Origin of the sequence: Azotobacter salinestris (assembly GCF_009363155.1) — a bacterium.
Lineage (GTDB): Bacteria > Pseudomonadota > Gammaproteobacteria > Pseudomonadales > Pseudomonadaceae > Azotobacter > Azotobacter salinestris.
Genome location: NZ_CP045302.1, coordinates 3,539,890 through 3,652,163 on the forward strand (window position 1 = coordinate 3,539,890; position 112,274 = coordinate 3,652,163).

A 112,274-nucleotide genomic window follows, 5' to 3' on the forward strand; every position below is an offset into this window, starting at 1 on the left:
CGAGTAGCAGCGGGGTGCTGCCGACCAGCACCAGGCGCAGGGTTCTGCTGCGTTTCATGCAGGCTCAGCCCTTCATGGCCGCGGCGTTGAGCACGCCGACGGCGATGGACACCAGAGCCACCAGGATGGCGCTGGCCATTTCGTTGTCGCTGATGCGCCGGCCCAGCTCGGGGACCAGGATGCGCAGCAGGCAAAAGGTGACCAGTTGGACGAGCAGTGCCACCAGGGCCCAGAGCAGGAAGTCGAGCAGGCTGACCGATTCGCGCATGGCGCTGGCCAGCGGCAGGACGAAGCCCAGCAGGCTGCCGCCGAAGGCCAGCGCGGCGGCCGGCACGTTGGCGCGGATCAGCCGCCATTCGCGGTGCGGGGTGAGGGTGGTGTAGATCAGGCCGAACAGGGCCAGCAGGAGCGAGCCCAGGCCGAAATAGAGCACGAAGGCCGGCAGCCCGGCGAGGTAGAAGGCAATGGCATCGGGCATCGGAGTGCTTCCTCGGGTGCGGTTTCGGAGGGCCGGACCCTAGCCAGCCGCCGCCGTTCCGGCAATCGGCAGGCACGGGTGCTTGCAGGAAGTGTGATGCGAATCGAATTCCGCCGGCCGGGAGCGGACTGCGCTCCGGTGCCGGCGGAACGGCTCAATAGCTCTGCAGCTCTTCGCGCAGGCGGGCCAGTTGGCCAGCCAGCTCGGCAGGGTAGGGCTCGAGCAGGCGCTCGATGGTGGCGCCGCCCTCCGGGTTGGCGAGCGGGCGCAGGCGCACGCACAGACGGACCGCGGAATCCTCGCCGATCTGTTGCTCCAGCAGCAGGACGTTGTGGCTGTACTGCGCCAGGGTCAGCGCGGACTGGCCTCCCGGGCTGAGCAGCAGGGACGCCTGGCCGAGGCCGGCGAGGTTCTCGCCGCGCGCAAGGCCGAGCTGCAGCTGAAGGCTGGCGCCGTCGGCGGCCTCGAGCTCCAGCTCGGATTTCAGCGAGCGCAGCAGTTCGGCGCAGCAGATGGCATTGGCCAGGTAATCGTCGCCGCACTCGCGGCGGTGGAACAGCAGCAGGCCGCCGTCCTCGTCGAGCAGGTGCAGTTCCCCGCCGTAGAGCGCACTGGCCTGTTCCAGACTGTCGCGATAGCGCCGGCGCAATTCGGCCAGTTGCCCGCGGGACAGGCTGCGCAACTGATCCAGAGGACCGAGCTGGATGGCCAGCACGGCGCTTTCGCGGGCCTGGCGGTGCGGTGCGGGCGCAGGCGCGGGAGCGAAATCCTCGGCGAGCGCCGCGTTGAAGTCGGGTTCGTCGTCGGCGTCCGGGACCAGCCGGCGCAGCGGCGGATCCTCGTCCTCGTCGTCCAGGTCGACATCGGCGCGCAGGCCGGACAGGGGGCGCGATGAGAGGCCGGCCGCCGGTCTGGCGGCGTTCGCTGCGCCGGGTCGCGAGACACCGGGCGCCGGCGCAGCGCCGGGCGTCGCCACGCCGTACTTCATCGGCTCGGGCCTGGCGGCAGGGGGCTGTGGAGCCTCGTAGGGCATGCTGCGGGAAGCCGGCTTCCCGGCGGGCGCCGGGTGTGGCGCCGCCCTGGCCGGGGAGGGCACGTCGGACAGGTCGAGCGACAGCGCGTCGTCCTCGAGCTCGTCGAGCGTCGCACGGGGCGGCTGCTCGGGTGCGAGGCGGGCCTGCAGCTGGCGGGCCAGGTCGCCGATTTCGTCCTGACGCTCGGCACCGGGGGCATGGTCGTCCGGATCGCGCAGCCAGACGCGCAGCTGCAGCAGCGGCGTGGAGATGCCATAGCCCAGGCGCAGGCCGAGAATCAGCGTCAGGAACAGCAGTCCCAGGCCGATCAGGCCCATGTTGCGCAGGCCGACGATGAAGGGCTCGCGGAACTGCGGCATGTTCAGGACGATGCGCAGGTGGCCGGTCACGCTGTCCTGGAAGGTGATGGGCCGGGCATGGAGGCTGGGGTCGCCCTCCGGCGGCAGCCGCGGCGGGCGGCTGCCGGCTTCGGCGAGGAGGTGGTTGTCCGCGTTGTAGACGGCCGCATGGGCGACCAGCGGGTTCTTCGTCAGGTTGCCCAGCAGCACGTTGAGGCTGAGGATGTCGTTGGCCACCAGCAGCTGGCTGGCCGCGGCCGTGGTCTGGGTGATCAGCGTCTGGCCGAGGGCGTCGGCCTGCTCGTGCATGGTCTGGCGGACCTGCAGGCCGACCAGCCAGGAGTAGGTGGCCAGGGCCAGGGTCACCAGTACCAGGCTGTGGCTGACGATGCGCAGGGAGACTGGGACGCGCCGCTGGCACAAGGCGCGAAACAGCAGGACGAAGAAGTTGTCGGGCTTGACGGAGGCTGGCCGGGTCACTGATCGCGGTTCGTGAAAAAGTCGGGTGGGCAGTATACGGAATGCCGGGGGGGCGCCGTAAGGCTTTGACGGGGGAAACCGCCCGGCGGGGTACGTCCGGCGGAGCCGGCGGCCGGGCGACAAGCGCCTGGCGTGGCGGGGCCTGTTAGAATGCCGCCTTCTTTGCCATGGGAGACGGCGCCTTGCGCGAAATTGTCCTGATCAACATCACCGGGGCGGATCGTCCCGGTCTGACCGCAGCCATCACCGGTGCGCTGGCCCGTTGCGGGGCGGGCATCCTCGACATCGGCCAGGCGGTCGTCCACAACACCCTGTCGTTCGGCATCCTGGCCGAGGTCCCGGCCGGAAGCGAGCTGTCGATCCTGCAGAAGGAGGTGCTGTTCGTCGCCCACGGGCTCGGGCAGCAGGTGCGCTTCACCGCCGTTTCCGAGGCCGAGTACGAGGCCTGGGTCGCCGACCAGGGCAAGCCGCGCTACATCGTCACCCTGATGACGCGCCGGGTGACTGCCGCGCAACTGGAGCGGGTCAGTGCGATCACCGCCCGTCACGGCCTGGAGATCGACCAGATCGACCGCCTGTCCGGACGCCTGTCCCTGGACACGCCGGAGGAGCGCAGCAAGGGCTGCATCGAGTTCTCGGTGCGCGGCGAGCCGGCCGATCCGGCGGCGCTGCGTGCGGAGTTCCTGCTGGCCGCCCAGGAGCTGAACGTCGACATCGGCTTCCAGCTCAACACCCTGTTCCGTCGCATCCGCCGCCTGGCGGTGTTTGACATGGACTCGACGCTGATCGAGGCGGAGGTGATCGACGAGCTGGCCAAGGCCGCCGGCATCGGCGAGCAGGTCGCGGCCATCACCGAGCGGGCGATGCGCGGCGAGCTGGATTTTCGCGCCAGCTTCAAGGAGCGCCTGGCACTGCTCAAGGGCCTGCCGGAAGACGTGCTGGCCGAGATCGGCGCCTCGCTGCGCCTGACCGAGGGCGCCGAGGTGCTGTTCGCCGAGCTCAAGCGCCTGGGCTACAAGACGGCGATCCTCTCCGGCGGCTTCTCCTACTTCGCCCGCCAGGTGCAGCAGAAGCTGGGCATCGACTACGTGTTCGCCAACGAGCTGGAAATCGTCGACGGCAAGGTCACCGGGGTGGCCGTCGAGCCGATCGTCGACGGCCAGCGCAAGGCCGACCTGCTGCGCCAGCTGGCCGAGCAGGAGGGGCTGTCCCTGGAGCAGACCATCGCCGTCGGCGACGGCGCCAACGACCTGCCGATGCTCGGTCTGGCCGGTCTCGGCGTGGCCTTCCGCGCCAAGCCGCTGGTTCGGCAGTCGGCCAGGCAGGCGATCTCCAACCTCGGCCTGGACGGCATCCTCTACCTGCTCGGCTACCGGGATCGCGACGGCATCCGCTAGCACCCGCCGTATCCCCTACGGCTTGATCGCCACCTTGAGCACGCCGTCGCGCTGGTGGGCGAACAGGTCGTAGGCGGCCTCGATGTCGTTCAGCCCGTACTGGTGGGTGACCAGCGGCTTGAGGTCGATGCGCCCCGAGGCGACCACGTTGAGCAGGCGGCGCATGCGCTCCTTGCCGCCGGGACACAGCGAGGTGACGATGCGGTTGTCGCCGAGGCCGGCATGAAAGGCGCCGAGAGGAATGGTCAGGTCGCTGGAGTAGACGCCCAGACTGGACAGGGTGCCGCCCGGCTTGAGCACGCGCAGGGCGTTCTCGAAGGTCGACTGCAGGCCCAGTGCCTCGATCGAGGCGTCCACCCCGCGTCCGCCGGTCAGCTTGAGGATCTCGTCCACCACATCCACTTTGCGGAAGTTCAGCGTGACGTCGGCGCCCAGCCGCCGGGCGATCTCCAGGCGCTCATCGACCCCGTCGATGGCGATGATGGTGCTGGCGCCGCGCAGCTTGGCCCCGGCAGTGGCACACAGCCCGATCGGCCCCTGGGCGAACACCGCGACGATGTCGCCGATCCGGATGTTCGCCGCCTCGGCGCCGGCGAAGCCGGTGGACATGATGTCCGGGCACATCAGCACCTCCTCGTCGCTCAGGCCGTCCGGGACCGGCGCCAGGTTGGCCTGGGCGTCGGGCACCAGCACGTATTCGGCCTGGGTGCCGTCGATGCTGTTGCCGAAGCGCCAGCCGCCCATCGGCTTGTAGCCATGGCAGGCGCAGCCGCCGTCTTGGGACGGGTAGCCGTCCTGGCAGGCATAGGAGGTGAAGCTCGGGCAGATCGCGCCGGCGATGACCCGCAGGCCTTCCCGGTAGCCCTGCACGTTGCTGCCGAGCTTTTCGATGATGCCCACCGGTTCGTGGCCGATGGTCAGGCCCGGGGCCACCGGGTACTCGCCCTTGAGGATGTGCACGTCGGTGCCGCAGATGGTGGTGGTGGTGATGCGCACCAGGGCGTCGTTCGGTCCGACGTCGGGGATGGGCTTGTCCTGCAGTTCGATTCGGCCGGGCTCGACGAACACGGCGGCTTTCATCATGGGCATGGCGGTCTCCTTTTCCGGACGGGCAATTCGGCAGTCTAGGCGCCTGTCGCGCTCCGAGGCCCGGACCCAGGTCAAGCGTCGGAAAGGTGACAGGACAGGCGCAGGCTGCCTGTCCTTTCGTGCGGCTACGCCTCGTGGGGGAATTCGTAGTTCATCGCCGGGCCCGGTGCCTGCAGATAATGCCCCTGAATATAGCTGACCCCGGCCTGCCAGAGCGTCGCCAGCACACTGGCGTTCTCGATGCCCGGCACTATGCTCGGCCTGCCCTGCGCATGCAGGCTGGCCAGCAGGGCCTTGAGGCTTTCCTGGCCCTCCTCCTCGGCCAGGGCTGCGGTGAAGGTGCTGTCGACCTTGACGTAGTCCACCGGCAGGTGGCGGAGCGTGTTGAAGGGGTTGAGGGCGCGGCCGAAGTGGATCAGCGCGCTCTTGCCGTGCAGTTCGGCGAAGCCCTCGACCAGGGCCCTGGCCTGCTTGAGGTAGACGGTCGCGTCGGCCTCGTCGAGCTGCAGGATCAGCGCCGCGGCGGGCAGCCGCGCCGCGCGCAGCACCGTGCCGAGCCAGGGCAGCAGCGTCGGGTCCTGCAGGCTGGGGGCGGACAGGTGGACGAACAGGTGGGTGTCGTGGCCCCTGGCGCGATGCGCGGCGAGCTGGCGGATGGCATTGAGGATCACCCAGCGGTCCAGGATCTCGGCGAGGCCGGCCTCGCAGGCGGCGGCGAGGAAGTCGGCGGGCAGAAGCTCCTTTCCCTGGGGATCGACCAGCCGCAGCAGGACCTCGTAGTGCTCGGCGCTGTCCCCGCGCAGGCTGATGATCGGCTGGAACAGCAGGCGGAAGCCGTCCTTCTCCAGGGCATGGCGGACCATGGCGACGACGCTGCCGCGGCTGGCCTCGGCGGCCAGCGCCTCGACCGGATCGTACAGTTTCAGGGCATTGCCGTCGGCCAGCGTATCGGCGCAGCGGTGGGCGCGCTCGATCGCCAGTTGGGCCCTGGGCGTCGTCTCGTCGAGAGCGGCAACGCCGATCGACAGGGTCAGCTGCACGGTCCGTTCGGCAACCTCGAACAGGTGGGTTTCGACCTTCTTCAGCAGGGCGGCGAGCCGCTCCCGCACCTGTTCCGGCTTCACGCCGGGCTGCAGCACGGCAAAGGCATCGTCGGCGAAGCGCGCCAGCTGGGCCTCGGCGGGGAACGCGCCGCGCAGCAGCGTGGCCAGGTCGGCGAGCAGCTGGTCGATGCCGGCGAGGCCGAGGTCGGCGTGCAGCTGGGCGTAGCGGTCGAGGCGCAGGTAGGCCAGGCAGGACGGCTGTCCGCTGTCGGCCGCGCGGTTGCAGGCGGTCTCCAGCAGTTCGAGGAAGTGGTTGCGGTTGAACAGGCCGGTGATTCGGTCCTGGCTGCTGACCTCGCGCAGCTTCTCTTCCAGCTCGCTCTGGATGCTTTCGGCGCGCAGTACCGCCTGGATGCAGGGCTCGCCATCGTAGGTGGCCGGCGACAGATCGATGCGCATGCGGAACTGGCGGCCTTCGGCGCCGACCCCGTTGCACTGCAGCATGCCCTCGCTGCGGCCGCTGGCGTAGTTCTTCAGGAAGTCGCGGAACAGGGCCTGATCGCGACCGGCGACCAGGTCGATCATCGGCATGCCTTCCAGTTCGTCGGCCTCCTCGTAGCCGAACAGTTCCAGATAGGCGCGGTTGGCGTAGATGTGCATGCCGTCGTGCACGTAGGCGATGGCGTCCACCGAGCTGTCGAGCAGCAGCTGGCAGCGCTTCTCCGCCTCGCGCAGGGCGATCTCTGCGCTGCGCCGGGCCCGGCGCTCGTCCAGGTTGGCCAGCTCGCGGTCGGCGACCAGGATCAGGCGCTCGTCCTCGCCCTGGGGCAGGGCGTCCTGGGCGCCGAGGGCGAGGGCCTCGGTGATCGCATCGGAGTCGTTGTCCGGCAACAGCTGGATGATGGGGATGTCCCTGGCCAGGCGGCGAAGGGTGGCGATGGCCTCGGCGGGGCTGAGGTTCTCGCTGTGCGGGGCGGCGATCAGCAGATCCCAGGTCTGCTGCAGGCACTCGGCGAGGTCCTCGCTGGAGGTCAGGCGGTGTACCCGGGTGGCGCGGCCGGCGTTGCGGAACAGGCTGACCAGACGCTCGGCCTCGTTCTGCGAGTCTTCCAGAATCAACAGGCGGACGGTTTTCTTCTCGATGGCCATGGCAGGAACAGAATCGGCGCAGGGCGGTTGCAGGCCGCCGGAAGCCGCTCGAGGCTGTTTCCGACCCGCTCACCGCGGAACAGGGGGTTGGCGGAATCTACAGGGACCGCCGGGGCGAGTCAAAGTGCGGGAGGGCCGGCTGTGACCGGCATCCCGCACCTTGCGACAGGCGCTCAGGCGGCGCCGTGCGGCCGTGTCTGGCCGATCGGCTGGCCCATGCGCAGTTCGCCGAGGGGGGCGAGTTCGTCGCGCCAGCACGCCTGGCCCGCTCCGAACAGGAGGATGACCGTCGAGCCGAGCCTGAAGCGTCCGAGCTCCGCACCCTTGTCCAGGTGGATCGGCGGGCGCACTGCCTCGTCGTAATGCCAGCGCTTGATCTGGCGGGGCGGCGGGGTGACCACCCCGGCCCAGACGGTCTCGATGCTGGCGACGATCATGGCGCCGACCAGCACCACGGCCATGGGGCCGCACTCGGTGTCGAACAGGCAGACCAGGCGCTCGTTGCGGGCGAACAGCTCGGGCACGTTCTCCGCGGTGAGGCGGTTCACCGAGTACAGTTTGCCCGGCACGTGAATCATCTCGCGCAGGGTGCCGGCCAGCGGCATGTGCACGCGGTGATAGTCCCTGGGCGACAGGTAGACGGTGGCGAAGTTGCCGCCCTGGAAGGGGGCGGCGGTGGCCGTGTCGCCGCCGAGCAGCTCCTGCACGCTGAAGCTGTGGCCCTTGGCCTGGAAGATACGCCCCTGCTCGATGATCCCGAGCTGGCTGACGGCGCCGTCGGCCGGGCTGAGAATGACGCCGGGCGTTGGATCGAGGGGGCGGGCGTCCGCCTTCAGGGCGCGGGTGAAAAAGGCGTTGAAGTGCTCGTAGGCGGTCGGCTCCTCGATCAGCGCCTGGCTCATGTCGACCTGAAAGCGGCGGGCGAAGGCCTTGATCAGGGTGTTCTTGACCCAGGGCGTGCGGCATTCGGCGAGGCAGCCGGCCGCGCGCGACAGCAGGTGGTGGGGCAGCAGGCGCTGGCCGAGGAGGAACAGGCGGTCTTTCATCGAATCTCCTTAGATCTCCACCGGCGTGTCCGGGTGGTTGCCCCATTCGCCCCAGGAGCCGGCATAGCCCTTGACCCGCGGGTAGCCGAGGGCCCTGGCGATCAGGTAGGTCAGGCCGGAGCGGTGATGGGTCTGGCAGTGGGTGACGACTTCCTTGTCCGGGGTGATGCCCAGCTCCTTCAGGCGCTCGGCGATGTCGGCGCGGATGCGCAGGGCGCGGGCCGGGTCCATGGCGGCGGTCCATTCGAAGTTGACCGCGCCGGGGATGTGCCCGCCCTTCGCCGCGAGCACCTTCTCGCCGCGGTACTCCTGCGGCGAGCGGGCGTCCCAGATGGCCAGGTCGGTGGCGCCGAGACGGCCCTGCAGGTAGTCGCGGGTGGCGCTCGGCTCGTCGTGCAGGGTGAGCGGCACGGGACCGCCGGCCGGCGTCGGGACATCCCGGGACAGCGTGCGGCCCTCGGCCAGCCAGGCGGTGAGGCCGCCGTTCAGGTAGTGGTAGCGGTGGTGGCCGATGACGTCGAGCAGCCAGACGAAGCGTCCGGCCCAGCCGCCGCCCTCGTCGTCGTAGACCACGTAGACCGCTTCCGGGCGGTGGCCGAGCTCGCCGAACAGGGCCTCCAGCTGCTCCCGGGTGGGCAGCAGGCCGGGCGCCGGCGGCTGGCCGAGCTGGGTGCGCTTGGGATCGACGAAGCGTGCGCCGGGGATGTGGCCCTCGGCGTAGCGGGCGGCGCTGGTCAGGTCGACCAGGATCAGCTCGGGCACCGTCAGGCGGGCGTCCAGATCAGCCGGTTCGATGACCAGCGGCAGCGAGGCGAAGTCGGCCATGGGAGACTCCAGGCAGTCGGTGGGAGGGTGGATTGTAGCCGCAGCCCGGCGGGCTCCGGCAGCGCAGGGATCAGTATTCCGGTTCGGGCAGGCTGGCGAGGATATGCCGGTAGCTGGCCATGCGCTGCGGCTGGATGCGGCCCTCCTCGAGGGCCTTGAGCAACGCGCAGCCGGGTTCGCGGTCGTGCTTGCAGTCGCGGAAGCGGCAATGGCCGAGCAGGTCACGGAACTCGATGAAGCCGGCCTCGACATCCGCGCGGCTGACGTGGCCCAGGCCGAACTCGCGGATGCCGGGCGAGTCGATCAACTCGCCGCCCCCTGGGAAGTGGAACAGCCGGGCGGTGGTGGTGGTGTGCATGCCCTTGCCGGTCTGCTCCGAGAGAGCGCCGACGCGGGTGTCGATTCCTGGCAGCAGGCTGTTGACCAGCGACGACTTGCCCACCCCGGACTGGCCGACGAAGACACTGACGTGGTCGTCCAGCGCCGCCTGCAGCGCCTGCATGCCGGCGCCCTGGCGGGCAGAGACTTCCAGCAGCGGATAGCCTAGGCGCTGGTAGGTGGCGAGCAGGGAATCGAGACCGGCGGCGTTCTCCTCGTTCACCAGGTCGGCCTTGTTCAGCAGCAGCAGCGGGCGGATACCGGCGTGCTCGGCGGCGATCAGGTAGCGGTCGATGAGGTTGGCGTGGGGTTCGGGCAGCGGGGCGAAGACGATGACGATCTGGTCGACGTTGGCCGCCACCGGCTTGAGCTGGCCGCGCATGTCCGGCCGGCACAGTTCGCTGCGCCGCGGCAGTTGCGCGACGATCACTCCGACCCCCTGGTTGCCGGCGCGCCAGACCACCCGGTCGCCGGTGACCAGCGTCGGCAGGTTGGCGCGCAGGTGGCAGCGGCAGACCTGACCGGCCAGCTCGCCATCGTCGGCCTCGACTTCCACCTGGACGCCGAAGTGGGCGATCACCAGGCCGGTCTGTTCCGGCCCTAGGTCGCCGCCTTCCAGCTCGTCGAGCAGGCGGGATTCGCGCTTGGCGGCGCGGGCGGCGCGCTCTTCCTGGATCTTTTCGATGCGCCAGCTCTGGCGGCGGGTCAGTTGGCGTTTGGCCATGGCTCGGGGATCGGGTCGCGGGTGGCTGGGGGCGGCGAGTTTAGCATGGGCCGGCCCTGCTAAACTGCGGCAAAGCCAAGGAGTATAGCCATGCAGAACCCGCAGAATCTGATCTGGATCGACCTGGAAATGACCGGTCTGAATCCGGAGAGGGATGTCATCATCGAGATGGCGACCATCGTCACCGACAGCGAGCTGAACATCCTGGCCGAGGGGCCGGTGATCGCTGTGCATCAGAGCGACGAGATCCTCGCCGGCATGGACGAGTGGAACACCCGCCAGCACGGCCGTTCCGGCCTGACCCAGCGGGTCCGCGACAGCCGTATCGATACTGCGATGGCCGAGGCGCAGACCCTGGCCTTCCTCGAGCAGTGGGTGCCCAGGGGCAAGTCGCCGATGTGCGGCAACAGCATCTGCCAGGACCGGCGCTTCCTCGCCCGCTACATGCCGGATCTGGAGGCCTGGTTCCATTACCGCCACGTGGACGTCTCGACCCTCAAGGAGCTGGCCGGGCGCTGGGCGCCGCAGGTGCGCGACAGCTTCAAGAAGACCGGCACCCACCTGGCGCTGGACGACATCCGCGAGTCCATCGCCGAGCTGTGTCATTACCGCGAGCACTTCATCAAGTACTGAGCCCGAGGCGTCGGCTTAGCCCCGGCCATGGCGGCGCAGGGCCCAGTGCACGTGCTCGCGCACCAGCGCCGAGGGATGCTCGCGGCGCGCCTCGAGCGCCTCGAGCACCGGGATGGTCGAAGGCGCGTTGCCGAGGCCGACCGCCAGGTTGCGCAGCCAGCGCTCGTAGCCGGCCCGGCGCAGCGGCGAGCCTTCGGTGCGGGCGAGGAATTCGGCCTCGCTCCAGCGGAAGAGGGCGGCCAGTTCGGCGTTGTCCAGACCGTGGCGCGGCTGGAAGTCGCCTTCCGTCGTGGGTCGGGCGAAGCGGTTCCAGGGGCAGACCAGTTGGCAGTCGTCACAGCCGAACACCCGGTTGCCGACCAGCGGACGCAGCTCCTCGGGGATCGACCCCTTCAGTTCGATGGTCAGATAGGAGATGCAGCGCCGCGCGTCCAGCAGCCTGGGGCCGACGAAGGCGCCGGTCGGGCAGTTGTCCAGGCAGGCCGTGCAGCGTCCGCAATGCTCGTCGGCGTGGGGGGTATCGGTGGGCAGGGGCAGGTCGACGTAGAGCTCGCCGAGGAAGAACCAGCTGCCGGCCTTCCTGTTGAGCAGCAGGGTATTCTTGCCGATCCAGCCGAGTCCGGCCTGCTCGGCGAGGGCCTTCTCCAGCACCGGGGCGCTGTCGACGAAGGCGCGGTAGCCGAACGGGCCGATTTCTCCCTGGATGCGCTCGGCCAGCTGCTGCAGGCGCTTGCGGATCAGCTTGTGGTAGTCGCGGCCGAGGGCGTAGCGGGACAGGTAGGCCGTTTCCGGCGCGGCGAGGCGCTCGGCCATCCGGGTGTCGCCCGGCAGGTAGTCCATGCGCAGCGAGATCACCCGCAGGGTGCCCGGCACCAGCTCGGCGGGGCGCGAACGCTTGTTGCCGTGGGCGGCCATGTAGTCCATCTCGCCCTGGTAGCCGGCGGCCAGCCAGCGCTGCAGGTGGGCCTCGTGCTCGCCCGGATCGATGCCGGCGATGCCGACCTGCTGGAAGCCCAGTTCGCGGCCCCAGTCCTTGATCGACTGGGCGAGACGGGCAGGATCGGGGGCTTTGGCGGACATGCTGAAGGAAACCTGTGTTAGATGCGATAATTCTGCCAGACCTTGGAGCCGATCGACGCATGCCAGACATCCGGGAAGATTTGCCGCTTTTCCTTTATACCGCTGCCCAAGTGCGCGAACTCGACGCACGCCTGATCGCCGCCGGCACGCCCGGCTTCGAACTGATGCAGCGTGCCGCCCACGCTGCCTGGCGGGCCCTGCGCCGGCGCTGGCCGCAGGCCGGCGCCGTGACGGTGTTCGCCGGCCGCGGCAACAATGCCGGCGACGGCTACCTAGTCGCTGCGCTGGCACAGCGCGCCGGCTGGCGCGTGCGGGTGCTGGCCGTGGGCGATCCGCAGCAGCTGCAGGGCGATGCAGCCCTGGCCCGGGACGAGGCGCGGCAGGCCGGGGTGGCGATCGAGCCCTGGAGCGAGTGCGCGCCGCTGGACGGCGTGCTGGTCGATGCGCTGCTCGGTACCGGCCTCGGCGGCCCGGTGCGCGAGCCCTATGCCCAGGCGATCCGCCAGATCAATGCCAGCGGCCTGCCGGTGCTGGCGGTGGACATTCCCTCGGGGCTCAGCGCCGACACCGGTTGCGCGCTGGGCGTGGCGGTGCGCGCCGAGCTGACGGTGACCTTCATCGGCCTCAAGCTGGGGCTGTTCACCGGCGAGGCGCCGGACCATGTCGGCGCGCTGGTGTTCGACGATCTGGCGGCCGATCCGCAGATCGTCTCCGCGCAGCCGGCCACGGCCCGGCGGCTGGCCGCCGGCAGCGTGGCGCGCCTGGCGTCGCGGCCGCACACCGCGCACAAGGGCCATTTCGGCCATGTGCTGGTGGTCGGCGGCGATCTCGGCCTCGGCGGCGCGGCGCTGCTCAGTGCGGAGAGCGCCCTGCGCGCCGGTGCGGGGCTGGTCAGCCTGGCGACCCGCGACGCGCACGTGCCGGCGGCGCTGGCGCGGCGGCCGGAGCTGATGAGCCGCGGTGTCGAGTCGGCCAATCAGGCGCTGGCGCTGATGAACCGGGCCGATGTGTTGGTGGTCGGCCCGGGACTTGGCCAGGAGGCCTGGGGGCGCAGCCTGCTGTCGGCGGCGGCCGGCCTCGCGCAGCCCCAGGTGTGGGATGCCGACGCGCTGAACCTGCTCGCCGCCGGCGCAGTGGGCGCCCCGGCGAAGGCCGTGCTGACACCCCACCCCGGCGAGGCCGCACGCCTGCTGGGCAGCGATATCGGCGCGGTGCAGGCCGACCGGCCGGCGGCGGCCCTCGCCCTGGCGCAGCGTCATCGCGCGGTGGTCATCCTCAAGGGCGCCGGCAGCCTGGTGGCCGACCCGCAGGGACGTCTGGCGCTGTGCGACCACGGTCATCCGGCGATGGCCGGTGCGGGGCTCGGTGACGTCCTGGCCGGTTTGGTCGGCGCCTTGCTGGCCCAGGGGCTGGACTCCTTCGAGGCTGCGTGCCTGGCGGTCTGGCTGCATGCCTGGGCGGGCGAGCGGCTGGGCGCGCAGGGGCGCGGGCTGGTGGCCAGCGATCTGTTCCCGGCGATCCGCCAGTTGCTGGAGGAGCATTCGCCGTGCCTGAGCTGAGCCTCTTCGCCGCCGACGAGGCGGCTCAACTGGTCCTGGGCGAGCGCCTCGGCGCGCTCACCGAGGGCTGCGGGATCATCTTCCTGCACGGCGATCTCGGCGCCGGCAAGACCACCCTGTCGCGCGGCATCCTGCGCGGCCTGGGGCATGCCGGTGCGGTGAAGAGCCCGACCTTCACCCTGGTCGAGCCTTACCGGATCGGCGAGCGACAGGCCTACCACTTCGACCTGTATCGCCTGAGTGATCCGGAAGAGCTTGAATTTCTTGGCATTCGTGACTATTTCGAGGGTGAGGCCCTGTGCCTGGTCGAGTGGCCGCAGCGCGGCTCGGGCTTCCTGCCGAGGCCGGACCTCGAAATCACCATTACCCAGCAAGCGGGAGGCCGCGTCTTGCGCCTGTCGCCCCATGGCGCACGGGGCGAAGCCTGGTGCGCCTCTCTGGCTCAGGAGAATTAGAACATTATGTGGGCTATTCCCATGCGTGCCTGGGCTACCACCAGCGTCGGCCTGCTGCTCGCCGCCCTGGCCGTCGATGCCTGGGCTGCCGTGGAAGTGCGTGGCGTGCGCCTGTGGCGGGCGCCGGACAATACCCGCCTGGTATTCGATCTGAGCGGCCAGGTGCAGCACAGCGTCTTCACCCTGACCGCGCCGCACCGGATCGTCATTGACGTCAATGGCGCCCAGTTGCGTACCCAGCTGGACAAGCTCGCCCTGGGCAACACCCCGATCGCCGGCCTGCGTGCGGCGCAGCGGAGCCCGACCGATCTGCGCCTGGTCCTCGATCTGTCCAAGTCGGTGGTGCCCAAGAGCTTCACCCTCGCCCCCAATCAGCAGTACGGCCATCGCCTGGTGCTCGACCTCTACGATCAGGAGCCGGCCGTGGCGCCCGACTTGCCGCCGACGCGCGTCGCCAGCACCCAGCCGGTGCCGGCTCCGGTGGTGACGCCGACCAAGCCGGCGGCCAAGGCGACCACGCCGTTGCCTCGGGGCAGGCGCGATATCGTGATCGCCATCGATGCCGGCCACGGCGGCGAAGATCCGGGTGCGATCGGCCCGCAGGGGGCGCAGGAAAAGCATGTCGTGCTGGCCATCGCCCGCGAACTGCAGCGCCAGATCAACGCCGAGAAGGGCTTTCGCGCCGAGCTGGTGCGTACCGGCGACTACTTCATCCCACTGCGCAGGCGTACCGAGATCGCCCGCAAGAAGGGCGCCGACCTGTTCGTCTCCATCCATGCCGACGCCGCGCCGCGCTCGTCGGCCTTCGGCGCCTCGGTCTACGCCCTGTCCGATCGCGGCGCGACCTCGGAAACGGCTCGCTGGCTGGCCGACAGCGAGAACCGCTCGGATCTGATCGGCGGCGCCGGCAGCGTCAGCCTGGAGGACAAGGACCGCATGCTCGCCGGCGTGCTGCTCGACCTGTCGATGACCGCCTCGCTGTCTTCCAGCCTGAACGTCGGCCAGAAGGTGCTGAGCAACATGGGACGCATCACCCCGCTGCACAAGGAGCGAGTCGAGCAGGCCGGCTTCATGGTGCTGAAGTCGCCGGACATGCCGTCGATCCTGGTGGAAACCGGATTCATCTCCAACCCCGGCGAGTCCGAAAAGCTGCAGACCCGCAGTCACCAGCAGGCGCTGGCGCGCTCCATCCACGGCGGGGTGCGCCACTTCTTCCAGCAGAACCCGCCGCCGGGCACCTACATCGCCTGGCTGCGCGATTCCGGGAAGATCGCCCGCGATCGGCAGGAGCACGTGGTCGCTTCCGGTGAAACCCTGGCGCTGATCGCCGAGCGCTATCAGGTTGGCCTGCCGGCGCTGCGTCAGGCCAACAGACTGAAGAGCGACGAGCTGAAGATCGGCCAGATCCTCGACATCCCGGCCGCCACCCTGGCGGGCCAGCCATGAACGGCCCGGCACGCATCCAACTGCTGAATCCGCGGCTGGCCAACCAGATCGCCGCCGGCGAGGTGGTCGAGCGGCCGGCCTCGGTGGCCAAGGAGCTCCTGGAGAACAGCCTGGATGCCGGTGCCCGTCGCATCGACATCGAAGTGGAGCAGGGTGGCGTCAAGCTGCTGCGGATACGCGACGACGGCTGCGGCATCGACGCCGACGACCTGCCGCTGGCCCTTGCCCGCCATGCCACCAGCAAGATCCGCGAGCTGGAGGACCTCGAGCGGGTGATGAGCCTGGGCTTTCGCGGCGAGGCGCTGGCCTCGATCGGCTCGGTGGCGCGCCTGACCCTGACTTCGCGCACCGCCGGTGCCGGGCAGGCCTGGCAGGTGGAAACCGAGGGGCGCGACATGGAGGCGCGGGTGCAGCCGGCAGCGCATCCGGTCGGCACCTCGGTGGAGGTGCGCGACCTGTTCTTCAATACGCCGGCGCGGCGCAAGTTCCTGCGCGCGGAGAAGACCGAATTCGATCATCTGCAGGAGGTCGTCAGGCGCCTGGCCCTGGCGCGCTTCGACGTGGCCTTCCATCTGCGCCACAACGGCCGCAGTGCGCTGGCCCTGCACGAGGCCGGCGACGAGACCGCGCGGGCGCGGCGGGTGGCGGCGGTCTGCGGTCCGGCCTTCCTGGCGCAGGCGCTGCCCATCGAGGTCGAGCGGAGCGGCTTGCGCCTGTGGGGCTGGGTCGGCCTGCCGACCTTCTCGCGCAGCCAAGCCGATCTGCAGTACTTCTACGTCAACGGTCGCATGGTGCGCGACAAGCTGGTCGCCCATGCGGTGCGGCAGGCCTATCGCGACGTACTGTTCAACGGCCGGCATCCGACCTTCGTGCTGTTCCTCGAGGTCGATCCGGCGGTGGTGGATGTCAACGTGCATCCGACCAAGCACGAGGTGCGTTTTCGCGACAGCCGCATGGTCCACGACTTCCTCTACGGGACCCTGCATCGCGCCCTGGGCGAGGTGCGCCCCGAGGATAGCCTGGCGGCACCGGCCGTCGCCCCGGGCGCGCCACCGGCTTCCGGACCCGCGGCCGGCGAATTCCGCGGGCAGGGGGAGATGTCGCTGTCCGCCGATGTGTCCGAGCGGGAGCCCGCCAGGCAGGCAGCTTGGAGGGGGGCGGGTGCCGGCTATCAGGCGCCTGCGCCGCGGCCGGCGGTGCACTCCGCCGAGACTGGAGGGGTGTATCGCGAGTTTTTCGCACCGCTGGACGCGCCCCGGGCCGAGCCCGCGGCCCGGCCGGAAGGGGGGGGCGGCACTCCGTTGGGCGATACCCCGCTGGGCGGTATCCCGCCGCTCGGCTATGCCCTGGCCCAGCTCAAGGGCATCTACATTCTTGCCGAGAATGCCCAGGGGCTGGTGCTGGTGGATATGCATGCGGCCCACGAGCGGATCACCTACGAGCGCCTGAAGGTCGCCATGGCCAGCGAGGGCTTGCGCGGCCAGCCGTTGCTGGTGCCGGAAAGCCTGGCCCTGAGTCAGCGCGAGGCGGACTGCGCCGAGGAGCACGCCGAGTGGTTCCAGCGGCTGGGATTCGAGTTGCAGCGCCTCGGTCCCGAAACCCTAGCGATCCGCCAGACGCCGGCTCTGCTCCGCCAGGCCGAGGCGAGCCAACTGGTGCGCGATGTGCTGGCCGATCTCCTGGAGTACGGTACCAGCGACCGCATCGAGGCGCATCTCAACGAGCTGCTGGCGACCATGGCCTGTCATGGTGCCGTGCGCGCCAACCGGCGCCTGAGCCTGCCGGAGATGAACGCCCTGCTGCGCGACATGGAGCGCACCGAGCGCAGCGGCCAGTGCAATCACGGGCGGCCGACCTGGACGCAGCTCGGCATGGACGAGCTGGACAAGCTGTTTCTGCGCGGCCGCTAGCCGGACGGCCCCTCCGTTGGGCGGGGCCGCTTGCAGCCTGCCGGCCGGCATCTGAAACTATGCCCCCTTCCGCGCCCGTGCCGAGTTCATCGATGTCCCGCCTTCCTCCCGCCATCTTCCTCATGGGGCCGACTGCCTCCGGCAAGACCGATCTGGCGCTGGAGCTGGCGCGGGCCTTGCCGTGCGAGCTGATCAGCGTCGACTCGGCGCTGATCTACCGGGGCATGGACATCGGCACGGCCAAGCCCTCGAAGGCGCTGCTGGCCGAGTTTCCCCATCGCCTCATCGACATCCGCGATCCGGCGCAGAGCTACTCCGCCGCCGAATTCCGCGACGACGCCCTGGTGGCCATGGCGCAGATCAGCGCCCGGGGACGCATACCCCTGCTGGTGGGCGGTACCATGCTGTACTACAAGGCCCTGCTCGAGGGGTTGGCGGACATGCCGGGCGCCGATCCGGCGCTGCGCGCGGAGCTGGAGGCGCGGGGAGCTGCGGAAGGCTGGCCGGCCCTGCATCGGGAGCTGGCGGCAGTCGATCCGGAGTCGGCGGCGCGCATCCATCCCAACGATCCCCAGCGTCTGGTGCGGGCTCTGGAGGTCTACCGGGTCAGCGGCTTGTCGATGACGGCCCACCGGTTGCGTCAGGCTGCGCAAAATCCTGTATCCGGCGACTCGGCTGGGGGGCATTTGCCTTATACTGTGGCGCATCTGGCAATAGCGCCGACGCAGCGACAGATTCTGCACGAGCGGATCGCCCAACGATTCCGCCTGATGCTGGAGCAGGGCTTCGTCGACGAGGTCGAATCCCTGCGGCAGCGCGGCGACCTGCACGAGAGCCTGCCCTCGATGCGTGCGGTCGGCTATCGGCAGGTATGGGAATATCTCGATGGCCGACTGACGCGGGAACAGATGGTCGAGCGTGGCATCATCGCGACGCGCCAACTGGCCAAGCGGCAGTTCACCTGGTTGCGCAGCTGGACCGGCCTTCACTGGTTGGACAGTCTGGGGGACGACAATCTTCAACGCACCTTGAAATACCTCGAGGCGGCCGCCATATTGGCCTGAACTTCAGTCCTTGCTGCCGTTTTGGGTTTTCCATGGGGGCGGCCTGCCATTTTTCTTCGATTTCCAAACCATCCCTGAAAGGAGAGCTCCACATGTCAAAAGGGCATTCGCTACAAGACCCTTACCTTAATACCCTGCGCAAAGAGCGCGTTCCGGTTTCCATCTATCTGGTCAACGGCATCAAGCTGCAGGGCCAGATCGAATCCTTCGACCAGTTCGTGATTCTGCTGAAGAACACTGTCAGCCAGATGGTCTACAAGCACGCGATTTCCACTGTAGTGCCGAGCCGTCCCGTGCGCCTGCCCACCGCGAGCGAGGGCGAGCAGCCCGAACCCGGCAACGCCTGATGGGAGCCCGCCTTGTTCTTTGAGCGCCCTGGTGGTGGAGAGCGGGCCATTCTGGTTCATCTCGAGGGTCAGGATCCCGAGGCGCGCGAGGATCCGCAGGAGTTCCAGGAGCTTGCCCGCTCGGCTGGTGCCGACGTGGTGGCGTTCGTCGGTGTGACGCGCCACCAGCCGAGCGCCAAGTACCTGATCGGGACCGGCAAGGTCGGGGAACTGCACGATCTGGTCAAGGCCGAGCAGGCCGAGCTGGTCATCTTCAATCACGTCCTGACACCCAGCCAGGAGCGCAACCTGGAGCGCGCCTTCGAGTGCCGGGTGCTCGACCGCACCGGTCTGATTCTGGATATCTTCGCCCAGCGCGCACGTACCCACGAGGGCAAGCTGCAGGTCGAGCTGGCCCAGCTGGAGCACATGAGTACGCGCCTGGTTCGCGGCTGGACCCACCTGGAGCGGCAGAAGGGCGGTATCGGTCTGCGCGGTCCCGGGGAGACCCAGTTGGAAACCGACCGGCGCCTGCTGCGGGTACGCATCCGGCAGATCCGCCAGCGTCTGGAGAAGGTGCGCAGCCAGCGCGAGCAGGCGCGGCGCGGCCGCCGGCGCGCGGACATTCCCCTGGTTTCCCTGGTCGGCTATACCAATGCCGGCAAGTCCACCTTGTTCAACGCCTTGACGGCTTCCGAGGTCTACGCGGCCAACCAGCTGTTCGCCACCCTCGATCCGACCCTGCGCCGTCTCGAGCTGGACGACCTGGGAGCGCTGGTGCTGGCCGATACGGTGGGGTTCATCCGCCATCTGCCGCACAAGCTGGTCGAGGCATTTCGCGCTACGCTGGAAGAGTCGAGCAATTCCGACCTGCTGCTGCACGTGATCGATGCCCATGAGCCCGAGCGCATGGCGCAGATCGAGCAGGTCATGGCCGTACTGGGGGAGATCGGCGCCGACAACCTGCCGATTCTTGAGATATACAACAAGCTGGATCTGGTCGAGGGCATGGAGCCGCAGATCCAGCGCGATGTCGACGGCAAGCCGCTGCGGGTCTGGGTGTCGGCCCGCGACGGGCGCGGCCTGGATCTGTTGCGCCAAGCCGTCGCCGAGCTGCTGGGGGATGATCTGTTCGTCGGAACCCTGCACCTGCCACAGGGGCTGGGGCGCCTTCGCGCGCAGTTCTTCGCGCTCGGTGCAGTGCGCGGCGAGACGCACGACGAGGAGGGGGGGAGCCTGCTGGCAGTACGTTTGCCACGAATCGAACTCAATCGCCTGGTCAGCCGGGAGGGGCTGCGGCCGGACGAATTCATCGCGCAACATACTTTGCAATGAAAGTGCAGCCGGCATTTTTGCCGCCGGAAGCGGGCAATTGGGTAGCATGGGGCGGCGTGCCGTGGGCGCGTCTGTGTTTTTCGGATGGAGAGCGCTATGGCTTGGAATGAGCCGGGTGGCAATTCTAACAATCAGGATCCCTGGGGGGGACGTCGCGGCGGTGACCGCAAGGGGCCGCCGGACCTCGACGAGGCGTTCCGCAAGTTGCAGGAAAGCCTGAATGGCATGCTGGGAGGCAAGCGGCGCAGCGGTGACGGGGGCGCCGGCAAGGGCGGCGGTTTCGGCCTGTTCGGCATTGCCCTGGCAGTGCTGGCGGCTTTCTGGCTGTACAGCGCGATCTACGTGTTGGACGAGCAGGAGCAGGCGGTGGTGCTGCGCTTCGGCAAGTATCACGAAACCGTCGGGCCGGGCCTGAATTTCCATTTCCCGCCGATCGATCGCAAGTTCGTGGAAAACGTCACCCGCGAGCGGGCCTACAGCAAGCAGGGGCAGATGCTCACCGAAGACGAGAACATCGTCGAGGTGCCGCTCACCGTGCAGTACAAGATCAGCAACCTGAAGGACTTCGTGCTGAACGTGGACCAGCCCGAGGTCAGCCTGCAGCACGCCACCGACAGCGCCCTGCGCCATGTGGTGGGCTCCACCGAAATGGACCAGGTCCTCACCGAAGGGCGCGAACTGCTGGCGAGCGAGGTGCGGGAGCGTTTGCAGCGCTTCCTCGATACCTACCGGACCGGCATCGCCGTGACCCAGGTGAACGTGCAGAACGCCCAGGCGCCGCGTGAGGTTCAGGAGGCGTTCGACGACGTGATTCGGGCTCGCGAGGACGAGCAGCGCGAACGCAACCAGGCTGAAGCCTATGCCAATGGCGTGATTCCCGAGGCGCGCGGCCAGGCCCAGCGGATTCTCGAGGATGCCAACGGTTATCGCGAAGAGGTCGTGGCCCGCGCCCAGGGCGAGGCGCAGCGTTTCGGCAAGCTGGTGGCGGAGTACCGCAAGGCGCCGGAGGTGACTCGTCAGCGCCTGTACCTGGAAACCCTGCAGGAAGTCCTGAGCAACAGCAGCAAGGTCCTGATTGGCGCCGAGGGCGGGCAGAACAACCTGCTTTATCTGCCGCTCGACAAGATGCTCGAGGGGCGTGCGGGCAATGCCTCGACTGGCTTGCCGGCGCCTGCGGCAGCGGGCGGCGCCGAAGTGGGCTCGCAGATCATCAATGATCTGCAGCAGCGAGACCTGCGTTCAAGGGAGAGGCGTTGATGAGCAACAAGTCCGTGGTCGCCCTGGTCGTCGGAGTGGTTCTGGCGGTGGTTATCTGGAACAGCTTCTACATTGTGGCGCAAACCGAAAAGGCTGTCCTGCTGCAGTTCGGTCGCATCGTCGAAGCCGATGTCCAGCCCGGGTTGCACATGAAGATTCCCTACGTCAACAAGGTGCGCAAGTTCGATGCCCGCCTGCTGACGCTGGATTCTCCGACCCAGCGCTTCCTCACCCTGGAGAAGAAGGCGGTGATGGTCGATGCCTACGCCAAGTGGCGGGTGGCGGACGCCGAGCGCTTCTACACCGCTACCTCCGGTCTCAAGCAGGTTGCCGACGAGCGCCTGCTGCGGCGTCTTGAGTCGGGGCTGCGCGACCAGTTCGGCAAGCGCACCCTGCATGAGGTGGTCTCCGGCGAGCGCGATGCGCTGATGGCGGACATCACCCAGATGCTCGATCGCCTGGCGCGCAAGGAACTGGGGATCGAGGTGCTCGACGTGCGGGTCAAGGCCATCGATCTGCCGAAGGAGGTCAATCGCAGCGTGTTCGAGCGCATGAGCACCGAGCGCGAGCGCGAGGCTCGCGAGCATCGCGCCAAGGGCAAGGAACTGGCCGAGGGGATCCGTGCCGATGCCGACCGCCAGCGCCGGGTATTGCTGGCCGAGGCCTATCGCGAGGCGGAAGAGCTTCGGGGCGAGGGCGATGCACTGGCTGCTGCCATCTATGCCCAGGCCTACCAGCAGGATCAGGAGTTCTATGCCTTCCACCGCAGCCTGCAGGCCTATCGCGGCAGCTTTGCAGACAGGAGGGATGTGTTGGTCCTGGATCCGAAGAGCGAGTTCTTTCGCTATCTGGAGCAGGCCAAGCCATGATGGGGTATCCGGCGGGGCACGCCCCGCCGGGATGCCGCGGAAGGAAAACATGGTATTATGATGGGCCAGCCGGGAAAAACCCGGCTTTTTTGCGTCTGTGGAAATCATGTGGCAGGAATTCGCGATTGCCTTGTGTCTGATGCTGGTGCTCGAAGGCATCCTGCCATTCCTCAATCCGCGACGCTGGCGTAGGGCGGTCGTGCAGCTGGTGCAGTTGTCGGACCGTCGGCTGCGTCTCATGGGGTTGGCCAGCATGTTGCTGGGAACCGCCCTCCTTTATTTGCTTCACTAAGGCTTGCCGCCCGGATCGAGAGAGGAAAGGCGTAATGGCAACGGTAGATCGCTGGCTGCTGCCGGATGGTATCGAGGAAGTTCTGCCGCCCGAGGCGGCCCGCATCGAGGTGGTGCGCCGCCAGATGCTGGATCTGTTCCAGCGCTGGGGCTACGAGTTCGTCGTCACCCCGCATATCGAATTCCTGGAGTCTCTGCTGACCGGCGCCGGTCAGGACCTGGATCTGCGTACCTTCAAGGTGACGGATCCGCTGTCCGGTCGCCTGATCGGCTTTCGTGCCGACATCACTCCACAGGTCGCACGCATCGATGCGCACACGCTGCGTCGCGAGGAACCCAGCCGGCTCTGCTATGCCGGCAGCGTGCTGCATGCGAAGCCGCGGGCTCTGTCCACCTCGCGCAGCCCCATTCAGCTGGGGGCGGAGCTTTACGGCGATGCCAGCCCGGCCAGCGACGTGGAGGTCATCAGCCTGATGCTGGAGGTGCTCGAGCAGGTCGCAGTGCCGGACGTGCACATGGATCTCGGGCATGTCGGCATCTATCGCGGGCTCGCCCGGGCGGCAGGACTTTCCGGGGGAGTCGAGCAGCAGCTGTTCGATGCCCTGCAGCGCAAGGCCATCGACGAGGTGGAGGCCCTGACCGCGGCGCTGCCCGCGACCCAGGCCTCGATGCTGCGCGCTCTGGCTGAACTCTGCGGTGGTCGCGAGGTCCTCGACCTGGCTCAGGCCTGTCTGGTCGATGCGCCTGCCGAGGTGCATGCGGCCCTGGACGAACTGATCGCCATCGCCGACACACTGAGCGTGCGCTATCCGGAGCTGCCGCTGTATTTCGATCTGAGCGAGCTGCGCGGCTATCACTACCACACCGGCGTGGTGTTCGCCGCCTTTGTGCCGGGGGTCGGTCAGTCGATCGCCCAGGGTGGTCGCTACGACGACATCGGTGCCGATTTCGGCCGTGCCCGCCCGGCAACCGGCTTCTCCACCGATCTGAAGACCCTGGTGGCGCTCGGGCAGGTGGCGCCGGCCGAGCCGGTAGTCGGCATCTGGGTTCCGGACAATCACGATGTCTATCTTTGGCAGATGGTGCAGCGCCTGCGGCGCCAGGGCGAGCGGGTGGTCCAGGCCTTGCCGGGCCAGCAGATCGCCGCCGCCCGGGCCTGCGGCTGTGACCGGCAGTTGCTGCTGAGCGATGGTCAGTGGCGGGTAGTGCCGCTGGCATCCTGAGTTTCTCCAGCCGGTCCACGGGCCGGCATCAGTTTTTCCCGAAGAGGACAAGCGTTATGGGTAAGAATGTCGTGGTCCTGGGCACCCAGTGGGGCGATGAGGGCAAGGGCAAGATCGTCGACCTGCTGACCGATCAGGCGGCAGCCGTCGTGCGTTATCAGGGTGGCCACAATGCCGGTCACACCCTGGTCATCGATGGCGAGAAGACCGTGCTGCACCTGATCCCGTCCGGGATTCTGCGCGACAACGTGGAGTGCCTGATCGGCAACGGGGTGGTCGTGGCGCCGGACGCGCTGCTGCGCGAGATCGCCAAGCTGGAGGAGAAGGGCGTGCCGGTGCGCGAGCGCCTGCGCATCAGTCCGTCCTGCACCCTGATCCTGCCCTACCACGTGGCTCTGGACCAGGCGCGCGAAGCCGCCCGTTCCGAAGGCAAGATCGGCACCACCGGTCGCGGTATCGGTCCGGCCTACGAGGACAAGGTGGCACGTCGCGGTCTGCGCATCGGCGATCTGTTCAATCCGGAGCGTTTCGCCAAGAAGTTGCGCGAACTGCTGGAATACCACAACTTCGTCCTGCAGAACTTCTACAAGGTCGAGCCGGTGGACTTCCAGAAGACCCTCGACGAAGCGCTGGGCTACACCGAGCTGCTCAAGCCGATGATCACCGATGTCGCTGCCCGTCTGCACGAGTTGCGCAAGCAGGGTGCCTGCATCATGTTCGAGGGGGCGCAGGGGGCGCTGCTGGACATCGACCATGGCACCTATCCCTATGTGACCAGCTCCAGCACCACCGCAGGCGGTACCGCCACCGGTTCCGGCTTCGGCCCGCTATACCTCGACTATATACTCGGCATCACCAAGGCCTACACCACTCGCGTGGGTTCCGGGCCTTTCCCCACCGAGCTGTTCGACGACATCGGTGCGCACCTGGCCAGCAAGGGTCATGAGTTCGGCTCCACCACCGGTCGGGCTCGTCGCTGTGGCTGGTTTGATGCGGTGATCCTGCGGCGCGCCATCGAGATCAACAGCATCTCCGGCCTGTGCCTGACCAAGCTGGACGTGCTGGACGGCCTGGAAACCGTCAAGTTGTGCGTGGCCTACCGGAACGCCGAAGGTGCCATTATCGAGGCTCCGACCGATGCCGACAGCTATGTGGGGCTGGAGCCGGTATACGAAGAGATGCCCGGCTGGAAGGAGTCGACCGTGGGAGTCAAGAGCCTGGACGAGCTGCCGGCCAACGCCCTTGCCTACATCAATCGCATCGAGGCGCTGGTCGGTGCGCCCATCGACATCATCTCTACCGGTCCGGATCGCAACGAAACCATCGTGCTGCGCCATCCGTTCGCCTGAGGCTGGGCGTTCCAAGGCCGCCTGCGGGCGGCCTTCCGCATGCGGGTGCGTCGCTGGTGCTGGAGGAGGGGGTAGTGGTATGGAAACGAAAAAACCGAGCCATTGGCTCGGTTTTTCTTGAATAGTGGTGCCCAGGAGAAGACTCGAACTTCCACGGTGTTGCCACCGCTAGGACCTGAACCTAGTGCGTCTACCAATTCCGCCACCTGGGCACATGCGATGATCGAGCATCGCTTGTTGCAGTGTTTGTTGCTTTTGGCAATGCGGAGCCTGCTGTCCGCTCAAGAGATCGCTTCAGTGAAGCGTGCTCTCAATCAATATGGTGCCCAGGAGAAGACTCGAACTTCCACGGTGTTGCCACCGCTAGGACCTGAACCTAGTGCGTCTACCAATTCCGCCACCTGGGCACTGCATTTCGATGCTGTTACATCGATTTCATGCTACAACGTCTCAGCGCTGTGGGCGCGAACTATACGGAGCAGCCCATGGCTTGTAAACCCTTGCGGTGAAAAAAATTATTGTCGCCGTAAAGCTGACCGACAGATGGGTTTCGCGCTTCAATAAGCAGATGGCAAACACATCGAATGGAAACCATGAACAAGGTGACAACGCACTGATGGCCGATTGGCAAAGCCTCGATCCCGAGGCCGCCCGCGAGGCGGAAAAGTACGACAACCCCATTCCCAGTCGCGAGCTGATCCTGCAGCGCCTCGACGAGCGCGGCGCTCCTGCCAGTCGCGAGGAACTGGCCGAAGAGTTCGGCCTGCGCGAAGAGGAGCAGATCGAAGCCCTGCGCCGGCGTCTGCGCGCCATGGAGCGCGACGGCCAGTTGATCCACACCCGTCGCGGCACCTATGCACCGGTGGACAAGCTCGATCTGGTGCTCGGTCGGGTCAGCGGCCACCGCGACGGCTTCGGCTTCCTGATTCCGGATGACGGCAGCGACGACCTCTTTCTCAGCCCGATGCAGATGCGCCTGCTGTTCGACGGCGATCGTGCACTGGCGCGGGTAGCCGGCTTCGACCGGCGGGGGCGCCGCGAGGGCGCCATCGTCGAAGTGGTCTCGCGGGCCCACGAAACCATCGTCGGCCGCTACTACGAGGAGGGCGGCATCGGGTTCGTGCTTCCCGACAACCCGAAGATCCAGCAAGAAGTGCTGGTCACCCCTGGACGCACGGCCAACGCCTCGGCCGGTCAGTTCGTCGAGATCCGCATCACCCACTGGCCGACCCTGCGTTTCCAGCCACAGGGCGACATCATCGAGGTGATCGGCAACTATATGGCGCCGGGCATCGAGATCGACATCGCCCTGCGCAGCTACGACATTCCCCATGTCTGGCCGGAGGCCGTGCTCAAGGAGGCGCGCAAGCTCAAGCCCGAGGTGGAGGAGAAGGACAAGCTCAAGCGCATCGATCTGCGCCATCTGCCCTTCGTCACCATCGACGGCGAGGATGCCCGCGACTTCGACGACGCTGTCTACTGCGAGAAGAGCCTGCTGGCCCCGTTCGCCGGTGGCTACCGCCTGTACGTGGCGATCGCCGACGTGTCCCACTACGTCAGGGTCGGCTCGGCGCTGGACGAGGAAGGCAGCCGGCGCGGCAACTCGGTGTATTTCCCCGAGCGGGTGGTGCCAATGTTGCCGGAGGAGCTCTCCAACGGGCTCTGCTCGCTCAACCCGCAGGTCGACCGGTTGGCCATGGTCTGCGAGATGACCATATCGCGCTCCGGCAAGATGACCGATTACCAGTTCTACGAAGCGGTCATCCATTCCCATGCCCGACTGACCTACAACCGGGTCAGCACCATGCTGGAGCAGCCGAAGAGCCCCGAGGGCAAGCGGCTGCGCAGCATCTATGCGGGGGTGCTGCCACACCTCAAGCAGCTGCACTCACTCTATAAGGTGCTGGTGAAGGCGCGTCAGGTGCGCGGCGCCATCGATTTCGAAACCCAGGAAACGCGCATCGTCTTCGGCTCCGGACGCAAGATCGCGGAGATCCTGCCGACCGAGCGCAACGATGCGCACAAGCTGATCGAGGAATGCATGCTATGCGCCAACGTGGCGACCGCCGCGTTCCTGCAGAAGCACGAGCTGCCGGGCCTCTACCGGGTGCACGACGGTCCGCCGGCGGAGCGTCTGGAGAAGCTCAAGGCCTTCCTGGGCGAGCTCGGCCTGAGCCTGCATCGCAGCAAGGACGGCCCGACGCCGAAGGACTATCAGATGCTGCTGGAGTCGATCCAGGGGCGAGCGGATTTCCACCTGATCCAGACGGTGATGCTGCGTTCGCTGAGCCAGGCGGTGTACAGCGCCGACAACCGCGGCCACTTCGGCCTGAACTACGAGGCCTATACTCATTTCACCTCGCCTATCCGCCGCTATCCCGACCTGTTGGTGCACCGCGCGATCCGCAGCGTGATCCGCTCCAAGCGCGAGACGCCCCATGTTCGCCGTGCAGGGGCGTCGAGCATGCCCAGGGCGCGCATCTATCCCTATGACGAGGCGGCCCTGGAGCAGCTCGGCGAGTCCTGTTCGATGACCGAGCGGCGGGCCGACGAGGCGACCCGCGACGTGGTCAACTGGCTGAAGTGCGAGTTCATGCAGGATCGCGTCGGCGAGCGTTTCGACGGGGTGATCACGGCGGTGACCGGCTTCGGCATCTTCGTCGAGCTGAAGGACATCTATGTCGAGGGGCTGGTGCATGTCACCGCACTGCCGGCCGACTACTACCACTTCGATCCGGTTCATCATCGCCTGTCCGGGGAGCGCAGCGGGCGTGGCTTCCGGCTCGGCGACAGCGTTGCCGTGCGGGTGATGCGGGTCGACCTGGACGAGCGGCGGATCGATTTCGAGCTGGTCGAGGGCGAGCGCGGGCAGCCGACCGGGCGTCGTCGGCGTGCCGAGCCGGAGGAGGGGGGCGAGGAGCGTGCCACCAAGGGGCGAGGCAAGGGCGCCAAGGGGGGCAAGACCAAGGAGTTGGCGCCGCTGGCTTCGGAGCTGCTGGCCCAGGCCGAGGCCATGCTCGGTAATACCGATGTGAAGAAGAGTCGGGCGACCAAGGAGGCATTGCTGGCCGAAGCCAAGACCGCCAAGCCGGAGCGCCGGAAGACGGCCAAGGGCTCCGCCGAGAAGGATGGGGGCGGCAGACAGCCCAAGTCGACTGACAAGGGCTCCTCCCGCAAGGGCCGGAGCAAGGCCCGAACATGAGCGACCTGGAGAGAATCTACGGCGTGCATGCCGTCGAGGCCCTGCTGCGTCATCATCCCCGCCGGGTCAAGCAGCTCTGGCTGGCCGAGGGACGTCAGGATCCGCGGATCCAGGGGCTGCTCGAGCTGGCCCGGCAGGCACGGGTGCCGGTCGGCCAGCGCGAGCGTCGCGAGCTGGACGAGTGGGCTGAAGGCGTGCATCAGGGAGTGGTCGCCGAGGTCAGTCCCAGTCAGGTCTGGGGCGAGGCGATGCTCGACGAGTTGCTCGACCGCTGCGAGGGGCCGCCGCTGCTGCTGGTGCTCGACGGCGTCACTGATCCGCACAATCTCGGCGCCTGCCTGCGTACCGCCGACGCGGCCGGCGTGCAGGCGGTGATCGTGCCCAAGGACAAGTCGGCCACCCTCAATGCCACGGTGCGCAAGGTCGCCTGCGGTGCCGCCGAGGTGGTGCCGCTGGTGGCGGTGACCAACCTGGCGCGGACCCTGGAGAAGCTTCGCCAGCGCGGCCTGTGGACGGTCGGTACCGCCGGCGAGGTCGAGCAGGAGCTCTACGGGCTGGATCTGCGCGGCCCGACCGTGCTGATCATGGGCGCCGAGGGTAAGGGCATGCGCCGCTTGACCCGCGAGCACTGTGACTACCTGGTACGCCTGCCGATGGCCGGCAGCGTCAGCAGTCTGAACGTGTCCGTCGCCACTGGCGTCTGCCTGTTCGAGGTCGTGCGCCAGCGCCGCCTGCAGTAACGGCAGGGTGCCGTGCGCCTTGCTTCCCTCCCGGCCCTTCTCTAGAATTGCGCCCCTTGTCCCGAACCGGGGCGCACCGCCCCGGACTCCCGGCAAGTCCAACGAGTCATTCACTCCTTGCCTGACCGCATCGCGTCGGCAGGCTGCAACCCGTAAGGAGCATCCATGCGTCATTACGAAATCATTTTCCTGGTCCACCCGGATCAGAGCGAGCAGGTCGGTGGCATGGTGGAGCGTTACACCAAGCTGATCGAAGAAGATGGCGGCAAGATCCATCGCCTCGAAGACTGGGGCCGTCGCCAGCTGGCTTATGCCATCAACAACGTGCACAAGGCTCACTACGTGATGCTGAACGTCGAGTGCAGTGGCAAGGCCCTGGCCGAGCTGGAAGACAACTTCCGCTACAACGATGCCGTCATCCGCAACCTGGTCATCCGTCGCGACGAAGCCATCACCGGCCAGTCCGAGATGCTCAAGGCCGAGGAAAACCGCAGCGAGCGTCGCGAGCGTCGTGAGCGCCCCGAACACGGCGGCCATGAAGGTCACGACAGCGATAGCGACAGCGATAAAGCTGACGAGTAATCCACGGATCTATTGAGGAGCAACTCCCATGGCACGTTTCTTCCGTCGTCGCAAGTTCTGCCGTTTCACCGCCGAAGGCGTCAAAGAGATCGACTTCAAGGATCTCAACACCCTGAAAGCCTACATCTCCGAGACCGGCAAGATCGTTCCCAGCCGTATCACCGGAACCAAGGCCCGTTATCAGCGTCAGCTGGCCACCGCCATCAAGCGTGCCCGCTACCTGGCCCTGCTGCCCTACACCGACAGCCACGGCCGTTGATGGCGGGCGGTCGACAAAGGTAAGGGATAGAACGCATGCGCGTCCTGGCCGAATTCATCATGCGCGGTCGCATGCAGGCCGGTCTCGTGGTCGTAGGCTCCGCCGCCCTGCCGCTGCTGTTCTGGCTGAGCGCGGCGGCAGGTAGCCTGGTGTTGCTGCGCCGTGGCCTGGGCGATGCCTTCGGTATCGTCGCCCTGGCCCTGTTGCCGGCCGCTGCCTGGTGGTATTTCGGCGAGCCGCGCACCCTGCTGCTGCTGCTCGGCACTCTGGGGCTGGCTCAGCTGCTGCGCAGCAGCGTGTCCTGGCGGCTGGTGCTGATGGGCAGCGTGCTGGTCGGCCTGGGCTATGCGCTGGTGCTGGGGGAGGTGTTCCGCGCCCCCATCGAGGCCATGGCCGACGAACTGCAGAAGCTCATGCCGCAGGTGCTCCAGTCGGCCCGGCCGCTCTCGGCGGACGAGCAGGCGCGTCTGGGGGCCCTGCTGGTGCCGGTGCTGACCGGCCTGCTGGCGGCGCTGCTGCAGATCGTCAGCCTGCTTGCCCTGGTGCTCGGCCGCTACTGGCAGAGCCTGCTGTACAACCCGGGCGGCTTCGCCGATGAGTTTCGCGCGCTGCGCCTGCCAGGTCTGTGGACGCTCGCGCTGCTGGCCGGCCTGCTGCTCGCCCCCAACCTGGGGGCGCAGATGGCCATGTTGGCGCCGCTGTGCAGCGTACCGCTGTTCTTCGCCGGCATAGCCCTGATACACGGGCTGGTGGCGCAGGGACGACTGGGGCGGTTCTGGCTGGTGGGGCTGTATGTGACGCTGCTGCTGTTCATGCAGCTGACCTATCCGTTGCTGATGGTCTTGGCCATTGTCGACAGTCTCATTGATTTTCGCGGTCGGCAGACGCCCAAGGGTGGCTCCGGAGCTGCGAACGGTGAAGGTTAAAAGTTAAGAGGTAAGACTCAAATGGAAGTCATCCTGCTGGAAAAGATCGCCAACCTGGGCAACCTGGGCGACAAGGTGAGTGTAAAGGGCGGCTACGCGCGCAACTTCCTGCTGCCGCAGGGCAAGGCCACCGCGGCCACTGCCGAGAACGTCGCGGCGTTCGAAGCCCGTCGCGCCGAACTGGAGCGTCTGGCTGCCGAAAAGCGGGCTTCCGCCGAAGAGCGCGCGGCCCAGCTGAACGAGCTGGAAATCACCATCACCGCCACTGCCGGCGATGAGGGCAAGCTGTTCGGCTCCATCGGCACCGCCGACATCGCCGATGCCCTGACCGGTGCCGGTCTGGAGGTGGCGAAGAGCGAAGTGCGTCTGCCCAACGGCACCATTCGGCAGACTGGCGAATACGACGTGGCCCTGCACCTGCACACCGACGTCGAGGCCAGCATCCGCCTGGTCGTGGTCGCCGGCTAAGCGGTCGCCATATCGTCTGGCAGCCTGGCTGCCAGGCGCCTAACATCGGGCACGTTCCGCCACCGCGGAACGTGCCCGTTGTCTTTCTGCACCTCCGGAATCTTCGCCTGCCATGAACGACATCAGTCCTCCCGAACAGTACGACCTGGAAACCGCCGCCCTCAAGGTGCCGCCGCATTCCATCGAGGCCGAGCAGGCCGTGCTGGGCGGCTTGATGCTGGACAACAACACCTGGGAGCGGGTGCTCGACCAGGTGTCCGACGGCGATTTCTACCGCCACGACCACCGCATGATCTTCCGCGCTATCACCGTACTGGCCGAGCGCAACATGCCGTTCGACGTGGTCACCCTGTCCGAGCAACTGGACAAGGAGGGCCATCTGGAGCAGGTCGGCGGCCTGGCCTACCTCGGCGAGCTGGCCAAGAACATCCCCTCGGTGGCGAACATCAAGGCCTATGCGCAGATCGTCCGCGAGCGCGCCACCCTGCGCCAGCTGATCGGCATCAGCAACCGGATCGCCGACAGCGCCTACGCACCCCAGGGCCGTAGCGGCGACGAGATCCTCGACGAGGCCGAGCGGATGATCTTCCAGATCGCCGAGGCACGGCCAAAAGCCGGCGGCCCGCTGGCGATCAACGACATCCTGGTCAAGGCCATCGATCGTATCGACTCGCTGTTCAACTCCGGCGACGCCATCACCGGTCTTTCCACCGGCTTCACCGATCTGGACGAGCAGACCAGCGGCCTGCAGCCGGCGGACCTGATCATCGTTGCCGGGCGTCCATCCATGGGAAAGACCACCTTTGCCATGAACCTGGTGGAGAACGCCGTGCTGCGCAGCGACAAGGCGGTGGTGGTGTATTCCCTGGAAATGCCTGCCGAATCCATCGTGATCCGTATGCTCGCCTCGCTTGGTCGCATCGACCAGACCAAGGTGCGCGCCGGCCGCCTGGACGACGACGACTGGCCACGGCTGACCTCGGCGGTCAACCTGCTCAACGAGCGCAAGCTGTTCATCGACGACACCGCCGGCATCAGCCCGGCGGAAATGCGCGCCCGCACCCGGCGCCTGGCCCGCGAGCACGGCGAGATCGCCATGATCATGGTCGACTACCTGCAGCTGATGCAGATCCCCGGTTCCAGCGGCGACAACCGGGTCAACGAGATTTCCGAGATCTCCCGCTCGCTGAAGGCGCTGGCCAAGGAGTTCAACTGCCCGGTGATCGCCCTCTCGCAGCTCAACCGCTCGCTGGAGCAGCGCCCGAACAAGCGCCCGGTGAACTCCGACCTGCGCGAATCCGGCGCCATCGAGCAGGATGCCGACGTCATCATGTTCGTCTACCGCGACGAGGTCTATCACCCGGAGACGGAGTTCAAGGGCGTCGCCGAGATCATCATCGGCAAGCAGCGTAACGGCCCGATCGGCACCACCCGGCTGGCCTTCCTCGGCAAGTATTCGCGCTTCGAGAACCTGGCGCCGGGCAGCTACCAGTTCGACGAGTGACGCAGTGGACAGCCCGGTCGGCACCGATTAGCGTCAGACAGGGAGCCATATTCCGTACAGGGAGGCCGACATGGCTGATCCGGCGCGTCCTTTGGCCCTGGCTGCCGGGCTGCGCGCCCTGCCGGCGGGCATCTGGGCGCTGGGCTTCGGCTCGATGCTTATGGACATTTCCTCCGAGCTGATCCACAGCCTGCTGCCGCTGTTCATGGTCGGCGTGCTCGGCACCTCGCTGGTGACGGTGGGCATCGTCGAGGGGGTGGCCGAGGCCACCGCGGCCTTCGCCAAGGTGTTCTCCGGCACGCTGAGCGACTACCTGGGGCGGCGCAAGCGGCTGGTGGTGTTCGGTTACGCCCTGGCGGCTTTCAGCAAACCCTTGTTTCCCCTGGCCACGAGCATCGACTGGGTGTTCGCCGCGCGCTTCGCCGACCGCGTCGGCAAGGGCATCCGTGGCGCGCCGCGGGATGCGCTGGTCGCCGACCTGGTGGCGCCGGCGCTGCGCGGCGCGGCCTACGGCCTGCGCCAGGCGCTGGATTCGCTGGGCGCGGTGATCGGGCCGATGCTGGCGCTGCTGTTCATGTTCTGGTTCGCCAACGACATCGCGGCGGTGATGTGGGTGGCGGTGATCCCGGCCTTCCTCGCCGTGGTCCTGCTGCTGCGCTACGTGCAGGAGCCGGTGCGCGCCGGAAGCGGGGAAGGCGTCCGGCCGCCGTTGCGGCTGGGCGACGTGCGCCGGTTGAACGGGGCCTACTGGTGGGTGGTGGGCATAGGCGCGGCCTTCACCCTGGCCCGCTTCAGCGAGGCCTTCCTGATCCTGCGCGCCGAAGAGGTGGGTGTACCCCTCGGCCTGGTGCCGCTGGCCCTGGTGGTGATGAACCTGTTCTATGCCCTGTGCGCCTATCCGGCCGGCCAGGCCGCCGATCGTCTCGATGCGCGCCGGCTGCTGCTGCTCAGCCTGTTGCCGCTGATCCTCGCCGACCTGTTGCTGGCCGGCGCCGACAGTCCCTGGCTGGCCTTCGCCGGGGCCGCCCTGTGGGGGCTGCACATGGCCTGCAGCCAGGGTCTCTTGGCCAAGCTGGTGGCCGACAGCGCGCCGCTGGCGCTGAGCGGCACCGCCTTCGGCTTCTTCAATCTGCTCAGCGGTCTGGCGCTGCTGGCGGCCAGCGTGATCGCCGGTGCGTTGTGGCAGCAGTTCGGCGCCGCCGTCACCTTTCTCGGCGGCGCCGCCTTCGCCGCGCTGGCGGCTTTGGGGCTGCTGGCCTGGCACGGCCTGCACGGGGAAGAGGGCTGAAGGGCCTGCCGGCTCAGGGCGTCAGGCGCATGCTCATGACGCCCAGCTCAAGCTTGCCCGGCGCCTGAAACTGCTCGGCCTGTGCGGGCGGCCAGGTGAAGGCCGCACCCAGCAGCTCGCGCTTGCCTCCCTGGCCGGCTACTTCGACCATCAGGTGGTATTCGCCGGCCGGCAGGTCCTTGAGGGGCGCGCGCTCGCTGCTGAAGGTCAGGCGGTGCTCGCCGACCGGGCGGGTTGCGCCGCTGACGCCGTCCACCGGCATGTCGAGGTGGCGGCCGCTGATCTGCCACCACTGGCGCAGGGAGTTGAGCCACTTCTCGCCCCTGTTGTTCCTCGCCTTCACGGCGTACCAGACCGCCAGGTCGGCGACGTGCGTCTTGTCCGGCCGCTGCAGCCAGACGGCGACGTAGGGGCGGTGGTACTCGGCGACCTCGAGGCGGGGGATTTCCAGGCCGATTTCCAGCTCGGCGGCGAAGGCCGGTGCGGCGAACAGGGCGCAGAGGGACAACAGCAGGCGGTGACGCATGAATGGGATCCTTCAATGGGTGAACAGCGGAGCGATCAGCAGCGGCAGCAGCAGGCCGAGGCCGGCCAGCGGCCGGACCGCTGCCCGCTGATGGCGAGCGGCAGCCTGCCCGCCAGGCTGAGGCCGGAGCTGATCCAGTGCCATTGGCGGAGGGTGCCGAGCCGGAAGGCGCGGGGGCATTGCGAGGTCCTGCACGAAGGGCGCTACGGGGCAGGCACTTTATGAATTTTTCGGCCGGGGCGCGAAAAATTTACAAACAGGAAATATGTGCGTTACTGGCCTGAGCCGCCGACAGGCAGGACAGGGGGCCGGCGATCATGACGCACTCTGGCGATGCGCCATGAGTTCCGGGTCAGTGCGGATCAGCGCGGTGCCACCGGCCGCCTGGGTTTGCCGCCCGGCTTATGGGCATCCTTGCCGGCCTTGCGCCGCGACTCGGCGGCAGCCTTGGCCTGCTCGCGCTTGTCCCAGGGGTTGCCGTCCTGGCTGCGCGGCGGCAGACCGGTGTGCTGGGTCAGCAGCGGCTTGCCCCCCGTTTTCTTGCTGCCGCCGGACGGGGTGGAGTTCTTGCGCCGTGCGCTGTGGTAGCCGTCGTTCTGCGGCTGGTGGGCCGGGATCAGCTGGTGCTTGCCGTTGCCGATCAGATCGCTGCGGCCCATCTCCTTCAGCGCCTCGCGCAGCAGCGGCCAGTTCTGCGGATCGTGCCAGCGCAGGAAGGCCTTGTGCAGGCGGCGCTGGCGCTCGCTCTTGACGATGGTCACCGCGTCGCTCTTGTAGGTCACCTTGCGCAGCGGGTCGCGCCCCGAGTGGTACATGGCGGTCGCGGTGGCCATCGGCGAGGGGTAGAAGGCCTGCACCTGGTCGGCGCGAAAATCGTTGCGCTTGAGCCACAGGGCGAGGTTCATCATGTCCTCGTCGGTGGTGCCCGGATGCGCGGCGATGAAGTAGGGGATCAGGTACTGCTCCTTGCCCGCCTCCTTCGAATACTTGTCGAACAGCTTCTTGAAGCGGTCGTAGGTGCCGATGCCCGGCTTCATCATCTTCGACAGCGGGCCCTGTTCGGTGTGCTCCGGGGCGATCTTCAGGTAGCCACCGACGTGGTGGGTGACCAGCTCCCTGACGTACTCCGGCGACTCCACGGCGAGGTCGTAGCGCAGCCCCGAGGCGATCAGGATCTTCTTCACCCCCGGCAGGTCGCGGGCCGAACGGTAGAGGTGGATCAGCGCCGAATGGTCGGTGTTCAGGTTGTCGCAAATACCCGGGTAGACGCAGGACGGCTTGCGGCAGGCGTCCTCGATCTTCCGGCTCTTGCAGGCGATGCGGTACATGTTGGCGGTCGGCCCGCCGAGATCGGAAATCACCCCGGTGAAGCCCGGCACCCGGTCGCGGATTTCCTCGATCTCGCGCAGGATCGACTCCTCCGAGCGGTTCTGGATGATCCGGCCCTCGTGCTCGGTGATCGAGCAGAAGGTGCAGCCGCCGAAACAGCCGCGCATGATGTTCACCGAGAAGCGGATCATCTCGTAGGCCGGGATGCGCTCGCCGCCATAGGCCGGATGCGGCACGCGGGCGTAAGGCAGGCCGAAGACGTAGTCCATCTCCTCGGTGGAGAGCGGGATCGGCGGCGGGTTGAGCCAGACGTCCAGGGTGTCGTGGCGCTGCACCAGGGCGCGGGCGTTGCCGGGGTTGGTCTCCTGGTGCAGCACGCGGTTGGCGTGGGCGTAGAGCACCGGGTCGTTGCGCAGCTTCTCGAAGGAGGGCAGGCGGATCACCGTGCGCTCGCGGGTCAGCTTCGGGTGCGGCAGCAGCTCGACCGGTTGTGCCGCCTGAGGATCTTCCGGCTCGTCCCTGGTCTGTTCGAGGGCGCAGGCCTCGAGATCCTGGGTGTTGACGTAGGGGTTGATGATCTTGTCGACCTTGCCCGGACGGTCGATGCGCGTGGAGTCGATCTCGAACCAGCCCTCCGGCGCGTCGCGACGGACGAAGGCGCTGCCGCGGATGTCGGTGATCGATTCGATGCGCTCCCCGGCGGCCAGCCGGTGGGCCACTTCCACCACGGCGCGCTCGGCGTTGCCGAACAGCAGCAGGTCGGCAGTGGCGTCCATCAGGATCGAGCGGCGCACCTTGTCCTGCCAGTAGTCGTAGTGGGCGATGCGGCGCAGCGAGGCCTCGATGCCGCCAAGCACCACCGGCACCTCGCTCCAGGCCTCCTTGCAGCGCTGGCTGTAGACCAGGCTGGCGCGGTCCGGGCGCTTGCCGGCGAGGCCGCCGGGCGTGTAGGCGTCGTCGGAGCGGATCTTCCGGTCGGCAGTGTAGCGGTTGATCATCGAGTCCATGTTGCCGGCGGCGACCCCGAAGAACAGGTTCGGCTTGCCGAGCTTCATGAAGTCGTCCTTCGCGCGCCAGTCCGGCTGACTGATGATGCCGACCCGGAAGCCCTGGGCCTCCAGCAGGCGGCCGATGATCGCCATGCCGAAGGACGGGTGATCCACGTAGGCGTCGCCGGTGACGATGATCACGTCGCAGGAATCCCAGCCGAGCTGTTCCATCTCTTCCCGGCTCATCGGCAGGAAGGGCGCCGGCCCGAAGCATTCGGCCCAGTACTTGGGATAGTCGAAAAGCGGCTTGGCTGGGTGCATGGCGGTGACCGGAGGGAGCTGCGAAGGGCGCGCAATATAGCACAAAAAATGAGCAGAAGGCCGAGTGGAGCAGTCGGTTATAGGCGGGCTCTCACCCGGGCCGATCCCGCTAGAAACGGTAGCGCCGCGGCACCCGCGCGCTCACCCGGGTCAGCAGTTCGTAGCCGATGGTGCCGCAGGCGCGGGCGACCTCGTCGACCGGCAGGTCCGCGCCCCACAGCTCCACTGCATCGCCGACCCGCGCCTCGGGCAGTTCGCTCAGATCCACCGTCAGCATGTCCATCGACACCCGCCCGGCCAGCGGCACGCGCCGGCCACGGATCGCCAGCGGCGTGCCGGCGGGCGCGCTGCGCGGATAGCCGTCGGCGTAGCCGCAGCTCACCGTGCCGATCTGCGTCGGCCGTCCGGCCCGCCAGGTCGCGCCGTAGCCGACCGTCTCGCCGGGCGCCACCTCGCGGATGGCGATCAGCCGTGCAGTCAGGCTCATCGCCGGCTGCAGGCCGAGTTCCGCGGCATCGCGGCCGGCGAAAGGGCTGGCGCCGTAGAGCATGATGCCCGGGCGCAGCCAGTCCAGATGGGCCTGAGGCAGGCTCAGGATGGCTGCCGAGTTGGCCAGGCTGCGTGCGGCGAACGGCACATCGGCGAGGCCCAGGAAGCTCTCCAGCTGCCGGGCGGTGAGCGGATGGCCCGGCTCGTCGGCACAGGCGAAGTGGCTCATCAGGTTCAGTTCGGCGACCTGGCGGGCGCCCAGCAGACGGGTGTGCCAATCGCGCAGGGCCGGTGCGGAAAAGCCCAGGCGGTGCATGCCGCTGTCCAGCTTCAGCCAGAGGTTCAACGGGCGCTCCAGCTCGGCGGCGAGCAGCGCCTCGGCCTGTTCGCCGTCCTGTATCGCCACGTCCAGCCCGAGCTGGGCGGCGATCCGGTATTCCGCCGGCTCGAAGCAGCCCTCCAGCAGCAGGATCCGCGCGCTGTCGTGCAGGGCGCGCACCTCGGCGGCTTCCTCCAGGCAGGCCACGGCAAAGCCGTCGGCGTCGTCGCGCAGCGCCGTCACCACTTCGCGCACGCCATGGCCGTAGGCGTTCGCCTTGACCACCGCGAAGGCCCGCGCACCCGGCGCGCAGCGCCTGGCCAGGGCATGGTTGTGACGGAGGGCGGCCAGATCGACCGTGGCGACGAGAGGGCGCATGGAGAGGTCCTTGAAAAACGGGACGCCCATGGTACTCCGGCGGCGTGCCGGCGGGCGTGTTCCAGACTTGGGACGTGACGCGAACGACGGGAAAGAGCGCCCGGTTGGCAGGGGAATGTCCCCGAATTCTGTGGAAAGGTCTGTGGATAAACCTGGGAACAAATCCTCCGTCCGGGACGGGGCGCGGCTTGCGGCGTGTCTGGGCGAAAAGTGTGCGGGGAGTCGGCAAAATGGCCTGGAACGGGCGATCTTCCTGGCGTCAAGGGGAAACGCTGGACGCTTTCAGCGCTGCCATGGGCGCCGGCGGCTTGTCCAGCGAAACTGTGGAGCAGCCTGTGGATAAGCTGCGCAAGAATGGCGCGGGCCCGCCAGGGGCGGGCTCTGGCGGGCATCGCTCGTTTCTTGTTCAGCGTATCGCCTTGAGGATGACGAACTTGGGCGACGCCCCCACCTGCTCGACCCGGGAGAACAGTTTCCTGAGCTTGACGTGGTAGCCCAGGTGGCGGTTGCCGACGATCCACAGCGCGCCGCCCGGCACCAGTGCCGCCCGTGCCTGCTGGAACATGCGCCAGGCAAGGAAGTCGCCGACCACCTGCTGCTGGTGAAACGGCGGGTTGCACAGCACCACCTCCAGGGAGCTTTCCGTCTGCCCGGCCAGGCCGTCGGCGGCGCGAATCTCCACCGGGCGATCGCCGAGCGCCGCGCGCCAGTTCTCGTCGGCCGACTGCATGGCCATATAGGACTCGTCGACCAGGGTCAGCCGCGCCTCGGGATTAACCAGCGCGCAGGCGATGGCGAGCACTCCGTTGCCGCAGCCGAGGTCGGCGACCCTGGCGCTGCCGAGGTTCCGCGGCAGATGGGGGAGGAAGGCGCGGGTGCCGATGTCCAGCCCTTCGCGGCAGAACAGGTTGGCGTGGTTGACCAGTTCGACGGGCGGCTGGTCGAGGCGGTAGCGGGTCGGGTAGGGCGAGCGCGGCGCGGGTTTCGGCTCCGGGGTAGCAAACAGCAGGCGTGCCTTCTTCACCGCCAGCGAGGCCTGCACCGGACCGACGTAGCGTTCCAGCAGGTCGCCCGCGGCGCGCGGCAGGTGCTTGACCATGGCCGCGGCGATCACCTGGGCGCCCGGCGCGAGCCGGCCATGCAGGCGGATCAGCTGCTCTTCGAGCAGCGCGAGGGTCTTGGGCACGCGGATCAGCACCCGGTCGAAGGGGCCTTCGGCGATCTCGCTGGCCGGCACGAAGGCCACCGCGTCCGCGGCCAGGCCGTTGCGCTGCAGGTTGTCCTGCAGGGCCAGCCAGCCCAGATGGGAGTCGCCGCTGCTGGTCACCCGGGCATGGCCCGCCAGGGCGCAGGCCAGCGCGCCGAAGGCGTCGTTGAGCAACAGGACCCGCGCTTCTGCGGGCAGGCCCTGCGCGTGCAGGTGCTGCAGCAGGTACTCGTCGGCGGCATCGAAGGCCTGCAGGGGATCGTCGCGCCGCGGCGGCTGGCGCTGCAGCTCGAGACGGGCGAACGGGGTATCGAGAATGGGCATGGCGGGGAGGGCGCTTGTCTATACCGAAAGAGAGGCCGGCGTCTTCGTCGGGCGGTCGAGCCGCCCGGCCGCGCGCCGGCCGGACACAGTCATGGCTATCGCCCGGAGATCCGCGGCGAACGAGGAGCGAAGTATGACCGTCAGCGAAGACAAGTTCACCCGGGAGCGGCTGCTCGAGGTCTGGTCCTGGACGGATACCCTGTTCAGCCTGCGCTGCACGCGCCCGCCGGAGTTCCGCTTCCGCGCCGGCCAGTTCGCCCGCCTCGGCCTCTGCAAGGCCGACGGCGGCACCGTCTGGCGCGCCTATTCGATGGTCTCGGCGCCGGCCGAGGAGCAGCTGGAGTTCTTCTCGGTGGTGGTGCCGGGCGGCGAGTTCACCAGCGAGCTGTGCCGCCTGAAGCCCGGCGACACGCTGTTCGTCGAGCGCCAGCCCTACGGCTTTCTCACCCTCGACCGTTTCCCCGACGGCCGCGACCTCTGGCTGCTGGCCACCGGCACCGGGATCGGGCCCTTCCTGTCGATCCTGCGCGATCCGGAGGTCTGGCACCGCTTCGAGCACATCCTGCTGGTGCACAGCGTGCGCACCGCGGGCGAGCTGGCCTACCGCGAGCAGATCGGCGAGCTGCCGGCGCGGATGCGGGCGCCGGGTGGCCGGGAGCAGCTGCAGTATCTGCCGCTGGTGACCCGCGAGGCCGCGCCCGGGACCCTGCACGGGCGTATCACCACGCTGCTCGACTGCGGCGAGCTGGAGCGCGTCGCCGGTCTGGCGCTCGATCCGGCGTACTCGCGGCTCATGCTCTGCGGCAACCCGCAGATGATCAAGGACTGCCGGGAACTGCTCAAGGCGCGCGATCTGCAGCTCAGCCTGAGCCGCAAGCCGGGCCAGGTGGCGGTGGAGAACTACTGGTAGCGGAGGCGGCGTGCCTCTTGGCCCGGGCGGCCGGCGCTGGCAGAGTCGTATCCACAGAGCGGCCGCCCGGCCGCCGCCGACAAGCCTTGCGTGAGGGATACACCCGATGACGGAGATTCTGGACAACCTGGTCGCCCTGCTGAGCCTCGAGCCCATCGAGGAAAACCTGTTCCGCGGTCGCAGCGAGGACCTCGGCCTGCGCCAGCTGTTCGGCGGCCAGGTGCTCGGCCAGGCGGTGTCGGCCGCCAGCCAGACGGTCGAGCCCGGCCGTCAGGTGCATTCGCTGCACGGCTACTTCCTGCGCCCCGGCGATGCCAGCCTGCCGGTGCTCTACGAGGTCGATCCGCTGCGCGACGGCAAGAGCTTCAGCGCCCGGCGGGTCACCGCGATCCAGAAGGGCCGGCCGATCTTCACCTGCTCCACCTCCTTCCAGGCCGGCGAGGCGGGGCTCGAACACCAGCAGCCGACGATGCCCGAGGTGCCGGGGCCGGAGGGGCTGGTCTCGGAAACCGAACTGGCGCGGCAGGTCGCCGACCAGCTGCCGGAGCGCATCCACGACTGGGCGATCAGCGCCAAGCCGATCGAGATCCGTCCGGTGACCCGGGTCAATCCCTTCTCGCCCGAGCCCTGCGCGCCGATCCGCTACGCCTGGTTCCGCGCCGACGGTCGCCTGCCGGACAATCCGCAGCTGCACCGCTACCTGCTCGCCTACGCCTCGGACTTCTCCCTGCTGAACACGGCGCTGCAGCCGCACGGGGTGTCGGTGTTCCAGCGCTTCATGCAGGTGGCCAGCCTCGACCATGCCCTGTGGTTCCACGGCGATCTGCGCCTGGACGACTGGCTGCTGTTCGCGGTGGAGAGCCCCTGGGCCGCCAACGCCCGCGGCTTCGCCCGCGGCCATGTGTTCGACCGCCGCGGCCGGCTGGTCGCCTCCATGGCCCAGGAGGGCCTGATCCGCCGTCGCGAGGACTGGCAATGAGGTTCGCCGCCGCCCGCCACTGGGTGTTCGACATGGACGGCACCCTGACCGTCGCCGTCCACGATTTCGCCGCCATCCGCCGTGCCCTGGACATCCCGCCAGAGGACGACATCCTCCATCACCTGGCCGCCCTGCCGGCGGCGCAGGCGGCGGCCAAGCATGCCTGGCTGCTCGAGCACGAGCGCGCCCTGGCCCTGGACGCGCGTCCGGCCGCCGGCGCGGTCGAGCTGGTGCGCACCTTGTGCCGGCGCAGCTGCCGCCTCGGCCTTTTGACCCGCAACGCCCACGAGCTGGCGCTGCTCACCCTGCAGGCGATCGGACTGGCCGACTGCTTCGCCCGCGCGGACATCGTCGGCCGCGACGAGGCACCGCCCAAGCCCCATCCCGGCGGCCTGCTGCAGCTGGCCGCGGCCTGGGGGGTGGCGCCCGGAGAGCTGGTGATGGTCGGCGACTACCGCAACGATCTGGAGTGCGCGCGCGGCGCCGGGGCGCACGCCGTGCTGATCTGCCCGACGGAGAATCCCTGGCCCGAGCTGACCGACTGGCAGGTGCGCGACTGTTTCGAGCTGCTGGCGCAGCTGCGGAGCGAGTGACGGAGCGCCGTCCGGGTCACAACCTGCTGGCCTGGAAGGTGTCGCAGCGCCCGGCCTCGCCGCTCTCGAAGCCCATCCGGAACCAGCGCACCCGCTGCTCCGAGGTGCCGTGGGTGAAGGAGTCGGGCACCACCTGGCCTCGGCCGTGGCGTTGCAGGCGGTCGTCGCCGATAGCGTTGGCGGCGCTCAGGGCTTCCTCCAGATCGCCGGGCTCCAGCCAGTCCAGGCGCCGCTGGGCATGGTGGGCCCAGACCCCGGCCAGGCAGTCGGCCTGCAACTCCTGGCGCACCAGCAGGCCGCTGGCGCCTTCCAGGCGCTCGCCGCGCTGGCGGGCGGCGCTCACCCGGGAGGAGACGCCGAGCAGGGCCTGCACGTGATGGCCGATCTCGTGGGCGATCACGTAGGCCTGGGCGAAATCGCCGGAGGCGGCGAAGCGCCTGGCCAGCTCGTCGAAGAACGCCAGATCCAGGTAGACCCGCTGGTCGGCGGGGCAGTAGAAGGGGCCGACCGCCTGGCTGGCGAAGCCGCAGGCGGAGTTCACCCCCTGGCTGAACAGCACCAGGGCTGGGGCCCGGTACTCGCGCCCGGCCTGCTCGAACAGCGCTCGCCAGGTGTCCTCGGTGTCGCCGAGCACGGCGCGGACGAACTCGGCCTGTTCGTCGCCGGCGGGCGGTGCGCCGGCCTGCTGCGAGTCGACCGAGCTCTGGGTGGTCAGCTCGGTGAGGATCTGCCCCGGGTCCTGGCCCATCAACAGGCCGACGATCACCACCAGCGCAATGCCGCCGAGGCCGAGGCCCTTGCCGCCGATGTGCAGACCGCCGCCGCGTGCGTCCACCACGTTGTCGCTGCGTCGTGCCCGTTTCCAGCGCATGGCGGTGCTCCCCTGGCTTGAGCGATACCCCTCAGTCTAGGCGGCCACCTCCGGGACTGCGCGATGAATCTGCCGGCTGCGGCGCGCGGGTTCAGCGCGCCGGGTAGTCGGCGAGCACGCGTCGCTCGCCGCCGCGGGTGACGCCGATCACCTGGTAGGCCTCCTGGCGGTCGCCGATTTCCATGCCCGGCGAGCCGACCGGCATGCCCGGCACGGCGGCGCCGATCAGCTCCGGCTGGCGCCGCAGCCTGAGGATGTCGGCGGCCGGCACATGGCCTTCGACGAACTTGCCGTCGATCACCGCGGTATGGCAGGAGCCCAGGCTGTAGGGCACGCCCAGGCGGGACTTGACCGCGCCCATGTTCGCCTCGACATGGTCGTTGACGGCGAAGCCGTTGGCCTGCAGGTGCCGGACCCAGTCCTCGCAGCAGCCGCAGCCGGGATCGCGGTACACGTCGATGGCGACGGGCTCGGCGGCCTGGATGGCGCTGGTGAAGGCAAGGGCGAGCAGGACGAAACGGCGCATGGGAACCTCCGGCGGGTGCGGGCGTGCAGGATAGTCCTTCCCTCCCGTCAGCCCAAGCCCGCCGCGATGTCCGGCATGGCGAACGAATGGCGCCGGCGCGGGTCTGTTGTGGGTTGACGCATGGATGGCCAAATGCCGCCCGTCCCGGGCGAAGGGCCATCCCCCTGATGGAGAGAATCGACATGCTTTTCGCCCGAATCGTCCTGCTGATCCAGGTCGTGGTCATGGGCGGCGTGGGCCTGGCCTACTGGCTGCGCCCCTACGAAATGGCCAACCTGAACGGCATGCTGCTGATGGAGGCGGTCTCGGCGAGCAATACCCGGGTCTATTACGGCGGGCTGCAGCTGGGCCTGGCACTGTTCCTGCTCTGGTCGATCCGCCGTCCGGAGCGGCTGCGCAGTGCCCTGGTGCTGCTGATCATGATGCAGGCGGCGCTGGTGCTGGCGCGTCTGGGCTCGCTCTGGCTGGACGGCGGCAGCCTGCACAGCCTGGGCCTTGGCGCGCTGGCCTACAAGGTCGGCAGCGCGCTGCTGGCACTGCTCGCCCTGTACCGGTTGAAGCCCGAGGCGGCGGCAGCGCCGCCGCTGCCGGTCACGCCGCTGCCGGGGGCCTTCGACGACGACTTCGACGGCTTGCAGCGCCGCCGGGAGCCGTTGCTCGGCCGGCCCGGCAAGGTACGGCACTGAGCGCCGCTCAGCGCCGCTCCAGCAGCACCCCCGACTCCATGTGATGGGTGTAGGGGAACTGGTCGAACAGTGCGCAGCGCACGATGCGGTGGCTGTCGTGGAGCTGGGCGATGTTCGCCGCCAGGGTCTCCGGGTTGCAGGAGATGTAGAGGATGCGCTCGAAGCGCCGGGTCAGCTCGCAGGTATCCGGGTCCATGCCGGCGCGCGGCGGGTCGACGAACACGCTGCCGAAGGCGTAGCCCTTCAGGTCGATGCCGGCCAGCCGGCGGAACGGCCGCACCTCGTTGAGCGCCTGGGTCAGCTCCTCGGCGGACAGGCGCACCAGGGTCACGTTGTCCACGCCGTTGCCTTCCAGGTTGGCCAGTGCGGCGCTCACCGAGGTCTTGCTGATCTCGGTGGCCAGCACCCGGCGCACGCGGGTCGCCAGCGGCAGGGTGAAGTTGCCGTTGCCGCAGTACAGCTCCAGCAGGTCGTCGTCGCGCGCGCCGAGCGCCTCGAAGGCCCAGTTCAGCATCTTCTGGCAGACCACGCCGTTGGGCTGGGTGAAGGCGCCCTCCGGCTGGCGGTAGCGGAAGCGCCGCCCGGCCACCGTCAATTCCTCTTCCACGTAGTCGCGGCCGACGACGATGCGCTGGCCCCGCGAGCGGCCGACGATGCTCACCCCCAGCTCCGCGGCGAGCTGCTCGGCGGCGGTCTGCCAGAAGGCGTCCAGCGAGCGGTGGTAGCACAGGGTGATCAGCGCATCGCCGGCCAGGGTGGTGAGGAACTCCACCTGGAACAGCTTGAAGGCGAGCGCCGCGCTGTTCTGCCAGGCGGCCTTCAGGCGCGGCATCAGCCGGTTGATGCGCTCGCCGGCAATGGGGAAGTCGTCGAGAAGGATGGGCTGGCGCTTGTCGACGGGGTCGAACATCGCGTAGTAGCGCTCCTCGCCCTCGCGCCACAGGCGGAACTCGGCGCGCAGGCGGTAGTGCTCGCGGGGCGAGTCGAACACCGCAGGCTCCGGCGCGGCGAAGGGCGCCAGCAGTTCGGCCAGGCGCGCCTTCTTTTCGGCCAATTGGGCGTCGTAGTGCGAGGGATCGAAGTGCGGAAGGCTCATGGGAGTACTCGTGGGTTGCAGAGACGGATGGGTGCCGGATGGCACCGGCCGGTTCTCAGGGGGCTGCGGTAGGGGGGATGGCCAACCCGCGGGTAGCCGGCATCGACTCGGCAGGCGCGTCCAATCCGTTCGGAGTATGACTCATGCGTTGAACCAGCCCAGCTTGACCGCGAACAGCCCGGCGAGGATCAACAGTGCCGGGTTCAGCTCGTGGCGACGGCCGGCAAGCAGCTTGATCGCACTCCAGGCGATGAAGCCGAAGGCGATGCCGTTGGCGATCGAGTAGGTCAGCGGCATGGCCAGGGCGGTGATCAGCACCGGCGCGGCGGTGGTCAGGTCGCTCCAGTCGAGCTCGGCGAGGGCGGAGACCATCAGCACGGCGACGAACAGCAGCGCCGGTGCGGTGGCGAAGGCCGGGATGCTGGCGGCCAGCGGGGCGAAGAACAGGCTGAGCAGGAACAGCAGGGCGACCGTGCAGGCGGTCAGCCCGGTGCGCCCGCCGGCGCTCACCCCGGCGGCGGACTCGATGTAGCTGGTGGTGGTCGAGGTGCCGAGCAGCGAACCGCCCAGCGCGGCGGCGCTGTCGGCGATCAGCGCACGGCCCATCTTCGGCAGGCGGCCGTCCGGAGCCATCAGCCCGGCGCGGCGGGCCACGGCGATCAGGGTGCCGGAATTGTCGAACACGTCGACGAAGAGAAAGGCGAAGACCACGCTGGCCAGGCCGATCTCCAGGGCGCCGGCGATATCCAGCTGGAGCAGGGTCGGCGCCAGCGACGGCGGCAGCGCCAGCACCCCGGCGAAGGGCGTGACGCCGAGGCCGACGGCGACCAGGGTCACGGCGAGGATGCCGAGCAGCACCGCGCCGGGCACCCGCCGCGCCTCCAGGGTGACGATCAGCAGAAAGCCCAGCGTGGCGAGGAGCGGCGGGGCCTGGGTCAGGTCGCCGAGGGTCAGCAGGGTCACCGGATGGGCGACGACGACGCCCGCGTTCTGCAGGGCGATCAGCGCGAGGAACAGGCCGATGCCGGCACCGATGGCGAGGCGCAGCGGCAGCGGGATGCTGTCGATGATCCACTCGCGGATGCGCAGCACCGAGATCAGCAGGAACAGGCAGGCGGAGAGGAACACTGCACCGAGCCCCACCTGCCAGCTGTGGCCCATCTGCAGCACCACGGTGTAGGTGAAGAAGGCGTTGAGGCCCATGCCGGGGGCCAGTGCGATGGGGTAGTTGGCGATCAGCCCCATCAGCGCCGAGCCGATCGCCGCGGCCAGTGCCGTGGCGACGAACACCGCGCCCTTGTCCATGCCCGTCTCGCCGAGGATGCTCGGATTGACGAAGAGGATGTAGGCCATGGTCAGGAAGGTGGTCAGGCCGGCCAGCAGCTCGATGCGTACCGTGGTGCCGTGCGCTTCGAGTCGAAACAGCTTCTCCAGCATGCGGATCTCCGTCGGTGCCCCCGGTGCGGGGAAAGGCAGGGCAGAGCGCGCCACGCCGCGCAAAAAGGCTGCGGATGATAGCAGCTCGACGGAGCGGCGAAAATTTGCCGCAGCAATGCGGCTCGCGGAGAGTAGCGTTGACAAGCCCTATGGCGACCAGGTCAGCGAGAGCAGGGCGCTGCGGCCTTCCTGTTGGTACTCGTGCAGGCCGACGCTGGTGTAGAAGGGCGTGTTGGGGCGGCTGTAGAGCACCTGCGAATATTCCTTGTCCAGCAGGTTGTCGATCTTGACCTGCCACTGCAACGCGCCGGTCATCTGCCAGCTGCCGCGCAGGCCGAGCAGGGCGTATCCCGGTATCTCGTGCTCGTTGCCTTCGTCTTCGTAGCGGCTGGACACCGCCTGCCAGCCGAGGCCGGCGGAAAAGGCGCCGAATCGGCGGTCGAGATCCAGGCTCAGGTTGCGCCTGGCCCGGCGCGGCAGGGTGTGGCCGCTGTCGCGGTCGCGCGGGTCGACCAGGCTGGCGGCCAGTGCGGTCTGCCAGCCGAGGACGGTACGCGACAGGGCCAGCTCCAGCCCCTGCAGGCGCGCCCGGTCGATGTTCTCCGGATGGCTGGAGAAGCTGCCCGCCCGGCTGGTCTCGACGATCAGGTCGGCCACTTCGGTGCGGTAGGCGGACAGACTCCAGTGGGTTTTGCGGCGCTCGCCGCGCAGCTGGATCTCGTAGCTCTTCGAGCGTTCCGGCTCGAGCTCGGGATTACCGCCGTGGAGCGGGGTGGGCGGAAAGTAGAGTTCACTGAAGCTCGGCGCATGGAAGCCCTCGGCGTAGCTCAGGACCAGCTCGGTGGCGTGCGCCACGTCCAGGGTCAGCGCCGCGCTCCAGCTTTCCTCACTGCCGAAGCGCTGGTTGTCGTCGTGGCGCAGGCCGACTTCGGCGCCGAAGCCATCGCCCCGGTAGCTGTGGCGGACGAAGGCCGCACGGTTCCAGCGCCGGCTTTCGTCGTAGTCGAGCTCGCTGTGCAGGCGCTCCTCGTACCACTCGGCGCCGAGCAGCAGCTGCCGGCGCGCGTCGAGCCGCAGGGTGTTGAACCAGGCCAGCGAATCCCGGTAGGTGTCGAAGCTGTAGTTGTTGATGGCGTTGTAATCGTCGCGGTTCTCGATCCGGTTCTCGAAGTGACCGACTTCGATGCGGCTGGTCCAGGCATCGCTGGGGCGGGCCTCGAGATGGGCGGCGAGGCTGCTGACGCTGAAGCGCTCATGGAGGTCACCGGGCCTGAAGCTATAGACGTCGTCCAGTTCGCTCTCACCGCGCTGGTCGAGCAGGTTCAGACCGGCCTGCAAGCTGTCGGTGAAGCGATGCTCGAGGGTCAGGCCGAGGGCGCGGCGGCGGAAGCCATCATGGTCGGCATCGCGTCCGCGGTCGTCGGAGCTGCGGTCGAAGCCCTGGCTCTCCACCTGGCTGACGCCGAGGTCGAAGCGGGTCTGTCCGTCGCCGCCGGACAGGCCCAACTCGCGCTCGAAGGTGCCCCGGTTGCCGACCGCCAGACGCAGGCGCGGCTGCAGGCCGGCCTCACCGCGGCGGGTGGTGATCCGGATCAGCCCGCCGATGGCATCGGCGCCGTACTGGCTGGCCAGGGGACCGCGGATCACCTCGATGCGCTCGATGCGTCCGGGGTCGAGGAGTTCCAGGCGGGCCAGGCCGGTGGCGGCAGCACTGACACGCACCCCGTCGACCAGCACCAGGGTCTGGCCGGGATTGGCGCCGCGGATGAAGGCGCCGCTCAGCGCGCCGCGCCCGCCGGCCTGGGCCATGACCACGCCGGGCACCCGGTTCAGCAGCTCCGACACGCTCTGCACCTGCAGGCGTTCGATGTCGCCGCGGGTGAATACCGTGGCGGCGGCGCTCGTCGGCTCGCTGGGCGACTGCCGGGAGCTGATTACCTGGGCCGGCAGCCGGTAGGCCTGTGGGGCGTCGCTCGAGTCGGCGGCGAGGAGAGGGCCGGGCAGCAGCAGGAGCATGGCCGGGACAAGACGGGCCAGGCTCATGAGGGGGGCTTTTCCGCACGGCGCTGGCTTGCGGACTGGCGCTAGGCCGGGCTGCCGGAAGGCCGGCAGTCCGGGGATGGGCAAGGACATGGGGGCGATCCGTCGCGTCTGATCGGTTCAGCGCAGCAGGGCCAGGCGCCGGCGTATCGAGGCTTCGATGCCGACGGCGTCGAGGCCACATTCGGCGAGCATCTCGGCGGGTCTGGCGTGCTCCACGTAGTAGTCCGGCAGGCCCAGGTGGAGGATCGGCTTGGCGATGCCGATGCTGGCGAGGAATTCCGCCACCGCGCTGCCGGCGCCGCCCATGATGCTGTTCTCCTCAACGGTCACCAGCAGCTCGTGGCCGGCCGCCAGCTCGCGCACCAAGTCCTCGTCCAGCGGCTTGACGAAGCGCATGTCGGCCACCGTGGCGTTCAGCGTCTCGGCCACCTGCAGCGCCTCGGCCAACTGCACGCCGAACACCAGCAGGGCGACCCGCGGGCCGTCGGCCTTCCCGCCCTGGCGGCGCAGCACGCCCTTGCCGATCGACAAGGGCTCCAGGCCCGGCTCGATGGTCGCGTTCGGCCCGCTGCCGCGCGGGTAGCGTACCGCCGCCGGGCCTTCGAACAGGTAGCCGGTGGTGAGCATCCGGCGCAGCTCGTTCTCGTCGCTGGGGGTCATCACCAGCATGCCGGGGATGCAGCGCAGGTAGGAGAGATCGAAGCTGCCGGCGTGGGTCGGACCGTCCTCGCCGACCAGGCCGGCGCGGTCGATGGCGAACAGCACGTCGAGGTTCTGCACCGCGACGTCATGGATCAACTGGTCGTAGGCGCGCTGCAGGAAGGTCGAGTAGATCGCCACCACCGGTTTGATGCCGTCGCAGGCCATGCCGGCGGCGAGGGTCACGGCGTGCTGCTCGGCGATGGCCACGTCGAAGTAGCGGTCCGGGAAGCGCTGGCTGAAGGCCACTAGGTCGGAGCCTTCCTTCATCGCCGGGGTGATGCCGGTCAGGCGCGGGTCGGCGGCGGCCATGTCGCACAGCCAGCGGCCGAAGACGCTGGAGTATTTCGGGCCCTTGGGCTTCTTCGGTTCGCTGCCTTCCGGCTCCAGCTTGGTGATCGCGTGGTAGCCGATGGGGTCGGCCTCGGCCGGGGCGAAGCCCTTGCCCTTCTTGGTCACCACGTGGAGGAACTGCGGTCCCTTGAGGTCGCGCATGTTGCGCAGGGTGGCAACGAGGGTCGGCAGGTCGTGGCCGTCGATCGGGCCGATGTAGTTCCAGCCGAGCTCCTCGAAGAGGGTGCCGGGCACCAGCATGCCCTTGGCGTATTCCTCGGTGCGCCGGGCGATCTCCCAGGCGCCGGGCAGGCGCGAGAGGATGTTCTTGCTGCCTTCGCGCATGCTTGCATAGGTGCGGCTGGAGAGGATCTTGGCCAGGTAGTTGGACAGCCCGCCGACGTTCTTGGAGATCGACATGTCGTTGTCGTTGAGCACCACCAGCATGTCGGCCTGCACGTCCGAGGCGTGGTTGAGCGCCTCGAAGGCCATCCCGGCGGTCAGCGCGCCGTCGCCGATCACGGCGATGCACTTGCGCTGCTCGCCCTTCATCCGCGCCGCGATGGCCATGCCCAGCGCGGCGCCGATGGAGGTGCTGGAGTGGCCGACGCCGAAGGTGTCGTAGGGGCTTTCCGAGCGGCGCGGGAAGGCGGCGATGCCGTCCTTCTGGCGCAGCGTGAGCATGCGTTCGCGGCGTCCGGTGAGGATCTTGTGCGGATAGGCCTGGTGGCCGACATCCCACACCAGACGGTCTTCGGGGGTGTTGAAGACGTAGTGCAGGGCGATGGTCAGCTCGATCACGCCGAGCCCGGCACCGAAGTGCCCGCCGGTCTGCCCGACGGTGTAGAGCAGCTCCTGGCGCAGTTCGTTGGCCAGCACTTCGAGCTCCGCCTCGCCGAGCTGGCGCAGCCGGTCCGGCGTCGCGGCGCGGTCCAGCAGGGGGGTGGCGGGGCGCTCGCGGGGAATCTCGTGGAACGTCTTGGGCATCGGGGGATCGTTACTGGAGATAAAAAGAGGCGGTATTTTACCCGATCGTGACGGCGTCTAGAAATTCGTCGGCGCGGCCCGGGCTGCGCCGATGGTCGCAGGCCACGGCGCCGCTCAGTGGCGCCGCTCGACGATGTAGCGGGCGAGCGCGCGCAAGGGATCGGCCCCGGCATCGAAGCCTTCGAGAGCGGCCTGGGCCTGGTCGCGCAGGGCCAGGGCATAGGCCTTGGCGGCGTCGAGGCCGAGCAGCGCGGGGTAGGTGGGCTTGTCGTTGGCCTGGTCCTTGCCTTGGGTCTTGCCGAGGGTAACGGTGTCGCTTTCCACGTCGAGGATGTCGTCCTGGACCTGGAAGGCCAGGCCGATGGCCCGGGCGTAGTCGGCGAGCGCGGCCAGGCTGGCTGCGTCGGCCCGGCCGCTGGCCAGGGCGCCGAGGCGCACGCTGGCCTCGATCAGCGCGCCGGTCTTGTGCCGGTGCATGGTTTCCAAGGCGTTCCGGTCGAGCGCCCGGCCGACCGCCTCGAGGTCGATGGCCTGGCCGCCGACCATGCCGGCCGGGCCGGCGGCCCAGGCCAGGGTGCGCGACATTTCCAGGCGCAGTGCGGCGTCCTGGGGATTGCGCCGGGCATCGGCGAGCACCTCGAAGGCCAGCGCCTGCAGGCCGTCGCCGGCGAGGATGGCGCAGGCTTCGTCGAAGGCCCTGTGGGTGGTCGGCTGGCCGCGGCGCAGGTCGTCGTCGTCCATCGCCGGCAGGTCGTCGTGGACCAGCGAATAGGCATGGATCAGCTCCACCGCGCAGGCGGCGCCCTCGGCCCGCTCCGGCGTGCCGCCGAGGGACTCGCAGGCGGCGTAGACGAGGAGCGGGCGGACCCGCTTGCCGCCGTTGACGACGCTGTAGCGCATCGCCCGGTAGAGCCGCTGCAGTTCGGCGCGCGGTGGCTGCAGGAGGGTTTCCAGGGCGGCGTCGACGCGAGCCTGGCACTGCTTCTGGTAGGTCGCGATCATGCTTGGCTGTCCGCGTCGAAGGGGACCTGTTCGAGGGTATCGCCGCGCTCCAGGAGGATCTGCACCTTCTGCTCGGCCTGGCTCAGCGCCGCCTGGCAGTCGCGGGTCAGACGGACGCCCTGCTCGAAGCAGGCCAGGGAGTCCTCCAGCGACAGTTCGCCGCCCTCCAGGCGCTCGACCAGTTGCTGCAGTTCGGCGAGGGATTTTTCGAAATCGACGGCGGCTTTCTTGCGGGCCATGGACGGGAACCTGTGTCGGCGGCACTTCTGAAAATCGCCGCGACACTAGCAGAGCCGGGGCAGGGCGGCAAACGCTAAAGCCGGTGCCCGGGCGAATGCTCTGCCGGTTCAGTGGCCCTGGGGCTGCAGGCCGGACGGCGACTCCTGGCTCCAGGTGCGCTCGATGTCGGCGGCCGACTGCGGGCGGCAGTAATGGTAGCCCTGCAGGCTGGGACAGCCGTTGAAGCGCAGGAAGGCGGCCTGCCGTTCGTTGCTCACCCCTTCGGCCACCACGTGCAGGCCCAGATGCCGGGCCATGGTCAGGATGCCGCGCACCAGGGCCACCGAGTGCTCGCTATCCGGGAGGCCGGCGACGAACTGGCGGTCGATCTTGATGCCGTCGAAGGGGAACTGCTGCAGGTAGGTCAGCGAGGCATAGCCGGTGCCGAAGTCGTCCAGCAGCAGCGGCATGCCGACGGCCTTGAGGCGGGCCAGAGTCTTCTGGACCTCGTCGCCGGCATCGAGCAGGGCGCTCTCGGTGATTTCCAGTTCGAGCGATCCGGCTGGGGGCTGCTCCTCCTCGAGGATGGCCAGCAGGCTGCCGGCCAGGTCGGCCTGGCGGAAGTCCAGCGGCGACAGGTTGACCGCGATGCGCAGCGCGTGGCCCTGCTCGGCCCAGCGGCGCGCCTGGCGGCAGGCCTCGCGGAACACCCAGCGGGTGGCCTCGATGATCATGCCGCTTTCCTCCAGCACCGGAATGAATTCGCCGGGCAGCACCAGTCCACGGGTCGGCGAGTGCCAGCGCAGCAGGGCTTCCATGACCTGAGGACGGCCCTGGTCGTCGACCTGGGCCTGGTAGTGCAGGACGAACTCCTGCTGGTCCAGGGCGCGGCGCAGTTCGTGCTCCAGCTGCAGGCGGCGCTCGGCGGCCTCGCCGAGCGGGCGGCTGTAGATGGCCAGGCGGTTGCGGCCGGCATCCTTGGCGGCATAGAGGGCCAGGTCGGCCTGCTTGAGCAGGTCGGTGGCGTCGCCCTGGCCGTCGCAGCCGGCGATGCCGATGCTGGGCGTGACGAAGCATTCGTACTGGCCGACCTGCAGCGGGGCCTTGAAGCCCCGCAGCAGAGCCTCGGCCAGCTCGCGGGCCTGCTCCGCCGTGCGCTTTTCCAGCAGCAGGAGGAATTCGTCGCCACCGGAGCGGGCCACCAGGGCCTGCTCGGGAACCAGGCGAGCCAGGCGCCGGGCGATTTCCACCAGCAGGCGGTCGCCGACCTCGTGGCCGAGGGTGTCGTTGATCCGCTTGAAGTGGTCGATGTCGAGGAACAGCAGGCTCAGCGGCGTCCGGGCGGCCAGCAGCTGCTCCAGGCGCTGGACCAGGCAGTGACGGTTGGCCAGGTGGGTCAGCGGGTCGAAATGGGCGAGGAAGCGCAGGCGCTGCTCGGCCTGCAGGCGCGCGCTGATGTCGCGCAGCAGGAGCAGATAGTGCCGGGTGCCGTCGCGCATGAAGGGCGTCCAGGTGACCTCCAGCGGCAGCTCCCGCCCCTGGCGCAGGCCGGTCAGCTCGACCGGCGTGTTGGCCGGCGTGCGCAGCAGGCGCCTGAGGGAGTCGCCTTTCAGCAGATGATCGCGCGGGCGCTTGCCCGGCAGGTCTGCCGGAGCACAGCCGAACAGCGCCGCCGCTGCCGGGTTGGCCTGCTCGATGCACAACCCGCTGCCGACCACCAGCATGCCCACCGGCGAGCTGTCGAACAGCTCGCGCATCAGTTGCTCGCTGTCCTGCAGGGCCTGCTGGCGCTCGTGCAGCTGGCTCATCATCTGGCTGAAGGTGCCGGCCAACTGGCCGATCTCGTCATGGCCCTCGACCGCCGCCGGCTGCGGTTCCTGATCGGCGGCGAAGCGCCGGGCCGCCCGGTCGATGCGCGCCAGGCGCCGGGTGATCAGGCTGTGGTAGAGGCGGTTGAGAAGCACGCCGAGCAGCAACAGCAGCACGAGGATCTGGCCGAGGTAGAGCCAGGCCTCGAAACGGGTCCGGTCGAGCAGCGGGTTGAAATCCAGATCGACCAGCAGCGCCTTGCCGCTTTCCTCGCTGCGTTGGAGGGTCTGGCCGAGGGGGAGAACGGCCAGGTAGCGCCTGCCGGCCTGCTCCAGCCAGGCGGGATGCCCGCTGGCCATCTGGGCCTGCACCTGCTCGGCGGAGATGCCGAGGTGCCGGGGGGCGAGACCCAGACGGGTGGTCGCCAGCACGCGCAGCTGCGGATCGGCCACCATGGCCCAGCGGATTCCCTGCAGGCTGGCGAAGTCGGCCAGCGCGGTTTCCAGTTCGGCTTGGCGGCCGTGGCGCAGGTGGTCGCTCAGGGTGCTCTGCAGCAGCACGAGCAACTGGTTGGTGTGGCTGCGCCAGGCGTGCAGCTCCTTGTCGATGGTGCGCGGCAGGTACAGGGTGGTCAGCAGCAGGGTGAAGATCAGGGCGAAGAAGCCGAGCACCAGCGGCAGGGATTTGCGCAGGGACAGCCGGGCGAGGCGGGTCAGCATCCGTAGCCCCTGCAGCTGGCGAGCAGCTCTCTTGGCCTGCTCGGGAGGGGCAGCAGACGATTTTCGACCATGTAGTGGTTCAGGCGCTCAAGGCTGTCCAGCAGGCGGCCGTCCTTGAGCATCTGCCGGTTGAGGCCGGCATCGGCCAGCACCAGTCCGGCGAGGCTGTCCTGCAGGCCCTGTGCGTTCAGCCCCAGGCGCTGCGGCAGCTGCGTGCCCGCGCATTCGGGGGATTGCTGCCAGATGTGCAGGGCCTCGTACCACAGCGACTTCAGGCGCTTGCGCTGTCCGGCATCGATGCGCCGGCGATCGACTACCAGCACGTCGACGATCTCGCCGGGCAGCTCGCGGCTGTCGAAGATGCGCCGGGCGCCGAGCGCCGCCAGCGCCGGCTCCAGGGAGGCGAAACTGACCAGCGCATCGACGCGGTTCTCGCCCAGGGCGGCGACCTGTTCGTGAACCGGCAGTTCGACGACGGTCAACGCGTCGGCCTGCAGGCCGGCCCGGTCGAGGATGCGCGACAGGAAGAAGGCCCCGAGGGCGCCGCTTTCCACCCCGACGCGCCGTCCCCGGAGGTCGGCGGGCCGCAGGATCGGCGGGCGGGCATAGAGCGCGTCGGCACCGGCCGAGAGGTCGGCGACCAGCAGGACTTCCAGGTCCAGGCCGCTGCTCTGCAGCGTCAGGGTTTCGTCCAGGGTGAGCAGGGCGCCATCCAGCAGGCCGTTGCGGAAGGCGCGCAGCACGCCGCTGGTGTTGGGGTATTCGACCAGCCGCAGGCCGGCCGGCTCCAGCCACTGCAGTTCGGCGGCCAGATACAGCGGGGCATAGCCGGGCCAGCGGTTGCTGCCGATGCGGAGCGTGTCCGGCTCCATCTTGCAGGCCAGCAGGGTCAGGGGTATCAGTGCCAACAGGAGGATGCGCATCCTGCCACTCCAACCAGGGAAGCGACACGTTAGCGAATGTGGATGGCAGCGTGAATCGCGGCATTCAAAAAAGTTGTCTGGATTCAAGAAATGATTGTCAGGCGGAAACCAGCATGCTTGGCGGATTCTGCTCGGCGTGCGGTTGTGAAAATAAAAAAGCCGGCTTGTGGCCGGCTTTTCCAAGGAAGCTTGGCTTACTTCTGGTAAGCGGCGACTGCCTTGAGGATTTCAGCGCGGGCCGCTTCGGCGTTGCCCCAGCTCTCGACTTTCACCCACTTGCCCTTTTCGAGGTCCTTGTAGTTCTCGAAGAAGTGCTTGATCTGCTCCAGCAGCAGCGCCGGCAGGTCGGTGTATTCCTTCACGTCCTGGTAGAGGACGGTCAGCTTGTCGTGCGGCACGGCGATCAGCTTGGCGTCGCCGCCGCCTTCGTCGGTCATGTGCAGCACGCCGACCGGACGGGCGCGGATCACCGAGCCGGGGGCGACCGGGTAGGGGGTCACCACCAGCACGTCCAGCGGGTCGCCGTCGTCGGCCAGGGTGTTGGGGATGTAGCCGTAGTTGGCCGGGTAGAACATCGGAGTCGCCATGAAGCGGTCGACGAACAGGCAGTCGCTGTCCTTGTCGATCTCGTACTTGATCGGCGCATGGTTGGCCGGGATCTCGATGGCGACGTAGATGTCGTTCGGCAGGTCCTTGCCGGCCGGGATCTTGCTGTAGCTCATGGACTGACTCTCAAGGGAAGGCCAAAAAGTGGCGGAATTATAGGTAGATTCCCGGGCGGTTGCCAGGACGGCCGGCTCAAGCCTTGCTCACAGGCTGGGCTTCCACGCGGTACTGCGGGTCTTCGACCTGCAGGCGGCGCAATCGTGCCAGCGGGTCCTGGCGATAGAAGGCCATCAATTGGTCGTAGACCGCCGGATAGGCCTCGACGAGCAGGTCGGGGGCGCTGAAGAAGTATTCGCTGGTCACCGCGAAGAACTCCGCCGGGTTCTCGGCGGCATAGGGGTCGATCGGCGTCTCGGCGTCGGGGTCGGCCTCCAGACGGGCGTCGAGGTCGTCGTAGGCGGCCTGCAGGGCGGCAGCCCAGTCCTGCACGCGCATGTCGGCGTGCAGCGGCGGCAGGCCGTTGGCGTCGCCGTTGAGCATGTCCAGCTTGTGCGCCAGCTCGTGGATCGCCAGGTTGTAGCCGTCCCACTCGCCGCTGGCCGCGACACCTGGCCAGGCGAGGATCACCGGTCCCTGGTGCCAGGCCTCGCCGCTGCGTTCGTCATCCCACTCGTGGACCACGCCGGCGGCGTCGCGATGCTTCTGCGGGCTGAGGAAGTCGTCGGGGTACAGCACCAGCTCGTGGAAGCCCCCGTACCAGTCCAGTTCCGGCAGGTTGAGCAGTGGCAGTTCGGCCTGGGCGGCCAAGCGCAGGCGGGCGAAGGCGTCCAGCTCGACCCCCGGCAGCGCGGTGAGCCGCTTGGCGTGCAGAAAGAGCACGCAGCGCTCGCGCAGCCGCTCGGTTTCCTCGGCGCTCAGGCCGTCGAGGATCGGCAGGCTGTCCAGGACCTGGCGCCAGAGGTCGGGATCGACCGGAGAGCGGGCGAGGATGCGCCGGCGGCGCCAGGCGCTGAGGGACCACATCGGCAGGGCTCCAGAATACGGAGGAGCCACCTTAAGGGCGCCGCGGGCGGCGGGCAAGGCCTGCGCCGCCGGGTGCAGGCCGGGTTCAGGCGGCGAGGTCGAGGACGATGCGCCCCTCGATCTGCCCCTTGTGCATGCGCGCGAAGATGTCGTTGATGTTCTCCAGCGGCTCGCTGGCGACCGTGGCCCGGACCTTGCCCTGGCCGGCGAAGTCCAGCGCTTCCTGCAGGTCCAGACGGGTGCCGACGATGGAGCCGCGCACCGTGGTGCCGTTGAGCACCATGTCGAAGATCGACAGGCTGAACTCGCCGGGCGGCAGGCCGTTGAGGACCAGGGTGCCGCCACGGCGGGTCATGCCCAGGGCCTGGGAGAAGGCCTTCGGCGAGACGGCGGTGACCAGTACGCCGTGCATGCCGCCGACCTCCTGGCAGAGGAAGGCCGCCGCATCCTGCTGGAGGGCGTTGACGGTGAGGGTGGCGCCGAGCCGCCGGGCCAGCTCCAGCTTGGCGTCGTCCACGTCCACGGCGGCGACGTTGAGGCCCATGGCCCTGGCGTACTGCACGGCCATGTGGCCGAGGCCGCCGATGCCGGAGATCGCCACCCACTGGCCGGGACGGGTGTCGGTCATCTTCAGGCCCTTGTAGACGGTCACCCCGGCGCAGAGGATGGGCGCGATCTCGACGAAGTCGGCGTTGTCAGGCAGATGGCCGACGTACTCGGCATCGGCCAGGGCGTATTCGGCGAAGCCGCCGTTCACCGAGTAACCGGTATTGGTCTGCGACAGGCAGAGGGTTTCCCAGCCGCCCAGGCAGTGTTCGCAGTGGCCGCAGCTGGAGTGCAGCCAGGGAATGCCGACCCGGTCGCCTTCCTTGATGTGGCTGACGCCGGCGCCCACGGCGACCACCTGGCCCACGCCTTCGTGGCCGGGAATGAAGGGGGGATTGGGTTTGACCGGCCAGTCGCCTTCGGCGGCGTGCAGGTCGGTGTGGCAGACGCCGCAGGCGGCGATCTTCACCAGCAGTTGTCCGGGGCCGGGCGTGGGCACCGGTACTTCGCGAATCTCCAGCGGCTTGCCGAACGCGGCGACAACGGCCGCTTTCATCGTCTTGGCCATGATGGTGGCCCTCGTGGAGCGGATGGATGACTCAATCAGTAAATGCCCGATCGGGTCGGCTCGCCAGGGCAGGGGACGAGGGGCGAAGAAAAGCGAAAAAGTTGCTCCCCGCCACCAGAGGGGTAGGTCATGGCGGGGAGCACAGTGACGGTGAAGCCGGGAACGGGAGTCCGGGCCGGCCGGAGCGGGGCAGCCGGCCCGGGCGATCCGCCGCCTTACAAGGCGCTGCGGAAGATTTCCTCGATCTGCTGCTGGTCGGCCGGGCGCGGGTTGGTCAGGCCGCAGGCGTCCTTCAGGGCGTTGGCGGCGAGGACCGGGATGTCGTCGGCCTTGGCGCCCAGCTCGGCGAGGCCGCCCGGGATGCCGATGTCCTTGGACAGGGTGCGGATCGCCGCGAGGGCGGCCTGGGCGCCCTGCTCGGCGCTCATGCCCTGGACGTCGACGCCCATGGACTTGGCGACGTCGCGCAGGCGATCCGGACAGACGCTGGCGTTGAAGCTTTCCACATGCGGCAGCAGGACCGCGTTGCAGACGCCGTGGGGCAGATCGTAGAAGCCGCCGAGCTGGTGCGCCATGGCATGCACGTAGCCCAGCGAGGCGTTGTTGAAGGCCATGCCGGCGAGGAACTGGGCGTAGGCCATGTTCTCGCGGGCGGTCATGTCGCCGCCGTTGGCCACGGCGTTGCGCAGGTTGGCGGAGATCAGCTCGACGGCCTTCAGGGCGCAGGCGTCGGTGATCGGGGTGGCGGCGGTGGAGACGTAGGCCTCGACCGCATGGGTCAGCGCGTCCATGCCGGTGGCGGCGGTCAGGCCCTTGGGCATGGCGGCCATCAGCGAGGGGTCGTTGACCGACAGCAGCGGGGTGACATTGCGGTCGACGATGGCCATTTTCACGTGGCGGGTCTCGTCGGTGATGATGCAGAAGCGGGTCATCTCGCTGGCGGTGCCGGCGGTGGTGTTGATGGCGACCAGCGGCAGCTGCGGACGGGCCGAGCGGTCGACGCCCTCGTACTCGCTGATGTGCCCGCCGTTGGCGGCGCACAGGGCGATGCCCTTGGCGCAGTCGTGGGGCGAGCCGCCGCCCAGGGAGATGACGAAGTCGCAGCCGCTGCTCTTGAGCAGGGTCAGACCGTTTTCGACGTTGCTGACGGTGGGGTTCGGCTTGGCACCGTCGTAGAGGACGGAAGCGATATCCTGCTGGGCCAGCAACTGGGAAACCCTGTCGGCCACGCCGGCTTTCGCCAAGCCGGCATCGGTGACGATCAGCGCCTTGCGAAAGCCGTGGTTCTTGATCGCGCCCATGGCCTCATCGAGGCTGCCGATGCCCATCATGTTCACTGCAGGGATGAAGAAGGTGCTGCTCATGAGGATTTCCTCTCTGTTGTTGTCTTGTTTTTAAGGCGACCTTGCACACCAGGCGGCCGCGCCGGACCGTCCCGATGCCCGCGCGGGTCGCGCACGCGGGCACTGGCGGGGAGGTGCGGCCATCGGCCAGGTTTTACCGTGATTCGGGCGAGGGTTCGCCCTGACCGTCTCGATTCGGTCCCGGCCCCTGTGGCAGGGGCCGGGGTCGTGTATCAGAAGAAGCCCAGCGGGTTGATGTCGTAGCTGACCAGCAGGTTCTTGGTCTGCTGGTAGTGGTCGAGCATCATCTTGTGGGTTTCGCGGCCGACGCCGGACTTCTTGTAGCCACCGAAGGCGGCATGCGCCGGATACAGGTGGTAGCAGTTGGTCCACACGCGGCCGGCCTGGATGCCGCGGCCCATGCGATAGGCGCGGTTGATGTCGCGGGTCCAGACGCCGGCGCCCAGGCCGAACTCGGTGTCGTTGGCGATGGCCAGGGCCTCGGCTTCGTCCTTGAAGGTGGTGACGCCGACCACCGGGCCGAAGATCTCTTCCTGGAACACGCGCATCTTGTTGTGGCCCTTGAGCAGGGTCGGCTGGATGTAGTAGCCGCTTGCCAGGCTGCCTTCCAGGCGCTCGGCGGCGCCGCCGGTCAGGACTTCGGCGCCTTCGCTGCGGGCGATTTCCAGGTAGGAGAGGATCTTCTCGAACTGCTGGCTGGAGGCCTGGGCGCCGACCATGGTGTCGGTGTCCAGCGGATGGCCGCGCTTGATCTGGCCGACCTTCTTCATCACGACCTTCATGAAGTCGTCGTAGATGGACTCCTGGATCAGCGCGCGCGACGGGCAGGTGCACACCTCGCCCTGGTTGAAGAAGGCCAGCACCAGACCTTCGGCGGCCTTCTCGATGAAGGCCGGCTCGGCCTGCATGATGTCCTCGAAGAAGATGTTCGGCGACTTGCCGCCCAGTTCGACGGTGCTCGGGATGATGTTGTCGGCGGCGCACTTGAGGATGTGCGCGCCCACCGGGGTGGAGCCGGTGAAGGCGATCTTGGCGATGCGCTTGCTGGTCGCCAGCGCCTCGCCGGCCTCGCGGCCGAAGCCGTGGACGACGTTCAGCACGCCGGGCGGCAGCAGGTCGCCGATCAGCTCGAGCAGCACGGTGATCGACAGCGGGGTCTGCTCGGCGGGCTTGAGCACGATGCAGTTGCCGGCGGCCAGGGCCGGGGCGAGCTTCCAGGCAGCCATCAGCAGCGGGAAGTTCCACGGGATGATCTGGCCGACCACGCCCAGCGGCTCGTGGAAGTGGTAGGCGACGGTGTTCTCGTTGATCTCGCCGGTGCTGCCTTCCTGGGCGCGGATGCAGCCGGCGTAGTAGCGGAAGTGGTCGGCGGACAGCGGCACGTCGGCGTTGAGGGTCTCGCGGACCGGCTTGCCGTTGTCCCAGGTTTCGGTGACGGCCAGCACTTCGAGGTTCTGCTCGATGCGGTCGGCGATCTTCAGCAGGACGGCGGCGCGTTCCTGCACCGAGGTGCGGCCCCAGGTGTCGGCGGCGGCGTGGGCGGCGTCCAGTGCCTTCTCGATGTCCTCGGCGGTGGAGCGGGGGAATTCGGCGAATTCCTCGCCGGTGACCGGCGAGCTGTTGGTGAAGTACTGACCCTTCACCGGGGGCACGAACTGGCCGCCGATGTAGTTGCCGTAGCGGACCTTGTAGGAAACGATGGCGCCTTCACTGCCGGGATGGGCATACCGCATGGAGGATTCTCCTGATTCTTGTGGTTCTTGGATTTTCTGGGGAGTGCGCAAGAGCACGTCTGCGAATGATTAAAGCAGGAGGTGTGCCAAGGTGCCGCAACCCCAATGCCTGTGCGGATTTGCCGCGGTTGGCCGGGTTTGTGTCGGAGCTTTCTGTGACAGGGCTGAAACAGGGGCGTGACACTTTGTCCCATAAGCTTGACAGTGACGCCCGAGGTCGGACGTGACGCCATTGCAAAGCCGCCCCGGCTGGACGATGCTGTGCGGTCAACAGGGGGTGTTGACGTTTTGGCGTAGGCCGCGACGGAGGCCCGTTTGGCGCAGAACAAGGAACGAGGAGCGAAGTTTGGTCGTTCCAAATGAACGACGAGCGACGCCGTGCTGCGCCAAACGGACCCCGTCCCTGCGGGTGGGGCCGCCGAGGCTGCGCGTCAAATGCCGCCATGCGGCGTTGCGGGTCTTGGCAAGGGAATGACCATTGCCGGCGACCCGCGCCTTGCCTGGCGGCATTTGACGCGGCAACGCGGCTCACGCCACAACGTCAACACCCCCTACGGGAGCTGCCCGCCGATCAACGCGGAGACAACAATGACAATGCAAGCGAACCGCATGCTTCGCCATGTCCATCAGGTGCGGACTCTGGCCGAGGGAAGGGCCATCGGACCGGCCAACGATCCCTCGATCGCCCGCTCCTGGCTGCGATGCCTGGAGCAGCACCAGCTGGACCCGTCGCAGCCGCTGACGCCCAGCGTGCTGGAGCACGCCCATCTGCAGGAGTGCCGCGAGCGCCTGCAGCAGGTGCTGGAGATCGCCAGCGGCGAGATGAACAGCCTTCACCTGCAGCTGGCCGGCAGCGCCCACGCCGTGCTGCTGACCGACGCCCGCGGGGTGATCCTCAACCGCGTCAGCGCCGCCGCCGAGCAGTCGACCTTCGAGCACGCCGGGCTGTGGCTGGGCGCCGACTGGAGCGAGGCCTGCGAGGGCACCAACGGTATCGGCACCTGCCTGGTCGAGCGCCAGCCTTTGACCATCCAGCAGGAGGAGCACTTCCGCAGCTGCCATACTGGTCTGACCTGCTCGGCCAGCCCGGTGTTCGATCCGCACGGCGAACTGCTCGCGGTGCTCGACGTCTCCTCGCTGCAGGGCAACGTGTCGCGGCAGAGCCAGTTCCACACCATGGCGCTGGTCAACCTCTCGGCCAAGGTGATCGAGAGCTGCTATTTCCTGCGCCGCTTCGAGAACGAGTGGCTGCTGCGCTTCCATCTGCAGGCCGAGTACGTCGGCCTGTTCAGCGAGGGGCTGCTGGCCTTCGACGGCGAGGGGCGGGTGCTGGCGGTCAACCAGACCGCCATCAACCTGCTCGGCGGCGGCCGCCGCGAGTTGCTCGGCCAGTCGGTCGAGGCTCTGTTCGCCAGTCGCCTGGACGACATGCTGGCGCTGGCCAGCGAGCAGCCGAGCGCCAGCTGGCCGCTGCGCACCCAGGATGGCCGGATGCTCTTCGCCCTGCTGCGCGGGCGGCCGCGCCGTCCGGTGACTGCAGTGCCAGTGGAAGGTACCGCTGTGCCCGCTGTGCCCGCTGTGCCGGCGAGCATCTGCCTGGGCGATCTCAATCTGCAGCAGGCCTTCCGCCGCGCGCTGCGGGTGATCGAGCGCGACGTGCCGCTGTTGCTGCACGGCGAGACCGGCTCCGGCAAGGAGGCCTTCGCCAAGGCCGTGCACCAGGCCGGCAGCCGCGCCGAGCGGCCGTTCGTCGCGCTGAACTGCGCGGCGATCCCCGAGAACCTGATCGAGAGCGAGCTGTTCGGCTACCGCGGCGGCAGCTTCACCGGAGCGCGCAAGGAAGGCATGCGCGGCAAGCTGCAGCAGGCCGACGGCGGCACCCTGTTCCTCGACGAGATCGGCGACATGCCGCTGGCCCTGCAGACCCGCCTGCTGCGCGTGCTCGACGAGCGCCAGGTGGTGCCCATCGGCGGCGAGCCGGAGCCGGTAGACGTGCGGGTGATCAGCGCCACCCACCGCGACCTGCGCGAGCGGGTCGCCGCCGGGTTGTTCCGCGAGGACCTGTTCTACCGCCTGGACGGTCTGGCGGTGATCCTGCCGCCGCTGCGCGAGCGGACCGACAAGGGCGAGCTGATCGACCATCTGCTCGAGCGCGAGGCGCGCGGCGAGGCGATCCGCCTCGAACCGGCGGCGCGCCAGGCGCTGCTCAACTATGCCTGGCCGGGCAACGTGCGCCAGCTGCGCAGCGTGCTGCGCGCCCAGGTGGCGCTCTGCGAGGACGGCCTGATCCGCCTGGCCGACCTGCCGGCGGAGCTGCGCCTGACCCCGGTGCTGCCGGCGCCGGCGCCGCTGGAAACCAGCGGCCTGCTGGAGCAGGCCGAGCGCGACGCCCTGCTGGCCGCCCTCGAGGCCAATCACTGGCACGTGAGCCGTACCGCCGAGCAGCTCGGCATCAGCCGCAACACCCTCTACCGCAAGCTGCAGCGCCACGGCATCCGCCGCGAAGGCGACTGAGGCGGGCCATGTCCCAGCGCCCGGCCGCCTGCTGCGGCGCCGGGCGCTGTGCTAACCTGCCGCGCATCGCTTTCCAGGCCAGGATTCATACATGCACATCCACATACTCGGCATCTGCGGCACTTTCATGGGCTCGCTGGCGGTTCTGGCGAAGGAGCTGGGGCATCGCGTCACCGGCTCCGACGCCAACGTCTATCCGCCCATGAGCACCCAGCTGGAGGCCCAGGGTATCGAGCTCATGCAGGGCTATGCGGCCGGGCATCTGCAGCCCGCGCCGGACCTGGTGGTGATCGGCAATGCCCTGTCGCGCGGCAACCCGGCGGTCGAATACGTGCTGAACCAGGGCCTGCCCTACGTCTCCGGCCCGCAGTGGCTGGCCGACCATGTGCTGCAGGGCCGCTGGGTGCTGGCGGTGGCCGGCACCCACGGCAAGACCACCACCACCAGCATGCTGGCCTGGGTGCTGGAGCACGCCGGCATGAGCCCGGGCTTTCTGATCGGCGGGGTGCCGCAGAACTTCGGCGTCTCGGCGCGCCTGGGCGGCACGCCGTTCTTCGTGGTCGAGGCCGACGAGTACGACAGCGCCTTCTTCGACAAGCGTTCGAAGTTCGTCCACTACCGGCCGCGGACCGCGATCCTCAACAACCTGGAGTTCGACCACGCGGACATCTTCCCGGATCTGGCGGCCATCGAGCGGCAGTTCCACCACCTGGTGCGGACCATCCCCAGCCAGGGGCTGATCATCCACCCGACCACCGAGCAGGCCATCGAGCGGGTGCTGGCCATGGGCCGCTGGACGTCGGTGCAGACCACCGGGGAGGGCGGCCAGTGGCAGGCACGCCTCCTGGCCGAGGACGGCTCGCGCTTCGAGGTGCTGTTCGAGGGCGCGCTGCAAGGCGTGGTCGACTGGGAGCTGACCGGCCGGCACAACGTCGCCAACGCCCTGGCCGCCCTGGCCGCAGCGCGCCATGTGGGCGTGCTGGCGGAGCAGGGCATCGCCGCGCTGGCAAGCTTCCGTAGCGTGAAGCGGCGCATGGAGAAGGTCGCCGAAGTGAAGGGCGTGACCCTCTACGACGACTTCGCCCACCACCCGACGGCCATCGCCACCACTCTCGACGGCCTGCGCAAGCGGGTCGGCGAGGCGCCGATCATCGCGGTGATCGAGCCGCGCTCCAACTCCATGAAGCTCGGCGCCCACCGCGACGGCCTGCCCGACTCGGTGGCCCAGGCCGACCAGGTGGTCTGGTATGCGCCGCCGAACCTCGGCTGGGACCTGGCGGCCACCGCCGCCGCCTGCCCGGTGCCGGCAGTGGTCTGCGACTCGCTGGAGGCGATCATCGCGCGGGTCGCGAGCCAGGCGGCGCCCGGCACCCAGGTGGTGATCATGAGCAACGGCGGTTTCGGCGGCCTGCACGGCAAGCTGGCCAAGGCCCTGGAGAGCTGAACATGGCCGGACCGCAACGCATCACCCTGGCGATGACCGGCGCCTCCGGCGCCCAGTACGGCCTGCGCCTGCTCGACTGCCTGGTACAGGAGGAGCGCGAGGTGCACTTCCTGATCTCCAAGGCCGCGCAGCTGGTGATCGCCACCGAGACCGACGTCACCCTGCCGGCCAAGCCGCAGGCGATGCAGGCCTTCCTCAGCGAATACACCGGCGCGGCGCCGGGACAGATCCGTGTGTTCGGCCAGGAGGACTGGATGGCGCCACCGGCCTCCGGCTCCAGCGCGCCGAGCGCCATGGTGGTGGTGCCGTGCTCCACCGGCAGCCTGTCGGCGATCGCCAGCGGCGCCTGCAACAACCTGATCGAGCGTGCCGCCGACGTCGCCCTCAAGGAGCGCCGCCAACTGATCCTGGTGCCGCGCGAGGCGCCATACTCGACCATCCACCTGGAGAACATGCTCAAGCTGTCGAACCTCGGCGCGATCATCCTGCCGGCCTCGCCGGGCTTCTACCATCAGCCGCAGAGCCTCGACGACCTGGTCGACTTCGTGGTGGCGCGCATCCTCAACCTGCTGGAGATTCCGCAGGACATGCTGCCGCGCTGGGGCGAGCATCATGTGGCGAGCAGCGAAGCGTGAGGGAAGCCGCGGCCTGCTGCTGCTGGCCGCGTTCGCGCTGACCGGCTGCGCCACCTTCCGCACCCTGAACGCCGCCAAGCCGGATGCGCCGCTGATCTACTCCGGCACCCGCCTGGACTGGTACGCGATCCACGGTGGCTGCTGCCCGCTCGACCGCTTCGGCGCCGAGCCGCCGCGCTATCCCGCCCTCGACCTGCCTGCCAGCGCCCTGCTCGACACCCTGTTCCTGCCCTTCACCCTGGCTGCCGAGCTGGGGGTGGCGCTGAGCGTGTCCGGCGGCCTCTGAGCCGCACTGGCCGTTCAATCCACCACCACCCGGTCGCGGCCACCGTGCTTGGCCCGGTAGAGCGCCGCATCGGTGCGCTTCAGCACTTCCTCGACGCTGGCGGCCGTGTCCGGCCAGTGTGCCACGCCGGCCGAGACGGTGACGCTCGGACAGTCGTCGCAGCAGGTCGCGCCCATCCTGGCCCGGACTCGCTCGGCAACCTGGCGGGCAGCCTCCAGGCTGGCGCCCGGCAGGAGCATGAGGAATTCCTCGCCGCCGCTGCGGCAGAGCAGGTCGCTGGCGCGCGAGCAGTCGCGCATCTGCTGGGCGAGGTGTTGCAGCACGCGATCGCCGAACTCGTGCCCGTGGTTGTCGTTGACCTGCTTGAAGTGGTCGATGTCGAGGGCGATGATTGCGAAGGGCTGCCGTTGCTGCTGCCACCGTTCCACCTGGGCTTGCAGGCAGCGACGGTTGCTCAGGCCGGTCAGCGGATCGGTGAGACTTTCCTGGCTGAGCTTGCCGAGGCGTTGATGGAGCAGCGCCAGGCTGGCGAGTATGGCGCGCTTGAGCTGGTCGGCCTCGAAGTACCAGGCATGGAGGCGTCGTACCTGTTCCGGCGCTTCCTCGGTATCCCAGTGCTGGGCGCTTCTGGCCAGTTGCCGGAGCGGCCGTGAGATCAGGTGCGACAGCCACCAGATACCGCCCAGCGACAACAGCAGCATCGGCAGGGACAGGCGCAGGATGTTCAGCATCAGGCCGTCGAGTTCCCCCAGGGCGAGCTCCAGGGGCCGCTGGGCGACGATGCCCCAGCCGCTCGCCGTCACCGGCGCGAAGCCGGCGAGCATCTCGATGCCGCGGGAGTTGGTCAGCGCCTGGCTGCCGCCCTCGCCGCGGACCAGCCGCTCGACTACCGGATTGCCGACAGCGGTTTCGCCGACCCTCGCCAGGTCCTGGTGGTAGATCAGTCGGCGATTGCGGTCGACCACGTAGAGATAGGAGCCATCCTGATAGAAGTGCTCGCCGAGCAGGCTGTGCAGGATGTTCTCGTGCTGCAGGTAGATGCTGCCGCCGATATAGCCCTGGTAGCTGCCGTCGTCGGCGAAGATCGGCTGCGAGATGAATACCACCAGTCTGTTTTTGGCACTGACGTAGGGGGCGCTGATCAGCGGACGGCGCTTTTCCAGCGCCTCGCGCGCGCCTGCGCTGTCGAGCATCTGGCCGAGCAGGCCGAGGCTCTCGGGCGAGGCGGCCAGCACCTTGCCGTCGTGGCGGACCACGAAGGCCGAATTGAAATGGCGGTTCTGGTAGATCAGGCGCTCGGTCTCGTCGGCCATGCGTTCCGGCTGATCCATCCGGCCCTTCAGCTGGTCGGCGCTGTAGGCCAGCTCCTGATGCATGGTGCCGAGCAGCTTCTCAGCGCTCAGGCGCAGCTTGGCGGCGTAGACGCGGTTGGCCTCCAGGGTATGGCGGATCAGCAGGTCGCGCTGGGTCTGGTAGCTGGCGTAGAAGCTGCTGAAGAAGCTGAACACGGCGACCGCCAGGCTGAGCAGGAGAATCAGGCGGCGGAGGTCGAGCCGGGTGTGGATCTGCATGGGCATGTCTGGCAAGGGCAGGCCGTTCCCCTTCCATGCGGGTCTGGCATCGCTTCCCGTAAGGGGGAGGGCGTCGTGGGGTCCGTGCCACGCCGTCGTCGAGATAGCATAAGGCTATTCTCGATCCGGGCCGATAATGCAAAGGTCAGAAAAGCTGTCCGACTTGCCTGCTTTCCGCCCGCTGCGCAGATAATGCACGAGCGAGGCTTGCGGGAAGCGGGCGGATATCCATCGGAGGCATAGTGAAACAACAGGCGCAGTTTCATATCGGCTACTGGTTTCTCGCCGTGCTGGGGTTCGTGTTCATCCAGAGTCTGCTCACCGAGCAGCAGCAGGTGGCGCAGATTCCCTACAGCGAGTTCGAGCAGCACCTGAGGGAGGGGCGGGTCGAGGAGTTGGCGGTCACCGACCAGCAGATCCAGGGCACGCTCAAGGAGCCGCTGCCCGGCGGCCAGACCCGCTTCGTCGCCATCCGCATCGAGCCCCAGCTGGCCGAGCACCTGCAGCAGTTCCCGGTGCGCTATGCCGGCAAGATCGAGAGCACACTGCTGCGCGACCTGCTGTCCTGGACCCTGCCGGCGCTGATCTTCTTCAGCCTCTGGCTGTTCCTGCTCAAGCGCATCGGTGGCGGCCTCGGCGGCGGCATGATGCAGATCGGCAAGAGCAAGGCGAAGGTCTATGTCGAGACCGACATGAAGGTGACCTTCGCCGACGTGGCCGGGGTCGACGAGGCCAAGGACGAGCTCAAGGAGATCGTCGACTTCCTCAAGGACCCGCAGACCTACGGCCGCCTCGGCGGGCGCATGCCCAAGGGCGTGCTGCTGGTCGGCCCGCCGGGCACCGGCAAGACCCTGCTGGCGCGAGCGGTGGCCGGCGAAGCGAAGGTGCCGTTCTTCTCCATCTCCGGCTCCGAGTTCGTCGAGATGTTCGTCGGCGTCGGCGCCGCACGGGTCCGCGACCTGTTCGAGCAGGCCCGGGCGCAGGCGCCGGCGATCATCTTCATCGACGAGCTGGATGCCCTCGGCCGGGCCCGCGGCGTCGGCCCGCTGGGCGGCGGCCACGACGAGAAGGAACAGACCCTCAACCAGCTGCTGGTCGAGCTGGACGGCTTCGACACCTCCACCGGACTGGTCCTGCTGGCTGCCACCAACCGCCCGGAAATCCTCGACCCGGCGCTGCTGCGCGCCGGCCGCTTCGACCGTCAGGTGCTGGTCGATCGTCCGGACAAGACCGGGCGGGTGCAGATCCTCCAGGTGCATCTGAAGAGGGCGCGGCTGGCGACCGACGTCGACCCGCAGCAGATCGCCGCGCTGACTCCCGGCTTCACCGGCGCCGATCTGGCCAACCTGGTCAACGAGGCGGCCTTGCTCGCCACCCGCCGGCATGCCGAGGCGGTGACCATGGACGACTTCACCGCAGCCGTGGAGCGCATCGTCGCCGGCCTGGAAAAGCGCAACCGCCTGCTCAATCCGAAGGAGCGCGAGATCGTCGCCCACCACGAGATGGGCCATGCGCTGATCGCCATGGCCCTGCCGGGGATGGACCCGGTGCACAAGGTGTCGATCATCCCGCGCGGCATGGGCGCACTCGGCTACACCATCCAGCGGCCCACCGAGGACCGCTTCCTGATGACCCGCGAGGAGCTGGAGAACAAGATGGCCGTGCTGCTCGGCGGCCGTGCGGCCGAGTGGGTCATCTACTCCCACTTCTCCACCGGTGCCGCCGACGACCTGGCCAAGGTCACCGACATCGCCCGCGCCATGGTCACCCGCTACGGCATGTCGGAGCGACTCGGCCACGTCACCCTGGAGCGCGAGCAGCGCAGCTTCCTGGGCGTCGAGCAGGCCTACGGCCTGCCAGCCCGCCATGAGTATGGCGAGACCACGGCGACCGCCATCGACGCCGAGGTGCAGGCGATCGTCGATCGCGCCTTCCAGCGTACCGTGGCCCTGCTGGAAGAGCGTCGGGCGCTGCTCGAGCACAGTGCCCGGCGCCTGCTCGAGGAGGAGACCCTCGACGCCGAACAGCTGGCCGAGCTGGTCGGAACCGCGCAGGGTAGTCCCGTGGAATCATCCGGAGCGACATCATCATGAGCGAACGACAGAAAGGCGACGATCCCATTCCGCTGCCGCCCGAGCCGCCTTTCGAGGGCGAGTGCTGCGAAGGCGGCTGTGGCGAGGCCTGTGTCTGGGAAAAGTACAACGAGGCCCGGGCCGAGTACGCCCGGGCGCTGACCGACTGGCAGGCCCGCCATGCCCGCGAGCCGGAGGGGCAGGAGGCGTTCTAGCGCCGGCCCAGCCGGTGCAGCTCCTCCGCCTCGACGATGCGCACCCCGTCCTCCTCCTCCAGGGCCAGGCGCCACAGGGCGCGGGCCAGGGCGCAGGGATCGATGGCACGGTAATGGCTAGGCGTCAGGCGCAGCAGCGGATCGCTCAGTTGGTCGAGCAGGCGCAGTTCGTTGCGCGGGCCGAGCAGCGGGGTCGGCCGGGCGATCGTCAGCTGCGGCCAGTCCTGGGCCTTGAGGCCTTCCTCCATTTCGCCCTTGACCCGGCAGTAGGGGCGCGACGCGCGGGGATCGGCGCATTGCGCGCTGATCACCAGCAGGTGGCGGGCGCCCAGCTCGCGGGCGCGGCGGCCGAAGGCCAGGACCAGGTCGCGGTCGATGGCGCCGAAGGCCTCCTGGCTGCCGGCCTGCTCGGCGCTGCTGCCGAGGCAGCAGAAGGCGGTGTCGATCGGCCCGCTCAGGCGTGGCAGCAGTTCGGCCAGCGCCCCCTGGGGGTTTTCCAGGCGCGGATGTTCGGCCAGCGCCCGAGGTGCAGGGGCCAGCACCCGGGCGATGGTCGGTTCGGTGAGCAGGCGGTCGAGCAGGTGCTCGCCGGCCAGGCCGGTGGCACCGGCAAGGAGGATGTGCTGGGGCGTCAGGTACATGGGGCGGTCCTCGCGCAAGGTGATGTCGGACAGCTGGCGCGCATGCGCTCCGTGCATCGGCCAGTACAGGCGTTTCGCTTGTTGTTATGGGTTCCAGTGTGGCCCAAACCCCCTGTCCCTGCCCGGCAGCCCTGGCAGGGGCCGGATCGGCCGTCGCGCTTTATGGCGAGCGGCCCTGCCTGCCTATAATGGGCCCTTTTCCGGCCGCCTGCCCCGGGGCGCGTTCTGCTCCGGCGATATTTTCCTGGCGGCGGCCCGACCTCGGAGGTTCATATGTTGTTGCGAGGCCTCACCTGGCTGGTGATGTTCCAATTGCTCGGCACGGCCATCCAGGCGCTCTGCCTGCCCATGCTGCCGGGACCGATCATCGGCCTGCTGCTGCTGTTCGTCTATCTGGTCTGGCGCGGCGAGGTGAGTGCGCCGGTCCAGGAGGCCGCCAGCAGCCTGCTGCGCTATCTGCCGCTGCTGCTGGTGCCGCCGGCGGTGGGGGTGATGGCCTATGCCGGGGCCATCGCCGCCGACTTCTGGGCCATCGCCGGGGCGCTGCTGCTGTCCCTGCTGGCCTCGCTGGCCTTCGTCGGCTGGTTGATGCAGCGGCTGATCGACCGTCAGGCAGGCGGGGAGGGCGAGGCATGAGCTTCGACTGGCACGGGGCCTGGCAGGCGCTGGTGCAGCATCCGCTGTTCGCCTTCGGCATCACCCTCGGCGCCTACCAGTTGGCGGTGGCCGCCTACGAGAAGACCCGCTGGGTGTTCCTGCAGCCGGTGCTGGTGTCGATGCTGCTGGTGATCGGCGTGCTGCTGGCCTGCGGGGTGGAGTATGCCGCCTATCGCGACGGCGCGAAGATTCTCACGGTATTCCTCGGCCCGGCCACGGTGGCGCTGGCCGTGCCGCTGTTTCTCAACCTGAAGCGGATCCGCCTGCTGTTCTGGCCGGTAGTGCTGACCCTGCTGGTCGGCGGCCTGTTCACCACCCTGCTGGGCATCGGCCTGGCCTGGCTGTTCGGCGCCGAGCGCCTGATGCTGATGACCCTGGCGCCGAAGTCGGTCACTTCGCCGATCGCCATGCTGGTGTCCGAGCAGATCGGCGGGGTGGCCGGCCTGGCGGCGGTGTTCGTGCTCATCACCGGCATCCTCGGTGCGGTGTTCGGCCCTGGGCTGCTGCGTCGCTGCGGGGTGCGCCATCCGGCTGCGCTGGGTATCGCCCTGGGCCTGACTTCCCATGCGGTGGGCACCTCGCGGGCGCTGCAGGAGGGCGAGGAGTGCGGCGCCTTCGCCGCCTTGGGGATGAGTCTGATGGGGGTGCTCACCGCGGTGCTGCTGCCCCTGAGCGTGGCCATGGTCGTCTGAGGTGGCGTGATGGACTTTCCGCTGTTTCCCCTGAACACCGTGCTGTTTTCCGGCTGCCGGCTGGATCTGTCGATCTTCGAGGCGCGCTATCTGGACATGCTCAGCCGCTGCCTGCGCCAGGGCACGGGCTTCGGCGTGGTGTGCATCCTCGAGGGCGAGGAGGTCGGCGAGGCGGCCAGCCGCTTCGCCGCGCTCGGCTGCGAGGCGCTGATCCGCGACTGGCAGCAGCGCCCCGACGGGGTGTTGGAGATCCGTGTCGAGGGCGCGCGGCGTTTTCGCGTCAATCGCGCCGAGGTGCGGCGCGACCAGCTGACCGTCGCCGAAGTGGACTGGCTGCACGAGGTCCAGACGGCGCCGCTGGCCGCCGAGCACGCCGACCTGGCCACCCTGCTGCAGGCGCTGGCGGAGCACCCGCTGGTCGAGGCGCTGGGCATGGGCGGCACGCCGACGGATCAGCAGGCGCTGGCCAACCAGCTGAGCTACCTGCTGCCGTTCGCGGCGGAGGACAAACTGAAGTTGCTGGCGATGGGCGATCCGGCACGCCGCCTGGACTACATCCGGCAACTGCTGGAGCACCTGCAGGGCGAGGCGCCGGTCTGAGCCGGCTGCTGGCTCCGGTCCGGGCGCCTCTGCGAAGACGCTCGGTCAGAGCTGGTAGACCGTCGCCTGCCAGGGCTGCAGCGATACGCTTGCGGCGCCGGGCTGCACCGGCTGTTGCGCGGCGCCGTTGTCCAGCAGCGTGGCGGCGATCTTCAGCCCCTCCGGCAGGTCGTAGGCGAGCGTCTCGCGGGTGAAGTTGATCAGCACCAGATAGCGCTTGTCGTCGAGCGTGCGCGTATAGGCGAAGACCTTGGGGTTGGCCGGATCGAGATCCCGGAACTCGCCATGGATGAGCGCGGGGATCTGGCGGCGCACCTCCATCAGGCGGCGATGATGGTGGTAGACCGAGCCGGCGTCGTCGACCTGAGCCGTCGCATTGATCTGCGGGTAGTTCGGATTGACCGCCAGCCAGGGCGTGCCGGTGGTGAAGCCACCGTTCGGCGCCGCGCTCCACTGCATCGGGGTGCGGGCGTTGTCGCGGCTGGTCTGGCGCAGGTGGGACAGGTATTCCTCCGCCGACACCTTGCCGCTTTCCACGAAGTCGTGCCATTGACCCTTCACTTCGACGTCGTCGTAGTCCTCGATGCCGTGGAAGGGATAGTTGGTCATGCCCAGTTCGTCACCCTGGTAGAGGAAGGGCGTGGCGCGCTGGGTGAGCATCATGGTCGCCAGCGCCTTGGCCGAGACGGCGCGCCATTCAGGACTGTCGTCGCCGAAATGGGAGACGGTGCGGGGATTGTCGTGGTTGGTCAGGAAACTGGTGTTCCAGCCATGGCTGCCACCGGTGCGGTCGATCTGCGCATAGGTCGCCTTGAGTTCGGGCAGCGTCCAGTCCTTCTTGCGCCACCCGTCGCGATCGAGCCGGACCAGATCGAAATGGAAAATCATGTCGAGTTCGCGGCGGCGCGCGTCGGTGAGCAGCGGGGCCTGCTCGAAGGTGATGCCGAAGGCCTCGCCGACCGTCATGGCGTCATAGCGGGACAGGACCTCGCGGTTCATCTCCTGAAGATACTGGTGGACGCGAGGGCCGTTCGCGTAGACGAACTCGGGGTGGGCCAGGGCTTCCGGGCGCAGGTCGGGCAGGCCGTCCTGCTTGGAGATGAAGGGAATCACGTCCATGCGGAAGCCGGACACGCCCTTGTCCAGCCAGAAGCGCATGATGTCGTAGACTTCGGCGCGGACCTTGGGGTTTTCCCAGTTCAGGTCGGGCTGCTTGTCGGCGAAGTAGTGGAGATAGTACTGCCCGGTGGCCTCGTCCTTCTTCCAGGCCGAGCCGCCGAAGAACGACGGATAGTTGTTCGGCGCAGCGCCGTCCTTGCCGTCGCGCCAGACGTAGTAGTCGCGATAGGGGTTGTCCTTCGACTGGCGGCTCTCGACGAACCAGCGATGCTCGTCGCTGCTGTGGTTGACCACCAGATCGATGATCAGGCGCATGCCGCGCTTCTTCATGCCGGCGAGCATGCGGTCGAAGTCGTCCATGTTGCCGAATTCGCTCATCACCTTGCGGTAATCGCGGATGTCGTAGCCATTGTCGGCGTTGGGCGAGTCGAAATGCGGGCTCAGCCAGATCGTGTCGACGCCCAGCGTCTTCAGGTAATCCAGCTTCGCCGTGATGCCGTTCAGATCGCCGATGCCGTCGCCGTTCGTGTCGTTGAACGAGCGTGGGTAGATCTGATAGACGACCGCCTCTTTCCACCAGGGTGTGCCGGGGCGGGCGGCCGAGGTTTCCGGAGTATCCTCTTTCGCCGTGTCGCTGCTTGTGCTCGGGGCCGGGGCCCCCATTGCCGCTTGGCATATGGCCAGAGCGCCGATCACGATGCTCAACAGGGTTTTGCAAGAGCTTGCCGTCTGCATGAAATTTTCCTTTTCCGGGGCTTGGATTCTTGTTGTTCAGCGCTTCCCGCTTGCGGCCAAGGCCGTGCGAAGCAGACAGGGGGCGTCAAGCCTCCTCTTTTTCAGAGAATATACGTGGATTTCGTTATGATAAAACGATTCAGCATAATGATATCGAGATGCCGTCGCGTTCGGGCGTCGAGCCGTTGCCCAAGCGCCTGGCTCGAGGCCTGAAGAGCGCAGGCTCTCGAGGGAAGAGGCTGTCGTCAGCGGTAGCGATACATCGCCAGGGCTTCGGGCAGCGCCCAGGTGGCGATGCCGCCGAGCAGCGCCAGGCACAGCGGCACGATCAGCCACCAGATGCGGGCGTCGACTCCCTCGAGTGGCGTCTTCCGCTGCACCAGGGCCAGGCTGAGGGCGCAGAAGCCGCCGGCGAGCAGGCCGCCGGCGATGACGTCGGTGGGCCAGTGCACGCCCAGATAGACCCGTGACAGGGCGATGGTCACTGCCGGCAGGCAGGCCAGCAGCAGCCAGGTCAGGCGCATTCGCGGCGTCTGGCCGCGGCCGGCGAGGATGCCCAGGGTGAGGAAGAAGGCGAAGGCCGCCGAGCTGTGTCCGCTGGGCAGGCTGTAGCTGTGCAGCGGCTCGATCAGGATCTCCGGTCGGCCGCGGGCGAACAGTGCCTTCAGGCTGCCGTTGGCCAGGGCCGTGCCGAGCAGGGTCATGCCGGCGAACAGGGCCGGACGCCACTGCCGGGTGGCCAGCAGCAACAGGCCGAGCAGCGCGCCGGCATACAGCTGGGTGCTGAAGTCGCCCAGGCGGGTGATCAGCACCATTGCCTGGTCCAGGCCGGCGTGGCGCTGCTCCTGGATCAGCGTCAGCAGTCCCTGATCGAGCTCGCGCAGGTGGTTCCAGCCCAGCAGCAGGGTGCCGAGTGCCGCCAGGCAGAGACCGGCGGCCAGCGGTGTCGCCCAGCGCCGGCGGCGCAGGCTGGTCTGCGCGATCAGGCCGAGGACCAGCGCCAGCCCTGCCGCCATCACCCCGGCATCGCTCCAGAAGCCGTCCGGCAGCGGCAGGCGCAGGGCGGCGCCGGTGGTCCAGCCCGGCAGCAGATAGGCCACCGCCCAGCCGGCGGCGGCCAGCAGGCTGACGGCGACGAAGCGCGGCAGGGGCATGTCGAGCATGCCGGCGATCATCGGCAGCATCGGCCGTAGCGGGCCGATGTAGCGGCCGACCAGCAGGCTGACGATGCCGTAGCGCTGGAAGTACACCTCGGCGCTGACCAGCCATTCCGGATGATCGCGCAGTAGCGGCAGGCGCCGGATGCCCTGATGGAAATGCCGGCCCAGGGTGTAGGAAATCGCGTCGCCGAGCAGCCCGCCGGCATAGCCCAGCAGCAGGGTCTGGCCGAGGGTCAGGGCGCCGCTGCCGGCCATCGCGGCGACCGCGAACATCAGCACGGTGCCGGGAACGATGATGCCGAGTATCGCCAGGCATTCGACGCAGGCGATCAGGAAGATGGCCAGCCCCAGCCATTCGGGGTGGGTGGTCAGCCAGCCACTCAGGCTGTCGAGCCATGCGCTCATCGGACTGCGCTCCTTGTCGTGGGCCACGGAGGGGCGGGCTGCGGGCCGTGCCGCCCGGCGGTGCATGATAACAGCCGGCGGCAGTCGCCGGGGTGCGTGCCTGCGACCTTCTGCCCGGGCACGCTGGGCGCAGGGCGGCAGTGTCGTTATAATCAGCCGTTTCCCCCCGACTGCCAGACCCGAGACCATGACCGAGTCCGTGCTCGACTACATGACCCGCCTGGGCCGCGCCGCCCGCGAAGCCTCGCGGGTGCTCGCGCGCACCAGCACCGCGCAGAAGAACCGTGCCCTGGAAGCCGCCGCCGCGGCCCTGGACGATGCCCGCGAGGCGCTCGCCGCGGCCAACGCGCAGGATCTGGCCGCCGGCCGCGCCAGCGGCCTGGACGAGGCCATGCTCGACCGTCTGGCGCTGACCCCGGCGCGCATCGACGAGATGATCGAGGGGCTGCGCCAGGTCGCCCGGCTGCCCGACCCGATCGGCGAGATCCGCGACATGCGCTACATGCCCTCGGGCATCCAGGTCGGCAGGATGCGCGTGCCGCTGGGGGTGATCGGCATCGTCTACGAGTCGCGCCCGAACGTGACCATCGACGCCGCCAGCCTGTGCCTGAAGTCGGGCAACGCCACCATCCTGCGTGGCGGCTCCGAGGCCATCCACTCCAACCAGGCGATCGCCCGCTGCATCCAGCTCGGCCTGGCCGAAGCCGGCCTGCCGGCAGCCGCCGTGCAGGTGGTGGACACCACCGACCGCGCTGCGGTGGGCGCGCTGATCAGCATGCCGGAATTCGTCGACGTGATCGTCCCGCGCGGCGGCAAGGGCCTGATCGAGCGCATCAGCCGCGAGGCGAAGGTGCCGGTGATCAAGCACCTGGACGGCATCTGCCACGTCTACATCGACGTCGCCGCCGACCTCGACAAGGCCATCCGCGTCGCCGACAACGCCAAGACCCAGCGTTTCGCGCCCTGCAACACCATGGAGACCCTGCTGGTGCATGCCGCCGTCGCCGCCCGCGCGCTGCCGCCGCTCGGCGATATCTACCGGGCCAAGGGCGTCGAGCTGCGCGGTTGCCCGCGCAGCCGCGAGCTGCTCGGTGCCGGCACCCTGGAGGCGAGCGAGGAGGACTGGTCCACCGAATACAACGCGCCGATCCTCTCGGTGCGCGTGGTGGATTCGCTGGACGAGGCCATCGCCCACATCAATCATTACGGTTCGCACCACACCGACGCCATCGTCACCGAGAGCTTCACCGACGCACGGCGCTTTCTCGCCGAGGTGGACTCCAGCTCGGTGATGGTCAACGCCTCGACGCGCTTCGCCGACGGCTTCGAGTACGGTCTGGGTGCGGAGATCGGCATCTCCACCGACAAGCTGCACGCCCGCGGTCCGGTCGGTCTGGAGGGCCTGACCAGCGAGAAGTACGTCGTGTTCGGCGATGGCCACGTGCGCGGCTGATGGCGAAAAAGATCGGAATTCTCGGCGGCACCTTCGACCCCATCCATATCGGTCATCTGCGCGGCGCCCTCGAGGTCGCCGAGCAGTTCGGCCTCGATGAGCTGCGCCTGATTCCCTGTGCCCGCCCGCCGCACCGGCAGTCGCCGCAGGTATCGGCGGCCGACCGCCTGGCGATGGTCCGCTGCGCGGTCGACGGCGTGCCGCCTTTGACCGTGGACGATCGCGAACTGCGCCGCGAGCGGCCATCCTATACCATCGATACCCTGGAATCCCTGCGTGGCGAGCTGGCCCCGGACGACCAGTTGTTCCTCCTGCTCGGCTGGGACGCCTTCTGCGGCCTGCCGAGCTGGCATCGTTGGCAGGAGCTGCTCGACCACTGCCACATCCTGGTCCTGCAGCGTCCGGATGCCGCCAGCGAGCCGCCGGAGGCCCTGCGCAACCTGCTGGCGGCACGCAGCGTCGGTGATCCGCAGGCCCTCGCCGGACCGGGCGGGAGCATCGCCTTCGTCTGGCAGACGCCGCTGGAGGTTTCCGCCACGCAGATCCGCGAGCGTCTGGCCAGCGGCTGCTCGGTGCGTTTCCTGGTACCCGACGCGGTACTGGCCTATATCCATGCGCACGGGTTGTACCCGGCGTCGAACTGAACAATACACACGAGCCATCCATGCAAAACGAACAATTGGTCCAACTGGCGATCGACGCCCTGGAAGATCTCAAGGCCAAGGACATCACCGTCATCGATGTGCGCGGCAAGACCAGCGTCACCGACTTCATGGTGGTTGCCAGCGGCACCTCCAGCCGCCATGTGAAATCCCTCGCCGACAATGTCCTGGAGAAGGTCAAGGAGCAGGGCGTGCGGCCGTTGGGCAGCGAGGGTCTGGAGGGCGGCGAGTGGGCGTTGCTCGACCTGGGCGACGTGGTGGTCCACGTCATGCAGGTCGCCACCCGCCAGTTCTACGACCTCGAGCGTCTCTGGCAGGGCGCGGAGCAGAGCCGGGCCCAGCACGGCGAGGAATGAAGCTGCCGTGCGTCTGCGCCTGATCGCCGTGGGTTCGCGCATGCCGCGCTGGGTGGAGGAGGGCTGGCACGAGTACGCCAAGCGCCTGCCGCCCGAGCTGGCCCTCGAACTGGTGGAAATCCCCCTGCACACCCGGGGCAAGAATGCCGACGTGGCCCGCCTGATCCGCCAGGAGGGCGAAGCCATGCTGGGCAAGGTGCAGCCGGGCGAGCGCATCGTCACCCTCGAGGTGAACGGCAAGTCCTGGAGCACCGAGCAGCTGGCCGCCGAGCTGGATCGCTGGCGGCTCGACGCACGCACCGTCAACCTCATGGTCGGCGGCCCGGAAGGCCTGGCCCCGGAAGTCTGCGCGCGCAGCGAGCAGCGCTGGTCGCTGTCGCCGCTGACCCTGCCGCATCCTCTGGTCCGCATCCTCATCGGCGAGCAGATCTACCGCGCCTGGACCCTGCTGTCCGGGCATCCGTATCACAAGTGACCGCGGTTTGCGCAGATGCCGGAGCCGATTCGCCTCAAAGACCACGAGAAGGACGCGCGCCTGGTGCGCGCGCGGGCCGTCGTCGGCGCCGTGGTCATCCTGCTGCTGTCGCTGGTACTGATGGTGCGCCTGTACTACCTGCAGGTGATCCAGTACGAGCACCACTCGACCCTGGCGGAAAACAACCGCATCCACGTGCAGCCGATCCCGCCGAACCGCGGGCTGATCTTCGACCGCAACGGGGTGATCCTCGCCGACAACCGGCCAAGCTTCAGCCTGACGGTGACCCGCGAGCGCGCCGGCGACTGGCAGAAGGTGCTGGACACCATCGTTTCGGTGCTCGAACTCGGCCCCGAGGAGCGCGCCCTGTTCGAGAAGCGCGTGCGCCAGGGGCGCCGGCCGTTCGAGCCGGTGCCGGTGCTGTTCGAGCTGTCCGAGGAGCAGATCGCCCGCATCGCGGTCAACCAGTTCCTGCTGCCGGGGGTGGAGGTGGCCGCCCAGTTGGTCCGCCACTATCCGCAGGGCGAGCACTTCGCCCACTCGGTCGGCTACGTCGGGCGGATCAACGAGCGCGAGCTGAAGAAGCTCGATCCGGTCGACTACAGCGGCACCCATCACATCGGCAAGACCGGCGTGGAGCTGTTCTACGAGGACCTGCTGCACGGCCAGGTGGGCTACGAGGAGGTCGAGACCAACGCCCGCGGGCGGGTGCTGCGGGTGCTCAAGCATACCGATCCGGTGCCCGGCAAGGACCTCACCCTGAGCCTCGACCTGAACCTGCAGAAGGCTGCCGAGGCGGCCCTCGGCGACCGTCGCGGCGCGGTGATCGCCATCGATCCGGCCAGCGGCGGCGTGCTGGCGATGGTCAGCCAGCCGAGCTTCAACCCCAACCTGTTCGTCACCGGGATCAGTGTCAAGGACTACGCCGCGCTGCGCGACTCCGTCGACCGCCCGCTGTACAACCGGGTGCTGCGCGGCATCTATCCGCCGGGCTCGACGATCAAGCCGATGGTCGCCCTGGCCGGCCTCGACAGCGGGGTGGTGGAGCGCAGCACCCGGGTCTTCGACCCGGGCTTCTATCAGTTGCCCAACGTCAAGCACAAGTACCGCAACTGGAACCGCGGCGGCGACGGCTGGGTGAACATGGAGCTGGCCATCGCCCGCTCCAACGACACCTATTTCTACTCCCTGGCGCACCGCATGGGCATCGACCGCCTGCATCGCTACCTGAGCCATTTCGGCATCGGCCAGCGGGTGTCCCTGGACATGTTCGAGGAGGCCGCCGGACTGATGCCCTCGCGCGAGTGGAAGCGGGTCAGCCGCCGCCAGGCCTGGTATCCGGGGGAAACCCTGATCACCGGGATCGGCCAGGGCTTCATGCTGGCCACTCCGCTGCAGCTGGCCCAGGCCACGGCCCTCCTGGCGAACAAGGGCAAATGGCACCGTCCTCGGCTGTTGATGAAGGCCGACGGCATGACGCCGGAGCAACTGATGGCGAGCGGTCTTCTGGAGGCGCGCCCGGCACCGCCGGACATCCAGCTCAAGGACCCGCACAACTGGGATCTGATCAACTTCGACATGCAGCAGGTCGTGCACGGCGCGCGCGGCACCGCGCACAAGGTCGGCGCCACGGCGCGCTACCGCATCGCCGGCAAGAGCGGCACGGCGCAGGTGGTGGCGATCCGCCAGGGCGAGAAATACGACCGCAACAAGCTGCAGGAGCGCCATCGCGACCATGCGCTGTTCGTCGCCTTCGCCCCGGCCGAGAATCCGCAGATCGCCGTGGCGGTGATGGTGGAGAACGGCGAGTCCGGCTCCGGCGTCGCCGCGCCGGTGGCCAAGCAGGTGATGGATGCCTGGCTGCTCGACGAAAATGGCCGGATGAAGGTGCAGTTCGCCGCCGCAGTGCCGCAGGAGGTCAGCCGTGAACACTAGCTTCGACCGCACCCTGTCCGACGAGGACGTGCTGCGCCGTCGCGCCACCCTGCTGCAGCGCCTGCACATCGACGGCCCGCTGCTGCTGCTGCTGTTGCTGCTCGCCGCCGGCAGCCTGTTCGTCCTCTATTCGGCCAGCGGCAAGAACCTCGGCCTGCTGGTCAAGCAGGCCAGCTCGTTCGGCCTCGGCATGCTCGCCATGCTGGTCATCGCCCAGCTGGAGGCGCGCTTCATCGCGCGCTGGGTGCCGCTGGCCTACGTTCTGGGGGTGATCCTGCTGGCGGTGGTGGAAGTCATGGGCCACAACGCCATGGGCGCCACCCGCTGGATCAACATCCCCGGGGTGATCCGCTTCCAGCCCTCGGAGTTCATGAAGATCATCATGCCGGCGACCATCGCCTGGTACCTGGCGCGCAACAATCTGCCGCCGGGACTCAAGCACACCGTCGTCAGCCTGGCACTGATCGGCGTGCCCTTCGTGCTGATCCTGCGCCAGCCGGACCTCGGCACCTCGCTGCTGATCCTCGCCTCCGGGGCTTTCGTGCTGTTCGTCGCCGGCCTGCCCTGGCTGTGGATCGGCGGGGCGGTGGCGGCCGTGGTGCCGGTCGCGGTCGGCATGTGGTACTTCGTCCTGCACCAGTACCAGAAGCAGCGGGTGCTGACCTTCCTCGACCCGGAGAGCGACCCGCTCGGCACCGGCTGGAACATCATCCAGTCGAAGGCGGCGATCGGCTCGGGCGGGGTGTTCGGCAAGGGCTGGCTGCTCGGCACCCAGTCGCACCTGGATTTTTTGCCGGAAAGCCACACGGACTTTATCATTGCGGTCCTGGCCGAGGAGTTCGGACTGGTCGGCGTCTGCCTGCTGCTGCTGGTCTACCTGCTGCTGCTCGCCCGCGGGCTGGTGATCACCGTGCAGGCGCAGACGCTGTTCGGCAAGCTCTGGGCCGGCGGTCTGACCATGACCTTCTTCGTCTACGTATTCGTCAACATCGGCATGGTGAGTGGCCTGCTGCCGGTGGTGGGCGTACCCCTGCCGTTCATTAGCTACGGCGGAACTTCACTGGTGACCCTGCTGTCAGGGTTCGGGGTTTTGATGTCGATCCACACCCATCGCAAGTGGATCGCGCAAGTTTGAAGAGTAGCGGATCGATGCACATACGGCGTGGCCGGCTGGCCAGAACCCTGTCTTTGGCCAGCCTGGCGGGCTCCCTGGGGCTGGCCTGCGCGCTGCATGGCGGCGCGGCACTGGCCGGCGATTACGAGACTTCACCGCAGGTCGACGAATTCATCGCGGAGATGACCCGCGACTACGGTTTCGCCAGCGAGCAGTTGCTCGGCCTGTTCCGCGAGGTGCAGCGCAAGCAGCCGATCCTCGACGCCATCTCGCGGCCGGCGGAGCGGGCCAAGCCCTGGAAGGAGTACCGGCCGATCTTCATCACCGAGGCCCGCGTCGCCCGCGGCCTGGACTTCTGGCGCGAGCACGAGGAGGCCCTGGCCCGTGCCGAGCAGGAGTACGGCGTGCCGGCCCAGGTGATCGTCGCGATCATCGGCGTGGAGACCTTCTACGGGCGCAATACCGGCAACTACCGGGTGATCGACGCGCTGTCCACCCTGGGCTTCGACTATCCGCCGCGCGCGCTCTTCTTCCGCAAGGAATTGCGCGAGTTCCTGCTGATGACCCGCGAAGAGCAGGTCGACCCGCTCACCCTGACCGGCTCCTACGCCGGCGCCATGGGCCTGCCTCAGTTCATGCCGAGCAGCTTCCGCGCCTATGCGGTGGACTTCGACGACGACGGCCACATCGACATCTGGAGGAACCCGACCGATGCCATCGGCAGCGTCGCCAGCTATTTCAAGCGGCACGGCTGGATTGCCGGCGCGCCGGTGGCCAGCCGTGCCGAGATCTCCGGCACCGAGGCCGAAAAGGGCCTGTCCGTCGGGCTGGATCCGGTGATGAGCGTCGGCGAGCTGCGCAGCCTCGGCTGGAAGACCCGCGACCGTCTCGACGACGGGCTGCCGGTCACCGCTTTCCGTCTGGAGGGCGCGGACGGCGACGAGTACTGGATGGGGCTGCCGAACTTCTACACCATCACCCGCTACAACCGCAGCGTGATGTATGCCATGGCGGTGTACCAGCTCTCCGACCTGCTGCTCCAGGCCCGGAGTGGTCGCCGATGACGAGCCGTGTCCTGCCGTTACCGCTGCTCCTGCTCGGCACCCTGGTGCTGCTGGCCAGTTGCTCCAGCTCGCCGCCGGAGCGCGGCACGCCGTCGAGCCCCGCCGCCAAGCCCCACTATCCGCGGCCACTCAAGGACGGTGCGCCCTGGTGGGACGTCGACGTCTCGAAGATTCCCGACGCGGTGCCCACGCCCCACTACGGGCCGGTCAAGGCCAATCCCTACACGGTGCTGGGCAAGACCTACTACCCGATGAACGACGGCCGCCGCTACAAGGCCACCGGCACCGCCTCCTGGTACGGCACCAAGTTCCATGGCCAGGCCACCGCCAACGGCGAGCCCTACGACCTCTACGGGATGAGCGCGGCGCACAAGACCCTGCCGCTGCCCAGCTATGTCCGGGTGACCAACCTGGACAACGGCAAGAGCGTGATCCTGCGGGTCAACGACCGCGGTCCCTTCTACTCCGACCGGATCATCGACCTGTCCTTCGCCGCGGCGAAGAAGCTCGGCTATGCCGAGACCGGCACCGCGCGGGTCAGCGTGGAGGGCATCGATCCGCAGGAATGGTGGGCCCAGCAGGGCCGCAAGCCACCGCTGGTGCTGGCCCAGCCGCAGATGGCCAGGGCGCAGCCGGCGCCCCGTCCGGCGCCGCAGCCGATTGAGGAGTATTCGCCGCCGCCCGGCCAGCATGCGGCGCCCACGCTGCCCGTGGCGGTCGCCGCCGCGCCGGGCGGCGGGCTGTACCTGCAGGTCGGCGCCTTCGCCAATCCGGATGCCGCGGAACTGCTCAAGGACAAGCTGAGCCGGATCAGTTCCACCCCCGTATTCGTCAGCCCCGTGGTGCGCGACCGGCAGACCTTCCACCGCGTGCGCCTGGGCCCGATCGACAGCCAGGAAGAGGCTCTCCGGCTGCAGGACAGCGTGCGCCTGGCCAGACTCGGCCAGCCGACCCTGGTCAAGCCCGACTGAACCCGGGCCCCTCTCCATAGCCCGCAAGGGTGTGTTCGACTAGCCAACGACCCGAGGAACGATGAAAACCACCCGACTTGTGCAACGCCTTTTCCTGTCCCTCCTGATCTGCGTGCCGAGCGCCTGGGCCGCCGAGCCGCAGGCCACGCCGACGCCGACGCCGGTCCCCGCGCGGGCCGCGGAGCCCCAGGCCATCCCGGCGCCGCCGCAACTGGCCGCCACCTCCTATCTGCTGATGGATGCCGCCAGCGGTCAGATGCTGATCGAGAGCAACGGCGACCAGCGCCTGCCGCCGGCCAGCCTGACCAAGCTGATGACCGCCTACATCGCCACCCTGGAGATCAAGCGCGGGCAGATCAAGGAAGGCGACCTGGTCACCGTCAGCGAGCGGGCCTGGCGCACCGGCGGCTCGCGGATGTTCATCCAGGTCGGTACCCAGGTGAGCGTCGGCGACCTGCTGCACGGCATCATCATCCAGTCGGGCAACGACTCCAGCGTGGCGCTGGCCGAGCACATCGCCGGCAGCGAGGACGCCTTCGCCGACATGATGAACACCACCGCCCAGCGCCTCGGCCTGAGCAACAGCCACTTCATGAACGCCACCGGCCTGCCGCATCCGGAACACTATTCCTCGGCCCACGACATGGCCAAGCTGGCCCGCGCGATCATCTACGACGACCCGGTGCATTACGCCATCTACGCGCAGAAGGAATTCCTCTGGAACAACATCAAGCAGCCCAACCGCAACCTGCTGCTGTGGCGCGACAAGACCGTCGATGGCCTGAAGACCGGCCACACTGAGGAAGCCGGCTACTGCCTGGTGGCCTCCGCGGTGCGCGACGGCCAGCGGCTGATCGCCGTGGTGTTCGGCACCAAGAGCGAACAGGCGCGCGCCGCCGAGACCCAGAAGCTTCTGACCTACGGCTTCCGCTTCTTCGAGACCCAGACTTTCTTCCAGAAGAACACCGAACTGGCCCGCTCGCCGGTCTGGAAGGGCTCCAGCCGCGAGGTCAAGGTCGGCCTGGCCCAGGACCTGACTCTCACCGTACCGCGCGGCCAGCTCAAGCAGTTGACCACCACCAGCTTCCTCGAGCCGCAGCTGATCGCACCGGTCCTGCAGGGCGCCGTGGTCGGCAAGGTCGAGGTCAGGCTGGGCGAGCAGGTGCTGCGCAGCGCCGATCTGATCGCCCTGGAAGCCGTCGAGGAGGGTGGCCTGTTCCGTCGTCTATGGGATAGCATCCGTCTGTTCTTCTACGGTTTGTTCAACTGAACCTCAGCCGACCGCCGTCCGCCGTTTCCGGCGGGCGGCCGTCTTCGCGGGCCGAATGCCCGCCGCCGCCATGACCGATACCGACGTACAAGCCCCGAAAATCGAATTTCCCTGCGAGCGCTACCCGATCAAGGTGATCGGCGACGCCGGCGAGGGTTTCGCCGAACTGGTCGTCGAGGTGATCCAGCGTCATGCGCCCGATCTGGACAGCTCGACCCTGCGCCTGCGCGACAGCCGCAACGGACGCTTCCTCTCGGTGCAGGTGCTGATCACCGCCACCGGCGTCGAACAGCTGCAGGCCATCCACCTCGACCTGCGCGCCACCGGGCGCGTGCACATGGTGCTCTGATGCCGGGCACCATCGGCGTCCGCGAGCCGGGGCTGCTCGATTACCTGCCGACCTGGCAGGCGATGCAGCGCTTCACCAACACGCGTGGCCCGGAAACGCCCGATGAGCTCTGGCTGCTCGAGCATGCTCCGGTATTCACCCAGGGCCAGGCCGGCAAGGCCGAGCATGTGCTGTTTCCCGGCGACATCCCGGTGGTGCAGGTGGACCGCGGCGGCCAGGTGACCTACCACGGTCCCGGCCAGCTGGTCGGCTACCTGCTGCTGGACGTGCGCCGCCTGGGGATCGGCGTGCGCGAGCTGGTCAGCCGCATCGAGCGCAGCCTGATCGAGCTGCTCGCCGGCTACGAGGTCGAGGCCTATGCCAAGGCGGACGCGCCGGGGGTCTATGTCGGCGACATGAAGATCGCCTCCCTCGGCCTGCGCATCCGCAACGGCTGCTCCTTCCATGGCCTGGCCCTGAACGTGGACATGGACCTGGCGCCCTTTCAGCGCATCAACCCCTGCGGCTACGCCGGCATGGTCATGACACAACTCAAGGATCAGGCCCGCGGGCCGGTCGAATTCGCCGAGGTGCGCAGCCGCCTGCGTGCACAGCTCGCTGCGCAGCTCGGTTACGCTGAAGCAAAGACCCTTACGGGCGGGATCGAAAGCATATGAGCACGACGGAAACCACGGGCAAGGGCCCGGCCAACAAGGTTGAGACCGGGGTCAAACTGCGCGGTGCGGAGAAGGTCGCCCGCATCCCGGTGAAAGTCATTCCGACCGAGGAGCTGCCGCGCAAGCCGGACTGGATCCGCGTGCGCATGCCGGCGTCCCCCGAAGTCGAGCGGATCAAGCAGTTGCTGCGCCAGCACAAGCTGCACAGCGTCTGCGAGGAGGCCTCCTGCCCGAACCTCGGCGAGTGCTTCGCCGGCGGCACCGCGACCTTCATGATCATGGGCGACATCTGCACCCGGCGCTGCCCGTTCTGCGACGTCGGCCACGGCCGGCCGAACCCGCTCGATCCGGCTGAGCCGAGGAGCCTCGCCGTGGCCGTCGCCGACCTGCGCCTGAAGTACGTGGTGATCACCTCGGTGGACCGCGACGACCTGCGCGACGGCGGCGCCCAGCATTTCGCCGACTGCCTGCGCGAGATCCGCCAGCTGAGCCCCGGCACCCAGCTGGAGACCCTGGTGCCCGACTACCGCGGACGCATGGAGATCGCCCTCGACATCACCGCCAGCGAGCCGCCGGACGTGTTCAACCACAACCTGGAAACCGTGCCGCGCCTGTACAAGGCCGCGCGCCCGGGGTCGGACTTCGAGTGGTCGCTGGACCTGCTGGAGGCCTTCAAGAAGCGCGTGCCGGGCGTGCCGACCAAGTCCGGGCTGATGCTCGGCCTCGGCGAGACCGACGAGGAAGTGATCGAGGTGATGCAGCGCATGCGCGAGCACGACATCGACATGCTCACCCTCGGCCAGTACCTGCAGCCCTCGCGCAGCCACCTGGCGGTGCAGCGCTTCGTCCATCCCGACACCTTCGCCTGGTTCGCCGAAGAGGGCAAGAAGATGGGCTTCAAGAACGTCACCTCCGGCCCGCTGGTGCGCTCCTCCTACCACGCCGACGAGCAGGCCCACGGCGCCAAGGGCGACTGATCGCCCGCTTCCGAGAGGCCTCGCAGGAGGCCTTCCCCGAGCCGGACGGCCGGGCAGGGCGGTCGGCTCGCGCCACGCGCCCTGCCTGCCTCCACGGTTGTCGCCTGCCGTCGAAAATCACGAATCTTTTCCCGGCTTCCCGGTCAAGACCTTGGTGACCCCGAGGTCCGGCCCTGGCCGTTCGTCAGCCGGCGGGCGCATGCCGCCGTCTCCCGCCACAGGCCGGATCGTCCGGCGTCCCCGGCGCGGATGACCGCCCGGGCTGCGGAAGGCCGGGCATCCAGGCGCGAAATCCTGCTTCCCCATGGCCACTTGCGTGGCAGGGGGGGAAGTGCAGTCCATCGATGGCCTGGCCCGGATCGCGGACCCTCAATTCCAGCGAGGTTTGCCATGGCAACGACAGTCGGTGACTTTCTGGTCGAACGCCTGTACCAGTGGGGTGTGCGACGCATCTACGGCTATCCGGGCGACGGCATCAACGGTGTGTTCGGCGCCCTGAGCCGTGCCCAGGAGAAGATTCGCTTCATCCAGGTCCGGCACGAGGAAATGGCCGCCTTCATGGCCTCGGCGGAGGCCAAGTTCGGCGGCGGCCTGGGTGTCTGCATCGCCACCTCGGGGCCCGGTGCATCGCACCTGATCACGGGCCTCTACGACGCCCGCCTGGACCACATGCCGGTGCTGGCGATCACCGGCCAGCAGGCGCGCACCGCCATGGGCGGGCACTACCAGCAGGAGGTGGACCTGGTGTCCATGTTCAAGGACGTGGCCGGCGCCTTCGTCCAGCAGGCCAGTGCGCCGGAGCAGGTGCGCCATCTGGTCGACCGGGCGATCCGCATCGCACTGGGCGAGCGCCGGGTGACCGCCATCGTCCTGCCCAACGACCTGCAGGAGATGGAGTACAGCGAGCCGCCGCACGCGCACGGCACCCTGCACTCCGGCATCGGCTACAGTCGGCCCAGGAAGGTGCCCTACGACGAGGACCTGCGGCGGGCCGCCGAAGTGCTCAACGCCGGCAGCAAGGTCGCCATCCTGGTCGGCGCCGGCGCCCTTGCGGCCACCGACGAGGTCATCCAGGTCGCCGAACGGCTCGGCGCCGGCGTGGCCAAGGCGCTGCTCGGCAAGGCGGCGGTGCCCGACGACCTGCCTTGGGTCACCGGCTCCATCGGCCTGCTCGGCACCGAGCCGAGCTACAAGCTGATGAATGAATGCGACACCCTGCTGATGATCGGCTCCGGCTTTCCGTATTCCGAATTCCTGCCCAAGGAAGGCCAGGCGCGCGGCGTGCAGATCGATCTCAAGGCCGACATGCTCAGCCTGCGCTACCCGATGGAGGTCAACCTGGAGGGCGATGCCGCCGAAACCCTGCGCGCCCTGCTGCCGCTGCTGCGGGAGAAGGAGGACCGCCGCTGGCGCGCCGACATCGAGGACTGGCGCGGCGACTGGGAGAAGAAGCTCGAGAGCCGCGCCCTGGTGTCGGCCACGCCGATCAACCCGCAGCGGGTGGCCTTCGAGCTGTCGCCGCGCCTGCCCGAGCGTGCCATCGTCACCTGCGACTCCGGCTCCTGCGCCAACTGGTTCGCGCGCGACCTGAAGATCCGCCGCGGCATGATGTGCTCGCTGTCCGGCGGCCTGGCCTCCATGGGTGCCGGGGTGCCCTACGCCATCGCCGCCAAGTTCGCCTACCCGGATCGCACGGTGGTGGCCATGGTCGGCGACGGCGCCATGCAGATGAACAACATGGCCGAGCTGATCACCGTCGCCAAGTACTGGCGGGAATGGCAGGACCCGCGCTGGATCTGCTGCGTGTTCAACAACGAGGATCTCAACCAGGTCACCTGGGAGCAGCGGGTCATGGAGGGCGATCCGAAATTCGAGGCCTCGCAGAACATTCCCAACGTGCCCTACCACCAGTTCGCCGAATCCATCGGCCTGCGGGGCCTCTACGTCGACCGCGAGGACGCCGTGGCCGCCGCCTGGGAGGAGGCCCTGGCCGCCGACCGGCCGGTGCTGCTCGAGTTCAAGACCGACCCCAACGTGCCGCCGCTGCCGCCGCACATCACCTTCGAGCAGGCCCGGAAGTTCGCCAGCACCCTGCTGAAGGGCGATCCGAACCAGGCCGGCATCATCGCCCAGACCGCCAAGCAGGTACTCGGCAGCGTCCTGCCCAAGGGCCGGGACAAGCAGTGATGGATGTGTCGGACCTCAGGATCGCCGGCGTGCGCGCCTCGGCCTATCGCATCCCCGCCGAGCGGCCCGAAGCCGACGGCACCTTCCGCTGGGAGGCGACGACCCTGGTGCTGGTGGAGGTCGAGGCCGGCGGCCGGACCGGTCTGGGCTATACCTATGCCGATGCCTCGCTGCTGCGGCTGATCGACGACAGCCTGGGCGAACTGGTCGTGGGCGCCGATCCGATGGCACCCGCCCGGGTCAGCGGGCAGCTCTGGGCGCGGGTGCGCAACCTGGGCCGCGCGGGCCTCGCCGCCTGCGCCATCTCGGCCCTCGACACGGCGCTCTGGGACCTCAAGGCCAGGTTGCTCGACCTGCCCCTGGCGACCCTGCTCGGGCGCTGCCGCGACAACGTGAGGGTATACGGCAGCGGGGGCTTTCTCTCCTACTCGGATCGCCAGCTGCGCGAGCAGCTCGGCCGCTGGGCGGCGGAGGACGGCTGCCGCTGGGTGAAGATGAAGATCGGCGGCGAGGCCGGCCGCGAGCTGGCGCGGATCAGGACGGCGCGCGAGGCGATCGGCGGGGCCGGGCTGCTGGTCGACGCCAACGGCGCCTACGGCAGCCGCCAGGCCATCGCCCTGGCCCGGCGCATGGCGGAGCTGGGCGTCGGCTGGTTCGAGGAGCCGGTCAACTCGGACGACCTCGACGGCCTGTGCCGGGTGCGCAGGGCCATGGATGCCGCCGGCCCGGATCTGGAGATCGTCGCCGGCGAGTACGCCTATACCCCCGACGACTTCCGCCGCCTGCTGGAGCGGCGGGCCGTGGACGTGCTGCAGGCCGACCTCACCCGGTGCGGCGGGATCAGCGGCTTCCTGCGCGCGGCGGCACTCTGCGAGGCCTTCCATGTCGATCTGTCGGCGCACTGCGCGCCGGCCCTGCACCTGGCGGTGGCCTGCGCGGTGCCGCGGCTGCGGCATGTCGAATGGTTCCACGACCACGTGCGCATCGAGGCGATGCTCTTCGACGGCGCGCCGCAACTGCGCCAGGGGCGGATCGCCCCCGACCTGACGGCGCCCGGCCACGGCCTGCGCCTGCGCCGGGCGGACGCCCAGGTCTACGCGGTCTGAGGCGGCGCCCATGGTGTCCCGAACCCGACTGCAGTGGCTGGCGCTGGGTGCGGGCGGCGCGCTCGCCTGTGTCGCGCTCTGCTGGCAGCGCTGCGAGGCGCGGCGGCAGGCTGCGGCCCGGCCCGGCGGCGAGTCCCTGCAGGAGCCCCTGCGCCAGCTCGACCGGGGAGCGGGCGTGCTGGCTCTGGCCGTGGCGGCCGACAGCCCCCTGGAACATTGCCGCGGCGACTTCCGGAACCGCGCCATGTACGCCCCGCTGCTCAGCTCCGGCCTGTCGCTGCTGGCCGGCAGTCGGCGCCTGCGTGAAGCCCTGCCGCGGGCGCACCGCCTGCGCGACGCCATCGCGCTGGGCTCGGTGCTGACCGGCCTGGCCGGGACCGGCTTTCACCTCTGGAACGTCGCCAGGCGTCCGGGCGGCATCGGCTGGAGCAACCTGTTCTATGCCGCCCCGCTCGGCGCGCCGGCGGCGCTGGTGCTATCCGGTCTGCTGGGGACGTCGGCCGAGGCCGGGCTGCTGCACTTTCGCGGCGCCTTCCAGAACCCGGCCATGCTCCTGCCGGTCAGCGCCCCGCCGGTCGCCGCAGGACTCCTGGCCGGCAGCGCCCTGGCCGGGACCGGCTTTCATGCCCTCGGCGTCGCGCGCAATTGCGGCGGCTGGCGCAACTGGCGGCAGAACCTGCATGCCGGTCCGCCATTGCCGGCACCGGCCGGCTTCACCGGCCTGGCGCTGGCCGGTCTGGCCGCAGAGCTGCTGCTGGACCGGGAGCGGCGGGCCCTGGCGCACCAGGAGGAGAGGCAGGCATGAGCACGCGCTATCCCGGTTACGACGTCCTGGCCAAGCGTCACAGCCTGTCCTGGAACGAGCCGACGCGCCGAGCCGTGGATGCCCGGCTGGCGCTGCCGCGCGAGCCGAGGTTCTTCGCGTCGCACGAGTGGCGCATCCTCGAAGCGGCCTGCGCACGCATCCTGCCGCAGCCGGCCGGGCGTCCGCCGGTGCCCCTGGCGGCCATGGTCGACGCCAGGCTCTTCGAGCGGCGCGGCGATGGCTATCGGGACAGCCGCCTGCCCCCGCTGCAGCAGGCCTGGCGCCGGGGCCTGGCGGCGCTGGAGGCCGAGGCGAAGGCCCGTCATGGCCAGGCCTTCGCCGAGCTGGCGGGGGGCGTGCAGGATGCGCTGCTGCGCGCCATGCAGGACGGCGAATTCGACCACCCGGCCTGGGGCGGCATGCCGGCGGCGCTGTTCTTCTACCACCGCCTGCTGCATGACATCACCTCGGCCTACTACAGCCATCCGACGGCCTGGAGCGAGATCGGCTTCGGCGGTCCGGCCAGTCCCCGGGGCTATGTGCGGCTGGGCGCCAATGTGCGCGACCCCTGGGAGCCGGCCGAGCTCAGGACGGGCCAGGAGGGCAAGGCCCTGGAGCTGAACCGGCATGTCAGGTGATCCCTTCCTCGAAGCCCTGGAAATCCCGCGCGGGCGAGGCGGCCGGGCGCTGGACGTGTTCCGGCGCGGCGGCTGGGTGCCGATGCGCGAGTACCCGGAACAGGAGCCGGTGGATTTCGCCATCGTCGGCACTGGCGCCGGCGGCGGCACTCTGGCCTGCCGGCTGGCCGAGGCGGGCTTTTCCGTGGTCGCCTTCGACGCCGGCGCCTGGTGGCGGCCGCTCGAGGAGTTCGCCTCCGACGAGGCGCACCAGGAAAAGCTGTTCTGGACCGACGAGCGCCTGTGCGACGGCGACGATCCGCTCAAGCTCGGCACCAACAACAGCGGCCGGGCGGTCGGTGGCAGCACCGTGCATTTCGCCATGGTCTCGCTGCGCTTCCGGCCCGAGTGGTTCAAGTCGCGCAGCCTGCTCGGCTACGGACTCGACTGGCCGCTCGACTGGCGGGAGATGTGGCGCTACTACGCCGAAGTCGAGCAGGCGCTGAAGATCGCCGGCCCGCTGCGTTATCCCTGGGGGCCGAAACGGCCGCGCTATCCCTACCGCCAGCACGAGGTGAACGCCCCCGGCCTGGCCCTGGCGCGCGCCTGCGAGGCCCTGGGGGTGGCCTGGGCGCCGACGCCGCTGGCCACGCTCTCCGCGCCCCGCGAGGATGCCCCGCCCTGCGTCTACCGCGACTTCTGCGTCGCCGGCTGTTCGACCAACGCCAAGCAGAGCATGCTGACCACCTGGATACCCTGGGCGCTCAGGGCCGGCGCGGAAATCCGCGACCTGGCCATGGTCGGGCGCATCGAGACCGGTGCCGACGGCCTGGTCAGCGGCCTGCACTACCACCGCGAAGGGGCGTGGCGGTTCCAGCGCGCGCCACGTGGTGGTTGCCGGCTACGCCATCGAGACGCCGCGGCTGCTGCTCAACTCGGCCTGCGCGCGCCATCCGCACGGGCTGGGCAACAGCTCCGGGCTGCTCGGCAGGAACCTCATGGTGCATACCAATCAGGCGATATGGGGACGGCTGGCGGAGGAGGTGCGCTGGTACAAGGGGCCGCCGTCGATGGCCCTGTGCGAGCACTGGAACTACGAGGACCGGGGCAAGGACTTCTTCGGCGGCTACGCCTTCATGAGCCAGGGCCCGTTGCCCGCCGCTTGGGTCGCCAGCCAGACCGGCAACCGCGGCCTGTGGGGCCAGGCCCTGGTGGACGCCATGCAGCACTACAACCACCAGGTCGGCCTGAAGATCGTCGGCGAAACCCTGCCGCAGGCGCGCAACCGGGTGAGTCTGGCCGACGAGCGCGACCTTTTCGGCCTGCCCGTCGCCCGTGTCACCTGGTCGCTGTGCGACAACGACCGGCGTCTGGTGGCGCACGCCCTGGCGTTCATGCGCCGCGGTCTGGACGCCATCGATGCCTGCGACATCTGGGCCGGGTCCAACAACACCGCGCATCTCGCCGGCACCGCGCGGATGGGCTTCGATCCGGCCGACAGCGTGGTCGACGCCGACTGTCGCAGCTGGGACATCGGCAACCTGTGGATTTGCGACGGCTCGGTGTTTCCCACCGTGGGAGGCGTCAACCCCTCGCTGACCATCCAGGCCGTCGCCTGCCGGACGGCCGACCGGATACGCGAGCTGGCCCGGCGCGGCGAGCTGTAACCCCGGCTGCGCCGCCCGGGCCGGGCGCTCTACTGGCCGGCCAGCGCCTCCTGACGGGGATAGAGGCCCAGCAGCTTCAGGGTGACGCCGTTGGTCCAGCCGAAGCCGTCCTGCAGCCGGTACTCGCCGCCGCCCCCGCCGAGGTGCTCGCCTTCCACGCTGTATTTCTCCACCAGCTTGTGCTCCCGGTCGAACAGCGCCTGCACCTGGGCGAGGAAGTTCCGGCCGACGGTCTCGGCCAGCCGCCCCTGGCCATAGCGGCGCAGACCGGACACGGCGATCCACTGCAGGGGCGCCCAGCCGTTGGGGGAGTCCCACTGCTGGCCGTTGTCGACCTGTGTGGTGTTCAGTCCACCCGGCTTGACCAGGGTCGCTTCCACCGTCCCGGCAGTGCGCTCGGCCCGCTCGGCGGAGGGCAGGCCGACGAACAGCGGATAGAGGGTGGCGGCGGTGATCTGCTTGCTGAGCCGGTTCTGCTTCCAGTCGAAGTCGGCGTAGTAGCCGGCATCGTTCCACAGGTGCTGCTCGATCGCCTGCCGGCGCCGCTCGGCCCGCGCGTCGTAGGCCTCCGTGCAGCTCACCATGGCGCTCTTCTGGCAGGCCAGGGCGATGGTGTTCTCCAGGTGGTACAGCAGGCTGTTGAGGTCGATCGGCACGATGGCGGTGGTGCGGATGGTGGTCATGCTCTTGCGGTCCTCCAGCCAGCGGGAACTGTAGTCCCAGCCGCTGGCGGCACCGGCGCGCAGGTCCCGGTAGACCTCGCTGGCCGGCCGCCCCCGGGCCTGCTCGGCGGTTTCGACGTCCTGCATGTAGGATTCCTGGCGCGGCGTGTCGCGGTCGTCCCAGTAGCGGTTGAACAGGCTGCCGTCGGCCAGGCGCACGACATGGCGCGATGCCTCGCCGGGCTTGAGGCTCTGCGAGCCCTCCATCCAGTAGGTGTATTCCTTCTGCAGCTGCGGCAGGTAGCGGCGATAGGCCTCGTCGCCTTCCACCTGCGCCATGAGCTCGACCATGAAGGAGAAGAAGGGCGGCTGCGAACGGCTCAGGTAGTAGGAGCGGGTGCCGTTGGGGATATGGCCGTAGGTGTCGATCAGGTAGGCGAAGTTGTCGACCATCTGCCGCGCCAACTGCTCCTCGCCGCTCTCCACCAGGCCCAGCATGGTGAAGTAGGAGTCCCAGTAGTACAGCTCGCGGAAGCGCCCGCCCGGCACCACGTAGGGGTGGGGCAGCGGCAGCTTGCTGCCGTGCGCGGGGACTTCGGCGCTCCGGCGGGTGAGCGCCGGCCAGAGCCGCTCGATGTGCTCGCGCAGGCTCACGCCCGGGCTGGTCGGCTGGGTTTCCGCTGCCGGCGCGGGTGCGAAGTTGTCCGCCACGAACTGGCGGAGGTCGAAGTCCGCCCGATGGCGCCGGGCCAGGTAGTCGGTGCGGATGGCGGCAGGGTCGCGCCGCGGCACGGCGTCCACGAAGTGCTTCTGGTCGTCGAACAGCCACTGTCGCTGGACGTCCTGGAAGAGTTCCGGGTAGGCCTCGTCCGGGGTGAGGGCTCGCCGAGTGCTGGCGTCCTGGTAGGTCCAGCCGTCCGCTAAGGCGCTGGTGCCGGCACTGGCGAGCAGGAGCGAAAGCGACAGGGCGAGCAGGGGGCCCGGCTGGGGGCGGGGAAGGACTTTCATAGGCTATCCGTGGGTCTCGTTGTTGTTGTGAAGAATCCGGATGCAGCGCTTTTCGCGGAGAGCGGCCGACAGGCCGCCGCGAGGATCGGCCTGGCAGGGCCTGGGTGGCATGGAGGTCCGATCTTTGGGTAGCGCTATCTTTGGGCGGCGGACGCGGCCCAAGGCAGGAAGCGTCAGCGCCATCTTGTTGTTCTTGCGAGGTGCCGCAGAGGGCGCCCGAAGCGGGCAGCTGGAAAGGCCGCTTCGCCTAAGATAGCGCTACCTTAACGGGCGGGTCTTGCTTTGACAAGGCGGTGCTGGGCAGGGGGGAAGGTGTCGGGGAGAGGGGACCGCGTTCGCCTGGCAACCGGGCGGGCGGGAGTCTGTCCACGCAAGGCGCGGCCAAGGGGGCATGGGCCCTGCGTCTGCGGAGCCGGTCTGCCAGGGGAGGAGGGCAGACCGGGCCGGCGCCCGGACGCCGGCGTCAGTGGCGGCGCAGGGCCTCGAGCAGCTCGCTGGTCGGATAGCCGTCGGCCGGCCAGCCGAGACGCTGCTGGAAGCCGCGCACCGCCTTGCGGGTATTGGCGCCGATGATGCCGTCGGCGCTGCCGGGATCGAAGCCGTTGCTGGCCAGCAGGTTCTGCAGCTCGATGCGTTCGCTGCGGCTCAGCGGCGTATCGCCGAGCGGCCAGGCGGCGACGATCTGCCCGCGGTTCTGGAAGCGCTCGCCGAGCAGGCCGATGGCCAGCGCGTAGGAGGTGGAGTTGTTGTACTTGAGCACGCTGCGGAAGTTGTCCAGCACCAGGAAGGCCGGACCGCGGTGTCCGGCGGGCAGCAGCAGGCTGGCCTGTTCGCCGTCCGCAACGCGGGTGACGGGCAGGGTCAGGCCCAGTTGGCGCCACTCGCCCAGCGACTTGCGGTCGGCCATGTCGGCCTGGGCGTAGTCGAAGCCCTGCGGCAACCGCACCTCGAAGCCCCAGGGCTGGCCCCGGCGCCAGCCGGACGCCTGCAGGTAGTGGGCGGTGGAGGCCAGGGCATCGGCAGTCGAGTCCCAGATGTCGCGGCGCCCGTCGCCGTCGAAGTCCACCGCGTGGCTGAGGTAGGTGGTCGGGATGAACTGGGTCTGGCCCATGGCGCCGGCCCAGGAGCCGATCATCCGCTCCGGGCGCACGTCGCCGTTCTGCAGGATCGACAGGGCCGCCAGCAGTTGGTCGTGGGCGAACTGCGGGCGGCGTCCCTCGAAGGCCAGGGTGGCCAGCGAGCGGATCACCGACTTGTTGCCCATGACCTGGCCGAAGTTGCTTTCCATGCCCCAGACCGCCACCAGCGCCTGGCGGTCGACGCCATAGCGCGCCTCGAGCCGCTCCAGCAGCGCGGCATGCCGCTTCAGCAGGTTCTGGCCGTTGCGCACCCGCTGCTCGGCCAGGGCGCCTTCCAGGTAGGCCCAGACCGGCCGGGTGAACTCCGGCTGGCTGCGGTCCGCGGTGACCACCGCGGGATCGGGATTGATGCCGGCGAACGCCCGGTCGAAGATCAGCGGCTGGATGCCGGCGGCCAGCGCCTCGCGGCGGAAGTTGTCGCGCCAGTCCTCGAAGCTGATGGCGGCGAGCGGTGCGGTCGGCTGGGCGGGCGGTACGGCGACCGCTGGCGGCGCCACGCTGGCGGCGCTCGGGACTGGTGCGGCGACGGCCGGGGCGGAGTCGGCGGTGGGGGTGTCGACGCAGGCAGTCAGCAGGGCCAGCGCGCTGCCGGCGATCAGCTGGCGGAGGATCTGGCCGGGGGCCGGGGTGCTGAGCATCGGTACATCTCGAAAGGCTGCGATCAAGCGGCGACCATAACATGCCGGGGCGGGCTTGTCCGCCCGTGCCGTCGGAAGGGGAGCGCCCCGATTGCGCCGCGTTGCCGGCGGATTGCCTGGGACCTTGCCGCCATGTCTGGTTCGCCCCCACTCAAGCGGCCAGACCCTGCGCACCTAATGGTCATGCCGGTGGTGGGCGTCCGGGAAGTGTGGGTGCGTGTGACGCAGGGGCTCGTGCCGATGCGGATGCCTGTGTCTGGTGCCAGGCGCGACGGGTTCGTCATGCATGTGCTGGTGATGTTCGTCGTGGATATGTTCGTGCTCGTGCTCGTGCTCCAGCGCCTCGTGCACGTGTTCGTGTTCATGGCGTTCGGTCAGATGCAGCCCAACGCCAAGAGCCATCAGCAGTCCGGCGCCCAGCAGCGGCAGCGTGAGCGGGTCGCCCATCGCTACCGAGAGGATCGCGCCCAGGAACGGCGCGACGGAAAAATAGGCGCCGGTACGGGCTGTGCCGAGGTGGCGCAGGCCGACGACGAACAAGGCCAGGCTGACACCGTAGGCAAGGAAACCAACCGTCAGCGCGCCCATCAGGTTCGGCAAGGACGGCAAGTCTGCACCCAGCACGAAGGCCAGGGCCAGGTTTACCGAGCCGGCGATCAGGCCCTTGATCGAAGCAATCCACGTGGCGTCCGACAGCGATACCTTGCGTGTCAGGTTGTTGTCGAGCCCCCAGGCGAAGCATGCACCTATTATCGCCAGTGATGGCCACAAACCGGCGAAACTGGTTTCAGCCGACCAGCTCAGAACCACCGCGCCGGCCACGATGGCTACCATGCCCAGCGCGATGCGGCGATCGAAATTCTCCTTGAAGGCGAACCATGCAAGCAGGGCGGTGAATACGCCCTCGGCATTGAGCAACAGCGAGGCTCCCGATGCCGGCATGCCGGTCAGCCCCAGCATCAACAACACAGGGCCCGCTACGCCGCCGGCGCCGATCGCCCCGGTGAACCAGGCTACTTCGCGGCGCGGCAGGCTGACCGCCGGGGCGTGGCTCAGGCGGCGGTACAGCGTCAGCCCCACCCCCGAGCCAAGGTAGAGCAGCCCCGCCAGCAAACAGGGACTGACGCTGTCCAGCAACAGTTTCGCCAGTGGCGTTCCAGCGCCGAACAGTGCGGCGGCGCCAAGTGCCGCCAGCACGCCAGGTTGGCGCAGCCCTTCCTTCCAGTTCACTCCGTTCGTCTCCCTGGTGTGCAAGGCCACAGCCTGCGGTCTTGCCTTGCCATGTGCCGGTCAGGGCCTGGCGACGGCCTTCTTCTCGGCATCGCAACGCGCTTTCAATGCCTTGATCTCGGGATTGCTCGGGTCGTTCGAATAATGGTGAGTATCGGCGAGTTGCTTGCAGGTTGTCGGCACCGGCTTGGGCTGATCGGCATCGAATGACTTCGAATGGTCGTGGGCGCCGGCGGACAACGCGACCAGGCTGGCCGAGGCGGCCACGATGGAAAGGACAGTCAGACGTACGTTCATTGCATTACTCCAGGTGGTGAATCAAAGCCGGTCGTGAGCCGGCAGGGTGAGAAAAATGGCCGCTCATTCATGGTCGGGACGGAACAGCTCCTGCTGGAAGCCGCTCACTTCGAGCTGCACGGTCACCGGTTCGCTGCCGCGATTGAGCCAGTACCAGCCGTGCGTGCCATCGAACGGGGCGGTGAATGTGCCGGAGGCCTCGCGCTGGGAGCGCTCGATCCAGTAGCTGGTGTATTCGTCTTCGGCCGCCCCGGTGCGTTCGCCATGCATGTCGACCGCGACGTTACCGCTCGCCGTCCAGTGGAACACCAGGCCATCGCCGGATTTCATAGCGGCCTTGATCTCGGCGCCTTCGCCCGGAGCCAGGAGCAACGACTGCATGTCGCGGCGATACGCGCCCGCGCGTTTACTGACCACGTTCGCCTCCGCCGGCTCGAGCGGCTGTCCGGGCGCCTCCGCGACAGGGTCCGCTGCAGCGGACGGCCCGGCGGCCTTGGCCGTCTCCGCCAGCGCATCGAGTCCCAAACGGGCCCCGATGCCCGTGGGGTCGATGCCGTATTCGGCCGGCAGGACGGTGGTCACCAGAATGACGCCGGCTGCACCGAAGGCGATGAGGGTTGCCTTCAGCAGGCGCTGGGTCGAAGGCAGGGATTGGGGTTGGAAACTGGACATGGAGGCCTCGATCAGGAAACGAAATAACCGGTGAGTTGGTAGCCGATCAGCATGAAGCCGGCGGTCATCAGTACGGTATTGGCGGCGAAGGCCTGATGCGCGAAAGCGGCGCTGCGGCGCCAGAATCCCATCGCGATGAGGATCGCGCCGAGCGCCAGCAACTGGCCGAGCTCGACGCCCACGTTGAACGCCAGGATGTTTGCCACCAGCCCATCGCGGGACAGCTCGAAATCCTGGAGCTTGGTCGCCAGGCCGAAGCCATGGAAGAAGCCGAAGATCAGCACCGCTGCCTTGGTGTTGGGCTGAAAGCCGAACCAGCGCTTGAAGGCTCCGAGGTTGTCCAGCGCCTTGTAGACGACGGACAGGCCGATGATCGCGTCGACGAGATAGGCGTTGACCTGGACGTTGCCGAGCACGCCATACAGCAGCGTCACGCTGTGGCCGATCGCGAAGAGCGTCACATAGGCGCCGACCTGGCGCAGGTGGTACAGGAAGAACACCACTCCGAACAGGAACAGCAGGTGATCGTAGCCGGTCACCATGTGCTTGGCGCCGAGATAGGCGAATACGATCAACTGGTGGCCGCTGCTTCGTTCGAGAAAGGCCTGGTCGTCGCCAGTGACCCCATGGGCCGCTGCGGCACCCGCCACCAGCAGCAGGGCCAGCCCCAGGAACATCCGCCAGCACCCGGCAAGGCCGGGTAAGCGAGAGGAAAATGCGTCGCTCAAGACAGTCTCCGTAGCAGGTTTGAAAAGCGTTCGAATCATCGCGACATCCCCCCCGATGGCATCGGCGCCCGGCTTTCCGCCGTTTCCAGCGATTCGCCATCGCGATGCAGCAGGCGGTACAACGCCGGCAGCACCAGCAGGGTCAGCAGCGTCGACGAGAGGATGCCGCCGATCACGACGGTCGCCAGGGGACGTTGCACCTCGGCGCCGGTGCCGACATTGAGTGCCATGGGCACGAAGCCGAGGCTGGCGACCAGGGCGGTCATCAGTACCGGACGCAGGCGCGTCAAGGCGCCGTCCAGGATCGCTTCATGCAGGGGCTTGCCGTCGGCGCGCAGCTTGCGGATGAAGCTGATCATCACCAGGCCGTTGAGCACCGCCACGCCGGACAACGCGATGAATCCCACGCCGGCGGAGATCGAGAACGGAATGCCGCGCAACCACAAGGCCAGTACGCCGCCGGTCAGCGCCAGCGGCACGCCGCTGAACACGATGGCGGCATCCTTCGCCGAGCCGAAGGCCATGAACAGCAGGCCGAAGATCAACAGCAGCACTACCGGTACGACGACCGTCAGGCGCTGGCTGGCCGAGATGAGCTGCTCGAAGGTGCCGCCGTACTCGACCCAGGTGCCCTCCGGCAGCTCGACCTCGGTCGCGACCCTGGCGCGCAGTTCTTCGACGAACGAGCCCAGATCGCGACCGCGCACGTTGGCGGTGATCACCACCCGCCGCTTGCCGTTCTCGCGGCTGATCTGGTTCGGACCCGGTTCGACTTCAATACGGGCGACTGCACTCAGCGGCACATGGCGTGGAGAGGACGAGGCGGCTCCGCCGTCGACAACGTCGGCCTGCGCGGGCAGTGCGATCGGCAGGGTCGCGATCACCCTGGGATCCTGACGCTGGCTCTCGGGCAGCCGCACGACGATGTCGAAGCGCCGGTCACCCTCGAACACCTGGCCCGCAGTGGCCCCGGCCAGCGCGACCGATACCGTGTCCTGCACGTCGGCCACCGACAGGCCATGGCGTGCCAGCGCCGCGCGGTCGGGGGCGATGGTCATCAGCGGCAAGCCGGTGACCTGCTCCAGCTTCACGTCAGCCGCTCCGTCGATCCCGGCGGCAACGGCCTCGATTCGCTCGCCGACTTCGGCCAGTTGCTCCAGATCGTCGCCATAGAGCTTGATCGCCACCTCGGCGCGCACGCCGGCGATCAGCTCGTTCATACGCATCTGCACGGGCTGGGTGAATTCGTAGTTGTTGCCCGGAATGGTACGCACCGCAGCTTCCATTTCGGCGATCAGCGCGGTTTTCGGTTTACGCGGGTCCGGCCAGTCGGCACGCTCCTTGAGCATGACGAAGGTATCGGCGACCGAGGGCGGCATCGGATCGGTGGCGACCTCGGCGGTGCCGAGCTTGGCGACCACCTGGTCGACCTCGGGAAAGGCCTTGATCCGTGCCTCGAGCTGCTCCTGCATGCCGATCGCCTGGGTCAGGCTGGTGCCCGGGATGCGCAGCGCATGCAGGGCGATGTCGCCTTCGTCCAGATTGGGGATGAACTCGGTACCCAGGCGCGTCGCCAGCAGGCCTGCGAGTACCGTCAGGATCGCCGCGGCCCCCACGACGAGGATGCGCAGGGCCAGGGCCTGGCGCAGCACTGGTGCGTAGAGCCACTTCAGGCCGCGCATCGCTCCGGTTTCCTTTTCGTGGACCTTACCGGTGACGAACTGCGCCACGGCGGCCGGCACGAAGGTCAGCGACAGCGCCATTGCCGCGGTCAGCGCCATCACCACGGTGATGGCCATCGGGTGGAAGGTCTTGCCCTCGACGCCGCTCAGGGCAAAGATCGGCAGGTACACTGCGGCGATGATGAACAGGCCGAACAGGCTCGGCTTGATCACCTCGGCGCTGGCGTGGGCCGCCAGTTCGAAGCGTTCCTCGCGCGTCAGCAGGCGCCCGAGGGCATGCTGGCGTTCGCCGAAGCGGCGCAGGCAGTTCTCGACGATGATCACGGCGCCATCGACGATCAGGCCGAAGTCCAGGGCGCCGAGGCTCATCAGGTTGGCCGAGATCCGGTTCTGCACCATGCCGGTGATGGTCAACAGCATGGTCAGCGGAATCACCGCCGCGGTGATCAGCGCGGCGCGCAGGTTGCCGAGCAGCAGGAACAGGACGGCCACGACCAGCAGGGCGCCTTCCAGCAGGTTCTTCTGCACAGTGGCGATACTGCGGTCGACCAAGCTGGTGCGGTCGTAGACGGCGCGGGCGCTGACGCCCTCGGGCAAGGCTGCGTCGATCTCCCTGAGCTTGGCCCCGGCCCGCTGCGCGACCTCCCGGCTGTTCTCGCCGACCAGCATGAACACCGTGCCGAGCACCACTTCGCGCCCGTCCTTGGTCGCCGCGCCGGTGCGCAGTTCGGCGCCTTCGCCGACCGTGGCGACATCGCGGATGCGCAGCGGCAGGCCGTCGCGCATGGCCACCACCACCTCGCCCAGGCCGTCGGCATCGCCGATCTGGCCGGGCACGCGGATCAGGTACTGTTCGCCGGAGCGCTCGATGTAGCCGGCTCCCCGATTGGCGTTGTTGCGCTCGATCGCCTCCGGCAGATCGTTCAGGGTCAGGCCGTAGGCGAGCAGCCTGGTCGGATCGGGGGTGATATGGAACTGGCGGACATGGCCGCCGATGGTGTTGACCTCGGTCACGCCCTTGAGGTGCCGCAGCTGCGGTCGGATCACCCAGTCCTGCAGATTGCGCATATCCGCCGGCGACCAGGGCGTACCGTCGGCCTTGGTCGCGCCGGACTCGGCCTCGACGGTATACATGAAGATCTCGCCCAGCCCCGTCGCCACCGGTCCCAGGCTCGGCTCCAGCCCTTCCGGCAGTTGCGAGGCGGCCTGCTGCAGACGCTCGGCCACCTGTTGCCGGGCGAAGTAGATGTCGGTGCCGTCCTCGAACACCACGGTGACCTGGGACAGGCCGTAGCGGGAAATCGAGCGGGTGTATTGCAGGCGAGCCAGGCCGGCCAGGGCAGTCTCGACCGGGAAGGTCACCCGCTGCTCGGCCTCCAGTGGCGAATAGCCCGGTGCCTCGGTATTGACCTGAACCTGGACGTTGGTGATGTCGGGCACCGCGTCGATCGGCAGGCGGCCGTAGTTCCAGACCCCCAGCGCGGAAATGCCCAGCATGAGGACCAGGACCAGCCAGCGATGCGCGATCGCGGCGCGAATGATGCGTTCGAGCATGGTGCTTCCTCAGTGATCGTGGCTGGCGCCGGATTTTTCGATGTCGGCCTTGATCAGGAAGCTCTGCTCGGCGACGTAGGGCGTGCCGGGCTTGAGCCCGCCCAGGACCTCGACGTATTCGCCATCGCGTGCGCCCAGCTCGAGCATCCGCACTTCGTAGGTTTCGCCGACCTGGGCGAAGACCACGGTGAAGTCGCGGAATCGCTGCAGGCCCGATTCCTTGACCGCCAGCGGCACCTGGTGCTTGGCGATGGTCACCTCGGCCGACACGCTCATGCCCGGACGCCAGCGCCCGTCGGGATTGGGAATGCTGGCGCGGGCGACGACGCTCTGGCTGCGGGTGGCCAGCGGCAGCAAGGTATCGATGACGGTCTCGACCGCCGCATCGCTGGTGGCCGCCTGGACGCGCACCGCTTGTCCGGCGGCCAGACGCGCGGCGTCCTCGCCGATTGCATGCAGTTCCACCCAGACCTCGGACAGATCGGCCAGCTCGATCAGCGCGTTGCCGTCGGCGACGTCGCCGATATTGGTGTGGCGCGCCAGTACCACGCCATCGAACGGCGCGGTGACCGGATAGCGGCGCATGCTCTCGTTGCCCTCGACCACTATGAGGGTCTGCCCACGGCGTACGCGCTGACCTTGCTGGACGAGAACTTCGCGGACCACGCCAGGGAAACGCGCCTTGATCCGGGCATGCCGGTTGGCGTCCAGCGCGACGTTGCCGACGAGGTGCAGGTTGTCGCGGATCACGGCGGATCCGGCCATTTCGACCTTCACGCCCGCATCGCTGGCGATGGCGCCGGGAATGGTGGTGCGGCCCTCGTAGGAAGCGAATTCCCACCGATGTGCCCTGCCGCCGTAGTGGGCGTCGACCTGGACATCGAACGAATGCGGTTCGACTACCGTGCCACTGCCGACCAGGTAGTCGTTCTCCGGCTTGAAGGTGAAGCGATTGACTTCGCCGTCCAGGCGACGAAGTTCGATCGTGGCCTCGATCTCCGCGGGCTTGAGCGGCTGGTCGCCTTGGTAGGCATACAGCCGGTAATGGGGCGGCACGTTGGTTTCGAAGATGGTCACTTCGAGGGCGAAGTCGCCGTCGCGCAGCAGGCGGCCGCGGTGCGGGCCGCGCTCGAAATCGGCAGCGGCGGCGTGGCTTTCGGTTGGCTTCTCGGTCGATCCGAATTGGTCACAGCCGGAAAGGGCGAGCGACAGGGCAAGGACAACAGCGAGGCGGGCAATCATGGCGTGGTTTCCGGGGAAACGGCGGTGAGGCGTTCGACCTCGACCAGTTGGGTGTGATAACGGGCGGCGGCATCGATGCTGCGTTCGCGCAGTTCGAACAGCGTGCGCTGGGCCTGGGTGAGAGCGGTAAAGGAAAAGCGTCCGCTTTCGAAGCCACGGCGGGCGAAGGAGAATGCCTGCTCGGCCTTGGGCACGAGGCGCGTGCGCAGGGCCTCGTATTCGGTGCGGGCGTGCATCAGTTCCTGGTACATCCCGAACAGGATCTGATGACTTTCGGTGCGCTGAGCCTCGCGGCGCGATTCCAGCGCCACCAGCTGTGCATCGGCTTCGGCGACCGCCAGCGCGGCACGCGGTTTGCTGCCGAGCGGCATCGAGGCCGACATGACCAGTCCCTGATCGTTGAGTCCTTCGAGCCGGCGCACGCCGAGGCTGAGGTCGATGTCCGGCTTGGCGCTGGCCTCGGCGACCCGGCGCCTAGCGGCGATGGTCTCGGCCTCGAAGGATGCGTTGCGCTGGGCCAGGGTCATTGGCAATCGCGCGGCAAGCGCCTCGAAGGGTTCGACCGCGGGCAGCGTGCGCAGATCGCCGTCAACCCTGCCGAAGTCGGGCTCGAACGAACCCCAGCTCGCCGCCAGCGATACCTTGGCGCTGGCCAGCTCATGCTCGGCATGCTCGCGTTTGAGTTCGGCTTCGGCCAGAGCGATCTCCGCCGCGTGCAGATCGGATTCGGGATTGCGCGCCGCCGCTACCCAGTTGGCGACCTCACGGCGGATGCGATCGGCCAAGCCGACCTGTTCGCGCGCGAATTCCAGCCGGTGCTGGTCGGCCACGACCTCGATGAAGCGCGCCGTGGTCCGACTGGCCACCTCCAGGCGCGCGCTGTCGGACAGGTGCTGCTGGCGCGCCACTTCCGCTGTACCGAGCGCCTGCCGGGCGGCACGCTTGCCGCCCAGCTCGATGACCCGCCCCAGTCGGATCGTGGTTTCAACCGATCTCAGGGCGCTCGCGCTGCCGGTGCCGCCGAAGTTTTCCACCTCGCTCCCCACGACATAGGGAGTGGGGAGCCCTGCACGCTCGGCGCGGGCTTGCGCAGCGCGCAGGTCGGCCGCTTCGGCCGCCAGGGATGGATTTGAGGCAAGGCTACGGTCTATCGCCTCTTCAAGACGCAAGGGTTCGGCAGCGCGCCCATACGGGATGCTGCCGCAGGCCCCGGCAAGCGCCAGGGCCATCAGCCAACGCAATTTCACGGAAAACCTCCGGATAATCGAAAAACAACGCAATACGGGCTGTCACAGGCAGCCTCGGGAGGTTGTCAGGCGATCGGAGGTCGATAGGGGGGGCGAGGTGCCGCGGAGAGTGGCGTAGACACCACCAGGCAGCCAGATGTGGCACAGACGGCATCGCTTGGCATCGTCATCGGCAGTGCGGGCAGTGCCGCCGATGTCTTGCCTGCGTCGTGCACATGCAGCGCCAGGTCGCCCGTCGATTTTGCCGGAGCTGGGTGATCGGCATGCTCGAACGACCAGTCCGTGGCCAGTTGCAACGCGTGGTCGTGGTCATGAGCCCCGCCTGCATGGGCATGAATCCTCCCGGACAACACCGTTGCAGAGAGCATGGCCAGCAGCAGCAACAGGCCGGCCAGCCGCCCCATGGGGCGCCGGATCCAGAGGTGCATGAGATGGCGGAAGGCTTGGACGGACATGATGCGGGGGATGATGCCCTATCCCCGCAGGGCTTTACAACTCCGCGAGGAGCAGGCGGTTCGTCGTGGCTGCAGCGGAATATTCGGCAAGCTCGCTGCAGGCCGCGGATCTGGACCGCGCTGGGGGCGACGCTGCTGGCCTGTCTCATCCTGCTCGGACTTGACCGGCTGTTCCGGGGGCTGAGCGGGGTTCAGGAGGCTCCCTGGCCGTTCGCCCCGGGCGCCGCTTCGGCACTGCCGAGCTGGCGGACGGTGTTCAGGAAGGCGCGCAGGATGGGCGAGCTGTCGCCCTTGCGGTGCAGGCAGGCCAGCTCGATCTCGGCCTTGCCGCGGCAGCGCAGGGTGCGGTACTCCACGCCCGGCAGGCGCAGGTTGACGGTGGCCTCGGGCACCACGCAGAGCCCCAGGCCGCCGGCCACCAGGGCGATGCTGGTGGTCACGTCGGTGACTTCCTGGATCACTTGGGGCACCGCGTCGTAGTCGGCGAACAGCCGTCGCACGTGGCTGGCCAGGCCGCGCCGCACGCCGCGCGGATAGAGGATGAAGGGCTCCTGCAGCACCTCGCCCAACTCGATGGCGTCCCGCGCCGCCAGGGGATGCGTCGCCGGCAGCGCCAGCATCAGCGCTTCCTTGCGCACCAGTTCCTGCTCGATGTCCGGCTCGTCCGGCACCAGGCGGTTGAAGCCGATGCTCAGGCGCCGCTCGCGCAGCGCCTGGATCTGCGCGTCCTTGTCCATGGGATGCAGGGAGATCTCCACGGCCGGATGGGTGCGGCCGAACTCCAGCAGCACCCGCGGGATGAAGTCGAGGATCGACGAGCCGAAGATACCGATCACCAGGCTGCCTTTCCTGCCCTCGGCCAACAGGCGCGACTCGTCGGCCGCGTGCTGCAGCTGGGCAAGGATGTTCAGCGCCTGCTGGTAGAAGGCCTGGCCGGCCTCGGTCAGCGCGACGCGCTTGGAGTTGCGCTCCAGCAGCACGGCGGGAATGGCTTCCTCCAGTTGCTGGATCTGGCGGCTCAGGGCGGGCTGGGTGATGTACAGCCGTTCGGCGGCGCGATTGAAGTTCAGCTCCTCGGCCACCGCCACGAAATACTTCAACTGCCTGATTTCCAATGGATCACCTACTGGTTGAAAACGAGGGGGGGGCACCGATGCCTCCCGGGTATCGTTCGGTGATTGTATTCGATTGGACGGCATTGCTGCGGCTGTTTATCTTTACGCCACGACTTTGCCGGCATTCGGGAAACGGACAGGAGGAGTCTCGCCAGGTAGGGGCGGTGCGCAGTGCGAAGTGCGGGTCCGAGGCGGCAAAGCACCGCTTGGGTTTTATAAGAAAAACAATACCGAGAGGCCTTGAGTGATGGAGTTTTCCTTACTGAGAGAAAAGAGCGTGGTCTTCAAGGGTGCCGACCCCTACGACGTTTCCGGCTACGTGAACCAGCATGTCGGCGCCCATTCCATCCGCCTGTCGCAGTCCAGCCATCCCACTGCCGACCTGAGTCATCGCAAGTTCGGCGATCTCGACCTCTGCCGGATCAGCTACGGCGGCACCGTGCGCGTCACCTCCGAGGCGCTGGAAACCATCTACCACCTGCAGATCCTGCTCAAGGGCCACTGCCTGTGGCGCGGCGCGCGCGGCCAGGAGCACCATTTCGTGCCGGGCGAGCTGCTCTTGATAAATCCGGACGATCCGGTGGATCTGACCTACTCGCAGGACTGCGAGAAGTTCATCGTCAAGATGCCCGGCTCCCTGCTCGAGGCGGCCTGCGCCGAGAACCACTGGCACTGGCCCGGCGAGGGCATCCGCTTCACCGCCAGCCGCCACGGCCTCCAGGAGATCGGCGGCCTGCTCAACCTGCTCGGCCTGGTCTGCGAGGAGGCCGAAGCCGGTAGCGCAGTGCCCCGCCTGCAGGAGCACTACGGGCGGATCATCGCCAACAAGCTGCTCTGCCTGCAGAGCAACGTCCGCCGCGAGCAGCCGGGCAGCGCCTCGGCGATCTTCGAGCGGATCGCGCACTTCATCGAGGAAAACCTCAAGCAGGACATCACCCTCGAGCAACTGGCCGGGCTGGCGAACGTCAGTCCGCGCTCGCTCTATGCGCTGTTCGAGAAGCACGCCAGGACCACGCCCAGGCATTACGTTCGGCAGAAGAAGCTCGAGCGGATCAACGCCAGCCTGCGCGATCCCTCGGTGCCGGTGCGCAACATCACCGAGGTGGCGCTCGACTACGGCTTCCTGCACCTCGGGCGCTTTTCCGAATCCTACCGCAACGCCTTCGGCGAGCTGCCTTCGGACACCCTGAAGCGCCGCGCCTGCTGACCCTTCCACCTCGCCGCGCCGTTATCCGCGCCGCCCCGGTCTTGCGCCGGGGCGGCGCGTTCGTTTTTGTCCGGAACCTGCGTACCGCGTTTGCAGAGAGTGGATAAAGGTCGTGCAGGAAACGGATATTGCCGGACCTTGCCGGTTCTTAGCATGGGGCTCTGACACAAAAACAACGGAGCCGACGGCAATGACTCTTGGAATCGACGAGATCAACGGCTTGCTGGAAGAGGACCGCGAAAAGGGCCTCTACCGCTGCAAGCGGGACATGTTCATCGACCCGGAACTCTTCGAGCTGGAGATGAAGCACATCTTCGAAGGGAACTGGATCTACCTGGCCCACGACAGCCAGATCCCCGAAAAGAACGACTACTACACCACCTACATCGGCCGCCAGCCGATCATCATCGCCCGCACCAAGGACGGCGAGCTGAACGCCTTCATCAACGCCTGCAGCCACCGCGGCGCGGCGCTGTGCCGCTTCAAGAGCGGCAACAAGGCCACCTACACCTGTCCGTTCCACGGCTGGACCTTCAGCAACTCCGGCAAGCTGTTGAAAGTGAAGGACCCGGCCGATGCGGGCTACCCGGACAGCTTCAACTGCAACGGCTCGCACGACCTGCAGAAGATCGCCCGCTTCGAGTCCTACCGCGGCTTCCTGTTCGGCAGCCTGAGCGCTGACGTCCAGCCGCTGGGCGAGTTCCTCGGCGAGTCGGCGAAGATCATCGACATGGTGGTCGACCAGTCGGCGGAAGGCCTGGAAGTATTGCGCGGCGCCTCCACCTACGTGTTCGAGGGCAACTGGAAGCTGCAGGCCGAGAACGGCGCCGACGGCTACCACGTGACCGCCACCCACTGGAACTACGCCGCGACCCAGAACCAGCGCAAGCTCAAGGACGCCGGCGACGACATCCGCGCCATGAGCGCCGGTGGCTGGGGCAAGAAGGGCGGCGGCTTCTACGCCTTCGAGAACGGCCACATCCTGCTCTGGACCCGCTGGGACAACCCGGAAGACCGTCCGCTGTACCAGCGCCGCGACGAACTGGCCCAGGCGTTCGGCCAGGCCCGCGCCGACTGGATGATCGGCCATTCGCGCAACCTCTGCCTGTACCCCAACCTCTACCTGATGGACCAGTTCGGCTCGCAGCTGCGCATCGCCCGGCCGATCTCGGTCGACAAGACCGAAGTGACCATCTACTGCATCGCGCCCAAGGGCGAGAACGCCGAGGCGCGCGCCCACCGCATCCGCCAGTACGAAGACTTCTTCAACGTGACCGGCATGGCCACCCCGGACGACCTCGAGGAGTTCCGCGCCTGCCAGCAGGGCTTCCAGGGCCGCGCGGCGGTCTGGAACGACATGTCCCGCGGTGCCACCCACTGGATCGACGGAGCTGACGAGGCCGCCCGGGAAATCGGCCTGGCGCCGAAGATGAGCGGCGTGCGCACCGAGGACGAAGGGCTTTACATCATGCAGCACCGCTACTGGCAGGAGCGCATGACCGCGGCATTGAAGCAAGAGCAGGACAGGCTGATTCACGTGGAGGGCAACTGATCATGAACGCATCCTACGAAGCCGTACGTGACTTCCTCTACCGTGAAGCCCGCTACCTGGACGAGAAGGACTGGGACAGCTGGCTGGAGCAGTACGCACCCGAGTGCACCTTCTGGATGCCGGCCTGGGACGACCGCGACCAGCTCACCGAAGATCCGCGGAGCCAGATCTCGCTGATCTGGTACGGCAACCGCCGCGGCCTGGAGGACCGGGTGTTCCGCATCCGTACCGAGCGCTCCAGCGCGACCATTCCGGATACCCGCACCTCGCACAACATCGCCAACCTGGAAATCCTCGAGCAGACCGGCGAGCTGTGCCGCCTGCGCTTCAACTGGCACACCCTGAGCTTCCGCTACAAGACCGTCGACCAGTTCTACGGCACCAGCTTCTACACCCTCGACATCCGCGGCGAGAACCCGCTGATCAAGGAGAAGAAGGTCGTGCTGAAGAACGACTACGTGCGTCACGTCCTCGACATCTACCACATCTGAACACAGCTCGAAGACCGCGCTCCGCCGGCGCCGTGCGGGACCCCCTGCGTTCCGCCCGCCGTCCGGCGGCTGCTCCAACCCAAAAATTAGAGCGGGGTGCCATATGTCATACAAGGTTGCGCTGAATTTCGAAGACGGGGTCACCCGTTTCATCGAGGTGGACAGTGGTGAAACCGTCGCCGACGCCGCCTACCGTCAGGGCATCAATATTCCGCTGGACTGCCGCGACGGAGCCTGTGGCGCCTGCAAGTGCCTTGCCGAAGCCGGTCGTTACGACCTGGGCGACAACTATATCGAGGACGCACTGAGCGAGGCGGAGAAGGCCGAAGGCCTGGTGCTGACCTGCCAGATGCGTCCGGAAAGCGACTGCGTGCTGCGCATTCCGGCCTCCTCCGAAGTCTGCAAGACCCAGCAGGCCAGCTACGAGGCGGTCATCAGCGACGTGCGCGCGCTGTCTCCCAGCGTGATTTCCCTGTCGATCAAGGGTGCGTCCCTGGCCAGGCTGTCCTTCCTGCCGGGCCAGTACGTCAATCTCGGGGTGCCGGGCAGCGACCAGACCCGCGCCTATTCCTTCAGCTCGCTGCCGCAGGACGGCGAGGTCAGCTTCCTGATCCGCAACGTGCCGGGCGGCCTGATGAGCGGCTATCTCAGCCAGCAGGCCAGAGCCGGCGACGCCATGACCCTGACCGGGCCCTTGGGCAGCTTCTACCTGCGCGAGATCCGCCGCCCGCTGCTGATGCTGGCCGGCGGCACCGGCCTCGCGCCCTTCACCGCCATGCTGGAGAAGATCGCCGAGAGCGGCAGCGCGCATCCGGTCCACCTGATCTACGGCGTCACCCACGACGCCGATCTGGTGGAAATGGACCGGCTGCAGGAGTTCGCCGTGCGCATGCCGAATTTCACCTTCACGGCCTGCGTGGCCAGCCCGGAGAGCGACTATCCGCAGAAGGGCTACGTCACCCAGCACATCGCGCCCAGGCACCTGAACGACGGCGAGGTGGACATCTACCTGTGCGGCCCGCCGCCGATGGTCGAGGCGGTCAACGGGTTCCTCCGCGAGCAGGGCATCCAGCCGGCCAATTTCCACTACGAGAAGTTCGCCGCCAGCCTCTGAGCCGCTGCTGCCCGTGTCCGCACGGGCGGCCCCAAGGATAGAAACGCCATGCATGAAAAACGCTTTCAAGACAGGGTCGCGGTGGTCACCGGCGCGGCCCAGGGCATCGGCCGGCGCGTTGCCGAAAGGCTGTTCGCCGAGGGCGTCCGGCTGGTCGCGGTGGATCGCTCCGAGCTGGTCCACGAGCTCGAGGCGCTGGGCGCCGGCCGGGTGCTGACGCTGACCGCCGACCTGGAGCGCTTCGCCGACTGCCAGGGGGTGATGACGGCGGCGGTCGAGCGCTTCGGCCGTCTCGACATCCTGATCAACAACGTCGGCGGCACCATCTGGGCCAAGCCCTTCGAGCACTACGCCGAAGAACAGATCGAGGCCGAGGTGCGCCGCTCGCTGTTCCCCACCCTGTGGTGCTGCCGTGCCGCCCTGCCGCCGATGCTCGAACAGGGCAGGGGAGCCATCGTCAACGTCTCCTCGATCGCCACCCGCGGCGTCAACCGCGCCCCCTACGGCGCGGCCAAGGGCGGCGTCAACGC

At 68.3% G+C, this 112,274-nt stretch carries 102 protein-coding genes, 2 tRNA genes and 1 pseudogene (2 of these 105 only partly in view); 58 read left to right on the top strand and 47 right to left on the bottom strand.

Annotated elements, in window-relative coordinates:
* The 3 genes from GCU53_RS16550 to GCU53_RS16560 all read right to left on the bottom strand — a co-directional run.
* Positions 1-58, bottom strand: the 5' end (the start) of a protein-coding gene (locus GCU53_RS16550) for a DUF1190 domain-containing protein (protein WP_152388566.1). The gene continues 509 nt to the left of window position 1, outside the view; only the first 58 of its 567 coding nucleotides appear in the window; it begins with the start codon at positions 56-58; its stop codon lies beyond the left edge, outside the window.
* A 6-nt stretch (positions 59-64) separates the two neighbouring features.
* Positions 65-478, bottom strand: a complete 414-nt coding sequence (locus GCU53_RS16555) for a DUF350 domain-containing protein (RefSeq protein WP_152388567.1) — start codon at positions 476-478, stop codon at positions 65-67.
* 154 nt (positions 479-632) lie between these two features.
* Positions 633-2,330: an AhpA/YtjB family protein gene (locus GCU53_RS16560; protein WP_152388568.1), complete on the bottom strand. Its 1,698-nt coding sequence runs from the start codon at positions 2,328-2,330 to the stop codon at positions 633-635.
* Positions 2,331-2,512: 182 nt separating this feature from the next.
* Between GCU53_RS16560 and serB the strand changes: the two genes are divergently transcribed.
* Entirely contained in the window at positions 2,513-3,727 is a 1,215-nt protein-coding gene (serB, locus tag GCU53_RS16565) for a phosphoserine phosphatase SerB (protein ID WP_152388569.1), read from the top strand.
* Between the two features lie 15 nt (positions 3,728-3,742).
* Here the strand turns inward: serB and GCU53_RS16570 are convergent, their stop codons facing one another.
* The 5 genes from GCU53_RS16570 to rsgA all read right to left on the bottom strand — a co-directional run bounded on the left by GCU53_RS16570 (position 3,743) and on the right by rsgA (position 9,981).
* Positions 3,743-4,816, bottom strand: a complete 1,074-nt coding sequence (locus tag GCU53_RS16570; RefSeq protein WP_152388570.1) for an NAD(P)-dependent alcohol dehydrogenase — start codon at positions 4,814-4,816, stop codon at positions 3,743-3,745.
* Positions 4,817-4,941: 125 nt separating this feature from the next.
* On the bottom strand, positions 4,942-7,008 hold the full coding sequence (locus GCU53_RS16575) for an EAL domain-containing response regulator (RefSeq protein ID WP_152388571.1): 2,067 nt from the start codon (positions 7,006-7,008) through the stop codon (positions 4,942-4,944).
* 173 nt (positions 7,009-7,181) lie between these two features.
* Entirely contained in the window at positions 7,182-8,054 is an 873-nt protein-coding gene (gene asd, locus GCU53_RS16580) for an archaetidylserine decarboxylase (RefSeq protein WP_152388572.1), read from the bottom strand.
* Between the two features lie 9 nt (positions 8,055-8,063).
* Positions 8,064-8,879: a thiosulfate sulfurtransferase gene (rhdA, locus tag GCU53_RS16585; protein ID WP_152388573.1), complete on the bottom strand. Its 816-nt coding sequence runs from the start codon at positions 8,877-8,879 to the stop codon at positions 8,064-8,066.
* Between the two features lie 70 nt (positions 8,880-8,949).
* Complete coding sequence (rsgA, locus tag GCU53_RS16590) at positions 8,950-9,981, bottom strand: small ribosomal subunit biogenesis GTPase RsgA (protein WP_152388574.1); 1,032 nt, start codon at positions 9,979-9,981, stop codon at positions 8,950-8,952.
* Positions 9,982-10,071: 90 nt separating this feature from the next.
* Here rsgA and orn point away from each other — a divergent pair, with 90 nt between their 5' ends.
* Positions 10,072-10,614: an oligoribonuclease gene (gene orn / locus GCU53_RS16595; protein WP_152388575.1), complete on the top strand. Its 543-nt coding sequence runs from the start codon at positions 10,072-10,074 to the stop codon at positions 10,612-10,614.
* A 15-nt stretch (positions 10,615-10,629) separates the two neighbouring features.
* Here the strand turns inward: orn and queG are convergent, their stop codons facing one another.
* Positions 10,630-11,694, bottom strand: coding sequence for a tRNA epoxyqueuosine(34) reductase QueG (gene queG / locus GCU53_RS16600; protein ID WP_152388576.1), 1,065 nt, complete (start codon positions 11,692-11,694; stop codon positions 10,630-10,632).
* Between the two features lie 59 nt (positions 11,695-11,753).
* On the opposite strand from queG, the gene GCU53_RS16605 reads away from it, so the two are divergent.
* The 12 genes from GCU53_RS16605 to GCU53_RS16660 all read left to right on the top strand — a co-directional run bounded on the left by GCU53_RS16605 (position 11,754) and on the right by GCU53_RS16660 (position 24,778).
* Positions 11,754-13,253, top strand: a complete 1,500-nt coding sequence (locus GCU53_RS16605) for an NAD(P)H-hydrate dehydratase (protein WP_152388577.1) — start codon at positions 11,754-11,756, stop codon at positions 13,251-13,253.
* Positions 13,241-13,708, top strand: coding sequence for a tRNA (adenosine(37)-N6)-threonylcarbamoyltransferase complex ATPase subunit type 1 TsaE (gene tsaE / locus GCU53_RS16610; protein WP_152388578.1), 468 nt, complete (start codon positions 13,241-13,243; stop codon positions 13,706-13,708). The genes GCU53_RS16605 and tsaE overlap by 13 nt, the downstream gene beginning before the upstream one ends.
* Positions 13,709-13,729: 21 nt before the next feature.
* On the top strand, positions 13,730-15,154 hold the full coding sequence (locus GCU53_RS16615) for an N-acetylmuramoyl-L-alanine amidase (RefSeq protein WP_152389937.1): 1,425 nt from the start codon (positions 13,730-13,732) through the stop codon (positions 15,152-15,154).
* On the top strand, positions 15,151-17,064 hold the full coding sequence (gene mutL, locus GCU53_RS16620; protein ID WP_152388579.1) for a DNA mismatch repair endonuclease MutL: 1,914 nt from the start codon (positions 15,151-15,153) through the stop codon (positions 17,062-17,064). The genes GCU53_RS16615 and mutL overlap by 4 nt, the downstream gene beginning before the upstream one ends.
* Positions 17,065-17,156: 92 nt before the next feature.
* Positions 17,157-18,128 carry a tRNA (adenosine(37)-N6)-dimethylallyltransferase MiaA gene (gene miaA / locus GCU53_RS16625; protein ID WP_152388580.1) on the top strand — a complete coding sequence of 324 codons (972 nt, stop codon included), beginning with the start codon at positions 17,157-17,159 and terminating at the stop codon, positions 18,126-18,128.
* Between the two features lie 92 nt (positions 18,129-18,220).
* Positions 18,221-18,475 carry an RNA chaperone Hfq gene (hfq, locus tag GCU53_RS16630; RefSeq protein ID WP_012699425.1) on the top strand — a complete coding sequence of 85 codons (255 nt, stop codon included), beginning with the start codon at positions 18,221-18,223 and terminating at the stop codon, positions 18,473-18,475.
* A 12-nt stretch (positions 18,476-18,487) separates the two neighbouring features.
* A complete protein-coding gene (hflX, locus tag GCU53_RS16635) occupies positions 18,488-19,789 on the top strand; it encodes a ribosome rescue GTPase HflX (RefSeq protein WP_152388581.1) in 1,302 nt (433 codons plus the stop codon).
* A 96-nt stretch (positions 19,790-19,885) separates the two neighbouring features.
* A complete protein-coding gene (gene hflK, locus GCU53_RS16640) occupies positions 19,886-21,046 on the top strand; it encodes an FtsH protease activity modulator HflK (RefSeq protein WP_152388582.1) in 1,161 nt (386 codons plus the stop codon).
* Positions 21,046-21,915, top strand: a complete 870-nt coding sequence (gene hflC, locus GCU53_RS16645) for a protease modulator HflC (protein ID WP_152388583.1) — start codon at positions 21,046-21,048, stop codon at positions 21,913-21,915. Before hflK ends, hflC begins: the two co-directional genes overlap by 1 nt.
* Before the next feature lie 106 nt (positions 21,916-22,021).
* A complete protein-coding gene (locus tag GCU53_RS16650) occupies positions 22,022-22,207 on the top strand; it encodes a DUF2065 domain-containing protein (protein ID WP_152388584.1) in 186 nt (61 codons plus the stop codon).
* Positions 22,208-22,241: 34 nt separating this feature from the next.
* Positions 22,242-23,429: an ATP phosphoribosyltransferase regulatory subunit gene (locus GCU53_RS16655; RefSeq protein WP_152388585.1), complete on the top strand. Its 1,188-nt coding sequence runs from the start codon at positions 22,242-22,244 to the stop codon at positions 23,427-23,429.
* A gap of 56 nt (positions 23,430-23,485) precedes the next feature.
* Positions 23,486-24,778 carry an adenylosuccinate synthase gene (locus GCU53_RS16660; RefSeq protein WP_152388586.1) on the top strand — a complete coding sequence of 431 codons (1,293 nt, stop codon included), beginning with the start codon at positions 23,486-23,488 and terminating at the stop codon, positions 24,776-24,778.
* A gap of 125 nt (positions 24,779-24,903) precedes the next feature.
* Here GCU53_RS16660 and GCU53_RS16665 read toward each other — a convergent pair.
* Positions 24,904-24,990, bottom strand: a tRNA-Leu gene (locus GCU53_RS16665).
* Positions 24,991-25,098: 108 nt separating this feature from the next.
* Positions 25,099-25,185, bottom strand: a tRNA-Leu gene (locus tag GCU53_RS16670).
* Positions 25,186-25,394: 209 nt separating this feature from the next.
* On the opposite strand from GCU53_RS16670, the gene rnr reads away from it, so the two are divergent.
* From rnr to GCU53_RS16710, 8 genes are all read left to right on the top strand, one after another.
* On the top strand, positions 25,395-27,980 hold the full coding sequence (rnr, locus tag GCU53_RS16675; RefSeq protein WP_152388587.1) for a ribonuclease R: 2,586 nt from the start codon (positions 25,395-25,397) through the stop codon (positions 27,978-27,980).
* Positions 27,977-28,720, top strand: a complete 744-nt coding sequence (gene rlmB, locus GCU53_RS16680) for a 23S rRNA (guanosine(2251)-2'-O)-methyltransferase RlmB (RefSeq protein ID WP_152388588.1) — start codon at positions 27,977-27,979, stop codon at positions 28,718-28,720. The genes rnr and rlmB overlap by 4 nt, the downstream gene beginning before the upstream one ends.
* A 165-nt stretch (positions 28,721-28,885) precedes the next feature.
* Positions 28,886-29,302, top strand: coding sequence for a 30S ribosomal protein S6 (gene rpsF, locus GCU53_RS16685; protein WP_131298863.1), 417 nt, complete (start codon positions 28,886-28,888; stop codon positions 29,300-29,302).
* A 28-nt stretch (positions 29,303-29,330) separates the two neighbouring features.
* Complete coding sequence (rpsR, locus tag GCU53_RS16690; protein ID WP_012699436.1) at positions 29,331-29,561, top strand: 30S ribosomal protein S18; 231 nt, start codon at positions 29,331-29,333, stop codon at positions 29,559-29,561.
* Between the two features lie 35 nt (positions 29,562-29,596).
* Positions 29,597-30,487 carry a YybS family protein gene (locus tag GCU53_RS16695; RefSeq protein ID WP_152388589.1) on the top strand — a complete coding sequence of 297 codons (891 nt, stop codon included), beginning with the start codon at positions 29,597-29,599 and terminating at the stop codon, positions 30,485-30,487.
* A 21-nt stretch (positions 30,488-30,508) separates the two neighbouring features.
* Positions 30,509-30,955, top strand: a complete 447-nt coding sequence (gene rplI / locus GCU53_RS16700; RefSeq protein WP_152388590.1) for a 50S ribosomal protein L9 — start codon at positions 30,509-30,511, stop codon at positions 30,953-30,955.
* Positions 30,956-31,067: 112 nt separating this feature from the next.
* A complete protein-coding gene (gene dnaB / locus GCU53_RS16705) occupies positions 31,068-32,459 on the top strand; it encodes a replicative DNA helicase (RefSeq protein WP_152388591.1) in 1,392 nt (463 codons plus the stop codon).
* Positions 32,460-32,529: 70 nt separating this feature from the next.
* A complete protein-coding gene (locus tag GCU53_RS16710; RefSeq protein WP_152388592.1) occupies positions 32,530-33,747 on the top strand; it encodes an MFS transporter in 1,218 nt (405 codons plus the stop codon).
* A 13-nt stretch (positions 33,748-33,760) separates the two neighbouring features.
* On the opposite strand, the gene GCU53_RS16715 is transcribed toward GCU53_RS16710, so the two are convergent.
* From GCU53_RS16715 to GCU53_RS16735, 5 genes are all read right to left on the bottom strand, one after another.
* Complete coding sequence (locus tag GCU53_RS16715) at positions 33,761-34,273, bottom strand: DUF2271 domain-containing protein (RefSeq protein ID WP_167520083.1); 513 nt, start codon at positions 34,271-34,273, stop codon at positions 33,761-33,763.
* Positions 34,274-34,285: 12 nt separating this feature from the next.
* On the bottom strand, positions 34,286-34,417 hold the full coding sequence (locus GCU53_RS26580; RefSeq protein ID WP_280115838.1) for a hypothetical protein: 132 nt from the start codon (positions 34,415-34,417) through the stop codon (positions 34,286-34,288).
* Positions 34,418-34,635: 218 nt separating this feature from the next.
* Positions 34,636-36,912: a YgiQ family radical SAM protein gene (locus GCU53_RS16720; RefSeq protein ID WP_152388594.1), complete on the bottom strand. Its 2,277-nt coding sequence runs from the start codon at positions 36,910-36,912 to the stop codon at positions 34,636-34,638.
* Positions 36,913-37,021: 109 nt separating this feature from the next.
* Positions 37,022-38,098 carry an alanine racemase gene (gene alr / locus GCU53_RS16725; RefSeq protein ID WP_152388595.1) on the bottom strand — a complete coding sequence of 359 codons (1,077 nt, stop codon included), beginning with the start codon at positions 38,096-38,098 and terminating at the stop codon, positions 37,022-37,024.
* Between the two features lie 406 nt (positions 38,099-38,504).
* Positions 38,505-39,629 (bottom strand): methyltransferase, encoded by a 1,125-nt coding sequence (locus GCU53_RS16735; RefSeq protein WP_152388596.1) that lies wholly within the window; start codon positions 39,627-39,629, stop codon positions 38,505-38,507.
* Between the two features lie 133 nt (positions 39,630-39,762).
* Between GCU53_RS16735 and GCU53_RS16740 the strand changes: the two genes are divergently transcribed.
* From GCU53_RS16740 to GCU53_RS16750, 3 genes are all read left to right on the top strand, one after another.
* Positions 39,763-40,539, top strand: a complete 777-nt coding sequence (locus tag GCU53_RS16740; protein WP_152388597.1) for a ferredoxin--NADP reductase — start codon at positions 39,763-39,765, stop codon at positions 40,537-40,539.
* A gap of 106 nt (positions 40,540-40,645) precedes the next feature.
* Positions 40,646-41,518: an acyl-CoA thioesterase II gene (gene tesB, locus GCU53_RS16745; protein ID WP_152388598.1), complete on the top strand. Its 873-nt coding sequence runs from the start codon at positions 40,646-40,648 to the stop codon at positions 41,516-41,518.
* Positions 41,515-42,111: an HAD family hydrolase gene (locus tag GCU53_RS16750; RefSeq protein WP_152388599.1), complete on the top strand. Its 597-nt coding sequence runs from the start codon at positions 41,515-41,517 to the stop codon at positions 42,109-42,111. Before tesB ends, GCU53_RS16750 begins: the two co-directional genes overlap by 4 nt.
* Before the next feature lie 16 nt (positions 42,112-42,127).
* Here the strand turns inward: GCU53_RS16750 and ypfJ are convergent, their stop codons facing one another.
* Positions 42,128-42,982 carry a KPN_02809 family neutral zinc metallopeptidase gene (gene ypfJ / locus GCU53_RS16755; protein ID WP_152388600.1) on the bottom strand — a complete coding sequence of 285 codons (855 nt, stop codon included), beginning with the start codon at positions 42,980-42,982 and terminating at the stop codon, positions 42,128-42,130.
* Positions 42,983-43,073: 91 nt separating this feature from the next.
* On the bottom strand, positions 43,074-43,508 hold the full coding sequence (locus GCU53_RS16760) for a DUF411 domain-containing protein (RefSeq protein ID WP_152388601.1): 435 nt from the start codon (positions 43,506-43,508) through the stop codon (positions 43,074-43,076).
* Positions 43,509-43,690: 182 nt separating this feature from the next.
* On the opposite strand from GCU53_RS16760, the gene GCU53_RS16765 reads away from it, so the two are divergent.
* Complete coding sequence (locus tag GCU53_RS16765) at positions 43,691-44,194, top strand: DUF4345 family protein (RefSeq protein ID WP_152388602.1); 504 nt, start codon at positions 43,691-43,693, stop codon at positions 44,192-44,194.
* A gap of 7 nt (positions 44,195-44,201) precedes the next feature.
* Here GCU53_RS16765 and trmA read toward each other — a convergent pair whose 3' ends face one another.
* From trmA to exaC, 13 genes are all read right to left on the bottom strand, one after another.
* The gene (trmA, locus tag GCU53_RS16770) at positions 44,202-45,290 is read right to left on the bottom strand and encodes a tRNA (uridine(54)-C5)-methyltransferase TrmA (protein ID WP_152388603.1); all 1,089 of its coding nucleotides are present in this window, start codon (positions 45,288-45,290) and stop codon (positions 44,202-44,204) included.
* A gap of 141 nt (positions 45,291-45,431) precedes the next feature.
* A complete protein-coding gene (locus GCU53_RS16775) occupies positions 45,432-46,727 on the bottom strand; it encodes an NCS2 family permease (protein WP_152388604.1) in 1,296 nt (431 codons plus the stop codon).
* A gap of 147 nt (positions 46,728-46,874) precedes the next feature.
* Positions 46,875-48,770, bottom strand: coding sequence for a TonB-dependent receptor domain-containing protein (locus GCU53_RS16780; RefSeq protein ID WP_152388605.1), 1,896 nt, complete (start codon positions 48,768-48,770; stop codon positions 46,875-46,877).
* Between the two features lie 117 nt (positions 48,771-48,887).
* Positions 48,888-50,789: a 1-deoxy-D-xylulose-5-phosphate synthase gene (dxs, locus tag GCU53_RS16785; RefSeq protein ID WP_152388606.1), complete on the bottom strand. Its 1,902-nt coding sequence runs from the start codon at positions 50,787-50,789 to the stop codon at positions 48,888-48,890.
* Between the two features lie 114 nt (positions 50,790-50,903).
* Positions 50,904-51,791, bottom strand: a complete 888-nt coding sequence (ispA, locus tag GCU53_RS16790) for a (2E,6E)-farnesyl diphosphate synthase (RefSeq protein WP_152388607.1) — start codon at positions 51,789-51,791, stop codon at positions 50,904-50,906.
* Positions 51,788-52,030, bottom strand: coding sequence for an exodeoxyribonuclease VII small subunit (locus tag GCU53_RS16795; protein ID WP_152388608.1), 243 nt, complete (start codon positions 52,028-52,030; stop codon positions 51,788-51,790). The genes ispA and GCU53_RS16795 overlap by 4 nt, the downstream gene beginning before the upstream one ends.
* A 108-nt stretch (positions 52,031-52,138) precedes the next feature.
* Positions 52,139-54,538, bottom strand: a complete 2,400-nt coding sequence (locus GCU53_RS16800) for a putative bifunctional diguanylate cyclase/phosphodiesterase (RefSeq protein ID WP_152388609.1) — start codon at positions 54,536-54,538, stop codon at positions 52,139-52,141.
* A complete protein-coding gene (locus GCU53_RS16805) occupies positions 54,532-55,461 on the bottom strand; it encodes an ABC transporter substrate-binding protein (RefSeq protein ID WP_152388610.1) in 930 nt (309 codons plus the stop codon). Before GCU53_RS16805 ends, GCU53_RS16800 begins: the two co-directional genes overlap by 7 nt.
* Positions 55,462-55,655: 194 nt before the next feature.
* Positions 55,656-56,183, bottom strand: coding sequence for an inorganic diphosphatase (gene ppa, locus GCU53_RS16810; protein WP_152388611.1), 528 nt, complete (start codon positions 56,181-56,183; stop codon positions 55,656-55,658).
* 76 nt (positions 56,184-56,259) lie between these two features.
* A complete protein-coding gene (locus GCU53_RS16815; protein WP_152388612.1) occupies positions 56,260-57,090 on the bottom strand; it encodes a M90 family metallopeptidase in 831 nt (276 codons plus the stop codon).
* A gap of 85 nt (positions 57,091-57,175) precedes the next feature.
* Positions 57,176-58,204 carry an alcohol dehydrogenase AdhP gene (gene adhP, locus GCU53_RS16820; protein WP_152388613.1) on the bottom strand — a complete coding sequence of 343 codons (1,029 nt, stop codon included), beginning with the start codon at positions 58,202-58,204 and terminating at the stop codon, positions 57,176-57,178.
* A 215-nt stretch (positions 58,205-58,419) separates the two neighbouring features.
* Complete coding sequence (gene yiaY, locus GCU53_RS16825; protein WP_152388614.1) at positions 58,420-59,568, bottom strand: L-threonine dehydrogenase; 1,149 nt, start codon at positions 59,566-59,568, stop codon at positions 58,420-58,422.
* A gap of 212 nt (positions 59,569-59,780) precedes the next feature.
* Positions 59,781-61,301, bottom strand: a complete 1,521-nt coding sequence (gene exaC / locus GCU53_RS16835; protein ID WP_152388615.1) for an acetaldehyde dehydrogenase ExaC — start codon at positions 61,299-61,301, stop codon at positions 59,781-59,783.
* Between the two features lie 594 nt (positions 61,302-61,895).
* Between exaC and GCU53_RS16850 the strand changes: the two genes are divergently transcribed.
* From GCU53_RS16850 to GCU53_RS16865, 4 genes are all read left to right on the top strand, one after another.
* On the top strand, positions 61,896-63,815 hold the full coding sequence (locus tag GCU53_RS16850) for a sigma-54-dependent Fis family transcriptional regulator (protein WP_208845520.1): 1,920 nt from the start codon (positions 61,896-61,898) through the stop codon (positions 63,813-63,815).
* Positions 63,816-63,906: 91 nt separating this feature from the next.
* On the top strand, positions 63,907-65,259 hold the full coding sequence (gene mpl / locus GCU53_RS16855; RefSeq protein ID WP_152388616.1) for a UDP-N-acetylmuramate:L-alanyl-gamma-D-glutamyl-meso-diaminopimelate ligase: 1,353 nt from the start codon (positions 63,907-63,909) through the stop codon (positions 65,257-65,259).
* Between the two features lie 2 nt (positions 65,260-65,261).
* Positions 65,262-65,894, top strand: coding sequence for a flavin prenyltransferase UbiX (gene ubiX, locus GCU53_RS16860; protein ID WP_152388617.1), 633 nt, complete (start codon positions 65,262-65,264; stop codon positions 65,892-65,894).
* Positions 65,872-66,180, top strand: coding sequence for a YceK/YidQ family lipoprotein (locus GCU53_RS16865; protein WP_152388618.1), 309 nt, complete (start codon positions 65,872-65,874; stop codon positions 66,178-66,180). Before ubiX ends, GCU53_RS16865 begins: the two co-directional genes overlap by 23 nt.
* 14 nt (positions 66,181-66,194) lie before the next feature.
* Here GCU53_RS16865 and GCU53_RS16870 read toward each other — a convergent pair whose 3' ends face one another.
* The gene (locus GCU53_RS16870) at positions 66,195-67,757 is read right to left on the bottom strand and encodes a sensor domain-containing diguanylate cyclase (RefSeq protein ID WP_244307191.1); all 1,563 of its coding nucleotides are present in this window, start codon (positions 67,755-67,757) and stop codon (positions 66,195-66,197) included.
* 236 nt (positions 67,758-67,993) lie between these two features.
* Here GCU53_RS16870 and ftsH point away from each other — a divergent pair, with 236 nt between their 5' ends.
* Together ftsH and GCU53_RS16885 are read left to right on the top strand one after the other, a co-directional pair.
* Positions 67,994-69,844 (top strand): ATP-dependent zinc metalloprotease FtsH, encoded by a 1,851-nt coding sequence (gene ftsH, locus GCU53_RS16880; protein ID WP_152388619.1) that lies wholly within the window; start codon positions 67,994-67,996, stop codon positions 69,842-69,844.
* On the top strand, positions 69,841-70,038 hold the full coding sequence (locus GCU53_RS16885; RefSeq protein ID WP_244306817.1) for an oxidoreductase-like domain-containing protein: 198 nt from the start codon (positions 69,841-69,843) through the stop codon (positions 70,036-70,038). The genes ftsH and GCU53_RS16885 overlap by 4 nt, the downstream gene beginning before the upstream one ends.
* Here GCU53_RS16885 and GCU53_RS16890 read toward each other — a convergent pair.
* Positions 70,035-70,679: a Rossmann-fold NAD(P)-binding domain-containing protein gene (locus GCU53_RS16890; protein ID WP_152389942.1), complete on the bottom strand. Its 645-nt coding sequence runs from the start codon at positions 70,677-70,679 to the stop codon at positions 70,035-70,037. The two genes, GCU53_RS16885 and GCU53_RS16890, sit on opposite strands and share 4 nt — an antisense overlap.
* 273 nt (positions 70,680-70,952) lie before the next feature.
* Here GCU53_RS16890 and GCU53_RS16895 point away from each other — a divergent pair, with 273 nt between their 5' ends.
* Genes GCU53_RS16895 through GCU53_RS16905 form a run of 3 tightly spaced genes read left to right on the top strand, consistent with a single transcriptional unit; the run spans position 70,953 to position 72,628 of the window.
* On the top strand, positions 70,953-71,315 hold the full coding sequence (locus tag GCU53_RS16895) for a CidA/LrgA family protein (protein WP_152388620.1): 363 nt from the start codon (positions 70,953-70,955) through the stop codon (positions 71,313-71,315).
* A complete protein-coding gene (locus tag GCU53_RS16900; protein WP_152388621.1) occupies positions 71,312-72,028 on the top strand; it encodes an LrgB family protein in 717 nt (238 codons plus the stop codon). Before GCU53_RS16895 ends, GCU53_RS16900 begins: the two co-directional genes overlap by 4 nt.
* A 9-nt stretch (positions 72,029-72,037) precedes the next feature.
* The gene (locus GCU53_RS16905) at positions 72,038-72,628 is read left to right on the top strand and encodes an LON peptidase substrate-binding domain-containing protein (RefSeq protein ID WP_152388622.1); all 591 of its coding nucleotides are present in this window, start codon (positions 72,038-72,040) and stop codon (positions 72,626-72,628) included.
* A gap of 45 nt (positions 72,629-72,673) precedes the next feature.
* On the opposite strand, the gene GCU53_RS16910 is transcribed toward GCU53_RS16905, so the two are convergent.
* Positions 72,674-74,482: a glycoside hydrolase family 13 protein gene (locus tag GCU53_RS16910; protein ID WP_152388623.1), complete on the bottom strand. Its 1,809-nt coding sequence runs from the start codon at positions 74,480-74,482 to the stop codon at positions 72,674-72,676.
* 245 nt (positions 74,483-74,727) lie between these two features.
* A complete protein-coding gene (locus GCU53_RS16915; RefSeq protein WP_152388624.1) occupies positions 74,728-76,047 on the bottom strand; it encodes a bifunctional DedA family/phosphatase PAP2 family protein in 1,320 nt (439 codons plus the stop codon).
* Between the two features lie 187 nt (positions 76,048-76,234).
* On the opposite strand from GCU53_RS16915, the gene GCU53_RS16920 reads away from it, so the two are divergent.
* The 16 genes from GCU53_RS16920 (at position 76,235) to GCU53_RS16995 (ending at position 92,065) form a co-directional block, all read left to right on the top strand.
* On the top strand, positions 76,235-77,500 hold the full coding sequence (locus GCU53_RS16920) for a glutamate-5-semialdehyde dehydrogenase (RefSeq protein WP_152388625.1): 1,266 nt from the start codon (positions 76,235-76,237) through the stop codon (positions 77,498-77,500).
* Positions 77,500-78,144, top strand: coding sequence for a nicotinate-nucleotide adenylyltransferase (nadD, locus tag GCU53_RS16925; protein WP_152388626.1), 645 nt, complete (start codon positions 77,500-77,502; stop codon positions 78,142-78,144). Before GCU53_RS16920 ends, nadD begins: the two co-directional genes overlap by 1 nt.
* A 20-nt stretch (positions 78,145-78,164) precedes the next feature.
* Positions 78,165-78,518: a ribosome silencing factor gene (rsfS, locus tag GCU53_RS16930; RefSeq protein WP_152388627.1), complete on the top strand. Its 354-nt coding sequence runs from the start codon at positions 78,165-78,167 to the stop codon at positions 78,516-78,518.
* A 7-nt stretch (positions 78,519-78,525) separates the two neighbouring features.
* Positions 78,526-78,993: a 23S rRNA (pseudouridine(1915)-N(3))-methyltransferase RlmH gene (gene rlmH / locus GCU53_RS16935; protein ID WP_152388628.1), complete on the top strand. Its 468-nt coding sequence runs from the start codon at positions 78,526-78,528 to the stop codon at positions 78,991-78,993.
* A 15-nt stretch (positions 78,994-79,008) separates the two neighbouring features.
* Positions 79,009-80,928, top strand: a complete 1,920-nt coding sequence (mrdA, locus tag GCU53_RS16940) for a penicillin-binding protein 2 (protein WP_152388629.1) — start codon at positions 79,009-79,011, stop codon at positions 80,926-80,928.
* Entirely contained in the window at positions 80,918-82,063 is a 1,146-nt protein-coding gene (gene rodA / locus GCU53_RS16945) for a rod shape-determining protein RodA (protein WP_152388630.1), read from the top strand. Before mrdA ends, rodA begins: the two co-directional genes overlap by 11 nt.
* Before the next feature lie 14 nt (positions 82,064-82,077).
* Positions 82,078-83,106 (top strand): lytic murein transglycosylase B, encoded by a 1,029-nt coding sequence (gene mltB, locus GCU53_RS16950; protein WP_152388631.1) that lies wholly within the window; start codon positions 82,078-82,080, stop codon positions 83,104-83,106.
* A complete protein-coding gene (locus tag GCU53_RS16955; protein WP_152388632.1) occupies positions 83,103-84,077 on the top strand; it encodes a septal ring lytic transglycosylase RlpA family protein in 975 nt (324 codons plus the stop codon). Before mltB ends, GCU53_RS16955 begins: the two co-directional genes overlap by 4 nt.
* 61 nt (positions 84,078-84,138) lie before the next feature.
* Positions 84,139-85,347, top strand: coding sequence for a D-alanyl-D-alanine carboxypeptidase family protein (locus GCU53_RS16960; protein ID WP_152388633.1), 1,209 nt, complete (start codon positions 84,139-84,141; stop codon positions 85,345-85,347).
* 70 nt (positions 85,348-85,417) lie between these two features.
* Positions 85,418-85,696, top strand: a complete 279-nt coding sequence (locus GCU53_RS16965) for a DUF493 domain-containing protein (protein WP_152389943.1) — start codon at positions 85,418-85,420, stop codon at positions 85,694-85,696.
* Positions 85,696-86,352, top strand: a complete 657-nt coding sequence (gene lipB / locus GCU53_RS16970) for a lipoyl(octanoyl) transferase LipB (RefSeq protein WP_152388634.1) — start codon at positions 85,696-85,698, stop codon at positions 86,350-86,352. The genes GCU53_RS16965 and lipB overlap by 1 nt, the downstream gene beginning before the upstream one ends.
* A complete protein-coding gene (lipA, locus tag GCU53_RS16975) occupies positions 86,349-87,329 on the top strand; it encodes a lipoyl synthase (protein WP_152388635.1) in 981 nt (326 codons plus the stop codon). The genes lipB and lipA overlap by 4 nt, the downstream gene beginning before the upstream one ends.
* Positions 87,330-87,719: 390 nt before the next feature.
* Positions 87,720-89,516 carry a thiamine pyrophosphate-requiring protein gene (locus tag GCU53_RS16980; protein WP_152388636.1) on the top strand — a complete coding sequence of 599 codons (1,797 nt, stop codon included), beginning with the start codon at positions 87,720-87,722 and terminating at the stop codon, positions 89,514-89,516.
* Positions 89,516-90,622: an enolase C-terminal domain-like protein gene (locus GCU53_RS16985; protein ID WP_152388637.1), complete on the top strand. Its 1,107-nt coding sequence runs from the start codon at positions 89,516-89,518 to the stop codon at positions 90,620-90,622. The genes GCU53_RS16980 and GCU53_RS16985 overlap by 1 nt, the downstream gene beginning before the upstream one ends.
* 10 nt (positions 90,623-90,632) lie before the next feature.
* The gene (locus tag GCU53_RS16990) at positions 90,633-91,427 is read left to right on the top strand and encodes a hypothetical protein (protein ID WP_208845287.1); all 795 of its coding nucleotides are present in this window, start codon (positions 90,633-90,635) and stop codon (positions 91,425-91,427) included.
* Positions 91,424-92,065, top strand: a complete 642-nt coding sequence (locus GCU53_RS16995; protein WP_152388638.1) for a gluconate 2-dehydrogenase subunit 3 family protein — start codon at positions 91,424-91,426, stop codon at positions 92,063-92,065. The genes GCU53_RS16990 and GCU53_RS16995 overlap by 4 nt, the downstream gene beginning before the upstream one ends.
* Here the strand turns inward: GCU53_RS16995 and GCU53_RS26190 are convergent.
* Positions 92,058-92,420, bottom strand: coding sequence for a hypothetical protein (locus GCU53_RS26190; RefSeq protein ID WP_244306819.1), 363 nt, complete (start codon positions 92,418-92,420; stop codon positions 92,058-92,060). The genes GCU53_RS16995 and GCU53_RS26190 overlap by 8 nt on opposite strands.
* Before the next feature lie 6 nt (positions 92,421-92,426).
* On the opposite strand from GCU53_RS26190, the pseudogene GCU53_RS26790 reads away from it, so the two are divergent.
* Positions 92,427-92,840 (top strand): annotated as a pseudogene (locus GCU53_RS26790) (Rossmann-fold NAD(P)-binding domain-containing protein); the annotation flags it as partial.
* A gap of 22 nt (positions 92,841-92,862) precedes the next feature.
* Positions 92,863-93,711: a GMC oxidoreductase gene (locus tag GCU53_RS25770; RefSeq protein ID WP_208845289.1), complete on the top strand. Its 849-nt coding sequence runs from the start codon at positions 92,863-92,865 to the stop codon at positions 93,709-93,711.
* Positions 93,712-93,740: 29 nt separating this feature from the next.
* On the opposite strand, the gene treA is transcribed toward GCU53_RS25770, so the two are convergent.
* From treA to GCU53_RS17055, 11 genes are all read right to left on the bottom strand, one after another.
* Positions 93,741-95,381: an alpha,alpha-trehalase TreA gene (gene treA, locus GCU53_RS17005; RefSeq protein ID WP_152388639.1), complete on the bottom strand. Its 1,641-nt coding sequence runs from the start codon at positions 95,379-95,381 to the stop codon at positions 93,741-93,743.
* Positions 95,382-95,844: 463 nt separating this feature from the next.
* Entirely contained in the window at positions 95,845-97,158 is a 1,314-nt protein-coding gene (locus GCU53_RS17010; RefSeq protein ID WP_152388640.1) for a lytic murein transglycosylase, read from the bottom strand.
* 174 nt (positions 97,159-97,332) lie between these two features.
* Positions 97,333-98,388, bottom strand: coding sequence for a DMT family transporter (locus GCU53_RS17015; RefSeq protein WP_152388641.1), 1,056 nt, complete (start codon positions 98,386-98,388; stop codon positions 97,333-97,335).
* A 60-nt stretch (positions 98,389-98,448) separates the two neighbouring features.
* Complete coding sequence (locus tag GCU53_RS17020; protein ID WP_152388642.1) at positions 98,449-98,685, bottom strand: hypothetical protein; 237 nt, start codon at positions 98,683-98,685, stop codon at positions 98,449-98,451.
* 63 nt (positions 98,686-98,748) lie between these two features.
* A complete protein-coding gene (locus GCU53_RS17025; RefSeq protein WP_152388643.1) occupies positions 98,749-99,357 on the bottom strand; it encodes a hypothetical protein in 609 nt (202 codons plus the stop codon).
* A gap of 11 nt (positions 99,358-99,368) precedes the next feature.
* Complete coding sequence (locus GCU53_RS17030) at positions 99,369-100,034, bottom strand: HupE/UreJ family protein (protein WP_208845522.1); 666 nt, start codon at positions 100,032-100,034, stop codon at positions 99,369-99,371.
* 86 nt (positions 100,035-100,120) lie between these two features.
* Positions 100,121-103,321, bottom strand: a complete 3,201-nt coding sequence (locus GCU53_RS17035) for an efflux RND transporter permease subunit (RefSeq protein ID WP_152388645.1) — start codon at positions 103,319-103,321, stop codon at positions 100,121-100,123.
* Positions 103,322-103,330: 9 nt separating this feature from the next.
* Positions 103,331-104,563, bottom strand: coding sequence for an efflux RND transporter periplasmic adaptor subunit (locus tag GCU53_RS17040; protein ID WP_152388646.1), 1,233 nt, complete (start codon positions 104,561-104,563; stop codon positions 103,331-103,333).
* Complete coding sequence (locus GCU53_RS17045; protein WP_244306821.1) at positions 104,560-105,810, bottom strand: TolC family protein; 1,251 nt, start codon at positions 105,808-105,810, stop codon at positions 104,560-104,562. Before GCU53_RS17045 ends, GCU53_RS17040 begins: the two co-directional genes overlap by 4 nt.
* Before the next feature lie 65 nt (positions 105,811-105,875).
* Positions 105,876-106,265 carry a hypothetical protein gene (locus tag GCU53_RS17050; protein ID WP_152388647.1) on the bottom strand — a complete coding sequence of 130 codons (390 nt, stop codon included), beginning with the start codon at positions 106,263-106,265 and terminating at the stop codon, positions 105,876-105,878.
* A 191-nt stretch (positions 106,266-106,456) separates the two neighbouring features.
* Positions 106,457-107,365 (bottom strand): LysR family transcriptional regulator, encoded by a 909-nt coding sequence (locus GCU53_RS17055; protein WP_244306822.1) that lies wholly within the window; start codon positions 107,363-107,365, stop codon positions 106,457-106,459.
* Positions 107,366-107,627: 262 nt separating this feature from the next.
* Here GCU53_RS17055 and GCU53_RS17060 point away from each other — a divergent pair, with 262 nt between their 5' ends.
* The 5 genes from GCU53_RS17060 to GCU53_RS17080 form a co-directional block, all read left to right on the top strand.
* Positions 107,628-108,587 (top strand): AraC family transcriptional regulator, encoded by a 960-nt coding sequence (locus GCU53_RS17060; RefSeq protein ID WP_152388649.1) that lies wholly within the window; start codon positions 107,628-107,630, stop codon positions 108,585-108,587.
* A gap of 190 nt (positions 108,588-108,777) precedes the next feature.
* Positions 108,778-110,139, top strand: coding sequence for a benzoate 1,2-dioxygenase large subunit (benA, locus tag GCU53_RS17065; protein ID WP_152388650.1), 1,362 nt, complete (start codon positions 108,778-108,780; stop codon positions 110,137-110,139).
* A 2-nt stretch (positions 110,140-110,141) separates the two neighbouring features.
* The gene (gene benB, locus GCU53_RS17070; protein ID WP_152388651.1) at positions 110,142-110,630 is read left to right on the top strand and encodes a benzoate 1,2-dioxygenase small subunit; all 489 of its coding nucleotides are present in this window, start codon (positions 110,142-110,144) and stop codon (positions 110,628-110,630) included.
* A 103-nt stretch (positions 110,631-110,733) separates the two neighbouring features.
* On the top strand, positions 110,734-111,744 hold the full coding sequence (benC, locus tag GCU53_RS17075; RefSeq protein WP_152388652.1) for a benzoate 1,2-dioxygenase electron transfer component BenC: 1,011 nt from the start codon (positions 110,734-110,736) through the stop codon (positions 111,742-111,744).
* Between the two features lie 48 nt (positions 111,745-111,792).
* Positions 111,793-112,274 carry the 5' portion of a 1,6-dihydroxycyclohexa-2,4-diene-1-carboxylate dehydrogenase gene (locus tag GCU53_RS17080; protein ID WP_152388653.1) on the top strand. 292 nt of this gene lie beyond the right edge of the window, so only the first 482 of its 774 coding nucleotides appear in the window; it begins with the start codon at positions 111,793-111,795; its stop codon lies beyond the right edge, outside the window.

What these genes read in the sequence shown, in the direction of transcription:
- GCU53_RS16805 (WP_152388610.1), bottom strand. Translation starts at nt 55,461, where the DNA reads ATGCGCATCCTCCTGTTGGCACTGATACCCCTGACCCTGCTGGCCTGC.
- GCU53_RS17050 (WP_152388647.1), bottom strand. Translation starts at nt 106,265, where the DNA reads ATGTCCGTCCAAGCCTTCCGCCATCTCATGCACCTCTGGATCCGGCGC.
- GCU53_RS16870 (WP_244307191.1), bottom strand. Translation starts at nt 67,757, where the DNA reads ATGCCCATGCAGATCCACACCCGGCTCGACCTCCGCCGCCTGATTCTC.
- GCU53_RS16660 (WP_152388586.1), top strand. Translation starts at nt 23,486, where the DNA reads ATGGGTAAGAATGTCGTGGTCCTGGGCACCCAGTGGGGCGATGAGGGC.
- trmA (WP_152388603.1), bottom strand. Translation starts at nt 45,290, where the DNA reads ATGAGCCTTCCGCACTTCGATCCCTCGCACTACGACGCCCAATTGGCC.
- GCU53_RS16995 (WP_152388638.1), top strand. Translation starts at nt 91,424, where the DNA reads ATGAGCACGCGCTATCCCGGTTACGACGTCCTGGCCAAGCGTCACAGC.
- GCU53_RS17020 (WP_152388642.1), bottom strand. Translation starts at nt 98,685, where the DNA reads ATGAACGTACGTCTGACTGTCCTTTCCATCGTGGCCGCCTCGGCCAGC.
- GCU53_RS16800 (WP_152388609.1), bottom strand. Translation starts at nt 54,538, where the DNA reads ATGCTGACCCGCCTCGCCCGGCTGTCCCTGCGCAAATCCCTGCCGCTG.
- GCU53_RS26580 (WP_280115838.1), bottom strand. Translation starts at nt 34,417, where the DNA reads ATGGCACTGGATCAGCTCCGGCCTCAGCCTGGCGGGCAGGCTGCCGCT.
- rsfS (WP_152388627.1), top strand. Translation starts at nt 78,165, where the DNA reads ATGCAAAACGAACAATTGGTCCAACTGGCGATCGACGCCCTGGAAGAT.
- GCU53_RS16890 (WP_152389942.1), bottom strand. Translation starts at nt 70,679, where the DNA reads ATGTACCTGACGCCCCAGCACATCCTCCTTGCCGGTGCCACCGGCCTG.
- GCU53_RS16710 (WP_152388592.1), top strand. Translation starts at nt 32,530, where the DNA reads ATGGCTGATCCGGCGCGTCCTTTGGCCCTGGCTGCCGGGCTGCGCGCC.
- hfq (WP_012699425.1), top strand. Translation starts at nt 18,221, where the DNA reads ATGTCAAAAGGGCATTCGCTACAAGACCCTTACCTTAATACCCTGCGC.
- GCU53_RS16740 (WP_152388597.1), top strand. Translation starts at nt 39,763, where the DNA reads ATGACCGTCAGCGAAGACAAGTTCACCCGGGAGCGGCTGCTCGAGGTC.
- rhdA (WP_152388573.1), bottom strand. Translation starts at nt 8,879, where the DNA reads ATGGCCGACTTCGCCTCGCTGCCGCTGGTCATCGAACCGGCTGATCTG.
- rlmB (WP_152388588.1), top strand. Translation starts at nt 27,977, where the DNA reads ATGAGCGACCTGGAGAGAATCTACGGCGTGCATGCCGTCGAGGCCCTG.
- GCU53_RS16760 (WP_152388601.1), bottom strand. Translation starts at nt 43,508, where the DNA reads ATGCGCCGTTTCGTCCTGCTCGCCCTTGCCTTCACCAGCGCCATCCAG.
- mltB (WP_152388631.1), top strand. Translation starts at nt 82,078, where the DNA reads ATGCACATACGGCGTGGCCGGCTGGCCAGAACCCTGTCTTTGGCCAGC.
- rplI (WP_152388590.1), top strand. Translation starts at nt 30,509, where the DNA reads ATGGAAGTCATCCTGCTGGAAAAGATCGCCAACCTGGGCAACCTGGGC.
- GCU53_RS16775 (WP_152388604.1), bottom strand. Translation starts at nt 46,727, where the DNA reads ATGCTGGAGAAGCTGTTTCGACTCGAAGCGCACGGCACCACGGTACGC.
- rnr (WP_152388587.1), top strand. Translation starts at nt 25,395, where the DNA reads ATGGCCGATTGGCAAAGCCTCGATCCCGAGGCCGCCCGCGAGGCGGAA.
- benC (WP_152388652.1), top strand. Translation starts at nt 110,734, where the DNA reads ATGTCATACAAGGTTGCGCTGAATTTCGAAGACGGGGTCACCCGTTTC.
- GCU53_RS17010 (WP_152388640.1), bottom strand. Translation starts at nt 97,158, where the DNA reads ATGCTCAGCACCCCGGCCCCCGGCCAGATCCTCCGCCAGCTGATCGCC.
- GCU53_RS16650 (WP_152388584.1), top strand. Translation starts at nt 22,022, where the DNA reads ATGTGGCAGGAATTCGCGATTGCCTTGTGTCTGATGCTGGTGCTCGAA.
- lipB (WP_152388634.1), top strand. Translation starts at nt 85,696, where the DNA reads ATGCCGGGCACCATCGGCGTCCGCGAGCCGGGGCTGCTCGATTACCTG.
- benB (WP_152388651.1), top strand. Translation starts at nt 110,142, where the DNA reads ATGAACGCATCCTACGAAGCCGTACGTGACTTCCTCTACCGTGAAGCC.
- adhP (WP_152388613.1), bottom strand. Translation starts at nt 58,204, where the DNA reads ATGGCCAAGACGATGAAAGCGGCCGTTGTCGCCGCGTTCGGCAAGCCG.
- lipA (WP_152388635.1), top strand. Translation starts at nt 86,349, where the DNA reads ATGAGCACGACGGAAACCACGGGCAAGGGCCCGGCCAACAAGGTTGAG.
- GCU53_RS17040 (WP_152388646.1), bottom strand. Translation starts at nt 104,563, where the DNA reads ATGATTGCCCGCCTCGCTGTTGTCCTTGCCCTGTCGCTCGCCCTTTCC.
- GCU53_RS16990 (WP_208845287.1), top strand. Translation starts at nt 90,633, where the DNA reads ATGGTGTCCCGAACCCGACTGCAGTGGCTGGCGCTGGGTGCGGGCGGC.
- GCU53_RS16815 (WP_152388612.1), bottom strand. Translation starts at nt 57,090, where the DNA reads ATGTGGTCCCTCAGCGCCTGGCGCCGCCGGCGCATCCTCGCCCGCTCT.
- hflK (WP_152388582.1), top strand. Translation starts at nt 19,886, where the DNA reads ATGGCTTGGAATGAGCCGGGTGGCAATTCTAACAATCAGGATCCCTGG.
- GCU53_RS16555 (WP_152388567.1), bottom strand. Translation starts at nt 478, where the DNA reads ATGCCCGATGCCATTGCCTTCTACCTCGCCGGGCTGCCGGCCTTCGTG.
- GCU53_RS16905 (WP_152388622.1), top strand. Translation starts at nt 72,038, where the DNA reads ATGGACTTTCCGCTGTTTCCCCTGAACACCGTGCTGTTTTCCGGCTGC.
- asd (WP_152388572.1), bottom strand. Translation starts at nt 8,054, where the DNA reads ATGAAAGACCGCCTGTTCCTCCTCGGCCAGCGCCTGCTGCCCCACCAC.
- GCU53_RS17030 (WP_208845522.1), bottom strand. Translation starts at nt 100,034, where the DNA reads ATGTTCCTGGGGCTGGCCCTGCTGCTGGTGGCGGGTGCCGCAGCGGCC.
- GCU53_RS17025 (WP_152388643.1), bottom strand. Translation starts at nt 99,357, where the DNA reads ATGTCCAGTTTCCAACCCCAATCCCTGCCTTCGACCCAGCGCCTGCTG.
- GCU53_RS16895 (WP_152388620.1), top strand. Translation starts at nt 70,953, where the DNA reads ATGTTGTTGCGAGGCCTCACCTGGCTGGTGATGTTCCAATTGCTCGGC.
- miaA (WP_152388580.1), top strand. Translation starts at nt 17,157, where the DNA reads ATGTCCCGCCTTCCTCCCGCCATCTTCCTCATGGGGCCGACTGCCTCC.
- GCU53_RS16910 (WP_152388623.1), bottom strand. Translation starts at nt 74,482, where the DNA reads ATGCAGACGGCAAGCTCTTGCAAAACCCTGTTGAGCATCGTGATCGGC.
- GCU53_RS17060 (WP_152388649.1), top strand. Translation starts at nt 107,628, where the DNA reads ATGGAGTTTTCCTTACTGAGAGAAAAGAGCGTGGTCTTCAAGGGTGCC.
- GCU53_RS16780 (WP_152388605.1), bottom strand. Translation starts at nt 48,770, where the DNA reads ATGAGCCTGGCCCGTCTTGTCCCGGCCATGCTCCTGCTGCTGCCCGGC.
- queG (WP_152388576.1), bottom strand. Translation starts at nt 11,694, where the DNA reads ATGTCCGCCAAAGCCCCCGATCCTGCCCGTCTCGCCCAGTCGATCAAG.
- ppa (WP_152388611.1), bottom strand. Translation starts at nt 56,183, where the DNA reads ATGAGCTACAGCAAGATCCCGGCCGGCAAGGACCTGCCGAACGACATC.
- GCU53_RS16955 (WP_152388632.1), top strand. Translation starts at nt 83,103, where the DNA reads ATGACGAGCCGTGTCCTGCCGTTACCGCTGCTCCTGCTCGGCACCCTG.
- treA (WP_152388639.1), bottom strand. Translation starts at nt 95,381, where the DNA reads ATGAAAGTCCTTCCCCGCCCCCAGCCGGGCCCCCTGCTCGCCCTGTCG.
- exaC (WP_152388615.1), bottom strand. Translation starts at nt 61,301, where the DNA reads ATGCGGTATGCCCATCCCGGCAGTGAAGGCGCCATCGTTTCCTACAAG.
- GCU53_RS16750 (WP_152388599.1), top strand. Translation starts at nt 41,515, where the DNA reads ATGAGGTTCGCCGCCGCCCGCCACTGGGTGTTCGACATGGACGGCACC.
- GCU53_RS16900 (WP_152388621.1), top strand. Translation starts at nt 71,312, where the DNA reads ATGAGCTTCGACTGGCACGGGGCCTGGCAGGCGCTGGTGCAGCATCCG.
- GCU53_RS16850 (WP_208845520.1), top strand. Translation starts at nt 61,896, where the DNA reads ATGCAAGCGAACCGCATGCTTCGCCATGTCCATCAGGTGCGGACTCTG.
- mrdA (WP_152388629.1), top strand. Translation starts at nt 79,009, where the DNA reads ATGCCGGAGCCGATTCGCCTCAAAGACCACGAGAAGGACGCGCGCCTG.
- mutL (WP_152388579.1), top strand. Translation starts at nt 15,151, where the DNA reads ATGAACGGCCCGGCACGCATCCAACTGCTGAATCCGCGGCTGGCCAAC.
- benA (WP_152388650.1), top strand. Translation starts at nt 108,778, where the DNA reads ATGACTCTTGGAATCGACGAGATCAACGGCTTGCTGGAAGAGGACCGC.
- yiaY (WP_152388614.1), bottom strand. Translation starts at nt 59,568, where the DNA reads ATGAGCAGCACCTTCTTCATCCCTGCAGTGAACATGATGGGCATCGGC.
- GCU53_RS16915 (WP_152388624.1), bottom strand. Translation starts at nt 76,047, where the DNA reads ATGAGCGCATGGCTCGACAGCCTGAGTGGCTGGCTGACCACCCACCCC.
- GCU53_RS26190 (WP_244306819.1), bottom strand. Translation starts at nt 92,420, where the DNA reads ATGCACGGTGCTGCCACCGACCGCCCGGCCGCTGTTGTTGGTGCCGAG.
- GCU53_RS16980 (WP_152388636.1), top strand. Translation starts at nt 87,720, where the DNA reads ATGGCAACGACAGTCGGTGACTTTCTGGTCGAACGCCTGTACCAGTGG.
- GCU53_RS16965 (WP_152389943.1), top strand. Translation starts at nt 85,418, where the DNA reads ATGACCGATACCGACGTACAAGCCCCGAAAATCGAATTTCCCTGCGAG.
- GCU53_RS17035 (WP_152388645.1), bottom strand. Translation starts at nt 103,321, where the DNA reads ATGCTCGAACGCATCATTCGCGCCGCGATCGCGCATCGCTGGCTGGTC.
- GCU53_RS16735 (WP_152388596.1), bottom strand. Translation starts at nt 39,629, where the DNA reads ATGCCCATTCTCGATACCCCGTTCGCCCGTCTCGAGCTGCAGCGCCAG.
- GCU53_RS16795 (WP_152388608.1), bottom strand. Translation starts at nt 52,030, where the DNA reads ATGGCCCGCAAGAAAGCCGCCGTCGATTTCGAAAAATCCCTCGCCGAA.
- rpsR (WP_012699436.1), top strand. Translation starts at nt 29,331, where the DNA reads ATGGCACGTTTCTTCCGTCGTCGCAAGTTCTGCCGTTTCACCGCCGAA.
- dnaB (WP_152388591.1), top strand. Translation starts at nt 31,068, where the DNA reads ATGAACGACATCAGTCCTCCCGAACAGTACGACCTGGAAACCGCCGCC.
- GCU53_RS16960 (WP_152388633.1), top strand. Translation starts at nt 84,139, where the DNA reads ATGAAAACCACCCGACTTGTGCAACGCCTTTTCCTGTCCCTCCTGATC.
- GCU53_RS16885 (WP_244306817.1), top strand. Translation starts at nt 69,841, where the DNA reads ATGAGCGAACGACAGAAAGGCGACGATCCCATTCCGCTGCCGCCCGAG.
- GCU53_RS16920 (WP_152388625.1), top strand. Translation starts at nt 76,235, where the DNA reads ATGACCGAGTCCGTGCTCGACTACATGACCCGCCTGGGCCGCGCCGCC.
- GCU53_RS16715 (WP_167520083.1), bottom strand. Translation starts at nt 34,273, where the DNA reads ATGCGTCACCGCCTGCTGTTGTCCCTCTGCGCCCTGTTCGCCGCACCG.
- GCU53_RS16655 (WP_152388585.1), top strand. Translation starts at nt 22,242, where the DNA reads ATGGCAACGGTAGATCGCTGGCTGCTGCCGGATGGTATCGAGGAAGTT.
- hflC (WP_152388583.1), top strand. Translation starts at nt 21,046, where the DNA reads ATGAGCAACAAGTCCGTGGTCGCCCTGGTCGTCGGAGTGGTTCTGGCG.
- mpl (WP_152388616.1), top strand. Translation starts at nt 63,907, where the DNA reads ATGCACATCCACATACTCGGCATCTGCGGCACTTTCATGGGCTCGCTG.
- GCU53_RS16720 (WP_152388594.1), bottom strand. Translation starts at nt 36,912, where the DNA reads ATGCACCCAGCCAAGCCGCTTTTCGACTATCCCAAGTACTGGGCCGAA.
- tesB (WP_152388598.1), top strand. Translation starts at nt 40,646, where the DNA reads ATGACGGAGATTCTGGACAACCTGGTCGCCCTGCTGAGCCTCGAGCCC.
- nadD (WP_152388626.1), top strand. Translation starts at nt 77,500, where the DNA reads ATGGCGAAAAAGATCGGAATTCTCGGCGGCACCTTCGACCCCATCCAT.
- GCU53_RS16615 (WP_152389937.1), top strand. Translation starts at nt 13,730, where the DNA reads ATGCGTGCCTGGGCTACCACCAGCGTCGGCCTGCTGCTCGCCGCCCTG.
- GCU53_RS16695 (WP_152388589.1), top strand. Translation starts at nt 29,597, where the DNA reads ATGCGCGTCCTGGCCGAATTCATCATGCGCGGTCGCATGCAGGCCGGT.
- rsgA (WP_152388574.1), bottom strand. Translation starts at nt 9,981, where the DNA reads ATGGCCAAACGCCAACTGACCCGCCGCCAGAGCTGGCGCATCGAAAAG.
- ispA (WP_152388607.1), bottom strand. Translation starts at nt 51,791, where the DNA reads ATGATCGCGACCTACCAGAAGCAGTGCCAGGCTCGCGTCGACGCCGCC.
- dxs (WP_152388606.1), bottom strand. Translation starts at nt 50,789, where the DNA reads ATGCCCAAGACGTTCCACGAGATTCCCCGCGAGCGCCCCGCCACCCCC.
- alr (WP_152388595.1), bottom strand. Translation starts at nt 38,098, where the DNA reads ATGCGCCCTCTCGTCGCCACGGTCGATCTGGCCGCCCTCCGTCACAAC.
- ypfJ (WP_152388600.1), bottom strand. Translation starts at nt 42,982, where the DNA reads ATGCGCTGGAAACGGGCACGACGCAGCGACAACGTGGTGGACGCACGC.
- GCU53_RS16575 (WP_152388571.1), bottom strand. Translation starts at nt 7,008, where the DNA reads ATGGCCATCGAGAAGAAAACCGTCCGCCTGTTGATTCTGGAAGACTCG.
- GCU53_RS16985 (WP_152388637.1), top strand. Translation starts at nt 89,516, where the DNA reads ATGGATGTGTCGGACCTCAGGATCGCCGGCGTGCGCGCCTCGGCCTAT.
- orn (WP_152388575.1), top strand. Translation starts at nt 10,072, where the DNA reads ATGCAGAACCCGCAGAATCTGATCTGGATCGACCTGGAAATGACCGGT.
- rpsF (WP_131298863.1), top strand. Translation starts at nt 28,886, where the DNA reads ATGCGTCATTACGAAATCATTTTCCTGGTCCACCCGGATCAGAGCGAG.
- GCU53_RS16605 (WP_152388577.1), top strand. Translation starts at nt 11,754, where the DNA reads ATGCCAGACATCCGGGAAGATTTGCCGCTTTTCCTTTATACCGCTGCC.
- GCU53_RS16765 (WP_152388602.1), top strand. Translation starts at nt 43,691, where the DNA reads ATGCTTTTCGCCCGAATCGTCCTGCTGATCCAGGTCGTGGTCATGGGC.
- GCU53_RS16865 (WP_152388618.1), top strand. Translation starts at nt 65,872, where the DNA reads ATGTGGCGAGCAGCGAAGCGTGAGGGAAGCCGCGGCCTGCTGCTGCTG.
- GCU53_RS16570 (WP_152388570.1), bottom strand. Translation starts at nt 4,816, where the DNA reads ATGCCCATGATGAAAGCCGCCGTGTTCGTCGAGCCCGGCCGAATCGAA.
- ubiX (WP_152388617.1), top strand. Translation starts at nt 65,262, where the DNA reads ATGGCCGGACCGCAACGCATCACCCTGGCGATGACCGGCGCCTCCGGC.